Annotated in this window: 91 protein-coding genes, 5 tRNA genes and 1 pseudogene (2 of these 97 only partly in view); 14 read left to right on the top strand and 83 right to left on the bottom strand. The window is 56.2% G+C overall.

What is annotated here, in order from left to right:
- Positions 1-235 carry the 3' portion of a phosphoribosylamine--glycine ligase gene (gene purD / locus NBH13_RS04595; RefSeq protein WP_250779127.1) on the top strand. It extends 1,025 nt beyond the left edge of the window, so only the last 235 of its 1,260 coding nucleotides appear in the window; the start codon falls outside the window, past its left edge; it ends in the stop codon at positions 233-235.
- Positions 236-416: 181 nt separating this feature from the next.
- On the opposite strand, the gene NBH13_RS04590 is transcribed toward purD, so the two are convergent.
- The 5 genes from NBH13_RS04590 to NBH13_RS04570 form a co-directional block, all read right to left on the bottom strand.
- Complete coding sequence (locus NBH13_RS04590) at positions 417-2,477, bottom strand: LTA synthase family protein (RefSeq protein ID WP_440200550.1); 2,061 nt, start codon at positions 2,475-2,477, stop codon at positions 417-419.
- A gap of 338 nt (positions 2,478-2,815) precedes the next feature.
- On the bottom strand, positions 2,816-3,214 hold the full coding sequence (locus NBH13_RS04585) for a Fur family transcriptional regulator (protein ID WP_180753649.1): 399 nt from the start codon (positions 3,212-3,214) through the stop codon (positions 2,816-2,818).
- 80 nt (positions 3,215-3,294) lie between these two features.
- Positions 3,295-4,464, bottom strand: coding sequence for a 5-(carboxyamino)imidazole ribonucleotide synthase (purK, locus tag NBH13_RS04580; protein WP_250779126.1), 1,170 nt, complete (start codon positions 4,462-4,464; stop codon positions 3,295-3,297).
- The gene (purE, locus tag NBH13_RS04575; protein ID WP_144090373.1) at positions 4,448-4,945 is read right to left on the bottom strand and encodes a 5-(carboxyamino)imidazole ribonucleotide mutase; all 498 of its coding nucleotides are present in this window, start codon (positions 4,943-4,945) and stop codon (positions 4,448-4,450) included. Before purE ends, purK begins: the two co-directional genes overlap by 17 nt.
- A gap of 63 nt (positions 4,946-5,008) precedes the next feature.
- Positions 5,009-5,998, bottom strand: a complete 990-nt coding sequence (locus tag NBH13_RS04570; RefSeq protein ID WP_250779125.1) for a zinc-binding dehydrogenase — start codon at positions 5,996-5,998, stop codon at positions 5,009-5,011.
- A gap of 171 nt (positions 5,999-6,169) precedes the next feature.
- Here NBH13_RS04570 and NBH13_RS04565 point away from each other — a divergent pair, with 171 nt between their 5' ends.
- Positions 6,170-8,086, top strand: a complete 1,917-nt coding sequence (locus tag NBH13_RS04565) for a 1-deoxy-D-xylulose-5-phosphate synthase (protein WP_250779124.1) — start codon at positions 6,170-6,172, stop codon at positions 8,084-8,086.
- Positions 8,087-8,174: 88 nt separating this feature from the next.
- Here NBH13_RS04565 and NBH13_RS04560 read toward each other — a convergent pair whose 3' ends face one another.
- The 17 genes and pseudogenes from NBH13_RS04560 to NBH13_RS04480 all read right to left on the bottom strand — a co-directional run bounded on the left by NBH13_RS04560 (position 8,175) and on the right by NBH13_RS04480 (position 29,899).
- A complete protein-coding gene (locus tag NBH13_RS04560; protein WP_080788325.1) occupies positions 8,175-9,647 on the bottom strand; it encodes an ABC transporter permease in 1,473 nt (490 codons plus the stop codon).
- Between the two features lie 2 nt (positions 9,648-9,649).
- Positions 9,650-10,786, bottom strand: a complete 1,137-nt coding sequence (locus tag NBH13_RS04555; protein WP_250779123.1) for a COG1361 S-layer family protein — start codon at positions 10,784-10,786, stop codon at positions 9,650-9,652.
- Positions 10,787-10,809: 23 nt separating this feature from the next.
- Positions 10,810-11,544 carry an ABC transporter ATP-binding protein gene (locus tag NBH13_RS04550; RefSeq protein ID WP_250779122.1) on the bottom strand — a complete coding sequence of 245 codons (735 nt, stop codon included), beginning with the start codon at positions 11,542-11,544 and terminating at the stop codon, positions 10,810-10,812.
- A gap of 316 nt (positions 11,545-11,860) precedes the next feature.
- Complete coding sequence (locus tag NBH13_RS04545; RefSeq protein ID WP_099570828.1) at positions 11,861-12,760, bottom strand: SPFH domain-containing protein; 900 nt, start codon at positions 12,758-12,760, stop codon at positions 11,861-11,863.
- Between the two features lie 255 nt (positions 12,761-13,015).
- Entirely contained in the window at positions 13,016-13,276 is a 261-nt protein-coding gene (locus NBH13_RS04540; RefSeq protein ID WP_099595492.1) for a mycoredoxin, read from the bottom strand.
- Positions 13,277-13,463: 187 nt separating this feature from the next.
- A pseudogene (locus NBH13_RS04535) lies at positions 13,464-14,038 on the bottom strand (PLP-dependent transferase); the annotation flags it as partial.
- Positions 14,039-14,263: 225 nt separating this feature from the next.
- The gene (locus tag NBH13_RS04530; RefSeq protein ID WP_250779121.1) at positions 14,264-15,442 is read right to left on the bottom strand and encodes a pyridoxal phosphate-dependent aminotransferase; all 1,179 of its coding nucleotides are present in this window, start codon (positions 15,440-15,442) and stop codon (positions 14,264-14,266) included.
- A gap of 62 nt (positions 15,443-15,504) precedes the next feature.
- On the bottom strand, positions 15,505-16,164 hold the full coding sequence (locus tag NBH13_RS04525; protein ID WP_144090380.1) for a methionine ABC transporter permease: 660 nt from the start codon (positions 16,162-16,164) through the stop codon (positions 15,505-15,507).
- 5 nt (positions 16,165-16,169) lie between these two features.
- Entirely contained in the window at positions 16,170-17,231 is a 1,062-nt protein-coding gene (locus NBH13_RS04520) for a methionine ABC transporter ATP-binding protein (RefSeq protein ID WP_250779120.1), read from the bottom strand.
- A 135-nt stretch (positions 17,232-17,366) separates the two neighbouring features.
- Entirely contained in the window at positions 17,367-18,242 is an 876-nt protein-coding gene (locus tag NBH13_RS04515) for a MetQ/NlpA family ABC transporter substrate-binding protein (protein ID WP_250779119.1), read from the bottom strand.
- Between the two features lie 39 nt (positions 18,243-18,281).
- Positions 18,282-19,304 carry a ketopantoate reductase family protein gene (locus NBH13_RS04510; RefSeq protein WP_250779118.1) on the bottom strand — a complete coding sequence of 341 codons (1,023 nt, stop codon included), beginning with the start codon at positions 19,302-19,304 and terminating at the stop codon, positions 18,282-18,284.
- Between the two features lie 277 nt (positions 19,305-19,581).
- Positions 19,582-20,907: an MFS transporter gene (locus NBH13_RS04505; RefSeq protein WP_250779117.1), complete on the bottom strand. Its 1,326-nt coding sequence runs from the start codon at positions 20,905-20,907 to the stop codon at positions 19,582-19,584.
- 313 nt (positions 20,908-21,220) lie between these two features.
- Entirely contained in the window at positions 21,221-24,451 is a 3,231-nt protein-coding gene (locus NBH13_RS04500) for a carbohydrate-binding protein (protein WP_250779116.1), read from the bottom strand.
- 251 nt (positions 24,452-24,702) lie between these two features.
- On the bottom strand, positions 24,703-26,685 hold the full coding sequence (locus tag NBH13_RS04495; protein WP_003836384.1) for a glycoside hydrolase family 127 protein: 1,983 nt from the start codon (positions 26,683-26,685) through the stop codon (positions 24,703-24,705).
- Between the two features lie 45 nt (positions 26,686-26,730).
- The gene (locus NBH13_RS04490; protein ID WP_003808530.1) at positions 26,731-27,579 is read right to left on the bottom strand and encodes a carbohydrate ABC transporter permease; all 849 of its coding nucleotides are present in this window, start codon (positions 27,577-27,579) and stop codon (positions 26,731-26,733) included.
- 14 nt (positions 27,580-27,593) lie between these two features.
- The gene (locus tag NBH13_RS04485) at positions 27,594-28,499 is read right to left on the bottom strand and encodes a carbohydrate ABC transporter permease (RefSeq protein ID WP_117664617.1); all 906 of its coding nucleotides are present in this window, start codon (positions 28,497-28,499) and stop codon (positions 27,594-27,596) included.
- A 149-nt stretch (positions 28,500-28,648) separates the two neighbouring features.
- Positions 28,649-29,899 (bottom strand): ABC transporter substrate-binding protein, encoded by a 1,251-nt coding sequence (locus NBH13_RS04480; protein WP_250779115.1) that lies wholly within the window; start codon positions 29,897-29,899, stop codon positions 28,649-28,651.
- A 148-nt stretch (positions 29,900-30,047) separates the two neighbouring features.
- Between NBH13_RS04480 and NBH13_RS04475 the strand changes: the two genes are divergently transcribed.
- Complete coding sequence (locus tag NBH13_RS04475; RefSeq protein ID WP_126016089.1) at positions 30,048-31,049, top strand: LacI family DNA-binding transcriptional regulator; 1,002 nt, start codon at positions 30,048-30,050, stop codon at positions 31,047-31,049.
- A gap of 84 nt (positions 31,050-31,133) precedes the next feature.
- On the opposite strand, the gene NBH13_RS04470 is transcribed toward NBH13_RS04475, so the two are convergent.
- The 5 genes from NBH13_RS04470 to NBH13_RS04450 form a co-directional block, all read right to left on the bottom strand.
- Positions 31,134-33,260, bottom strand: coding sequence for an alpha-galactosidase (locus NBH13_RS04470; protein WP_231858082.1), 2,127 nt, complete (start codon positions 33,258-33,260; stop codon positions 31,134-31,136).
- A 331-nt stretch (positions 33,261-33,591) separates the two neighbouring features.
- Positions 33,592-34,497 (bottom strand): cysteine ABC transporter substrate-binding protein, encoded by a 906-nt coding sequence (locus tag NBH13_RS04465; protein ID WP_126016087.1) that lies wholly within the window; start codon positions 34,495-34,497, stop codon positions 33,592-33,594.
- An 81-nt stretch (positions 34,498-34,578) separates the two neighbouring features.
- Complete coding sequence (locus tag NBH13_RS04460) at positions 34,579-35,415, bottom strand: amino acid ABC transporter ATP-binding protein (RefSeq protein ID WP_003836374.1); 837 nt, start codon at positions 35,413-35,415, stop codon at positions 34,579-34,581.
- Positions 35,408-36,082, bottom strand: a complete 675-nt coding sequence (locus NBH13_RS04455; protein WP_033501376.1) for an amino acid ABC transporter permease — start codon at positions 36,080-36,082, stop codon at positions 35,408-35,410. Before NBH13_RS04455 ends, NBH13_RS04460 begins: the two co-directional genes overlap by 8 nt.
- A complete protein-coding gene (locus NBH13_RS04450; protein WP_117664623.1) occupies positions 36,069-36,725 on the bottom strand; it encodes an amino acid ABC transporter permease in 657 nt (218 codons plus the stop codon). Before NBH13_RS04450 ends, NBH13_RS04455 begins: the two co-directional genes overlap by 14 nt.
- 273 nt (positions 36,726-36,998) lie before the next feature.
- Here NBH13_RS04450 and NBH13_RS04445 point away from each other — a divergent pair, with 273 nt between their 5' ends.
- From NBH13_RS04445 to NBH13_RS04430, 4 genes are all read left to right on the top strand, one after another.
- Positions 36,999-37,607 (top strand): GNAT family N-acetyltransferase, encoded by a 609-nt coding sequence (locus NBH13_RS04445; RefSeq protein WP_233432610.1) that lies wholly within the window; start codon positions 36,999-37,001, stop codon positions 37,605-37,607.
- A gap of 85 nt (positions 37,608-37,692) precedes the next feature.
- Positions 37,693-37,764, top strand: a tRNA-Val gene (locus tag NBH13_RS04440).
- 45 nt (positions 37,765-37,809) lie between these two features.
- A tRNA-Val gene (locus tag NBH13_RS04435) sits at positions 37,810-37,882 on the top strand.
- A 33-nt stretch (positions 37,883-37,915) separates the two neighbouring features.
- Positions 37,916-37,991: transfer RNA gene (locus NBH13_RS04430), tRNA-Gly, on the top strand.
- A gap of 64 nt (positions 37,992-38,055) precedes the next feature.
- On the opposite strand, the gene NBH13_RS04425 is transcribed toward NBH13_RS04430, so the two are convergent.
- From NBH13_RS04425 to alr, 5 genes are all read right to left on the bottom strand, one after another.
- The gene (locus tag NBH13_RS04425; RefSeq protein ID WP_250779114.1) at positions 38,056-40,071 is read right to left on the bottom strand and encodes an elongation factor G; all 2,016 of its coding nucleotides are present in this window, start codon (positions 40,069-40,071) and stop codon (positions 38,056-38,058) included.
- Positions 40,072-40,156: 85 nt separating this feature from the next.
- Positions 40,157-40,233: transfer RNA gene (locus NBH13_RS04420), tRNA-Arg, on the bottom strand.
- Positions 40,234-40,381: 148 nt separating this feature from the next.
- The gene (locus tag NBH13_RS04415; RefSeq protein ID WP_250779113.1) at positions 40,382-41,578 is read right to left on the bottom strand and encodes an anion transporter; all 1,197 of its coding nucleotides are present in this window, start codon (positions 41,576-41,578) and stop codon (positions 40,382-40,384) included.
- Positions 41,579-41,963: 385 nt separating this feature from the next.
- On the bottom strand, positions 41,964-44,045 hold the full coding sequence (gene dnaG, locus NBH13_RS04410; RefSeq protein ID WP_250779112.1) for a DNA primase: 2,082 nt from the start codon (positions 44,043-44,045) through the stop codon (positions 41,964-41,966).
- A gap of 105 nt (positions 44,046-44,150) precedes the next feature.
- Positions 44,151-45,509, bottom strand: a complete 1,359-nt coding sequence (gene alr / locus NBH13_RS04405) for an alanine racemase (RefSeq protein ID WP_126016077.1) — start codon at positions 45,507-45,509, stop codon at positions 44,151-44,153.
- 243 nt (positions 45,510-45,752) lie between these two features.
- Between alr and NBH13_RS04400 the strand changes: the two genes are divergently transcribed.
- Positions 45,753-47,180 (top strand): amino acid permease, encoded by a 1,428-nt coding sequence (locus tag NBH13_RS04400; RefSeq protein WP_099570842.1) that lies wholly within the window; start codon positions 45,753-45,755, stop codon positions 47,178-47,180.
- 197 nt (positions 47,181-47,377) lie between these two features.
- Here NBH13_RS04400 and NBH13_RS04395 read toward each other — a convergent pair whose 3' ends face one another.
- The 11 genes from NBH13_RS04395 to NBH13_RS04345 form a co-directional block, all read right to left on the bottom strand.
- The gene (locus NBH13_RS04395) at positions 47,378-47,914 is read right to left on the bottom strand and encodes a GNAT family N-acetyltransferase (RefSeq protein ID WP_099570843.1); all 537 of its coding nucleotides are present in this window, start codon (positions 47,912-47,914) and stop codon (positions 47,378-47,380) included.
- A gap of 108 nt (positions 47,915-48,022) precedes the next feature.
- The gene (locus NBH13_RS04390) at positions 48,023-48,508 is read right to left on the bottom strand and encodes an S-ribosylhomocysteine lyase (protein ID WP_022245363.1); all 486 of its coding nucleotides are present in this window, start codon (positions 48,506-48,508) and stop codon (positions 48,023-48,025) included.
- A gap of 166 nt (positions 48,509-48,674) precedes the next feature.
- Positions 48,675-50,600, bottom strand: a complete 1,926-nt coding sequence (recQ, locus tag NBH13_RS04385; protein WP_250779111.1) for a DNA helicase RecQ — start codon at positions 50,598-50,600, stop codon at positions 48,675-48,677.
- Positions 50,601-50,626: 26 nt separating this feature from the next.
- Positions 50,627-53,422, bottom strand: coding sequence for an ABC transporter ATP-binding protein/permease (locus NBH13_RS04380; protein WP_250779110.1), 2,796 nt, complete (start codon positions 53,420-53,422; stop codon positions 50,627-50,629).
- 218 nt (positions 53,423-53,640) lie between these two features.
- Positions 53,641-54,822 (bottom strand): cystathionine gamma-synthase, encoded by a 1,182-nt coding sequence (locus NBH13_RS04375; RefSeq protein ID WP_250779109.1) that lies wholly within the window; start codon positions 54,820-54,822, stop codon positions 53,641-53,643.
- Positions 54,823-54,900: 78 nt separating this feature from the next.
- Entirely contained in the window at positions 54,901-55,911 is a 1,011-nt protein-coding gene (locus NBH13_RS04370) for a pyridoxal-phosphate dependent enzyme (protein WP_250779108.1), read from the bottom strand.
- A gap of 437 nt (positions 55,912-56,348) precedes the next feature.
- Positions 56,349-57,101, bottom strand: a complete 753-nt coding sequence (locus tag NBH13_RS04365) for an ABC transporter ATP-binding protein (RefSeq protein WP_144164848.1) — start codon at positions 57,099-57,101, stop codon at positions 56,349-56,351.
- A gap of 38 nt (positions 57,102-57,139) precedes the next feature.
- A complete protein-coding gene (locus tag NBH13_RS04360) occupies positions 57,140-57,925 on the bottom strand; it encodes an ABC transporter ATP-binding protein (RefSeq protein WP_144170864.1) in 786 nt (261 codons plus the stop codon).
- Positions 57,922-58,842 (bottom strand): ABC transporter permease, encoded by a 921-nt coding sequence (locus NBH13_RS04355; RefSeq protein ID WP_126016067.1) that lies wholly within the window; start codon positions 58,840-58,842, stop codon positions 57,922-57,924. Before NBH13_RS04355 ends, NBH13_RS04360 begins: the two co-directional genes overlap by 4 nt.
- A complete protein-coding gene (locus NBH13_RS04350; protein ID WP_126016065.1) occupies positions 58,839-59,819 on the bottom strand; it encodes an ABC transporter permease in 981 nt (326 codons plus the stop codon). Before NBH13_RS04350 ends, NBH13_RS04355 begins: the two co-directional genes overlap by 4 nt.
- 189 nt (positions 59,820-60,008) lie before the next feature.
- Complete coding sequence (locus tag NBH13_RS04345) at positions 60,009-61,664, bottom strand: ABC transporter substrate-binding protein (protein ID WP_099570851.1); 1,656 nt, start codon at positions 61,662-61,664, stop codon at positions 60,009-60,011.
- 201 nt (positions 61,665-61,865) lie between these two features.
- Here NBH13_RS04345 and coaBC point away from each other — a divergent pair, with 201 nt between their 5' ends.
- Positions 61,866-63,149: a bifunctional phosphopantothenoylcysteine decarboxylase/phosphopantothenate--cysteine ligase CoaBC gene (gene coaBC, locus NBH13_RS04340; protein ID WP_126016063.1), complete on the top strand. Its 1,284-nt coding sequence runs from the start codon at positions 61,866-61,868 to the stop codon at positions 63,147-63,149.
- Between the two features lie 58 nt (positions 63,150-63,207).
- The gene (locus NBH13_RS04335; RefSeq protein ID WP_250779107.1) at positions 63,208-63,978 is read left to right on the top strand and encodes a type III pantothenate kinase; all 771 of its coding nucleotides are present in this window, start codon (positions 63,208-63,210) and stop codon (positions 63,976-63,978) included.
- Between the two features lie 115 nt (positions 63,979-64,093).
- On the opposite strand, the gene NBH13_RS04330 is transcribed toward NBH13_RS04335, so the two are convergent.
- From NBH13_RS04330 to map, 20 genes are all read right to left on the bottom strand, one after another.
- A complete protein-coding gene (locus NBH13_RS04330; protein ID WP_250779106.1) occupies positions 64,094-65,521 on the bottom strand; it encodes an ABC transporter substrate-binding protein in 1,428 nt (475 codons plus the stop codon).
- Positions 65,522-65,726: 205 nt separating this feature from the next.
- Entirely contained in the window at positions 65,727-67,796 is a 2,070-nt protein-coding gene (locus NBH13_RS04325) for a beta-galactosidase (RefSeq protein WP_250779105.1), read from the bottom strand.
- A gap of 173 nt (positions 67,797-67,969) precedes the next feature.
- Positions 67,970-69,262, bottom strand: a complete 1,293-nt coding sequence (gene sstT / locus NBH13_RS04320) for a serine/threonine transporter SstT (RefSeq protein ID WP_250779104.1) — start codon at positions 69,260-69,262, stop codon at positions 67,970-67,972.
- Between the two features lie 214 nt (positions 69,263-69,476).
- Positions 69,477-70,229: a pseudouridine synthase gene (locus NBH13_RS04315; protein WP_250779103.1), complete on the bottom strand. Its 753-nt coding sequence runs from the start codon at positions 70,227-70,229 to the stop codon at positions 69,477-69,479.
- 11 nt (positions 70,230-70,240) lie between these two features.
- Positions 70,241-72,133: a glutamine--fructose-6-phosphate transaminase (isomerizing) gene (glmS, locus tag NBH13_RS04310; RefSeq protein ID WP_250779102.1), complete on the bottom strand. Its 1,893-nt coding sequence runs from the start codon at positions 72,131-72,133 to the stop codon at positions 70,241-70,243.
- Positions 72,134-72,325: 192 nt separating this feature from the next.
- Positions 72,326-73,120, bottom strand: a complete 795-nt coding sequence (locus NBH13_RS04305) for an amino acid ABC transporter ATP-binding protein (protein ID WP_004219687.1) — start codon at positions 73,118-73,120, stop codon at positions 72,326-72,328.
- A 12-nt stretch (positions 73,121-73,132) separates the two neighbouring features.
- Positions 73,133-74,116, bottom strand: a complete 984-nt coding sequence (locus NBH13_RS04300; protein WP_099570859.1) for an amino acid ABC transporter permease — start codon at positions 74,114-74,116, stop codon at positions 73,133-73,135.
- A 45-nt stretch (positions 74,117-74,161) separates the two neighbouring features.
- On the bottom strand, positions 74,162-75,091 hold the full coding sequence (locus NBH13_RS04295) for an ABC transporter substrate-binding protein (protein ID WP_099571164.1): 930 nt from the start codon (positions 75,089-75,091) through the stop codon (positions 74,162-74,164).
- Between the two features lie 289 nt (positions 75,092-75,380).
- On the bottom strand, positions 75,381-75,890 hold the full coding sequence (locus NBH13_RS04290) for a transporter substrate-binding domain-containing protein (protein ID WP_250779101.1): 510 nt from the start codon (positions 75,888-75,890) through the stop codon (positions 75,381-75,383).
- Positions 75,891-76,183: 293 nt separating this feature from the next.
- On the bottom strand, positions 76,184-77,131 hold the full coding sequence (locus tag NBH13_RS04285) for an ABC transporter substrate-binding protein (protein WP_099570861.1): 948 nt from the start codon (positions 77,129-77,131) through the stop codon (positions 76,184-76,186).
- A 130-nt stretch (positions 77,132-77,261) separates the two neighbouring features.
- Positions 77,262-77,741 (bottom strand): SsrA-binding protein SmpB, encoded by a 480-nt coding sequence (gene smpB / locus NBH13_RS04280; protein WP_004219704.1) that lies wholly within the window; start codon positions 77,739-77,741, stop codon positions 77,262-77,264.
- 143 nt (positions 77,742-77,884) lie between these two features.
- Positions 77,885-79,279, bottom strand: a complete 1,395-nt coding sequence (locus tag NBH13_RS04275) for a CHAP domain-containing protein (RefSeq protein ID WP_099570862.1) — start codon at positions 79,277-79,279, stop codon at positions 77,885-77,887.
- Between the two features lie 93 nt (positions 79,280-79,372).
- Positions 79,373-80,296: a permease-like cell division protein FtsX gene (gene ftsX, locus NBH13_RS04270; protein WP_144090758.1), complete on the bottom strand. Its 924-nt coding sequence runs from the start codon at positions 80,294-80,296 to the stop codon at positions 79,373-79,375.
- Positions 80,296-81,597, bottom strand: a complete 1,302-nt coding sequence (gene ftsE / locus NBH13_RS04265; protein WP_099570864.1) for a cell division ATP-binding protein FtsE — start codon at positions 81,595-81,597, stop codon at positions 80,296-80,298. The genes ftsX and ftsE overlap by 1 nt, the downstream gene beginning before the upstream one ends.
- A gap of 49 nt (positions 81,598-81,646) precedes the next feature.
- Entirely contained in the window at positions 81,647-82,777 is a 1,131-nt protein-coding gene (prfB, locus tag NBH13_RS04260; RefSeq protein ID WP_099570865.1) for a peptide chain release factor 2, read from the bottom strand.
- 181 nt (positions 82,778-82,958) lie between these two features.
- Positions 82,959-83,090, bottom strand: a complete 132-nt coding sequence (locus NBH13_RS08675) for a hypothetical protein (protein WP_003835721.1) — start codon at positions 83,088-83,090, stop codon at positions 82,959-82,961.
- Positions 83,091-83,201: 111 nt separating this feature from the next.
- A complete protein-coding gene (gene rlmH / locus NBH13_RS04255; RefSeq protein WP_099570866.1) occupies positions 83,202-83,681 on the bottom strand; it encodes a 23S rRNA (pseudouridine(1915)-N(3))-methyltransferase RlmH in 480 nt (159 codons plus the stop codon).
- Between the two features lie 10 nt (positions 83,682-83,691).
- The gene (dapD, locus tag NBH13_RS04250; protein WP_144170868.1) at positions 83,692-84,681 is read right to left on the bottom strand and encodes a 2,3,4,5-tetrahydropyridine-2,6-dicarboxylate N-succinyltransferase; all 990 of its coding nucleotides are present in this window, start codon (positions 84,679-84,681) and stop codon (positions 83,692-83,694) included.
- A gap of 110 nt (positions 84,682-84,791) precedes the next feature.
- Positions 84,792-86,084, bottom strand: coding sequence for a citrate synthase (locus NBH13_RS04245; RefSeq protein ID WP_099570868.1), 1,293 nt, complete (start codon positions 86,082-86,084; stop codon positions 84,792-84,794).
- A 264-nt stretch (positions 86,085-86,348) separates the two neighbouring features.
- Entirely contained in the window at positions 86,349-87,128 is a 780-nt protein-coding gene (gene map / locus NBH13_RS04240; protein ID WP_099570869.1) for a type I methionyl aminopeptidase, read from the bottom strand.
- Positions 87,129-87,269: 141 nt separating this feature from the next.
- Between map and NBH13_RS04235 the strand changes: the two genes are divergently transcribed.
- A complete protein-coding gene (locus NBH13_RS04235; RefSeq protein ID WP_099594752.1) occupies positions 87,270-89,351 on the top strand; it encodes a M13 family metallopeptidase in 2,082 nt (693 codons plus the stop codon).
- Positions 89,352-89,406: 55 nt separating this feature from the next.
- On the opposite strand, the gene NBH13_RS04230 is transcribed toward NBH13_RS04235, so the two are convergent.
- From NBH13_RS04230 to NBH13_RS04145, 18 genes are all read right to left on the bottom strand, one after another.
- A complete protein-coding gene (locus NBH13_RS04230) occupies positions 89,407-89,943 on the bottom strand; it encodes a single-stranded DNA-binding protein (RefSeq protein WP_099570871.1) in 537 nt (178 codons plus the stop codon).
- Positions 89,944-90,339: 396 nt separating this feature from the next.
- A complete protein-coding gene (locus tag NBH13_RS04225; RefSeq protein WP_099570872.1) occupies positions 90,340-92,175 on the bottom strand; it encodes a proline--tRNA ligase in 1,836 nt (611 codons plus the stop codon).
- Positions 92,176-92,320: 145 nt separating this feature from the next.
- Positions 92,321-93,727 carry a PIF1 family DEAD/DEAH box helicase gene (locus NBH13_RS04220; protein WP_250779100.1) on the bottom strand — a complete coding sequence of 469 codons (1,407 nt, stop codon included), beginning with the start codon at positions 93,725-93,727 and terminating at the stop codon, positions 92,321-92,323.
- A 53-nt stretch (positions 93,728-93,780) separates the two neighbouring features.
- Positions 93,781-94,680 carry a Cof-type HAD-IIB family hydrolase gene (locus NBH13_RS04215; RefSeq protein WP_099570874.1) on the bottom strand — a complete coding sequence of 300 codons (900 nt, stop codon included), beginning with the start codon at positions 94,678-94,680 and terminating at the stop codon, positions 93,781-93,783.
- A gap of 48 nt (positions 94,681-94,728) precedes the next feature.
- Complete coding sequence (orn, locus tag NBH13_RS04210) at positions 94,729-95,379, bottom strand: oligoribonuclease (protein ID WP_099570875.1); 651 nt, start codon at positions 95,377-95,379, stop codon at positions 94,729-94,731.
- 335 nt (positions 95,380-95,714) lie between these two features.
- Positions 95,715-97,259: an IMP dehydrogenase gene (guaB, locus tag NBH13_RS04205; RefSeq protein ID WP_003835694.1), complete on the bottom strand. Its 1,545-nt coding sequence runs from the start codon at positions 97,257-97,259 to the stop codon at positions 95,715-95,717.
- Between the two features lie 124 nt (positions 97,260-97,383).
- Positions 97,384-98,526 carry an MraY family glycosyltransferase gene (locus NBH13_RS04200; RefSeq protein WP_099570876.1) on the bottom strand — a complete coding sequence of 381 codons (1,143 nt, stop codon included), beginning with the start codon at positions 98,524-98,526 and terminating at the stop codon, positions 97,384-97,386.
- Positions 98,523-99,185: an L-threonylcarbamoyladenylate synthase gene (locus NBH13_RS04195; protein ID WP_099570877.1), complete on the bottom strand. Its 663-nt coding sequence runs from the start codon at positions 99,183-99,185 to the stop codon at positions 98,523-98,525. The genes NBH13_RS04200 and NBH13_RS04195 overlap by 4 nt, the downstream gene beginning before the upstream one ends.
- A gap of 243 nt (positions 99,186-99,428) precedes the next feature.
- The gene (locus tag NBH13_RS04190) at positions 99,429-100,133 is read right to left on the bottom strand and encodes an ABC transporter ATP-binding protein (RefSeq protein ID WP_099570878.1); all 705 of its coding nucleotides are present in this window, start codon (positions 100,131-100,133) and stop codon (positions 99,429-99,431) included.
- Entirely contained in the window at positions 100,133-100,930 is a 798-nt protein-coding gene (locus NBH13_RS04185; RefSeq protein WP_033500921.1) for an ABC transporter ATP-binding protein, read from the bottom strand. Before NBH13_RS04185 ends, NBH13_RS04190 begins: the two co-directional genes overlap by 1 nt.
- Positions 100,927-102,087: a branched-chain amino acid ABC transporter permease gene (locus NBH13_RS04180; RefSeq protein ID WP_003835686.1), complete on the bottom strand. Its 1,161-nt coding sequence runs from the start codon at positions 102,085-102,087 to the stop codon at positions 100,927-100,929. The genes NBH13_RS04185 and NBH13_RS04180 overlap by 4 nt, the downstream gene beginning before the upstream one ends.
- A gap of 4 nt (positions 102,088-102,091) precedes the next feature.
- On the bottom strand, positions 102,092-103,018 hold the full coding sequence (locus tag NBH13_RS04175; RefSeq protein WP_099570879.1) for a branched-chain amino acid ABC transporter permease: 927 nt from the start codon (positions 103,016-103,018) through the stop codon (positions 102,092-102,094).
- A 156-nt stretch (positions 103,019-103,174) separates the two neighbouring features.
- The gene (locus tag NBH13_RS04170; protein WP_099570880.1) at positions 103,175-104,371 is read right to left on the bottom strand and encodes an ABC transporter substrate-binding protein; all 1,197 of its coding nucleotides are present in this window, start codon (positions 104,369-104,371) and stop codon (positions 103,175-103,177) included.
- Positions 104,372-104,614: 243 nt separating this feature from the next.
- Complete coding sequence (gene prmC / locus NBH13_RS04165; protein ID WP_250779099.1) at positions 104,615-105,589, bottom strand: peptide chain release factor N(5)-glutamine methyltransferase; 975 nt, start codon at positions 105,587-105,589, stop codon at positions 104,615-104,617.
- 8 nt (positions 105,590-105,597) lie between these two features.
- Positions 105,598-106,686 carry a peptide chain release factor 1 gene (prfA, locus tag NBH13_RS04160; protein WP_144165672.1) on the bottom strand — a complete coding sequence of 363 codons (1,089 nt, stop codon included), beginning with the start codon at positions 106,684-106,686 and terminating at the stop codon, positions 105,598-105,600.
- Between the two features lie 244 nt (positions 106,687-106,930).
- Entirely contained in the window at positions 106,931-107,143 is a 213-nt protein-coding gene (gene rpmE, locus NBH13_RS04155; RefSeq protein WP_003808371.1) for a 50S ribosomal protein L31, read from the bottom strand.
- 107 nt (positions 107,144-107,250) lie between these two features.
- Positions 107,251-107,324: transfer RNA gene (locus NBH13_RS04150), tRNA-Ile, on the bottom strand.
- A 51-nt stretch (positions 107,325-107,375) separates the two neighbouring features.
- Positions 107,376-108,602: an ROK family protein gene (locus NBH13_RS04145; RefSeq protein ID WP_099570883.1), complete on the bottom strand. Its 1,227-nt coding sequence runs from the start codon at positions 108,600-108,602 to the stop codon at positions 107,376-107,378.
- A gap of 168 nt (positions 108,603-108,770) precedes the next feature.
- Here NBH13_RS04145 and NBH13_RS04140 point away from each other — a divergent pair, with 168 nt between their 5' ends.
- Positions 108,771-110,291: a xylulokinase gene (locus NBH13_RS04140; RefSeq protein WP_144170876.1), complete on the top strand. Its 1,521-nt coding sequence runs from the start codon at positions 108,771-108,773 to the stop codon at positions 110,289-110,291.
- Between the two features lie 390 nt (positions 110,292-110,681).
- On the opposite strand, the gene xylA is transcribed toward NBH13_RS04140, so the two are convergent.
- Positions 110,682-112,031: a xylose isomerase gene (gene xylA, locus NBH13_RS04135; RefSeq protein ID WP_099570885.1), complete on the bottom strand. Its 1,350-nt coding sequence runs from the start codon at positions 112,029-112,031 to the stop codon at positions 110,682-110,684.
- Positions 112,032-112,264: 233 nt separating this feature from the next.
- On the opposite strand from xylA, the gene NBH13_RS04130 reads away from it, so the two are divergent.
- Positions 112,265-113,545, top strand: coding sequence for an O-acetylhomoserine aminocarboxypropyltransferase/cysteine synthase family protein (locus NBH13_RS04130; protein WP_250779098.1), 1,281 nt, complete (start codon positions 112,265-112,267; stop codon positions 113,543-113,545).
- A gap of 298 nt (positions 113,546-113,843) precedes the next feature.
- On the opposite strand, the gene NBH13_RS04125 is transcribed toward NBH13_RS04130, so the two are convergent.
- Positions 113,844-115,343, bottom strand: coding sequence for an amidohydrolase (locus tag NBH13_RS04125; RefSeq protein WP_144165680.1), 1,500 nt, complete (start codon positions 115,341-115,343; stop codon positions 113,844-113,846).
- On the top strand, positions 115,269-115,343 hold the beginning of the coding sequence (locus NBH13_RS04120; protein ID WP_250779141.1) for a hypothetical protein. The gene runs 330 nt beyond the window's last position; the window shows 75 of its 405 coding nt (coding positions 1-75); the start codon lies at positions 115,269-115,271; its stop codon lies off the right edge, out of view. The genes NBH13_RS04125 and NBH13_RS04120 overlap by 75 nt on opposite strands.

Here is a 115,343-nt window from a genome sequence, read left to right as displayed (position 1 = left end):
GATCAAGGGCGCTGCGATTCCTGAGATTCCAGTCGACGAGGATTCCCACGTGTATTACGCTGGCGTGGCTCGTAGCGAAGAAGGCCTGATCGCCAATTCCGGTCGCGTGCTGCTGGTCGAAACTTCTGCCGCTGATATCAAGACCGCTCAAGACAAGGTGTATGCGATTATCGACAAGCTCGACACCAAGGGCATGTTCTACCGTCACGACATTGGCGCCAAGGCATTGCAGTAGTACAGCAAGCGCAATATAAACGCGCAATCAATTGCCAATCAAAGAAGACCTGTGCCCAATCAGCACAGGTCTTCTTTGTATTATTATTATTGGCAATCCCACAAATCATCAATTATTTATAATTGACAGTTATTTAGATTATGCTCGAATATTTGATAGCATTCACACGTACTGCCAAATATCACGGCAAATCCATGAAATCCGTATCTTTCAGATAATTCTTTCCTGTCGTAATATCGTACTGGATCAGCTTGTAGTCAGCCAGCAGCTGCTTGGTTTCCGTATCGAAATCGCTTTCAGCCATGGGATTACCGTCAGCATCAAGATAAATGTTCTGGCCTTCAGGAATACGGTCCCATCCTTGGATATTGTTGACGACTGGCGGCTCCATGGCGGAGATTTTCTCATGCATTTGCGTGAGGAACGCCAGATACGGGGACACCTTGGCGTTCATATGCTCTGCGGCCTGCGCCACGAAGAAGTTCGGCGACGAATAGTCGGCATTGTCGATCTCGTTGCCTTGCGAGCCGGACGCCTTGTTGGACCAGATGAAATAATCCGTCAAATGCAAGGCAAGCGAATTGTTGTCATCTTCGGAAGCGGATGAATAAATGCCCGGCAGATGATCACCGTAGAACACCACGGTGATCGGCTTGTCGATGGCGTCGAGCTTGTCAAGGAAGTCGGCGGTCGCCTCGTCGGTCAGAGCCGCACCCTTCTGATAGGTTTCGATGGACTCCTTCTCATCGTCCTCCAAAGGAGTGCCCGTAGTGGATTCTGCCTTGAAATCGTTATTCTTATACCAATCATGGTATGGCATGTGGTTCTGCATGGTGATGACCTGCAGGAACTGGTTGCCATCGGTTTTCTTGACTTCTTCGATGGTGCTCTCGTACGTCGCTTCGTCAGACACGTACGGCGAATCGTCGATCTTGTCTTGATGCGAGATGACGTCCGGACCGGTCAACGTGTAGAAATGCGAGAATCCGAACTTCTTATAGTTGGTGGCGCGCGAATACATGGACGATTCGTATGGATGAAGTCCGATGGAATTCTTCGCCGCACCCCACAGCTGGTTGATGGTCGGCGTCCAATGCTCGTTCGGCACGAGTTGCTGATACGGGCTGGTAAGCGACGAATCGAAGTTCGACATGCTCAAACCCGTCAATCCCATGTATTCGAGATTGGCGGTTCCTCCACCGTATCCGGACGAAAGCATCAAACCGGAAGTCGTGTTTTCTTTGATGGAGCGGATGTTAGGCATGGAATCCTTGTTGACCTTCAATCCCGGCACACGAGACGGGTCGGAGAACGATTCAGACAACACGTAGATCACCGTGCTGTCGGTCATATTTTCGGTACGCGACGCGTTGATTTTCGTCGCGGCTTTTTCATATCGTGCCGCGACTTCCTGCATGGCCTTTTCGGAATAGTTGTCCGGTTTCACCATAACTTTCGGATTCAGCTGCCTGGTGAAAGCGACCAGCGAACCATTGCGCTGCGCATCGTAGACGGAATCCCACATGGACGGCTTGTCTCCCATTGCCGACGCAAATGTTTTCGCCCAAGATCCAACGGTGCTCACCTGCATGGAATACAGTGTGAAGAACGTTCCCGGTACGATGATCAGCAGCAGTCGAACAATCGCATTCAACGAACGCGACTGCTTGTCATCCCCACGGAACAGCTTGCCATGACGTCCATCGCGGTGATTTAAAAACACGAACAACGCAACAAAACAGGCAAAAATTCCAACCGCAAGCAAAATCGTCCAATGTGCTCCGGCCGGCATGAAGCTCATGAGATTACCCGTATCGGCTTTCAGGAAGTTCAAGTCGCTGGGCAGAATCGCCTCATATCGTATGGATACTTTGAAATGTTCGATTACCGCAACGATGAATGTCATGGCCAGAAATATCGGCGTGGCAATCCAGAAACGGTTGATGAGCATGAGCAGTATCACATAGAGCACGCCCCACAGGATCAGGTTGAGCACTGCCACGAAGTTGAGGCTGGTGAACATTTTGGTGACGAAGCCCCAGCCGGTCAGCCACATGTTGTTCGATAGATTGACGCGTGTGGTGGCTTGGCTAACGCCGATCTGCAGCGCGGCCACGCCGATGGCATCAAACACTATGAACAGCACGCCGTATAGCCACCCGGGGAATTCCTTCCGCTCCTTTTTGGGAGCATTGGGATCCACTGTCGAAATACGCAATTCCTCAATCGTCTCGTTGCTCACGGATTCGTTCGTCAAAAGTTTCTCCACTCATAACGCATTGGTTCGCTTCTAACCTTCTTGCCGACACCAACGCTCTCTTGCGACTGCACGTCAAAGAGTTTTGGCCGGCCCTTCCCTGCCCAAGACTCTATCACTTACGCCTGTACCGCCCGCATCATCCTCAAGTATCAACTTTTCTCAGATATTGCTTGGATTATGCCACGTTACTATCCTGCCAAAAATCGTACTGTCGAAATTACATTCACAGTTTCTTTTGATTTTTCCTGTCTATTTCAGCCATAAACGTAAAGAAACGACATTCGAATAGACATTGCGCTTGAAACCGTATGTTTTATGATTCATGCCTGCCGCTGACAGTCGGAGCAGAGTCCGAATACTTCCAGCGTATGCCGTTCGATGGTAAAACCATATTTTGTACTGATGCCACGTAGCCATGTTTCGGATGGTGATTCGATTTCCACGGTTTTGCCGCAGTTCGTGCATACGAGATGATGGTGATGTCCATCATCGCCGCACAGACGGAACAGCTGCTGACCTTCCAAACGCACGGTGTCGGCCTCCCCAGCCTCGGCCAGCGCGTTCAACTGACGATATACGGTGGCGAGTCCCACTTTCACGCCTTCGTCTTCCAGCTTGCGATGCAAATCCTGTGCGGAAATGAATTCATCACTCGCCTTCAGAGCATCATGAATCAGTTCTTTTTGCTTGGTATTGCGCTCCACGCGTCCGTCTGCCAATCTACGTCCATCCTTGATGACTTCGCGCGCCGGCCGATCCTTGAAGGAAAGGCCAGCGCGCGAAACCTACCGTCTAGGTTTTATTTCAAATCATCCCAGCAGCCGGTCTGCTCAAGATCGGCCACGGTCTGCTTAGTGTCGTTGGTCAGCACGGTAATATGACCCATCTTGCGGTCATGGCGCACTTCGGCCTTGCAATAGTCGTGCATGCTCCATTCCGGATGCTCGGCGATCAGCGCACGGGTCGGTGCCACATGCTGGCCGAGCACATTGACCATAACGGCCGGCTTGAGCAGTTCAGGCTGTTCGAGCGGCCAACCCGCGATGCCTCGAATATGCGCATCGAACTGGTCGAACGAGCATGCCTCGATGGTGTAATGGCCGGAATTATGCGGGCGAGGCGCAAGCTCGTTGACGATGACCCGCTCATCCTTGGTGACGAACAGTTCGATGGCGAGAATGCCCGCCAATTCGAAGCCCTGCGCCAGTCGCAACGCGAGTTCGTGCGCCTCCTTCGCCACGGCTTCGCTGACTTCGGCAGGAGCGATGGTCATGTGCAGAATATTGTTGCGATGCTCGTTGCGCACAATCGGGAAGGTCACGTAATCCTTGCCGTTGCCTGCAACGAGAATGCTTGCTTCGAATGCAAAGTCGACGAAGCCTTCGAGAATGCTTGGTGGGAATCCGCCACCACGATCGGCACGGGCACGCACCTTTTCAAGATCGGCATCGGATTTCAGTACCGTCTGGCCATGGCCATCATAACCGCCGGAACGGGTTTTGAGCACGGCCGGGTAATGAATCTCATCGAGTGCCGAGTCAAGCTCCTCAACACTGTTGACGGCCTTCCACGGTGCGGTCGGCGTGCCATGGTCGTTGATGAATTGCTTCTCGTTGACGCGATCCTGCGTGACGCGCAGCAGATCGGTGCCTTGCGGTGCCGCTGCAAGCGCGCGCACTTCGTCGATGGCGTCAGCGTTCACGTTTTCGAACTCGTACGTGAGTACATCGGATCTTTCGGCCAGTTCGCGGATTGCGGTGATGTCGTCATATTCGGCAGTGACCTGAAAATCAGCCACCTGCGCGGTCGGGCAGTCCGGTGTCGGGTCGAGAACTCCGATGCGGAAGCCCATATAACGGGCAGACAACGCCATCATACGGCCAAGCTGACCGCCACCGATGATGCCGATGGTGGCACCCGGCATCAGCCTTTCAACACGGCCGTTGGTTTCCTCAGACAAGCTGGGCATTGGATTCAGCCACCTTTTCCTTCAGCGAGTTACGGTATTCCTGCAGGGCATTGGCCAGACGCTCATCGGTGGTGCTCAGAATGCTCACAGCCAAAAGGCCCGCGTTCGTGGCACCGGAATTGCCGACCGCAGTGGTAGCGACCGGAATACCGCCCGGCATCTGCACGATGGACAACAGCGAATCCCAGCCGGACAACGCATGGGAACGCACCGGCACGCCGATGACCGGAAGGGTGGTCTGGGCCGCCACCATGCCCGGCAGGTGTGCCGCGCCGCCAGCGCCGGCGATAATGACCTTCAGGCCGTTGGCACGGGCATTATGCGCGAACTCGCCCATCAATTCCGGGGTGCGGTGCGCGGAAATCACCTGCTTCATGTACGGCACTTCGAACTGATCAAGCATCTCGCAGGCGTGCTTCATGGTTTCCCAATCGCTCGCCGACCCCATAATCACTGCGACTTCAGGCTTGTTGTCTGCCATTAAGGACCTCCGAAAGAATCCAAAAGAACATGTTCTTGAACACCGCTTACTTTACGCAATCGGCTAGATGTGCAACATGATTTTCCCGAAAACGTCGCCATTCACGATCTTGGAAAACGCAAGTCGCGCATCATCGATCGCATATGCGGAGTCGATAACCGGGTGCAGATCGGCATGTTCCACGAATTTCAACAGGCGTGCGAAATCCTCGCGAGAACCCATGGTGTTGCCTTGCACACGAATATCTTGGAAGAAGATTCTCGTAAGTTCGGCGCCAGGTTGATCGCCCGTAGTCGCGCCGCAGATGGCGATGGTGCCTCCCGGACGCACGGATTTGACGGAATGGCTCCAAGTGGACGCTCCGACGGATTCGATGACGGCATCCACCTTGTGAGGCAGTCGTGCACCCGATTCAAACACCGCGTCGGCGCCGATTTCCAATGCACGATTGCGCTTGTCTTCGCTACGTGAGGTAACGAACACTTCCAATCCAGCCGCATGGGCAAGCTGGATCGCAGCGGTTGACACACCTCCGCCAGCACCTTGAACAAGCACCGTATCCCCCGGCTTCACATTCGCCGACGTGAACAGCAAAGAATATGCGGTAAGCCAGCTGGTGCCCAATGCTGCAGTCTCATCGAAGTTGAGATTCTCAGGCTTGGCAAACACGTTGGCGCTGGGCACCTGCGTGTATTCGGCCATGGTTCCCGCGTACCGTTCGGAAAGAATCGAACGACGCTCCCCCGGCATGACTCCGGCCCCATCGGTGCCGATGAACGTGTACAGCACCACTTCGGAGCCGGCCTTAAGCCCCTTACGCACGGAAATGTCTTCTTGCAGCACGCCTGCCGCATCGGTGCCGAGGATCATCGGCGTCTGCTCGTCGGCAAGCCCCACTCCTTGCAGACTCCACACGTCATGATGGTTCACGCTCGCTGATTTCACACGAATGGTGGACCAGAATGGCTTGGTTTCAGGTTCGGGCATATCGCCCACTTCGAGCATAGACAGCGGATCATCATAATTCGTTCCGGTGGCATATACGGCTTTCATGTTCGCGCTCCTTTGCGAATAACGGCTTTTCACGATTGCAAACACCTCTATTGTGCCTCAAGTTGAGAAGACTTTGCGCTCCTTTGCCCGTAAACACCCTCGTCGGGGCATACAGTGGGATAAGATTTCGCATTTGGTTGCACTGATCGTAGGGAAGGGTGATTGCGCACGATGACCGCTGGCATTTTGAGTTCGATTCACACTCCTGCGGACGTACATGCCCTTTCGGCCCAACAATTACGCGATTTATGCTTTGAAATCCGCACCACACTGCTTGATTACGGCAGGAAGCATGGCGGGCATATCGGCTCAAATCTTGGCGTGGTGGAACTCACCGTGGCATTGCATCGCGTGTTCAACTCGCCTCACGACCGTTTTATTTTCGACGTGTCGCACCAAAGCTACGTGCACAAGATGCTTACCGGACGTGCCGAAGCGTATCTCGACGAATCCCGATTCGGCGAGGTGACCGGTTTCACCAATCCGTTGGAAAGCGAGCATGATTCGTTTGTGCTTGGTCATACCGGCACTTCGATTTCACTCGCGTGCGGTCTCGCCAAAACCCGCGATATGCAACGCATTGCAACAGGCGAAAGCGCTATCGGCAATGTCGTTGCCATTATCGGAGACGGTTCTTTGAGTTCAGCAATCGCTTTCGAAGGGCTAAATAACGCGGCTGAACAGGGCGGCAATCTCATCATCATCGTCAATGACAATGAAATGTCAATCGCTGAGGATTTCGGTGGCATGTACGGACAGCTTGCCAAGTTACGTGCGTCAGATGGCACGGCGGAACTGAACCTGTTCAAGGCATTTGGCTTGGATTACCGCTACGTGGAGCAGGGCAATGATGTTGACACGCTGGTGGAGGTGTTGAACGAGGTCAAAGGTATCGACCACCCGATCGTAGTGCATATTCACACCACCAAAGGCTTGGGCTTCGACGATGGCGAGGAGTTCGACAAAGGTTCGGACGGCTGCAATCAGACCAATCCTCAACCTCATGCGGGCAAATGCGAGGCCAATCATTGGCAGGATCCGGAGGCCTCACTCGGCAAACCGCTCGACGCACGCAAATACTATGGCGAAATGGCCATGGCATCGTTGGAACGCCGTTTCAGCAACGAGCCGGGATTGGTGGTCATCTCCCCCGCAACCCCTGGATCGAACGGCATCACACGAGATTTTCGCGAGCGTGCGGGCGCGCATTACGTTGATACCGGCATTACGGAAGAGCATGCTGCTGCGTTCGCCGCGGGCATCGCCAAAGCGGGCGGCCGCCCCGTGCTTGCGACTTCCGCCACGTTCTTCCAGCGCACCTTCGACCAGCTGCAACAAGAGTTGGCGTTGAATCACGTTCCCGCCACACTGCTGATTTTCGGTGCGGGAATTTCCGGCGCCGACAACACGCATTCAGGCACATTCGATATGACGATGTTCGCCAATGTTCCCGACGTGACCTGTTTGGCTCCCGCAAGCGGCGAACAGATGCTTGACATGCTGGCCTGGGCTACCGGCCCATCCGAGCATGGTGTGGTGGCGATTCGTATGCCCGGCGAGCAGATTCTTGCGCTCGAACGTGCCGCCGATATGGCGTTCGATCCGTTGCAACGCGCCGAAGAGCATGATCCGGCCGTCAATATCGCCGGAGAGTGCCCATTCACGCGCTATCAAATCGTTCAGCCCGGCAGGGATGTGGCGATTCTTGGACTCGGCAACACCATGCCGTTGGCTGCGGAAGTCACGTCGGCACTTGCGGAAGATGATGGGACGCATGCTGCGATCACTGCGACGCTGGTTGACGCATTGCAGTATTCTGCGATGGATGCCGAATTGCTGACGATGCTTGTCGACGGGCATCGTTTGGTCGTTACGTTGGAGGATGGTCAGTTGGAAGGAGGATGGGGTGAGAAGGTCACCGCATTCTACGCGAATTCCAGCAACGCCAAGGCTTCTCATGTTCGTGTGCTGAACTTTGGCGCATCCAAGGAGTTCACCGACCGGGTGCCGCTGGACGAGCTTAATGAACGTTACGGCTTGACTGCGGAAACCATCGTCTCTCGAATTCGTGGTGTTCTTGACGAATAAATGATACGCATAAACGAATTGGCGGGACTGGCCGCTGCATCCACGAACCATTCCCGCCAATCAGCAATCAGCATTGCACAGCCGGCAATCACTGATCGTTCTTGATGGCATCCAAAGCCGGAATCTTCACAGCCTTATTGGCAGGACCGAAACCTGCGATCACACCAACGGCAATCGAAAACAGCATGGCCACCACAAAAAGCCACCATGGAATCACCGAAATACGACTCACATCGTCGCCGCCCATAATCGCCTTGCCGAGATTCTCAACACTGAATCCACCCAAAGACGCCATATTGATGCCTATCGAACCGATTGCGGAAATCAGGCAGGCGATCGCACCGCCAACTAGGCCGATCGCGCCAGCCTCGCAGAGAAACATCATGCGAATATCGCGCACATAACAGCCGAGAGCCTTCATAATGCCGATTTCGCGAGTACGTTCCGATACCGACATGATCATGGTGTTGGCAATGCCAATCGCGGCAACGAAGAACGACACCGCGCCGATGCCGCCCAAAGCCAGCTGGATGCCCCGCGACTGCTTTTCGATTTCCTTACGCGTTTGCTCAAACGAGGAAGTCTGATAACCTGCACCCTTGATTTGCGCTTCAACGTCGGCAACGTCTTTGATGTCTTGGGTATGCACCAATACCTGATCGTAAACGACCTTGCTTGACATGTTGGTCTTGGTATCCCCCGATATTTTGGCGTTCAACGTTTTCATATCGTCGATGCTCATCACAATGCCGGAAGTGAACGCATCATAGTTGTTGGCGGAGGAATCAATGACACCCACCACAGTGTATGGCATGGTAATGGTGGGACTCTCGCCACTGCCGGAATCGGATGGCGCCACGGATCCTCTGCCCACCTTGCGGTAGTCGTCGGGACTTTGATAGTTGGCTCCGGTAATCAGTGTGATTTTGGAGTTCAGCATATCGAAGAACGGGTCTTCGCCTTCGGATTGGGCGCAACCATGCTCATCACAGTAATAACCGCCCGCTTCTATACGATGATTGCTCGGATCTGACGCATACTTGTCGTAGAACGAATACACGAAGGATTTGCCCGCCAACACTTCGCCGGCACGCATCGGAAGACGTCCGCTGGCCAATTTATAGCCGGATTCTTCCAATTGCGTGGCATCGACTCCCACCACGTTGACATATTGCGACACGTACCGGGAGCCAGCTCCTTGCGTGGCATCCACACTGTATGACATCGTTTTCTGCGGAAGCACTCCAGCCACACCGGCAATGCTGCGAAAATTCTGCACGGCGTCATCGTCGAGTTTCGCCTGTTCGCTGCCAGCACCGCTCACGCTGGATGACGTTGCCGTGGAATGCGAACTTCCGCCGTCCGCGTATACGGTGATGTCGTTCAGGTTGCCCATGTTTTTGAGCATCTGCTCGTTCTGTTCGTTGATGCCTTGGCCAATGGAAATCATGAGCACGATTGAACAGCAGCCGACGATCACGCCAAGCACCGTAAGAACCGTACGCGATTTGCGACGCAGCAGATTCTGCATGCACGAACGTGCGATATCCGAAAAACGCATGCTCACTCCTTGACGGAGGGCACGGAATCAATCACCTGGGTCGGCGCATCAATAGCGCCTGCCGTATCGGCAGCCGTATTGGCAGTGCCATCAGTATCAGTGCCGGCATGCGAATCAGTGGGATCCCAATCCCAATCATCATCTTCGGCTGCCTTCTTCGCCTTCTTGCGGCGACGCACAACCACTATGACCACCATGGCGATCACAGCAACGACAGCCACGGCAACGACAATCCACACCCAAGCCGGAATGCCCTGGTTTTCCTGCGGGCCAACATCCGTACCGGGATCGACGGGGGCCGGTGCCTCAGACACCGTGATCTTCACCGGCGATTCCTTGCTCTGCTGCTGGCCATTGGCATCCTCGTATGTCACCTTCAGTTTGGCATCATATTCGCCGGCCGCATCAGCGGTGAAAGCGAATCCAATGGAGCCGGAAGCGCCGGATGCCACATTGCCGATGTACTGCGTGGCTTGCGTGGCGGTGATGCCGTCACCTTCGATGGACGCTTCGACGTTGGACACATCCCCCTTGCCTTTGTTCACATATTCCATGGAAATAGTGGATTCTTCACCAGCATTGACGGTGTCGGGAAGCACGGGATCACCCAGTTCGAAGCGGTCAGGCTGCGAAACAGGTACGGAAATCTTAATATCCGAAGTGTTGGAGTTGCGGGTGTCGCCATCGACATACTCGTATTTGAAGTTGATATCGATGCCCTGCGCGCCGTTCTTCGCGCTCGACAGCACCTGCATGGGCACGGTCTGCGTCAGCGAGTAACCCGCCCATAGCGACTCGTAATAGAACGTGTTCGTACCGCCGGAAATGGCGAAATTCTCGCCGCCGTCAACAGTCACGACCATATTGCTGACCGCAACCTTGCCCATATTCTGGAAAGTGAAGCCAAGATCGAAATTCGTGCCCACCGCCACGGAACCGTCGCCATACGTGTAGTTGGTGATGATGATATTCGGCACCGGACCCGCCAGCTGCACGGTGGAACCGCCGTTGCCGGCGTCCGTGCCATCGCCGTCTTCTGCGAGCGCCGTCGGCACGATGCAGGTCAACGCGATGACGGCGGATGCCACCAGTGCGATGACCATGTTGATGAATTTTGCGGAATGGCTGCCATTGCTCATGGTTTCCCCTTCTCTTCTTGCTGTCATGCGTTATTCACCAGACGGTCATCGATGATGCGCCCGTCAAGCAGCGTTACGATACGATCGGCATATTGCGCCATATTGTCATCGTGCGTGACGAGCACGATGGTTTGGTTCAGGTCTCGTGCGAACGTGCAGATCATGTCCATCACGTCGTTTTTGGTTTTGGAATCGAGATTGCCGGTCGGTTCGTCGGCGAATACGACTTGCGGCCGCGATGCGAACGCTCGCGCAATGCCGACGCGCTGCTGCTGACCGCCTGACATTTGCGTCGGATAGTGGTTCATGCGTTTGCCGAGCCCTACTCGTTTCAGCATTTTCTTGGCGATTGTCTCGCGTTTGTTTTTTGGCATGCCTTGGAACATCAACGGCATTGCCACGTTTTCGACGGCGGTCAGATTGGGCAGCAGATTGTATGACTGGAATACGAAACCGAGATGCTTCTGTCTGAATTCCGCCAGCTGCCGTTCGTCAAGACGGGAGATGGGCACTCCCCTGATGCGCACGCCGCCCTTGGTTGGTTTTTCCATACCGGCAAGCTGGTTGAGCAGAGTGGATTTGCCGGAACCAGATTCGCCATAGATACAGCAGATCTGACCTTGCGGAATGGTGAGATTGATACGGTCCAACGCCACGACGGTCTCGTCGAGCACCGGATACTCCTTACGCAGGTTCTTCACTTCGATGATGGGTCTGCGCGTTCCCATCACCGACTCTTGCCCTTCAATATTCGCCATAGTCTTCTTTGCCTCCCCCATACGGCGTCTGACGCGCTTGATTTGTGACCGAGTTTATACTGTTTCCCCGTTCTTTGCATCCCTTAGGGGAACACCCCGAGATAGCCAAGCTCAACCTCGAGATAGCCAAGTTCAAATACAAAGGAAGGTCTTGTCAGCATGTCATGACGTGCGTCGAAGCGTTCTTCTGGTCCTCAAAGACATGCGCATGGAGAATATCATCTCTCAACAACTCACGGCAAGTGGGGACGTCCTTTACGGGACGTCCCCACTTGGTGCCAATGCCATTCAATATGACGTTGCGATTATTGCGCGACTATTGCGCAGCTTCGTCCGCGGACATCATGGCCTGAGTGATCTGGTCGCGCATCTCATTGAAGCCACCAGGCGTCGAAGCAGGCAACACCACCGTCTTCGCGTTCTGCGACGAGGCAAGATTACGCATGGTGTCGAGATACTGGTTGAACAGCACCACATTGTTCACGTCGTTCACATTCATACCGACAGCCTGCAGACTCTTGATCTGGTCGACGATACCGTTGGCGATCTCACGACGATAATTAGCCTGACCCTCACCCTGGAGGCGTGTCTTCTCAGCCTCGGCGGCCGCCTGGGTCTCGATCTGAATACGCTGGGCTTCGGCACGCTGACGCGTGGCTTCCTTTTCGCGCTGTGCCGCGTTGATGGAATCCATGGCGTTCTTGACCTGTGGACTCGGATCGATGGCCGTGATCAGCGTTTTGACCACCGTGAAGCCGAAGCGGGACATTTCATTGCCGACGGTCTTCTGCACGTCAAAAGCGACATCGTCTTTGCGGGAGAATGCATCGTCCAAAGATAATGCAGGAATGGCGGAGCGAAGCGCATCCTCCATGTAGGAACGCAGCTGACCGGCCGGGTCGCGCAGCTCGTAGTATGCGGTCGCCACATTGCTGGGATCGACACGAAACTGGGTAGAGGCCACCACGGTAACGAACACGTTGTCGAGCGTTTTGGTTTCCAACTGCACGTTGAGCTGGTTGACACGCATGTTGGTTTTCATGGCGATGCGATCCACGAACGGGATTCGAATGTGAATGCCGGCGAACTGCACCTTGTTGAACTTGCCGAAACGTTCGATGATGTAGGCCTGCTGCTGCGGCACGATGAACAACGTGGACAAGAACAGGAAAGCGACGATAAGTGCAATGACAAGGAGCGTAATAAGGAACGGCATGACATTACTCCCTTCTTTGGTTTTCTCTCGAAAGCCTGTTGATTGACGGCTTTCCGTAGGTTCTGCAACCATTGCCGAACCCAAGCAAAAACTTACCAAAGAATGCAATCGCATGTAGACAATGTCCGCGAGTTGGGCAAAGTCCATTCGGAAACCGGACATCGACCGTCCGGAAGCCGACCCACATACGTCTACGAGCCGAACAGGAGACAATTCTCCTTGTCCGGCTCGTGAGATGGCATACGAGATGTTGGATCAGATCAGGCCGAGTTCCTTGCATTTGGCTTGCAACTGTGTGGCCGAAGGCTCCACCAGCCATGAGCCATCGGCAGCGAACCGAATCACGGGAATGTGCTGTTGTCCGCTAATCGCAATGGCTTTCTCTGCAGCACCATCCTCATGCTCGATATCATGAAGGTTGTAGGCGACCCCGAAACGGTCCAATGCTGCCTTGGCTCGACGGCAGTCACCGCACCAGTCGGCTCCATAGAAATCAATTGTCGTATCATCAGTCATAAAATCACTCCTTACGAGGCATTAATCACATCAAATTTAGACGATGCCTCAAGCAACATCTTCGTATACGCATCTTTAGGGTGTCGTAACACGGAACCGACAGCTCCATATTCGACAAGATGGCCGTCTTTCATTACCGTCACCTCATCCGCAACTTCCTGAACAATGCCCAAATCTCATACTCATGCCCCGGCAATCCCGGATAATGCACGGATTTGACCAGCGGATGCAGCAACAGATAGCTGGAGATCGCACACGCATTCTCCTGCTGGCGGTCCATGCGCAGAGCGAGCGTCTGAATACCACGACGCACCGAATCGCATTCGTTCGGCGCAAGTACGCCGCCCAAACGATTCTGTGCGAAGTAGACACGTTTGCCCAGCTCGTCGCCCTTGACCACCACAAGACCGGCGTTGACTTCGGAATGGCCGGCCAGATACTTGGTAGCGGAATGGATGACGATGTCGGCACCTTGGTCAAGCGGCTGCTGCAGATACGGGATAACGAATGTGTTGTCGACAATGGAAATCGCACCATAGCGATGAGCGATTTCGGCAATCTTCGTCACATTGTTGACCTGCAGCAACGAATTGGTAAGAACTTCGAAATACACGTCCTTCGCCGGACAACCACGCGCGGGTCCCTTGGCGGAGTGCCCGGAAACAGCGGCATCAAGCGCTTCGTAGTCGGCGGGTTCACAGCTCCGGTGTTATTGTCGTTGACCGGCAGTCCGTGAACAAGCTGAGTGTTGAATCTAGTCATGGTGCGCACCCCCTCGGGTTGTGGCTCATTGCCGCATGCCATTCACGCGGTCACTGGTACCCACTAAACCGCATCCTGCGTTTCAACGCGCGCCGCGCCTTATCAACGTTTGTTATAGAACGCGCGAATCGCCATAACGTTTTCTTGTAAGCGGCTATCAAACGGCGGAGATGCAAGGCATCGCACCGCAATCGCCAGTTCATGCATAAGGCTACGCAGGAAAAACTACGCTAGTACAGCAGCCACCCGGCGCACAGCCTCACGCAACTGGTCCTCAGATTTGAGCAGGCTGAATCGTACGTAATCCTTGCCTACTTTGCCGAAGCATGTGCCCGGCAGCGCGGCGACGGCCGCACGTTCCAACAGCGTGTCGGCAAACTGTTCACCCGTCTGATCTTCAGGAGCGTGTACCCAAGCGTAGATGCCGCCGTCTGAATCAAACACATCCAAACCGGCTTCACGCAATCCACCTGCAACGATTTCGCGACGAGACGCATACCGTTCCGCAAGTTCGGCCACACAGCTCTGATCCGACAGCAACGCCGCAGTGCCAGCGTCTTGAATGCTGGACGTAACCATGGAACCCATCTGATAGTGGTACTGCTTCACATGAGACACGATGTCGTCGTTGCCTGCGATGAAACCGGCACGCCAGCCGGCCATCGCATACATTTTCGACAGCGAACACACTTCCACCGCAACATCGAACGCACCCGGCAGTGACAGTATGCTGATCTGCTGCGCATCGACGCCCAATCCCGCATATGCGAAATCCTGCACGATCGCGAAATGATGCTCATGAGCCAAATCAACGGCATGCTGCAGAAACTCGCGCGGAGCCTGCGCACCCGTCGGATTGTTCGGATAGTTGAGCACCAGCACTTTCACACGATCCCACACCTGTGCAGGAACCGCGTCCAAATCCGGCAGGAACCCGCGCTCCGGCAACGATGGCAGCAGTATCTCCTCGGCACGGCTCATCACCGTCATGCAATGGTACGAAGGGTAATATGGATCCGCATACGCCACAGCGTCGCCTGGGGAAACCAGCACGGCGAACAACGCGGCCAAACCATCGACCGCGCCCTCCACGGCAAAAAGCTGCGTCTTCCAATCAACCTCGACACCATAAGTATTGCGATACCAACTTTCGGCGGCTCGCAGGAAGCTCGGCTTGCCATCAAACGGCGAATAACGGGCATTGCCCGGATCATCAACCGCCTTTTTGGCCACTTCCCGAATGAAATCAGCAGGAAATGCGTCCGGATTGCCTTTGGCCAGATCAATCACATCCGCTCCACCGGCAACCGCGGCAGCAACCTTACGATCCATATCGGCGAACACATTCGGCGGAATCGACTGCGCCACCGTAGTGAACGCAACAGGAGAAACATACGAAGTCATTAATCAACCCTCCCTATCATTGCGCAACTGTATATGCGCATATTCACGCATATATGCAACCATCAGTGCGTCACCTTGCGCGCGAACCAATCACCAATCCACTGAATGATCTGCACAATGACGATCAGAATAATAACAATCACAACGAGCACACCGGTTTCGTAACGGTTATAGCCGTATTGAATGGCCATATCGCCGATGCCGCCGGCTCCGATGGTGCCGACCATTGCAGAATAGCCGATCAGCGAAATGATGGTGAGCACCACACCGCGAATAAACGACGGCAAAGCTTGCGGAAATACCGCATCCACAATGATTTGGCGTGTGGTAGCGCCAGTGGAGATGGCAGCCTCAAGCAAGCCCGAATCAACTTCGGAGAACGCGCTTTCCGCGATTCGCGCGAAGAACGGCACTGCGGCGATCGACAGGGAGATTGCGCCACCGGTCGGCGTGTAAGGGTCACCCAAAATCAATTGCACAACCGGAATAAGCACCACCATGAGAATCAGGAACGGCAGCGAGCGAATCGCGTTTACGATGAACCCTACAATAACGTTCAGCGCATGATTCGGCGTAAACAAGCGGTTTTCAGTCAAATACAGCAGCAATGCCACCAGCGTGCCCAGTACCACGCCGATAATCGCCGACACCACAACCATATATGCCGTGTCGATCAGTGCTTGCCCAAGATTGTCTTGAAGGATTTCCAGAGTTTCTTCCATTGTTCTCACGCCTCCTGATTATCCGCAGCTTCGGTGGCCACAACCAGCTGCCCACGATCAAGTTCCCGATAGCTGAACACATGCGTTCTCAACGTGTTCAACGCCTGCAGCAGCGGCTCCCCCGCGCCGGAAACAAGCACAATCAGAATGCCGATGGCCTGCGAACCGAAATATTCCACATTCGCATGCAGCACGTCGATGCTCACACCGTAATCCTGCGCAACCTGGCTGATGAGCGGCTCGAGTGCCGCATCGCCCTTGTATCGCAGTTCCACGATGGTGCCGGCCGGCAGCGATGGCACCAATTGCGGTGGCACGGCAATGCCAAGGTAGCGTTCCACCAACGCTTTGGTGGTCGGATGTTTCGGAGCACTGAACACGTCGAACGTGTTGCCCTGCTCCACTACCACACCGTTTTCCATAACGGCCACTCGGTCGAAAATCTGCTTCGCCACGTCAAGCTGATGCGTGATGAACACGATGGTAATGCCCAGTTCGCGGTTGATGCGCTGCAAGAGTGCCAGAATACCTTCCGTGGTTTCCAGGTCGAGTGCGCTGGTGGCTTCGTCGCACAGCAGGATTTCCGGCTTGTTGGCGAGCGCACGCGCAATGGACACGCGCTGCTTTTGCCCGCCCGACAGGCTTGATGGGTAGCTGTCGATCTTGTTTTCCAAACCGACCAGTGCCAGCAGTTCGCGGACACGTTCCGGCCACTGCGCTTTCGGATATCCGCCGGCTTTCAGCGCGAATTCAATGTTCTTGCCGACCGTAACGTTGGTGATCAGGTTGAATCCTTGGAAAATAAAGCCGATTTTCTTACGCAGATCACTCAATTGGATGCCTTTGAGTGCGGTGATATCGTTGCCTTCGATCACCACATGGCCGCCTGTTGGTCGTTCCAGCAAATTGATGGTGCGCACCAAAGTGGATTTGCCAGCTCCGGAAAAACCCACGATGCCGAAAATCTCGCCTTTTTCTACACTGATGTTCACATGCTTGACCGCTTCGACGGTTCGCCCGCCTTCATGAAAAGTCACAGACACGTCGTTGAGTTCAATAACGCTCATGGTTCGTTCCTCGCTTCATTCGAGCACTTGTTCAAGTTCGTTCAATACGTTTTGTTCGATGAATCTTGTTTGCACATAAGGCCCGTATGAGTTCTTCGATTCATACGGGCCTTTGTATTACCGCACGCTATAGCGTCACCAAGTGGTCGGCTTGCCGAAATCCTTGAACTCGCTCTTGGCGATGGCGTCCTTGAATTTCTGGCTGACAAGCAGTTTCTTGACGGCCTTGCCGAAGTCGGAATCGACGTCCTGGGTGCGGACCACGAACACTTCGATCACACCATCATCCTGCTTTTCCAAGGCGAGCGCGGAACTCGGATCGAGTTTGGCTGCCCAAGAGTAGTTGCCCGGCACCAAAGCCACATCGACGGTGTCCAAGGAACGGGCCAGCTGCGCCGCATCGATCGTCTTGATTTTGAGGTTCTTCGGATTGGATGCGATGTCGTTGACCGTGGCCTTGGTAGCATCGACCTCGCCCTTGAGCGTCACCAGACCCTGCTGCTGGAGCACGCCAAGAGAACGCGCCAAGTTAGAGCCATCGTTGGCGATTGCGACCGTAGCTCCGTCTTCGATGTCATCGATGGACTTGTATTTGTTGGAATAGATGCCCAATCCCAAAGTCGGCGTCTGTCCAAGGGAGGTCAGGTCGAGATTGTTGTCGGCGGTGAACTTCTTCAGATAATTGCCATGCTGGAAAAGATTCGCCTGAATGGAACCGGATGCAAGTGCCTTATTGGGCTGCACATAATCGTTGAACAGCTTGGTTTTCAGTTTGAAGCCGTCATCTTTCAGCAGTGGCGCGATAACCTTGTCGACCATGTCGCCGTATGGTCCTGCGCACACGCCGACGGTGATTGTGGTGGTTTTGCCCTTCGTGGTGTTCAGACTGTTGGACGCGGATGCGCTGTTGCCGGAACCGCATGCCGCAACGGAAATAAGTGTTGCAGCGGCGAGTACTGCTGCGGCGATTCGTTTGATGCCGTTTGGCTTCTTGAAAATAGCGATGGTCATGGTTGTTTTCCTTCTCTCACTTGTTTTGAAAAATTACGGTTATTCCGTTACCGGCTTACTGGCTTCGACGTCGGCTTTGGCCTGTGCGACGATGCCTGGATTGTGGATGGCGAAGGCTTGTTCGGCGAGATGCACTTCGCGGGTTAGGAATTCGTGCAGCTTGCATTCGTAGCCATGCTCGCGTCCGACTTTGGCGATATAGCCGTTGATGTAGTCGACTTCCGTCGGACGTCCCTTAGTCAGGTCTTGATACATGGACGGATAGTGCAGCGGATGCGCCACTCCCGCGGTGTGCAGAATGGTTTCGACTTCCGTTTCGCGCGTGCCCAACAGTTGGTATCCGGCGGCTTCGGCTGCGCTGTAAGCTTCGTCGACCAGCTGTTCGGTGAGCCAACGCGCGTCGGGATGCGCATGGAATTCGCCGAAGCGGATCTGGTACATGGTACACAGCGTGTTCAGCACCGAGTTGAATACGATTTTCGCCATGCACATGCCGATGAAGTTGTCCACGATGGTCGGGTTGAGTGTGGCCGTTGCGAAATCCTCGTACAGCGCCTGCTCGTGTTTACGCACCTCGTCAATCACATCATCCGCGTAGGCACACAGGTTCATGGCCTTGGCATGTGCCCCGCCGGTGAAGTTGAAATCGCCGGGGCCGTACACGTAGGCACCGATCAGTGCGGTGCCGCCGTAAATGCGATCTTTGGAGAAGTATTCGTTGAGCTTTTCGAAGTGTCCATAGCCGTTCATGGCGGAGAACACAATCTGCTGTTCGTTGAACAGGTGGGCGCAGCGCTTGAGTACGCCGTCAAGCTGCATCTGCTTGAGGAACACGATCCACACATCTGGCTGGCCGGCGTATTCCTCCGGGTAGTACACGTTAATCGGCACGAGATGGCGGTCTTCACCATCTTGAGACACGTAGGCGCCGCCTTGCTCGCGAATCTTCTCGACGTTCGGCTTCCACGTATCGACAAAGTCGACGTCTTTATGCGCGAATTCCTGCAGCAGCACGCCGTACTGGATGCCCATGCCGCCAGCGCCAATCACCGCATACTTCATGTTCCCTGTCTCCTCTCTCCTGTGGTTTTCGTTGTTTTCAAGCGAATACCCACAAGATATCGGGAAACATCCTTGTCAATGCCGGCGTGGCTATATGCGATTCTTATCGGCTGTTGCAACGCCTATAAGGCGCTTCTATAGGGTGTTATCAGGCTGCTGTCGTCGCAAACGCAATACATGTGTGCACAATATATGAAGCGCATGGAATGCAGGCATCCCATGCGCTTCATATGACTATGAATCAGTTGTCGATGACTGATTCGTGGTAAATAAAAACCTACTTCACGTTCTTGATCCACAGGATCAGCAGCACGCCGCCCAATGCGCACAGGGCAGAGACGATGAATGCGCTGTAGTAGGTTCCGGTAACCGCAACCAGCATGGCGGTGGTGGCCGGAGCCAGCACCTGGCCGCAAGTATTGGCGAGATTGCCGAAGCCGATGTACTTGCCGCCGGTACGGTTATGCTGCGCCTCTTCAGGAATCACGTCGACGTTCAGAGCACCATCGACGGCGATGTACACGCCATAGCCGAGCCCGGCGAATGCGGCGTACAGCAGCACGCCGTTGACACTGCGGAACACCACCGGGCACAGCGTGCCGATGATGAACAGCACGCAGGCGATTGCAATCGGCATCTTACGCGCCTTAATCTTGTCGGACAGCGGGCCGGAGACAGCCAAACCGATCAGCGACACGACGAAGGTGACGGCGGACAGCGTGCCCATTGCCTTGGCGGCTTCCTGCACGGTCAGACCGACATAGTTCTCGAAGATGTACAGCGTGTACTGGGAGATCATGGCATAGCTGGCCATCATCAGCAGACGGCCGCCGCAAGCCTTGTAGAAGTCGTGCGCGCCCTTGAGCTTTGGAGGCAGCAGGTTCTCCAGCGCTTCCTTGGCAGCTTCGGCACCGCTCTTGCCGTCGCCATCGTTCTTGGAGCTGCGCTCGCGCGGCAGGATCAGCAGCGGGATGATGCCGGAGGCCGCAATCATCAGCGCGCCGACGACGAAGCCCATGTTCTGATACGGCTGTCCGAGGAACAGCGAGCTGAGGAACTGGCCGACAGGAGTGCCCAGCGCGGTTGCGCCCAGGCCTGCGGACAGCGTGCCGCGCACGGACTTGGGAACACGATCGGCGAGGATGGCGAACATCGGAGTCTGGATGGCGCCCTGGCCGAGGTTGTTCAGCATATAGCTGGCGGTCAGGCTCGGCACATCGCCGAAGGAGCCGAGCAGGTACAAGCCGATGCCTGCCACAATGGAACCTGCGAAGATCCATGGCGTGCGCTTGCCGAAGCGGGAACGAGTGTGATCGGAGAATGCGCCCCAGATGTAGCCGGACAGCAGACCAACGATCGCGGTCAGTGAGGTGATGGTACCGAGTGCGGTGGTGGCTTCCGTTTCGTTGTATCCCAGGTCCTTCAGATGCTGAGGCATGAGCGTATTGCCGTTCAGCACGAATGCGGCGCAATTAAGGATTGCGAAAATAACGAAGGCAACGAGGTAGCGAGCCGTCATTGCCCGCGAGAATGGTTCTCCTGTTTCCGGAGACAACGTATCCGGGTCTACGAGTACTTCACTGTTGCTCTGTGCGGTTTGCATGAGTAAGCTCCTGTGCTTATGTTGGCGCCCCTGCCGTAGAGACGACATAAGCCGCTGTTCAATATGCGTTCTTACAGCGTTTTACTGTAAGCCAGATAACACGCCGGAAATCGAATACTCGTATTTCCGGAAACGTTTCCGTGCATATTTAGCGCACGAACCCGCCTCGGAAAAGCGCCTTGCTCGCAGCAATCTCTCTTGCGCAAGCTACCGATAGCATGCCTGTACACGAGGGATTGCAGGGCATGTTGCCCGATGGTCCATATCATGGCCACCGGGCAGCATGCACCTATGAAACCGTCTTTGCCGGAAATCAGATCGCGTTACGGCGGCGTAGTACTGCGATCACAGCACCTGCCACAGCCAGCAGTGCTGCAACGCCGGCAACCAGAGCAATGCCTGCACCCGTGCTGACCAACCCGAGCTGGCCACCGTTGGCGGAGTCGTTGCCGTTCGCCGCACCGGTGGAGGCGGCACTCGCATCATGAGAACCGCCGCTTCCCGTGTTCCCGGTGTTTCCGATATTCCCGGTATTCCCGGTATTTCCAGCGCTGGAACCGCCGGACGTACTACCACCGGTGGAGCCGCTATCAGCTTTGACCAGCCCGGACTGAGCGTCCTTCAGCATCTTGAGTGCGGAGTCCACGTCGTCCTGAGTGGCGTTCTCATCGGCGAGGACCTTCTTCGCGGATTCCAGCTGCCCGGTGAACACCTTCCAGCTGTCGGCGGTATAGTCCTTCTCATCCAGCTTGCCGGCCTCGTCCACTGCGGACTGCAGCTTGGACTTGTCGGCGGAAACAGGCTCAGGCTCCTTGGCCGTCACAATCACCTTGAAAGTGGCGGAAACACCATTCTCGGCGTTAACGGCAGGAGTCACGGTGAAGGTCGTCTCACCGGCCTTGAGCGCATGAATCGTGCGGCTGTCGACAAGTTTCGCGGACTGCGTTGCAATACCATCGGCGTCTTCCTGCTCTTCGGCCGTCGCGACGGACGAGTCGGAGGACGCCCAGACGAGCGTTGCATCAGTCGCGTTAATCGGTTTGATGTTCACTTCCACATCAACGCTGTCACCTTCCGTCAGCGTCAGCACACCGTCCTTAAGACCATTCGCCTTGGCCGTCAGCGAGGTGATCGACTTGATCTCGCTGCCGTCCGCGGTGGTGTACTTCACGCTGCTCGAATCCACGGTGGGAGCGACCTGGATGTAGTCGAAGTTCGGCGCCCAACCGCTGGCCTTGCCGCTTTCAGAAGCCGTGCCCGTGTTCGCGTTGCCGAAGCGGATGGTATTCTCGCCCTTCTTGAGGTTCACGCGCACCGAAGTAGTCCAGAAGTTGCTCCAGCCACGGGTGTTGGCGAACACCAGGTGCTTCGAGGTCTCGCCGTTCACCGACATATCCGCCCAACGGTTCACGATCTGCCAGGTGTTGTTCGCGGTGTACTCCCACTGGGCGTAGCCGATGGTCAGCGTATAGTTGCCATCCTCCGGCACGGTCACCTTGTTGAACTGGAACCAGTTGTTCGCACCATTGCCGACGTTGCCGACGATGCGGCTGTTCGAGGCGTTGTTATCGGTACTCGCCTTGGCACTGCCGTTGAACGTGTTGGAGGAATCCTCCGCCTCGTAACGGGTCACCGAGGAGTCATCGGCGCTGGCTGTGCTCACCGAATCGATGAGCATGCCCTGGGTACCATAGCCTTCCACGGTGATCTGGTTGAGGCCCAGCGGCATGTAGATGCGAACCTTGGCAGTCTGCCAGGTGTTGGCATCCTTGGTTTCCGGCAGCTGGAGCGTCAGTTCCTGGGCATCGTTTCTTGCGGAGTTTTCGTTCGGATTGATCTTCAGCGTAACGGTGCGCTTCGCGTTCTGGCCGTCTGCCTTCGGAGCACTGTAGCGCAACATAACCTCGTTGTATCCGTTCTTCTTCGAATCGACGAAGAAGTCGCTGGATGCGGTGGCATCGGCGCCCTCGACGTAGCCGGTGCCGGAGTATCCGCTGGCATTACCGTAGGTCACCTTGGCGGTGCCGTTGCGGCGGGCGTATTCGGCTTCGACAGTGCTGTTGGAGACCTTGCCTTGCGACGTGGCCGGCGCGATAACCGCGTAGTAAGCGCTGTCGCCCTTGAGATTGTTCAGCGGCAGGCTGGCCTGGCCGTTGGCGATGCTGAGGTCCTGTTCCGCTACCACGTACGGGCCGTCGGAAGCAGCCGGAACGTTGACTGACACATTGCTAAGATTGGCCGGAGCGGTGGAATCGGTCGCATAGATTGTCACATGGGCACCGTTCGGGTACTTGTCGGGCAACGCGCTCAGGTTCAACGTCGTGGAATACGAGCTTTCGTTCGAGCCGCCAAGCAGGATCTGGGTCTGGTTGCTGTCCTTGTTGTAGGAGGCGAGCACCTGCGGCTTGCCGTTCTCATCAGGCAGGTCGACCTTGAGCAGATCGCCCTTCATGAGCCCGTACCAGTAGTACAGCCAGTAGGAACCGGTCACCTGGTTGTTCTTGGTGACCAGCCAGTCGAGATCGCCGGCCGGGTACCAGTACGGCAGCGCGCCCTGGGCGCCGGTCTTTTCGAAGCGGGCCACGTACTGCAGCAGACGGCCAGGTTTGACCTGCTCGATGGCCTTGCCGTTCTGGTCCTTCCATGCGTATTCGTTGATGCTGACCTTGATGGTCTGCCCCTGCTTGAGACCGGTGTTCTCGGGCGGCGCGTAATCGGAAAGAACATCCTTTTCCAGCGTCTTCCACTTCTGGAAGTTGCTCAGGTAGCTGCCGAAACCGGAACCGAGCTCATGCCAGGTGACGACATCCGGTACAGTACCATGCTCCTTGGCATTCTGGAAGAAGTCACGATAAAACCGGTCGGAGTAGGCGCTGTTGTTCGGGCCGCCGATACGGGCCTGCGGATATACCGAACGGATTGCTTCGACGGCCTTGTTCCAATCCTCGAAGAATTTCGTGCGAACGCTGTCGTACTTGCTGTTGTAGTTCGTCAAGTTGTAGTAGTTCGCGTCGCTGATGTCCGGTTCGTTGAACGGAATCCAGACGATGTCATCCTTAAGGTCCGGGTACTTGGTGTTGAACTTGGTGACCATTTCCTTGAGCTTCGGCACATAGTCGCCGTCCATGCCGCCATCGCCATAGGCCACATATGGGAAGTTCTTGTAGGCTTCCTTCATGTACACCTGGATTTCGCCACCGCCGTTGCGCTTCCACTGGTCGGTGGTGTTCAGCACATCGCCATTGGGGTGTTGCACGCCGTCTGGGGATTTGCCGACCAGCACGCTGTTGGAATCGAGCGACAGGCCGTTGAGCGTGGTGTCACTGGAAACGCCATCATCGGTCAGGCCATACAGGAAGCCTGTCGAACCGTGGGTAATCTGGCAATTGGTGTTGTTGGTGTTCTCGGTGCAGCCGGTCTGGTCGAGATGCACGGTCACTGTGGGATTCTCGATCGCCAGCGCGGTCGCAGCGCCGGAAGTCGCTGCCAATGCGGCCATTGTGGCCGTCGCTAGCAGCGCTGCCAGCGGTTTGCGGATTCTCATGGTTTTTCCTTTTCTTCTATGGCAACGTCGCCCGTCTATTTCGGGATTTGCAACGTTGCAAATTCTGTTAGGCATATGAGCGTCCTGCCCTGCCATATACATCACCCATGTTTGGCGATTTCTCATATCGGTCGGCAAAAATCCGAAGCAACATCACCGCGTTCAAGCCGACAAGAACAAGCTGTAGAGAGTTTAAAAGAAGAGCAATCGTGCCCCTGCTCCATCTTGAGCAGGGACACGATTATGCGATGCTATTTGGTTTCGCGGACCCAGACCTGCATCTGGCCTTCGGCGCGGTTGCACCATGCATAGTACGGAATCATGGTGAGGGTTTCCTCACGCTCCGTAAGCGGTGCATCCACGGCACGGTACTGGTCGTCGGTCGGGGATTCCAAGCGGCTGCCCTTGACCTTGAGCACCTCGACGCCATCCAGCAGATCCGGTTCGTAAGACTCGGACACGTTGGCATCCGCGCTCATGCCATCCAGCCACAGCGGGCCTTCGTTGTCGACCTGTTCCATGCAGAACACGATCGGGCCACGGGCCACGGCCAGCTTGCCGATGTCGGCACGCACACGCAGCGAGGCACGAACGCGACGCACGGACATGTCGAGCACCAAATGGATTTCGGTGTCAGCGGCGGAGGCATCGACGGTCACGAAACCATCGACCACCGGGAGCTCGACGGCTTCGCCGTTGACTTCCAGCGTATAGTCCTTGGACCACTGCGGAATGCGGACGGCCACCTTCTTGTCCAGGCCATTCGGGTTGGACACGTGGAAGGTGATGTCGCCGCTCCACGGGTATTCGTCACCGGCCTGGGTCTGCTCGATGGTGAAGCCATCTTCGAATTCGGTCTTGTTGGCCACGAACTGGTGGGCGTACACCGTCTTGCCGTCATTCGAAACCGTGTACAGGTACTGGTCGAGGGATGTGATTAGACGGCCCAGGTTGGCCGGGCAGCAGGCGCAGTCGAACCAGCCGGCGCGGCGGGTAAGAATATGCGCCTTGGTTGGGTTGCCCTTCGACGCTGCGGGATCGGCTTCCAGCGGGTTGACGTAGAAGTAGCGGGTGCCGTCCAGCTGTACACCGGAAAGCACGCCGTTGAACAGTTCCTTCTCCATCACGTCGGCCACGGAGCCGCGCGGCTTGGTCTCCATCAGGGACTTGCCGTAGAACAGCATGGCGACGGATGCGCAGGTCTCTCCATACACCAAGTCGTTCGGCAGATCATCGTCAAAGCTAAAGGATTCGCCGACCTGGCAGGAGCCAACGGCGCCGGTGATGTACATGCGGTGCTTGACGATGTTGGTCCACAGACGCTCGGCGGTGTCGAGCATCTTCTGGTCGTTCAGCAGACGGCCAACCTTGGAGACGGCGGCGGCCAAGTACAGCAGGCGCACGGCGTGGCCTTCGGCATGCTGCTTGTCGAGGATCGGCTCGTCCTGCACGAAGTACTTGAGCGGCATGTGCAGGTCGGTGTAGAACTGCGGACCGCCGGCGGCGTCCTGCTCGTCGAAGAACTCCGGGTCGGTGCCGCGCACGCGGATGAACCATGCGGCCAGATCGAGCCAGCGGCGTTCGCCGGTCGCCTCGTACAGGCGAGCCAGGGCAAGCTCAATTTCCGGGTGCCCGTCCGGGCCGTGCACCTGGCCTTCGCCATCACCGAAATTATGGCCGATGCAATTCGCCACGCGTTCGGCGATGTCCAGGGCACGCTTGGAGCCGGTGACCTCGTAATGGGCCACGGCGGCTTCGATGAAATGGCCCATGGTGTAGAGCTCATGGCTCCAGCGCAAGCCTTTGAAGCGCTTCTCGGCAGGTAGATCCAGCTCGAACTTGGTGTCGAGGTACCCATCTTCGTCCTGAGCGCCTTCGAACAGTTCGATGGCCTCGTTCACGTGGGCTTCGAGCTCGTCGACGTTCAGACCGGCGTTCTTGCGGCGCAGCGCATAGCTGGCGGCCTCAAGCCACTTCGATACGTCGGTGTCCTGGAACGGCTGGCCGGAGAACACGCCTTCCTCGCGGCCTGCGGCGATACGTAGATTACGAAGCGAGTGGCTGAACTGACTGCCGTTCTCGCCCCATGCCGCGCCTTCCGGCACATCGACGGGCACTTCGTCGTTCAGCGCACGCCACTGGTATGGCAGCGCGTTTTCGACGGTCATATTGAGGTATCGAGTCCAGAAACGTGACGTGATATTCACATTCAGAGCCTGGGCTTGGTTAGTCATTTCGATTCCTTTGTTGTTGGTTGGAAAACTTGGTGCGAAGAAATGTCAGTCCTTCATGCCGCTGGTCTTGATGCCTTCGGTGATGTACTTCGAGCAGCAGATGTACAGCAGCGCGGGAGGAATGATCATCAGCATGGAGAACGCCATCTGCAGGTTCCACATAGTCTTAGAAGCACCTGCCGAGGTCTCGACAAAGGATGTGAGAACACCCAAAGTCAGCGGCTTGAGGTCTTCGGAGTTGATGTATACCAGCGGAGAGAACAGTTCGTTCCACCAGAAGCTGGCAGACATGATGCCGACGGTAATGAAAATCGGTTTACCGAGCGGCACGATGACTTTCCAGAATGCCTGCCAACGGCTGCATCCATCCAGCATTGCGGCTTCATCGATTGAATCAGGTATCGAAACGAAGAACTGCCGGAAAAGGAAGACGTTGTACGGCTGAGCGAAGAAGCTCGGGAGGATCAGCGGCCAGAAGGAGTCCAACATACCGAAGTTGCGGAACAGGAGGTACTGCGGAATGACCAGTGCCGCGGACGGCACCATCATGGTCGCCAAGATGATGGCGAATACAACACCACGCCCCTTGAAGTTCATACGAGCCAGCGGATAGGCAACGATGGAGCTGGTCAGCAGTGTACCGACAGTGTTCAGCACTACAAGAATCAAAGTGTTGCGCAAGTACAGAATAGTATTGGGATTTTCTAGCACCTTGACATAGTTACCCCATTGCGGATCCTTCGGGAAGAACTCCGGAGGCCATGCCGAAATGCCGGTAATGGTTTTCAAAGAGTTAACGAAAATCCAATAAATCGGGAAGAACATGAACAGTGCCATGATGATCATCACGACATACTGTAGGACTTTCACATATTTCGGAGTATGCAGTTCCATTTTCGTGTCTCCTTTTACTGACGATCCATAAGCTTGAACTGCAGAGCGCTGATCACGCCGACGATGATGAACAGAATCACCGCAAGAGCCGAAGCCTGACCCATATTGAAGCTCTTGAATGCCTTGTCGTAGATCAACAGGCCGATGACCTTGGTGGCGTTGCCTGGACCGCCGCCAGTCAACGGGTACAGCAGCGAGAACGCGCTGTTGAACGAATTGACCGTGCAAGAAACGACATTGAACAGCATCATTGGAGCAATGCCCGGGATGGTGACATTGACGAAGCGCTTCCATGCGCCTGCGCCGTCAAGCGCTGCGGCCTCATACAGTTCCTGCGGCACATCTTTGAGCGCTGCGGAAAAGACAAGCATCTGCTGGCCGGTCTGGAAGGTGAATACCGAGGCAACGGCTACAAGCACCCACACAAAAGTCTGGCTACCGGACCAGTTCGGAGGGTTCTGCACACCCATCGATTTCAGTACATAATTGATGATGCCCAGCTGCGGGTTGAACATCAGAACCAAGCATCCCGCCATGACCACGGACGGCATGATGGTCGGTACGTAGTAGAAGAACTGGAACAGTCCCTTGAAACGTACCTTGAAATTAAGCAGAATAGCGAGCAGCAGGGAAAAGAGGATAGACACCGACACGTTGATAACGGTGAAGATCGCTGTTGCCAACAAGGTCTGCCCGAGCTCGCCGTTGCCCGAAAGCATGTCCTTGTAATTCTGCAGGCCCACAAATTGCGGGTCTCCCATCAGATTCCACTTGGTAAGACTCAGATAAAAGCTGAAAGCCAACGGAAATGCGCTGAAAATGAGGAATCCGATGATCCAGGGGCTGAGGAAACCCCATGCTGCTCCCGCATCCGAGCGTATCTTGCCCGAAGACTTCGCGGTTTTCTTGGAGATTGACATTTGAATGCCCCTCTGCGATTGGGAAATGGTTGGTTACGATACGTATACTGCTTGGAGATTGATTGGCGGCTCCCATTACTGGAAGTCATGAGAGCCGCCAATCAAGAAACAGAAAAAGTAGATTGATATTGCTTTATAGGCTTGCCTTCTTATTGCGCGTCGGTAATTTCCTTATTGGCCTTGGCCACTTGTGTCCCAGTCACTTCACTCAACGAAGTCTGGCCAAGAACATATGCATTGAACTGGTCATACAGGTTGAATGTTGGAGTTGAGGCCACCAGCGTGTATCCAAGCTTTGCTTCCTTAGCAGAGGCTTCCAGGCTGTTCCAGTTGCTCGGGCCGTTCTTACCCTGCACCTTGTAGTAGCCGTCAGCCATCATGGACTGGAAGGCAGGAGTATTGCCCAGGCTCTGGGACATCGACTTCTGGCCTTCCTTGCTCATCAGGAACTTGACCAGCTTCTCTGCAGCTGCAGAATGCTTGGTCTTGGCGTTGATGGCCCAGAAAGAGGTGTGCAGTGAGTTGTACTTCTTGGCGCCAGGAGCGGTTGGAATCGTGGCGATATCCCACTTGAAGTCAACATCCTTGTAGGTGCTAACCAGCCAGGTCCCGCCCAAGGTCATTGCTGCTTTACCGGCCGCGAACATATCAGAAACCTTAGAACCGGAAGCCGGCTGCGGCTGCCACTTGTTGTCCACAAGATTCTTCTGGAATTCGAGGGTCTTCTTCAAACCATTACCGAAAGAGAGCTTGCCATTGTCGACCACCTTGTCACCGGCGGCGCCGATCAGGGAGTACCATACGCCGTTGAAGGTTGGGGAGTCGGAACCGTACTGGGATCCATCGGCCTTGGTCAGCTTCTCAGCTGCGGCGGTGTAGTCGTCCCAGGTCCAGTCATCGGTCGGATACGCGACGCCAGCGGCATCGAACATATCTTTGTTGTAGTACATGATTTCGGTGGCGAAGCCTTGCGGGAATCCGTAGTAACCGTCCATTTGGTTGGTGATATCAGTGACGGCCGGCTGGAAATCGCTCTTGTCGATGCCCAGATCCTTCAGCTTGTCATCAAGCTTCATGGTCACACCGTTCTTAGCGAAGCGAACGTAATCCGCTTCCTGGGTCAGCATGACGTCCGGAGCGGTACCGCCAACAATCATCTGATTGAGTTTGGTGTTGTAGTCGTCTCCAGGAACGCGAATCTGCTTGACTTTGATATCCGGATTAGCCTTGATGAAATCCTTGATGGGCTGCATCTCGTCGTCCCAGTAGGAAACAGTTAACGTGTTGTCATCACTCGAAGAGCTGTTCGAAGAACCGCAGGCTGCGGTGCCCATCAGCGTCGCAACAGCCGCAACACCGGCCACAAGACGCATAACAGTACGCTTGGCATTCGTGTTCATTGATATTTCCTTTCTTCCAGTACCACTCTCATCTTTGAAACTCAACTTTGAGGAAGTGGCTTGTTGCTGTTGACTTCAACAATAAAAAACGCACATGCTTCCATGTGCGGTATTTGCACGACACGGAAACGTTTCCTAGAATTGCCCCATGACTAAACGCATCACACTAGACGACATCGCAGCCGCCGCACACGTATCGAAGGCCACTGTTTCCAAGGCTTTGAACGACACAGGTCAGCTCTCCGCACATACACGAAGACTTATTCTCGAAACAGCCGATGAGCTTGGGTATGTCAAAACAGCCAATGTTCAGACACCACGTTGCAAAACCGGACTCATCGGTCTGGTGACCTCTGACCTTGAAGGCAGATTCTCCAATCCAGCGCTTATCGGCGCGGAAAACACCCTGGGCAGCACCAATCACGCCGTGCTGCTTACCAATTCCAGAGGCGATCCAAAACTCGAACGGGCGCATATCGATCAATTGGCGGCAAGACGAGTTGACGGGCTGCTCATGCTTGGTGGGGAAACAGATAGCAGACCGCCGTTGAAGCCAAATACCGCATTGGGAATCCCAATCGTATACGCTTACGCCCCATCCAACAATCCCGAAGACTGCTCGGTGACATGTGACAATGTCGCAGCCGGCGCAATGGCCATTGATCATTTACTGTTACGTGGTCGACGGCATATCGCCATTGTCTCAGGACCGGAGCACTATACAGCCACCAAAGATCGGCTTGCCGGAGCCCGTAAGGCACTAAAACAAAGCGGCCTTCAACTGGCGGCACCAGTCTGCTACGGCAACTGGCATGAGTCATGGGGACGCACAGCCGCACAGTTGTTGCTTAGCAAAGGCGTTCGCATCGACGGCATCTACTGCCTCAACGACATGCTTGCACGCGGAGTCATCGAGACACTGCTCGCCCAAGGTATACGTGTGCCAGAGGATATCGCGGTTATCGGTCATGACAATTGGCAGGTCACCGCCACCGAATGCCGCGTGCCGATCACCTCGTTCGACAACAATCTGCAGGAAATCGGCAGACGCGCCGCCCGGCATCTGCTGGACGCCATCAATGGCAATCCTCACCATGGCACGACATATATCGGCTGCTCGTTGATAGTAAGAAAATCAACAACGGCATAATTTCTCATTCGCAAAAGAGGCGTCTGCAATGCCATGACCGTGCATTGCAGACGCCTCATCGGGGAAGGAAGGGAAAGGAAAGTATCAGTTGAAATTCACCTCGAATGTTCGAGACACATAGCCGCCATCGGACGGAACGGTAACCACAAGCTCTCCGGATGCGGCATCCCAGTGGACTGGCCACTGCGCATACCCATCAACCGGATACACTGCGGAAACCTCACCGGCACGCCCAGTCCAACGATCAAGATGCAGACGCACGTCGCCACCCTCACTGTCACGACTCCACACCGTGGCCAGCGCACGATCGCCGGCATCCAGGCCAAGCGCAAGCACCTTATCGTTCCAGCCAGGCAGTCCCATCGGCCAGAACGGCTTGGATTCACCGATCACCGGCTGTACATGCTTCTTGTAGGCGTTCACGCCTTCCTGTACCCAGGCGAGTTGCCGCTCGTTCATGCGGTTCAGGTACCCAGACAGGAAGAACCGCCCTAAGAATGTGGTGTTGATGTTGAATGCGGTTTCTTCGGCCCCCATATCGGATTGCGGGTACGCCCAGCTGGCGGCTTGTTCAGGCAATACCATCATCGGCGAGGCCGCAGCGATGACCGGGTACAGACGGAAATCCTGCTGATCGGACGTGGATTGCACCTGAAAGCGGGATGTCTGCGCGAAATCCTCACGCATGCCGCCGGACGAGCAGTTCTCCAGAATCACATCTGGGTAGCGCTCCCGCAAACCATCAATCCAATCGCTGTAAGCACGGTTATGACCGAGCAGACCGGCACCGGGGGCGTCGGCGTCATAATCGGTGCCAGCACCTGGAGAGACATTGTAATCAAACTTGAAGTAACCAATGCCGTATTCGCCGACCAAACGGTCGATTACCGAATCGAGATGCCTACGCGCCGCTGGATCGCGCAAGTCAAGCAGATAGCGTTCCTGCTCCACCACGCGTTTTCCATGCCGCTGGAAGAACGCGGAATCCGGCAGCTTCTGCGCCATGGGTGACTTCACGCCGATGACCTCCGGCTCGATCCAGATGCCCGGAATCATGCCGGCGTCCTTGATGGCGTCGATGACTTCGACAATGCCCTTCTCACCAGGGAAGCGGGTCTTGGACGGCATCCACTCGCCGACAGACGGCCACCAATTGCCGGTATCGTCGTACCAACCACAGTCGATGACGAAGATCTCGATGCCCGCCTTACCTGCGGCTTCGATCAGCGGCAGCTCCTTCTCGGTGGTCGGATCGCCATAGATGGTGTTCATGTAGTCGTTGAACACCACGCTCGGTTCGACGTTGTCGACGTGCGGCGAGCGCACTTCGCGGCGATAGTCGGTAACGTTGGCGATTACGCCGTCGAATTCGTGGGCGATGGTGAAGGATGCCGGAACAGTGGTGAACGATTCCCCCAAATGCAGTTCTTTGAACCATGCATGGTTCTCGTTGGTCGGGCCGGACAGTGCCACGCAGCCGTCCGCGGTGTTGTCCTGCACGTCCCAGCGCCAAGCACCGTTGTGCTCTATCTGGAACAGCCATGCCAGCTTCATTGCTTTGGATTCGAGAATGGCCAGGGGCACATTGGTGCCGGTGGACCAGGTGCCGGTGGATACGACCTGATGGCTTTGCCTTGGATCGACATTGGTAAGTTCCTGGCCGATGGCCGGCAGCAGTTCGCGCAGACTCTTACGGCTCCACCGTCCCTCGGCGAGCCAATCGAAACGCCCTTCGAGCAAGTCCCAATGTTCCAAACCGGATTCGGTGCCTTCATCGGCATTTGCCGGAATGCCAAATGTGCTGCTCCAGCTGGTAACAGAATCGAGCAGCACCGGCTCAAGCCCCATATTGGTGACGGTCACATCGGTCTGCACCATCGGCGAGCGCTCGTCAACGCTGTAGCGGACAGCCACTTCGAGATCGCGATCTTCATCTTCCAGCACGATCTTCAACTCGCTGCGATACCCAGTGGTGTTGGTCTGATGGCTGCTATAGCGCAGTTCTCGCCCGATAACGGTATGCGTAAGTTTGTTACAGGAAATCATGTGACCTGTGTCGGTGGTCATGACCTCCGCAATCGGAGTGCTTTCGGGGAATTGCACACTGACACCATTAATTTCAAGAGCGCGCATAACAACAGGCTGGCCATCCGCGTATTCGAACGCCATGGACACCGGGCCCGCATTCCATGTGAGGGTTTGGGACATCATTATCTCCATTACAGTTGCTGATCCGCGGTTTCAGCATATTCCTTGGAAGGAGGAGGATCATATGCTGAAACCGTTTATGCGTACACATATAAGGTATGCGAACACAACAAGACGCAAGCGTTTAAACCAGCTAACCGGAAACATTTCTTTCGAAGCAATCTCAGCATGACCATAAACAAATCGATCCATGCAAAACCCGTTCCGCGCGCACCGCTCTTCCCCTTGCTGCATCAGCCCATCCAATACGAAAAGGCCCGTCCGCAATGGACGGGCCTTGCCATCGGATGGGTCTGCCTACGATTCAGACAGCTTCAGGCAGCTCTGTCGAAAATCAGAGCTCGCCGCCTTCGACCACGATGTCATTGGGATCGACATCGGAACCGTACACCGGCTTCAGGGTCTGCTCGTAATCCTTGTGGAAGAAGTTCTCCTTACCCAACTTCACGATTTCGTCGTTCAGCCAGTTGAGCAGCTCCTTGTTGCCCTTCTGTACAGCCGGAGCGATGGTGTCCTCATCACCAAGTTTGGTGATGCCCACCTTGAAACCCTTGTTGGACTTGGCCCAAGCCAGTACCTCGGTGTTGTCGGTGGAGAAAGCGTCGCCACGACCGTCGAGCAGCGCATTGTAGGCGTCGGCGTACTGGTCGTACTTCTGCAGCTTGACATCGGGCTCGTTCTTCTCGAAGTAGCTTTCGGCGGTGGTGCCCTTGGCGATGATCAGCGTCTTGCCCTTAAGCTGGCTCACGTCAGTGATTTCGGCATTTTCCGGGGAAACCACGCCGAGTGCCACCTTCATGTACGGCTTGGCAAAATCGACCTTCTCCTTACGCTCGTCGGTGACGGTGAAGTTGGCCAGCGTGATGTCCACCTTGTTGGCGGTGAGCACGTCCACGCGGGCAGCCGGGTCAACGGAAGTGTACTTGACCTTCACGCCCAAATCCTTACCGAGGCGCTCGGCAAAGTAAACGTCGTAGCCGGCGTTTTTGCCTTCCTTGTCAATGTAGCCGAACGGAGCCTTGTCGGAGAACACGGCGACCTTGAGTTCGCCGGACTTCTTGATCTCATCCAAAGTGCGGGCGGTGGCGCTACTGCTGGAGCTGGAATCGTTGTTTGCGGAGCCTTCGTCGCTCGGAGTGGCCGCGGACGGGCCGCAAGCAGCCACCGAGACTGCCATGATCAACGCGGCCGATGCGGCCACGATGCTCTTGAATGTTTTGTTGATGATTGATGCGGTCATGGTTTCTCCTCTCTTGCAAAGATGACTGCTATCAAAATCTTGAATTGCACCGATCTTCGCCGATCTTCGCCATTGCCTGGATTATTCGGATTGATCGGCGGACTTGCGGTGCCTGTCGAATTCAAACGTGCGCAGGAACTGCTTGGCTCGTTCAGTGGTCGGATTCGTGAAGAATTGTTCAGCATTGTCAGATTGTTCCACAATGCCGCCGTCTTCAAGCAGGATCACCTGATCGGCGATGGCTCGCGCGAACTGCATTTCATGCGTCACGATGAGCATGGTTTGGCCGGAATCAGCGAGTTCGAGCATCACGTCAAGCACTTCGCGCACCATTTCCGGATCGAGCGCGGCGGTGACTTCGTCGAACAGCAGCACTTCCGGATGCAAAATCAGCGCACGGCAGATGGCCACGCGCTGGCGTTGGCCGCCGGAAAGCTCATGAGGCCAGGAATCCTTGCGGTCGGCAAGACCGACGCGTTCCAGAAGTTTGATCGCCTCCTGCTCGACTTCGGCCTTATCTCGCTTCTGCACCAAGGTCGGCGCCAGTGTGATGTTGCCAAGCACGGTTTTGTTGGGAAACAGGTCGTAGCTTTGGAACACCATGCCAACACGGGTACGCAGTTCGCTGCTGCGCTTGCTGCGGCCGGCGGATTCGGTGCCCGGCTTACCCGTTTCGATCACTTCGCCGTTCAGAGAAATGGTACCGCCCTGAATCGGCTCAAGGCCGGCGATGGTGCGCAACAACGTCGACTTGCCGGAGCCGGAAGGCCCGACGATCACAAACACCTTGCCATGCGGCACGTCGAACGAAATATCGTTCAATACCGGCTTGTCGGCATTGGCGTACTGTTTGACCAGATGCGCAATCTCAAGACTCGCCTGACCCACCTGAGCCTGCTTGCCTGTCGCGTCAGTCATGCGACCACCTCTTTTCCAGTCGGCGGGCCACGATGGACAGCGGCCAGCACACAATGAAGTACATGAAGAAAATCACCCCGTAAATCCACAGGGTTCCGGTCGGATATTGGAAACGGTTCGCGTCGATGATCTGCTGGCCCACTTTGATGACCTCGACCACGCCGAGAAGCACGGCCAACGATGTCGTTTTCACGATTCGTGTCGCCAGATTCACCGAAGCTGGCAGAAGCCTACGCAACGCTTGCGGCAGAATCACTTTGACGAACGTCTGCCAGCCACTCAACCCAAGCACATATGCGGACTCATACTGGGCTTTCGGAATCGACTCAAGCGCGCCACGCACCAAATCGCCCAATTCCGCGCCGCCCCACAGCACGAACACGAACACGCATGCGCCGGTTGCATCCAAATTCCAATTCCACGCACGGGCAAAGCCATAAAATGCGATGAACAGCAACGCCAATTGCGGCATGATACGAATGAAATCCAAATAAATCCTGGTCAACACACGAATGACAGGATTTTTCATCGTCATCAGCCAGCCGACAACCAATCCAACCGGCACGGAAAGACCCACCGACACACCGGCGATCCACACCGTAACCCACAGGCCCTGCAACAGGCGCGGAAACACGCCCGGCTCGAGCAGAATCTCAGCGCCGCTCATAGTCGAACCTCCGTTCCAGCCAAGTGCCGAACAATGAAATCGGCAGCAGAATCACCAGATATGCGACAACCAGCATCAACAACGCTTCATACGTGCTGTAATACATGCCGATCAGATCCTTGGCCATGTACATCACGTCGGCGAGCGCGATGGCCGACACGACGGACGATTCCTTGATCAGGAAGATCACGTTGGCCACAACGCCCGGAATGGACGTGCTGATGGCCTGCGGTATCACCACGCGGCTCAACGTCTGCCATTGGCTTAGGCCCAACACATACGCGGATTCGCGCTGCACGGTCGGAATGGTTTCGAGGCCGCCGCGCATCGCTTCGGCCATATACGAACCGCCAAGGAATCCGAGTCCCACGATCGCGCATTGTTCCGCGGACCAGACGACGCCAAGTTTCGGCAGACCGAAATACAGGAAATACAGTTGCACCAACAACGGCGTGTTACGGCTGAGTTCGATGTAGACGCGCACAATCTGCTTCAGCACTGGAATGCGCGCGATTTCAATGCTTGCGCAGATAAGTCCGACCACGATCGAAAGCACGATGCCGAACACGGAGATGAACAGCGTCATCTCCGCGCCGCTGACGAAGAACGGCGCGTAGTGCGTCACAAATGTCCAATCGAACACACGCGCCTCCCATCTTTCTCTTTAGGTTTTCGAATGCTCCACGGATCCCTCGGAACCTTTTCAGGCTTTTCCAGGCTTTCGCCGTGGATGCGCCCCATCGTACCGCGCAACAATCGCGGAACAGGCCACGTCGTTATCGGTTTTTCATATAAGCGTTTATCAGCTTCCGACAATACGTCCGGTGATCCTTTCACAGTATTGCACGCTGGCGTTTCCACTGTTCGCCCATATTGAAATGTGAAGATTGGGTATACCTTGCGAGAGAGTATGCACATGCTCATTCGACATGCAACGATGGAGGATTTGGACGCGATTGAGGCTGTGGAGGCTGCCTGTTTCCCACCTGCGGAGGCCGCAACGAACGAGAGCCTGACTGCACGCGTCGCCACATATCCGGAACATTTCTGGCTTTTGATCAACACTGATGCCGATGACGATGCCTGCTTCCCCGCTTCTGTGAAAGACGGCACACTGATTGGCTTCGTCAACGGTATGACGACCAATGAGAAGGATTTGGCTGACGTCATGTATGAGGATGTTTCCCTGCACGACGAACATGGCGATTGGCAGATGATCTTCGGCGTGGACGTGGCTCCCGTCTACCAGCATCGCGGTTGCGCCAGTTATCTGCTCCGTCGCGTGATTCTTGATTCGACGATTGCCGGGCGCAAAGGCATTGTGCTGACATGCAAGGAACGTCTTGTCGGCTTTTACGCCCGTCTGGGATTCGTGGACGAAGGCACGTCCGCTTCGACGCACGGCAATGTGGCGTGGCGTCAGATGCGCTTGACGTTGGCGCAATCTCCTTCTGAAGAAACGTTCGTCGAGTCCGATCCAGACGCAAAAACCATGGAAATTCCAGTGGTTTCAATCGCTAATTGATGGCGTGTCGTTTTCTCGCAACACCACTGCGACACGCCGACGATTTGCATTCCGCCGAAAATCCACGTAAGTTAGCACTCGCTTCGGGCGGTTGGCGCAGAGGTAGCGCACTTCCCTGACACGGAAGGGGTCACAAGTTCGAATCTTGTATCGCCCACGCGAAGCGGGTAACGAAGCCGGGAAACCGGCGGAATTATCCCACGGGTGATTGGCGCAGCGGCTAGCGCACTTCCTTCACACGGAAGGGGTCATAGGTTCGATTCCTATATCACCCACTGAATTTCCGCTTCTCACGGCGGAAGTTCTTTGCGGACATAGCTTAGTTGGTAAAGCGCAACCTTGCCAAGGTTGAGACCGCGGGTTCGAGTCCCGTTGTCCGCTCCATCAGAAAGCCCCACCGGATCGGTGGGGCTTTTCGTTTATCCGTTATCCGGTCTTTCCCGAACAGTCACTGCTCCCCCATACCATGCCAGGCGTAGTCGAGATGCATGAATTCGGGAACCTTGTACCATTTGACCGGATAGCCGGCTCCATGTGCGCAGAACACCGAATCCGGCGTGTTCTCCAAGTCGGATTCCGGCTCGTATGCGGACTGCTCAATCACCTCGTCGGCGTTGTGGCATGGCCTGTACCCTGCGAACACGCAACTCAAATGCCCACGCCCGTGCGTGTAGGCGTTCACATCCATCGCATAATCTCGCATTTGGGCAACCGGCGCCTCACCTTCAAGCACCATATATTCACCATCGCCGGAAGGCGTGTCAAACGAGCCGCTCATACGCTGTATGTCGGCCATCGCATGGCCGACCATATCTTGCGGAACCTCCAAGCGGAAGCCATACCACGGCTCCAGCAAACGGCAGTCGCCGCGTTCCTTCGCTTCCATCAAGCCTTGCCGAATCGCACGATACGTGGCCTGGCGGAAATCGCCCCCTTCCGTATGTTTCAAATGCGCACGGCCAACCAGCAATGTGATCTTCATATCGGTAATTGGAGAGCCGGTAAGCACACCCAAATGTTCACGTTCCCGACAATGCTGCAGAATCAGCCTCTGCCAGTTACGGTCAAGCACATCCTCGCTGCATACGCTCGCGAACCTCATGCCGATACCGGCAGGCAATGGCTCGAGAAGCACATGTGTTTCCGCATAATGACGCAACGGTTCAAAATGGCCCACACCCTCAACCGGATGCGCGATCGTCTCCTTATATAAGATGCCGCCCGGTCCGAATGACACGTCCAAACCGAACCGGTCGTGCATCATCTGCTGGATGACCTCCAACTGCACCGCACCCATCAATTGCAGATGAACTTCCTCAAGATGCGGCTGCCACACCACATGCAGCAACGGATCCTCATCTTCAAGCTCGCGCAACGCAACCAAGCAAGCGTGAATATCGCACTCCCCCGGCAGCAACGTGTACGTAAGTACCGGCTGAAGCACCGGATTTACGCCGTCAGGCTCTTTCCCGAGTCCAGCACCGGGAAATGTTCGTGTCAAGCCCGTAACGGCACACACGGTGCCAGCAACAACCGAATCGACCGTAGTGAATTTCGCGCCGGAATACACACGCACCTGATCGGCCTTCTCATGCCACATACCATCGTCGTCGATTTTCGACTCGCCAAGGTCAGCGCCAACCCGCGCAGTGCCGGAAAGCATCGTCTTCGCCTTGAATTCACCACCCGTTACCTTAAGCCATGTCAGGCGATTGCCTTGCGCATCGTGCGATACCTTATATATACGCGCACCGAATTCGCTGTCGTACTCCGGCTCGCGCACATACCGCTCGAATCCTGCGACGAACTCGTCAATACCGTCCATTTTCAGCGCGGATCCGAAGAAACACGGGAACAAGACACGATCAGCAATCATCTCACGAATGGTTTCATCCTGAATCGTTCCGCTTTCCAAATACAATTCCATGGCGGTTTCGCTTTGCATGGCGATATCTTCCATAACATCGGCAAGCGCCGCATTGTCATCATGTGCTCCGGTGAAATCGATGCAGCCATCCGAGAAACGCTTCTTCAGCTGATTGAGCAGTTTCGTTTTGTCAGCTGCGGGAGCATCCATTTTATTGATGAAGATGAAAGTGGGCACGTTGTAACGTTTCAGCAATCGCCATAATGTTTCGGTATGCCCTTGGATGCCATCAGCACCGGAAATGACCAGAATCGCATAATCGAGCACGGCGAGGGTTCGTTCCATTTCCGCCGAAAAATCGACGTGTCCCGGAGTATCAAGCAAGGTGAGAGTGAGGTTCGGCGTGGCGATGATCGCCGGTTCGGTGAAGATGGTGATGCCTCGCTGCCGTTCCATCGTGTTGGTGTCGAGAAACGCGTCGCCATGGTCGACACGGCCGAGTTTGCGTACGTTGCCCGTGGTATACAGCAACGCTTCCGACAGCGTGGTTTTGCCGGCGTCAACATGCGCCAGAATGCCGGTGACGATTCGTTTCATGGGCTCCTCCCATTGCCGAGCTACCGCCGAAGCAGCAGCCTATCGATATACGAAAGCCCTTACGTCTATTGACGTAAGGGCTTGGTGGTGACCCCGGGGAGACTCGAACTCCCGACCTTGAGATTAGAAGTCACATGCTCTATCCAGCTGAGCTACAGGGCCAAACTCGATTCAGTATAGTCAGTTCACGCGTTCTTGCCAACTTGAACGCGCGGAACACGACCATCGTATCGATGATAAAACCATGAAAACCTACAATTCCCCGACCTTGAAACGAACCGGCAGACCACAAGATCAGGGGAGCGAAAAATCACGGTTCGATGATCCAGCTTAAACCGACCAGCACAATGAGGAACAGCACATTCACCGCCGAGTAAACAGCCAGATAACGTCCCTTCTTGTCAGGATACTTGCGCGTCACGTTCTTGTAGCCGATCAGCGACGCCATGGAGGCAATCAGCGTACCCATGCCGCCAAGGTTGGTACCGATGATCAGCGCACGCCATTGATCGCAGAAGCCTGACAGCAGCAGCGTGGTCGGCACGTTGGAGATGAACTGGCTGGACACCACGGACACTTCCAGTGGATGCGCCCCCACCAAGGAGGCGGCCAGCTCGTAGAATTCCGGCACACGTTTCATATTGCCGATGAAAATGAAGAACATGCAGAAGGTCAGCGGCAATCCCCAGTCGATATTGCGGAACACGCGGCGATCGCAGAACAGAAATGCCACCACCACGATCACACACATGGCCCATAGCGGAATGAAATCGCTCACAGCCAGCAAACACACGATGAACAATGCGCAATATACGATCGTGCGCCAACCTCCATAACCGGCGCCATAGCCGGTCACACGAATCTCATCCGGCCGTGGCTGGTCGGAATTCGGAGCGAGCACATTCTGTTCGATGCCACTGCCGTCGATAGAGGAAAATTCGGAAACAGGTTTCTTGCCGAATGCCACGCAGGCGATAAGCACCAGCAATACCGCCGCGGTAACGGAATACGGCGCCATAATGCCGATCATTTCAGCGGACGGCATGCCGGTCAACGCTTTCAGATACAGGTTATGCGCGTTGCCGATCGGCGTCAACATACTGCCCACGTTCGCACCGACGGTCATCAACGTACCGACCAGCACCGCATGCTCCTCCATATGGGCCATGGTAAGCACCGCGATCGCGAACGGAATGAACGTAACCAACGCCACATCATTGGTGATCAGCATGCCGGAAAAATACGTGAGCGAAATCAGCGTGATCACCAATCCACGTGCGCTGCCCACATGATGCAGCAATCGTGAGCCGATAATACGGAACACACCGATGCGCTGGAAACCGCACACCACCAGCATCAGGCAGATCAACTGCGAAATGGTGCTCGCATGAATATATCCGCCGTACTCCTTGTCGGGAGGCACGATAAAGCATGAAATAAGAGCAAGTATGGAAGCAACTACGAGAATGGTCTCGTTTTTCAGGATTTTAACGACCAATCGTCGCATTCATTCCTCCGTGAATCCAGTTTGCAAACCGTTTGCAGACCCGGGCGATTTTCTCAAGAAACGCCATATTCACTTTACCCGAAAAAACGCGTAGCACATATCCTTGGCATACGATTTTTCCGACCATTCCAACGTTTTTCAGCCACTACGCCCTACTGTTCTTTACCTTTGCAAACCGGCAAAACTGTTTTGCAATTGCAAAACACGCCGAAAGATACTGTATGTCAACTAAGAATTCGTTAAGTATTCTCGCCTCGTTCACCGCATGTTCGCCGGCTATTCATGCAACGCTCGTATATGCGGCAGATCCAAGTGCAAGGCAAAGACATTCGGGGGTTATCAGACGTTCTGGCACGCGGCAGAAACTCAAGTACACGACAGATATTCAGGCGACGTTATTGCCAAACACCCTCGCCTGCAGATCCTTACGCAAGGTCTCAAGTTTAGTGATCTGACCGAGCAGCTCGATTTTCTCGGCACCATCCGGCAGTTGCGCCATGCGACGCTTGTCCGCACCGATCCTGCGCATGATGCCCGTGTCAAGCAGCCGAATGATGAGTTCGGACGCATACCTACGCTCATCATCGGTCGGCTTGCGTAATTGCACGTTGATTTCTTGCGATTGTTGCGACGCGCGTTCCGTATCGGCGTCGCTCGGCGGCAACGGTAGTTGCATGACGGCAAGCTCGTTGATTACGGATTCCAGCATCGGTCCGCCTGCTTTGGTGAGATTATGCATCCACAGTCCTTGCGGGGTATCTGTGGACGGCAGACCGCCGGCCGCAGCGATGGCTTGGAACAGCGTACGGAATACAGGGGTCATGAAGCTCGACAGCGTGAGGCTGGCGAACAATGTCGGATCCACGGCGAGCGGCACCTGTATCAGGGTCGCCATGAACTGCTGTTCGCAGATGAACACGGCATCGTCGATACGGTAATAGGATTGTTCCGCGGCGTCACGATGTTCCAACGCCTTGCGCGCGGAAGGATTCGCATATGGATTCACGCCCTGCTCCATGCGAGGTTCCGCCGCTGCGGCATTGGCGGCAAAGCGACGTTTCGGCGCATACGCATCCTCGTCCCGCACATTGAGTTTGCGGCGGGCGTCACGCACTTCGCGCTGCATGATATCGAGATCGACGCCGATTTGGCGTACCGCCTTGCGTGAATACAAGTCAAGCAGCGAACGGTCGCGAATCTGCGCGATCAGCGGTGCCACGGCCTTGACTGCCCCCATTTGCCCCGTGGTATAGGTGGTGTCAAAACGCCCGATAGCTGTTTTGATCACGAAATCATACAATGGCTCGGCATTCGCAATAAGCGCGCGAACCGCCTCATTGCCACGTTTGATGCGCAGATCGCATGGATCGAGATTGTCATCAGCCACGGCGACGAACGCCTGCGTCGAAAACGCGGCATCCAATCCGAATGCGTGAATCGCGGCCTTCTGCCCGGCGGCATCACCATCGAAGGTGAACACGATGCGGGAACTCAATTGCTGCCCATCAACCTTCAATGGACCAATCAGCTGCACCGCGCCCAACGAATCGTCGGCGATAAGACGACGTACGATTTTGGCATGTTCCGCACCGAACGCGGTACCGCATGTGGCAATCGCGGTGTCGACTCCGGCCAGATGCATGGCCATCACGTCGGTATAGCCTTCGACGATCACCACCTGACGTTTCTTGACGATCGCAGCCTTCGCCATATCAATGCCATACAGCACCTGGTTTTTGCGGTACAACGCCGTATCCGGCGTATTGATGTATTTCGCGCCGATCGAATCGTCCTCATACAATTTGCGTGCGCCAAAACCAAGCGCACGACCGGTCGAATCGCGAATCGGCCATGTTACGCGGCCACGAAAATAGTCGTACACCCCATGCTGGCCTTGGCGAGCCAATCCTGCATCCAGCATCTCCTGCTGTGTGAAGCCTTTGCCAGCCAAGTACCGAACCAGATTGTCCCAACCCTGCGGAGCGTATCCACAACCGAAACGCTGGCAATCGGCCTGGCTGAAGTTACGACCGTCAAGCAATTTACGTGCAGCGAGCGCATCTTTGGTCATCAGCTGCGATACGAAAAACTCCTGCGTGGCCTCATTGGCTTCCAGCAGGCGGGCACGTTTTGAACCAGTATGCTCCTTCTTGGCGTTCGACTGGTCATAATGCAATTCGATATGGTATTTGTCGGCCAAAAGCTCGACGGCGTCACGGAAGTCGATGTTCTCCTGATGTTCAACATAGCCGAACACGTCACCGCCGAGACCACAACCGAAACAATGCCATACACCCAACGCCGGGCGCACGGAAAAACTTGGCGTTTTTTCATCGTGGAAAGGGCACAGCCCTACATAAGCGCCAGTTCCGGAAGGCTTGAGCGAAACCGTCGCGGACACAATGTCATACAGATCGGCGGTGGCGCGAACTTTTTCGATATCTTCCTTCAGAATCATTCCTGGCATAGCTCACCACCTTAACAGCAAGCGCGGCACGTTGACCAACCATCGAACGTGCCGCGCCCACCATATTGACTTTCACGGCGTGCCTTGTTTCCCACGCCCGTTGCCTTACAGAATGGTTGCGGGATTGAGTTTGGCGAGATCTTCGGCCGACAGCACGTCGGTGGCGTGCTCGTACAGGCGCGGAATGCGGTTGCACAGACAGGTGAAGATCTCGTAGCTGATGGTACCTGCGGCACGACCCCAATCGTCGGCGGTCGGTTCGGCATAATCCTCGCCACGGCCCGGACCGAACAGCTGCACGGTGTCGCCCTCATGCACGCCAAGCTTTTCCGCGGAACCGTGCAGGTCAAGCATGAACTGGTCCATGCACACGCGGCCAGACACACGGTACAGGCGCGGACCTTCCGTAGTCATCACACGCACCGGACCGCCAGGCTTGGCCACATGCTTCGCGCCTTCCATATCGAAACCGGAAGCGGAACGGTGAATGCCGTCCGCATAGCCTACAGGCACGATCGCGGTGGACGTGTCCGTAGGAGTCAAGTACGTGCGGCCATAGGAAATGCCATGGCCTGCCTCCACATCCTTGACCGTGCCAAGCTGCGCCTGCAATGTCATGGCCGGCGTCAAATCATACGTGCCAGGCGTGCCCATGGCCGGATCAGCCTCATAACCATACAAGCCAATACCCGGGCGGGTGAGCTCAAAATGAATCTCCGGACGCGAAAGCGTGGCCGCCGTATTGGCAAGATGGCGAATCTCCGGTGCAATGTCAGCAACTTCCATACGACGGGTGAAATCCTTGAAATTCTCGACCTGCCTATCAGTGGCCGCCACGAATTCAGGCACGTCGGGAGCGTCGGCCACCGCCAGGTGACTCCACTGGCCGACAATATGCAGCACACCCTCCTTGGCGAGAGGCACCAGCTTGGCAAGCGCCGCATCGAACGTGGCCGGAGTGAATCCATTGCGACCAAAACCAGAATCGACCTTCACATGCACACGCGCGGTTTTTCCAAGACGACGCGCCGCGGCCGCAACACCGTCAATACCCGGCAATGAGCCTACGGAAATATCGATGTCATTGTCGATCAGCTCGTCAAAAGGCACAGCCGTGCCGTTATATACCCATGTCAGAATGTGGCAGCGGTCTGGTCCAATACCGGCCTTGCGCAGCAGCAGCGCCTCATGCGACTGCGCCGTGCCCAGCCATGTCGCGCCTCCTGCGAGCGCCGCAAGCGCAGCCGGAATAAGACCATGCCCGTACGCGTCAGCCTTGACCACACCCATCACGGCAGTGCCGGAATTCGGGCCGCCAACCACGCTCACCAAATGACGCATATTGTCTCGCAATGCGGCCATATCGACGATGGCCTGCGCCGGGTATTGCTTTTGGGCGGCCTCATAATTGGCCTTGCCTTGTTCGGATGAGAATTTCCATTCACGGGCAGCATTGAAAGTCATGGCTCTATTGTTGCGCTCCCATATGACGGCTTCGAAAAGACGCGCACACATGGTGAGACGATTCACGGGGTTTTCACGTTTTTGTCCGCGCCAGGTTTTTACACTCTCTTTACATAAGGCGCGTATACCTCCCATACATGAGGCGTTCAGCCCTTCTTTGATTTCTGGCGTTTGAGGCGTGCCAGAGTCCCGGAAATCCGTCCGGTCCAGCCCATATAAAACCACTTTTAGGGAATTAAGACCATGGATCTTTTTCGCAAAAAGTCAGTGGACCAGCTCGTATCCGAGTCAACTCCACTGAAACGCACATTGAAAACGTTTGACCTTACCATGCTGGGAATCGGCGCCATCATCGGCACCGGCATTTTCGTGCTCACCGGCAAGGGCGCCCTCACCGCAGGTCCGGCATTGTGCGTCTCCTTCCTCCTGGCCGCGATCTGCTGCGGTTTCGCAGGATTGTGCTATGCAGAGTTCGCAGCAATGGCACCAGTGTCCGGTTCCGCATATTCGTACGCGTATTTGGCGTTCGGTGAGCTGATCGCATTTGTGATCGGCTGGGATTTGATTTTGGAATACGCATTGCAGGCGGCCACCGTGTCCGCCGGATGGTCCGGTTATTTCAACAAACTGTTGGAAGGTTTCGGCTTGCATCTGCCAGTTGAGCTGACCGCGGCATACGGCACCACACCAGGCGTAACCACATACTTCAACCTGCCTGGTTTCGTAATCGTGCTCATCATCACTTGGGTGCTGGCCATTGGCATCAACCAGACGAAGAAAACCAACGATATTATGGTGATGATCAAATTGGCCATCATCGTGCTGTTCATCGTGTGCACCGTCTGGTACATCAATCCTGCCAATTGGAAGCCGTTCTCCCCGTACGGCATTTACACGTTCCAGCCGGGCTCGACGCAGCCGTACGGCATTGTTCCGGCGGCGTCGATCGTGTTCTTCAGCTTCATCGGCTTCGACGCCGTCTCCTCCTCCGCCGAGGAGACCATCAATCCGAACAAGACACTGCCACGCGGCATTCTTATTTCGTTGGCCGTGTCGACTGTGCTGTACATCATCATGACGCTGATTATGACCGGTGTGGTGCCATACAAGGAGTTCGCGAAATTCATTGACGCTCCGGTGGCCGGCGTGATTCTCGAAACCGGCCTCAACTGGCTGGCGTTCATCGTCAATCTTGGCGCTCTGATCGGCATGACCACGGTGATGCTGGTGCAGCTGTACGGCCAGTCCCGCATCTGCTACGCCATGAGCCGCGACGGCCTGTTCCCGAAGTTCTTCGGCGAAGTGCACCCGAAGTACCGCACCCCCTACAAGGGCACCTGGTTCTTCGGCATCCTGACGGCCATCGCCGGCGGTTTCATCAACATCAACGTATTGTTCGAATTGGTGAACATCGGTACGCTGTCGGCGTTCATCATCGTGTCCGCAGGCATTCTGTGGATGCGTAAGACCCAGCCGGACGCACACCGCGGCTTCCGCGCTCCGGGCGTGCCGTTCACGCCGATCTGCGCGATCATTTTCTGCTTCATTCTGATTTGCGGTTTGAATTGGGAGACCTGGGTGCGTTTCGCAATCTGGTTCGCCCTTGGTTTGATCGTGTATTTCGCGTACAGCCGCAAGCATTCCGCATTGAACAAGCCAGGACTGTTCTAAAAACCGGTAATACTGTTGCTTTCGACATATCTTTCATAAAATATATCGAAAGCAACACAATCGGATATAAAAATCCCGTTGAACATCTGAAATATGATATTCAACGGGATTTTTGTTTCTCAATATCGCAGATTATCTGTGATTATTTGCAATGAAATTTATATTGATTGATATCAATCCATACAAATCCGCAAATCTCACCATTCATGACGCTGATAGGCGATACGAGTGGTATCGAACGGCCTGTCAAGCAACTGAATCAAGCCGCAGCGCGCAAAACCATTCGATTCGAGCACATGCTGCATGGCCTTGTTGTTGGGATGCGTATCCGCACGCACATTGCCGTAATGTTCGATGCACCAGTTGATGCAGTCCTTCGCCGCACCCTTGGCGAGACCCGACGAGGCAATCCGGTGGATGGTCACATACGGATCATCATCCAGCCAGGCACCATCGATATTCACATACGTCGGGTCGATGCCCGGACACAATGCGAACTGGGCGAGCACACGTTCCTCGCCATCAACCGTATCAACAAGCAGCACAGTGCGTTGCGATTCGATATCGTCACGAACCACTTCCTCACGCGGGAACTTATCACCCCACTGCGTGGGATTGCCATTGGAGGCCATCAACTTGCGGGCATGCTCATAAATCTTCTGCATGGTCGGCCAATCAGCCATAGTGGCGCGGCGGAACCGCCGTTCAGAAGTAATGACGCTCTCCTCACCCATCTCGTTCACCTTTGCATCGCCTTGTCTTCTTCCGAGCGTTAAAAATACCATGCCCACGGCACAGTGTTCGCAATATGCCCGAAAAGCAGACTTGCAACCGCACGCGAATCAGACCAGACGGCGCTCAAACGCGTCAGAGCTGATGCCCTTGGCAAGAATATCCTTGCACCATTCCTTCGCCGTGAACAGGCTATGGTCGCGGTAATTGCCGCAGCTTTCGATGGTGGTGGCAGGAACGTCATCCCATGTGGCCTCATATGCGATGAATTCCAACGCCTCCTTCAACGCGCGCGCCACTTCTTCCGTGGAATGCTCACCCCACGTCAGCAAATGGAAACCGGTACGGCAACCGAACGGGGAGCAATCGATATAACCGTCGATACGTTCCCGCAACAGCACCGCAATCGTATGTTCGATGGTGTGCAGGCCACCGGTCGGAATCGCATTCTCATTCGGCTGCACCAAACGCAAATCATAATTGGAAATCACATCGCCATTCGGACCGGTCTGCGTGTCGATATAGCGCACATACGGAGCCTTCACCTTGGTGTGGTCGAGCTGGAAGCTTTCCACAACCGGCTTGTCTTCTGCCATCATCAATCCTTTCTTCAACAACCGTTCGTCTCTACTGTCGCCGTTTTGCCGGCATACGTCAACCGCACCGCCATACATGTTGCCGATAATGCGTTACACATCATATACAACGTATGGTTTTGCAATAATCGATACGATTATTCTTCAAGCTGATACGTCACATGATTCATGCAACGAAATCGCGGATCACTTCCATGAACCGTTCGCCATACGCTTTCAATTTAAGCGCGCCCACGCCGTTGACTTGCGAAAACTGCTCGCCAGAGACCGGCCTGATACGCACCATGTCGCGCAACGTTTTATCGGAAAAGACGATATACGGGGGTTTACCGAGTTCGCGGGCGATGTCAAGCCGCAACGCACGCAGCTTGGCGAACAATTCCTCGTCTCCGTCGCCCGGCACATATGCCCCCATGGCCTGAGAACCTACGGACGGCGATTCCGCACGTTTCGCAGCGTGCTTCCGTTCGATCTTCTTGATTTCATAATGAAAATTCGGCGCGACCGTTTCCGCCGCACGTTCACCGAAGCGAACAATCGGCATGGAGCCTTCCGAAATGGAAAGAAAACCATCCGTCGCCATCTGGCTGAGCACGTCACGAATCTGCGCCTCCGAAGTCGCGCTCAACATGCCATACGTCGGCAGATCGGCAGGATGGAGATAATTCAAATCCTGCGCTTTCGACCCACGCAGCACTTTGACGATCTTCCCCGAACCGACCTTCTGGTTCACGTCATGCACGCAGCGGCTGATGGCCCGCGCGATCTCAGTAACATCAACGGTTTCAAACGTGTGCTCGCAGTTCGCGCATCCTCCCACGCATGCGCCGTCAACACGGACGGCCGCTCCCCCGGCCTCACCGAAATACCTGGTCATATACTCGTGCAGACAATCCGTGGTACGGCAATAACCGATCATGGCGTTGAGCAGACGCCGTTTCGACGCGCGCACGACCTCCTGCTCTTCGACGGTCAAACGCTCGTTCTCATAATCCGAATCAAGCAGCCTTCGCCTCGTAGCAATATCAGACTCGTTCCACAGCAACGTGCACCGGCTAGGCTCGCCGTCACGCCCCGCACGACCGGCCTCCTGATAGTACGCTTCGATCGATTCCGGCATATTATGATGAATCACATAACGCACGTTCGACTTGTCGATTCCCATGCCGAACGCATTCGTGGCAACCACCACAGGCACACGGTCGGTTACGAAATCACGTTGCGCCCGCTCCCTCGTTTCGGCCGACATACCGCCATGATAGGCGACTGCGACCGTGCCGATTCGCGTCGCATCCTCACCTTTCACCGCACGCAGCTCGCGCACGGCGATATTTAATGATTCGGCAAGCGACTCCACTTCCTTGCGAGTCGCGCAATACACGATACCGGATTCGTCAGGATGATCCGCAATATACGAAGCCACCCACGAAGCCTTATGTTTCCTTTCCATCCTGATCACGTCGAAATACAGGTTGGCCCTGTCGAAGCCGGTGACGGTGACGGACGGATCACGCAATCCAAGAATTCCGATAATATCGCGGCGCACCCGTTCCGTCGCGGTCGCAGTGAACGCGGCAACCGTCGGACGAGTCGGCAACGCCTTCAGAAAATCGCCGATACCAAGATATGACGAACGGAAATCCTGACCCCATTGCGACACACAATGCGCTTCGTCAACGGCGACCAGAGAAATCGGCACACGACTGGCGAACGTACGGAAACGCTCGGTTTCCAAACGTTCCGGAGCCACATACAGCAGTCTGATCCGTCCCGACAATGCCCGCGCGAACACCAGATCCTGTTCGTCGGGACTTTGCGTGGTATTGATGAACGCGGCTGAAATGCCCACGTCGTTGAGCGCGTCGACCTGATCGCGCATCAACGAGATCAACGGGGAAATGACGATGGTCATGCCCGGAAGAAGCGTGGCGGGAATCTGGTAACAGATCGACTTGCCAGCACCGGTGGGCATGACACCGAGCGCATCACGGCCTTGGATAATCGCATTGACTATGCCTTCTTGACCAGGACGGAAGGCGTCATATCCGAAGTAGGTGCGTAGGGCGTCACGCGCCGACGTAAACTCTGTCATACGCAGCAGTCTAGTATCCACCGCCTCTACTCGGTGCGGAGGGCGGTGGCGGGATCCTGCTTGGAGGCGCCACGACTTGGGATGAGGCCGCCGATCAGGGTGAGCACTACGCTGAGAATCACCAGAGCGATGGCATTACCGACCGGCAGCACGGCACTGACCTCGGTGGTACCCATGAAGTGGTGCAGCACGCTGTTGATCGGGAAGTTGAGCAACACGGTGGCACCAACGCCAATCAGACCGGCCAGCAGGCCGATAATGCCGGTTTCCGCGTTGAATACGTTCGACACATTGCGTTTGGATGCGCCCATGGCGCGCAGAATACCGATTTCCTTGGTACGTTCCAGTACGGAAATATAGGTGATAATGCCGATCATGATCGACGAGACCACCAATGACACAGCCACGAAAGCGATCAGCACATAGGTGATGACGTTGATGATGGTGGTTACCGAGTTCATCATCAGACCAACGTAGTCGGTGTAGGTGATCTTGTCTTTTTCCTTGGCGGTCTTATTGTATTCGTCGATGGCGTCGTTGATGGAATTCTTGTCTTCGAAGCTGTCGACGTAAATGTTGATGGAGCTTGGTGCGTCACGGCTGACCACGCCGAAATCAGCGAGATTATCATTGTAGGAGCCGGTGGACACGTACTGGTTGTAGATGGCGACCAGCGTGGCCTCGTCGGCGGTGGCGATATAGGCGTCGAATTGGTCGGCGAGCTGCTGTTCGCCCATCTGAGCCATGGCCGCGGCCTGCTGGGAGTCACCTCCGGATGCGCCTGCGGCCGCCATCATGTTCTGCGCCATCTGCGCCTTGCTGCTTACGCCGAGGGATGCGACGTAATCGCGGGCATCCTGGGCCTTGGTGGCATCGTCGGACGGCGAGAACGTCATGCCGTTGAGTACATTGTGGTCTTTATCGGACTGCTGTTCGGTGACGATTTCACTGGATTCGGCACGGTCGATCAGCTCATTGGTCAGAGCACGCGTATAGCCCACACCGGAGGAAAGCGGGGTTGCGTCAGCATCCTCTACCGGCTTGACCACGCCCACGATCTTCAGATCGATGGCCTTGTCGGAGTCGATCAGCGCGTTAATCTGGTCCACATCGTCGCCCGCGTACGTCCAATGGCCGTTATCGCCTTTGACATACTGGTCGCAGGCCGGCAGCAGCTTCAGCGTGCGGTCGATAACGTCGGAATAGTCAATCTTCTTGGTATCGGTTTTCACATCGTCGCCGGAATTGAGCTGGTTCATCATATCGTGGTATTCACTGGCGGATTTGAGGCCTAGCTCATACACAGTGGTTAACGACAATGAATTGTTCTCGTCAAGTACGAGCACAACCTCGTTCTTGTTCTTTGGCCAGGATCCTTCGACTACCTCATAATTGTCGGAAATGACCTTGCCGACGTTCTTTTTGCCATCAGCGCTTGGCATGATCTCATGGAACGAGCTCGGTGCAGCATTCTGGTCGGTTTTACCCGTGAGCATGCTCACGCGCGTCGACGTAAAGGTAGACGAGTCGGCAGACATCAGCGAACCATCCGCCATCTGGTCGGCCATCGATTTGGTGCCGGTTTTGCCCACCGTCACACCATCGGCGTTGACAAGCGTGCCGTCTGGATCGTGTGAGAATACGGAGAACCTCGTATCATACGAATACTGGATTCCCGCGGAACCGATATACCGATTGATGTCACTGTCCTTATTATCGAGGTATTTCTTGAACGCGCTCAGATTGTTTTCGGTAATGCTGCTGGTCATCGAAGCGGTGCCCTTGATGGCGGCATCATCCGGATAAATCGCGTCGCTCTTATGCTTCTTGCCTTGATTGTCCGCACTCTGCTGACCGGAAGTCATCATGCTGGTCAGGTCGAAGGTCTGTTCGTCGATACTGATCGGGTAAGCAGTCATCGTCTCGCGCTGAATATTGTCGATATAAGTGTTCACGCCTGCCGAAACGGACATAATCAATGCGATGCCGATAATGCCGATGGATCCTGCGAATGCCGTAAGGAACGTGCGGCCCTTCTTGGTGCGTAAATTGTTGAAGCTCAATGCCAACGACGTGCCGAACGACATGGATGCGCGGCCCATGGTCTTGTGCACGGGAGCGGTGGCCGTTTCGTTCTGGGCTGGTTCGAACGGGTCGGAGTCGGAACGGATCACACCGTCCTTGAGCTCCACAATGCGCGTGGCATACTGGTAGGCCAGTTCGGGGTTATGCGTCACCATCACCACGAGGCGGTCTTTGGCAACCTCTTTGAGCAGATCCATGATCTGCACGGAAGTATCGGAATCAAGCGCACCGGTCGGCTCGTCGGCGAGCACGATGTCCGGATCGTTCACTAACGCGCGCGCAATGGCCACGCGCTGCATCTGACCGCCGGAAAGCTGGTTCGGCTTTTTGTTGACATGCTCGCCCAAACCCACTTGTTCAAGCGCCTTGCGCGCACGCTCTCGACGCTCCGAATGCGATACGCCCGAAATGGTTAGGGCAAGTTCCACATTCGACAGAATGGTCTGATGGGGAATGAGATTGTAGCTCTGGAACACGAAACCGATGGTGTGGTTGCGATAGGAGTCCCAATCGCGGCTTTTGTATTGTTTGGTGGAAATGCCGTTGATCACCAGATCGCCGGAATCATAGTGGTCAAGTCCGCCGATGATGTTGAGCAGTGTGGTTTTGCCGGAGCCGGAAGGTCCGAGAATGGCCACGAATTCGCTGTCACGCAGGTTAAGGCTGACGTTATCCAGCGCCCGCTGCACGAAGTCGCCGGTTTTATACTGTTTGGAGATGCCTTGAATTTGCAGCATGCCGCCTCGTCTCGATAATCATGGGCGTTCGATTCCACAGAGAATGCGCTGGTAGATGAACACGAACGCTGTCGAAAGTATTATATGGCAAAACCCTCGCCATAAGCAGATTCGAAATAGCATAATATACGCTTTTGGCGAATCCGATGGCGAGGATTTATGCACATTCTGCCTTTTTGACGGATTACACAAAACCGTAACGAGGCTGCGATCTTATCTCAAACACGACGAAATGCCTGCTCCAAGTCCGCGATCAAATCGTCAGCATCTTCAAGACCGACGGAAAGTCGCACGAGATTGGCGGGCACTTCCAGCGTGGTACCGGCGACGGAAGCGTGGGTCATGGCGCCCGGATGCTCAATCAGGGATTCCACGCCTCCCAACGACTCAGCCAAAGTGAACACTTCCGTAGCACCGGCGAACTTCTTGGCCGCTTCGAATCCGGCTGCGATCTGTACGGAGATCATGCCTCCGAAGCCGCCATGCATCTGTCGTGCCGCGATCTCGTGGCCTGGATGGGATTCCAGTCCCGGGTACCATACGCGTTCCACTTCAGGACGGGTTTCCAGCCATTGCGCCACCTTCATGGCGTTACGGCTGTGCTGCTTGACGCGCAGATCCAACGTTTTGAGGCCACGAATGTCAAGCCAGGAGTCGAACGGAGATGGCACAGCTCCGGCCGCGTTCTGCAGGAACGCCACTTCATCGCGGATTTCCTTGTCGTTGAGCACCACAGCTCCGCCGACCACGTCGGAATGTCCGCCGATGTATTTGGTGGTGGAATATACGGCCACGTCGGCGCCATCCGTCAACGGATGCTGCAATACCGGGGATGCGAAGGTGTTGTCTACCACCACTTTGGTGTCATGCGCGTGAGCGACCGCTGACGTGGCTGCGATATCGGTGATGTTGAGCAGCGGGTTCGACGGGGTTTCCACCCAAATGTACTGGTACTGCTTCTGGCTGAGCGCCGCGGAAACGGCCTCGGTGTCGGTGATGTCCACCACGTCGAGGCCGATGCCCCACGGCACGAACACCTTGGAAAGCAGACGGTAGGTGCCACCATATACGTCATTGCCCAGCAGAATATTGTCTCCCGGCTTGAGGGTGGCACGCAACAGCACGTCGATGGCGGCCAAGCCGGAAGCGAAGCTCAATGCATAATTCGCACCTTCGACCGCTGCAAGCTGTTCGTCGAAAGAGTTGCGGGTCGGGTTGATGGAACGGCTGTAATCGTAGCCGTTGCGCAGTCCGCCGACACCGTCCTGTTTGAAAGTGGACGTCATATAAATAGGAGTGACCACGGCTCCGGTGGTCGGGTCGGGCTCCTGACCTGCGTGAATGGCGCGGGTGGCGAGTGCGGTGGCGCTCAGGGCTTCGGTGTTGGTCGAGATGGTCATGATGGGAACTCCTTGAAAATAGCGAATGGTTTGGATTGAACGAATGATGGACATGATGTTGAGATATGAATTGGCGGTTTACAGATACTGTTCCGCAAGGCTCGGCTTGGACGTGCGTTCCACAACGTCGGCGAATCCGTTGGCACGCATCCAATCGTCGTTGAAGATCTTTTCCATATAGCTACGACCGGAATCCGGCAGCAACACCACGACCAGCTGGTTTTCATCCAAATCATGCTCGCGAGCGTATTTGAGGGCCGCCATAACGGCCATGCCGGACGAGCCTCCGACAAGCAGACCTTCCTCCGCAGCCAAACGGCGGGTCATTTCGAATGCTTCGGCATCGTTGACCTGCACGATTTCGTCGGGAAGTTCACGGTCGAACGCTTTCGGATAGAAATCCTCGCCGACACCTTCGATGCTGTACTGATGCACGTCGTTCGGATTGGAATAGATGGATCCTTCCGGGTCGGCGCCGATCACTTGTACTGCGCCGTCGGAAGCTTCCTTCAGGTAGCGTCCGGTGCCGGAAATGGTGCCGCCAGTGCCGATGCCCGCCACGAAATGCGTGACCTGATGGTCGCTGGCTTCCCAGATTTCCGGACCGGTGGTGCGGTAGTGGCTTTCCGGTCCGTTCGGGTTGTCGTATTGGTTCGGGCGGTATCCGCCGGGGATCGCTTTGGCGAGGCGTTCCGCCACCTGATAGTAGGAGCGCGGATCGTCCGGACCAGCATCGGTAGGGGTTACCACCACTTCCGCACCGTATGCGCGGAGTACCGCACGCTTGGCTTCGGAAACCTTGTCTGGCAGGGTGAAAATGGTACGGTAGCCGCGCTGCTGCGCCACGAGGGCAAGTCCTACGCCGGTGTTGCCGGAGGTCGGCTCCACAATCACACCGCCCGGCTTGAGTTCGCTGCTGCGTTCGGCCGCGTCAATAATACGTTCCGCGATGCGATCCTTGGAGGAGCCGCCAGGATTGAAATATTCGACTTTGACTGCGATGGCGGCTTTGATGCCGTCGGTCACACGGTTGAGTTTGACGAGCGGAGTGTTGCCGATGAGCTCGGAAAGGGAGTTGTGGATGGTCATGTCGTTTCCTTGCGAAGAGTGATTTCCGTTAGCTTCCGATGAATGATTTCGTTGCTTTGATTTCGAGAAGCTCGCGTTTGTCACTTGCAATTTTGAAAACGGGACCTGCGATGGTGTTTTCACCGCAGTTCATCCACATATGCCGCGTAATACCAACCGCGTAAGGCACTGGTTATGGGATGATTCTTGTGCGATGAAATGACATCCCACATAGAATGCGGATGTCGAAAGAATGTCCTGTCTCAAGTTATGCTTCGATGAACCACGCGCCCCTCGGGCGGTTGGTCAGCGACAGCAACAACAAGAGAAATTGAACATGGCTCACACAATAGCACACGTAACGACATCGGCGTGTCTTACCTGTTCATATAGCGGCAAAAAGCCTGCAATCATGCGGATTTCAACATGATCGCAGGCTTTTTGCGCAGTGTCGCAAATCAGAGCGAAGCCGCGTCCAGCAATCGTTTGGTGTAATCGCTGGTCGGATGGTGCAATACGGTTTCCGTAAGTCCGCATTCCTCAACGCAACCGTCGTGCAACACCATAATGCGATCTGCGATATGCTGCACCACTCCCAAATCGTGTGACACCATGATCAGCGTCATATCAGGTTCGCCGCTACGAATCGCAGCGAACGATGCGAGAATCTGCGTTCGTGCGGCCACGTCGACGGCGCTCATCGGCTCGTCGGCAAGCAATACTTTCGGATGATCCGCAATGGCACGTGCGATGGCCACGCGTTGCGCCTGACCGCCAGAGAGGTCCACGGGGAACCGATTTTCATATGCGGCAGGGTCGAGACTCACCATGCGGAAGGCTTCCGACACGCGTTCCGCAATCCGTTCCTGCGACCAATCAGGGTGATGCAACCGCAATGGTTCGGCAACGGATCTGCCGACCCTCCAACGCGGATCCAACGAGCCGAATGGGCTTTGGAACACCAATCCGCAGCTACGCCGCAGTTCGCCGGCGACTTCGCCTTGCACAGGCTTGCCGAAATACGTAATCTCGCCCGTTTCAGCGTGTTCGAGCCCCAGCAATACTCGCGTAAGGGTGGTTTTGCCGGATCCGGATCCGCCGATCACCGCAAGGCACTCCCCCGAACGTACGTCGATATCAACATCGTGCAGCACCTGACGACGCTGTTGTTTCGCACCGTAGTATTTGCTGATGCCGCGACCTTGCAGCATTGTGGTTTTTTCGTTTTCGCCCGTCACAAACGTTCTCCTTATTTGGTTTCGGCATCGATCCGCAACGACAGCGCACGTGCCGAAGTCACCAATTGCGAAGCGACTTTAGTGTGCGGCGACTGCAGGATATCGGCGGTTTGTCCTGATTCGGCAACACGTCCATCAGCAAGTACATAACAGCGTGTGGTTGCATGATTGAGTACCGCGAAATCGTGGGTGATGAAGAGCATGGATGCGCCGGAATCGTCCACCAACGATGCCAGCAGATCGACGATCTGCCGTTGCGTGATCGAATCCAGCGCGGTGGTTGGCTCGTCGGCGATAATCAGGCGCGGCGACGTGACCAATGCGGCCGCGATGCCGACGCGCTGCTGTTGTCCGCCGGAAAGTTCATGCGGATATTTGTTCAGCACATCTTCCGGCAGCCCGACTTTGGCGAACATTGCTTTGACACGGTCCAACCGTTCGTCACGGGTCAGATCGTAATGCAAACGCAGTGGCAGCGCGACCTGCTGCGCCACGGTCATCACCGGATTCAATGCGGCGGAAGGATTCTGGAACACCATGCCCACATAACGGCCACGCAGATCGGCGATCGCTTGATCCGACGCTCCGACGATTTCAGTACCACCCATGTCAATACTGCCGGAAACCTGTGCGGAAAGCGGCAGCAAGCCCATGATGGATTTGGCGATCATGGATTTGCCGGAACCGGACGAACCGATCAAACCCACACGTTCACCGTCGGCGATGTCCATATCGACATCATGCACAATCGGCATTCCATTGATGACGATATTGAGATTACGGATGCTGACGCTCATGTGCGTTCCTCCGGTTCAACATGGGTGGCTTCACTTTGCCGCAATGCCGGATTCGTCAGCGGATCGATGGCGTCACGCAACGCATCGCCAAACAGATTCAGCGCTATCACCATCAAGGTGACCACCAATCCCGGCCACACCACAGCCATCGGATAAATGCTGATGAATTTGACGGACGTGGCAAGCGAATGCCCCCAACTGGGCACTCCCGCACCGACGCCAACACCCAGATACGTCAATCCAGCCTCCGCCAAGAGCGACGTGCCCGCACTCATCGACAGCTGAACGCATAACACCGGAACCGTATTCGGCACAATATGCGTGAAAAACACGCGTAACGAACTCGCACCCGACCACAAAGCCGATTCCACATAGTCAGAACGTGCGGCGAGCATGGCCGCGGGGCGTAGAATACGCGCCAAATTCAGCCCGTATGCAAGTCCGCATGCGGCGATGATCACCGCTGCCGACGCGCCGAACGGCACGGAAAGCATCAAGGCGATCAGCACTGTTGGAATGGAAATCAACGCATCCACCACAACCACCGACGTGGAAGCCAATGCGCCATGGCGAGACACCATGGCCGCCACCAGCAGCAGGCCGATGGCCGCGGCAACCACCACAGTAATCAGCGCGATCGCAAGATTCGTACGGGAACCGGCCATCAGCCAGCTCAACACATCAGCGCCAACACCATCAGTACCCAACATGTGAGCGCCGGACGGCGAAGCCCACGTGTTGAATCCGTCAGTATCAAGCAGCGAATATGGCGTCCACACCAGCGAAATAGCCGACACAACCAGCCATATCGCAAGCATGATCAGCGAATACTTGCCACCAGCGGTACGCCATATGGAGGGAATCACGGTTTTCACAGCGTTTTTCGAAGTAGTTTTCTCAGCAGACTCTTTCATCATGCAAGCACCTCCCCCGACACCAATCCGGCATCTTTCAGACGCGGATCAAGCGCACGATGCACCACATCAACCACTAATCCAAGCAAGAGGAAGAACGTAGCCAACAGGAACAATTCGCTCTGCACTGCAATCAGATCTCGATTGCCAACATCAGTGACCAGCATGGTGCCAAGCCCCGGAAGCGCGAACAGATTCTCAACCACCATTACACCGGTGACCATCTGGGCGAACGTCAAACCGATCACTGACACCAATTGCGGTGTGGCAAGACGCAAAGCGACGCGCAATACCGCCTGTTTGCGGGTCATGCCGCATGCCATGGCCATGTCAACCGCCTGAGACGAGGCCTTGTCCCCCACGGCGGCACGCGTGTAACGCATAATGGACGCGCCTGCGGTAACGCCGGTGGCGAGCGCCGGAAGTATCAAAGAAGCCAATGCCCGCAAGGGCGCACCCCAGCCATTATCGGGAAAACCTTGCGCCGGCAGCAATCCCAACAGTCCTGAACCGCGTGAGAACAGCAGAATCAACAGCAATCCGCCCCATAATGCGGGAATGGCACCGGCAAGAATCGCAATACCGTGACAAAGCCCACGCAAGCGGGCATTACGGGTCAGCACAGCAGCGCAACCAAGCGGCAGGCCAATCGCCAATGCGATCAGCAAACTCACGATGATCAGCGGAAACGTTACCGAAGCGCGAGACGCTACCTGCGCCGACACCGACTTGCCGCCAATGGCGGAAACACCAAGATCGCCGTGCAGCAACCCCAGCATCCAATCGCCGTATTGTGCCACGTACGACTTGTCCAAACCAAGTTCGGCACGTAGCGACGCGATACGTTCGGGGGTCGCGTTCGTACCTGCGATCACCGCAGCCACATCGCCCGGCAGCATGCGCAGTAGCACGAACACCAAAAGCGATAGACCGAACAGGGCCGCGACGAACAGTCCCAGCCGTTTGACTACAAATCTCATAGTTGAACCACCATTGGTCTATCGCTCGATCCGTGCGTTTGCAGCGATACGCACCTATTCACCGTCAATACCCTATCCAACAATATCGTGCCAATGTGTGGCGGTGCCGCAACGATGCCGCTGCAAACACCGCCACACATCAGTTTTCATCACTTGTTTTCCGCCGATTTTCCATCGTTTTTCATCGATTCACCGCGCCTTGGTGATCTGCCACAATGGCAGCACCGTCTGGCTCAGCTTGCTGGGGAATCCCTGCACGTTCTTGTGGTATGCCACCGTCACGCGATATCCGAACAGCCAGTCGGCGGGGGCATCCTCGCTTACTGCTTTCGCAGCCTGCTTCAGGTAGTTTGCACTGGATTCCTCATCGGTGGCGGCGAGCGCCTTGGCATACAGTTCTTGGGCTTGCTTGCCGTCGTAATGGAAGTAGTAGTCGGGCGTGGTCCACTTGTAGAAGTCGTGGCTTTCGGCGTGGTCCACCAACGAGAGTTCATAGTCGCCGTTGGCATGCACGTCTTGCAGCCATGTGGAGAATTCCACGTAGTTGATGCTGAGATCAATGCCGATTTTGGCGAGCTGGCTACGCAGCTGATCGCCGAGTTCCGTGCCGTACGTGTTGGCGTAGGTGAGGGTGAGTTTCAGCGGATTATCGGTGGAATAGCCGGCTTCAGCCATGAGTTCCTTGGCTTTGTTCACATCGTACGGGTACAGGTCGGTCAAGTCCTCATAGCCCGGGTCCACGGATGGGATCGGCCCGCCGAGCGCATAGTCGACGTTACCGCGCGAAGCGATGATTTCCTCATGGTTGATGCCGTAACGGATTGCCTGACGCACGCGCTTGTCGGCAAGCTTGCTGTTCGCGCAGTTGAAGGCGAGCACGTATTTGTCGCTGCCGTCCGCCGCGGACACCTGATACGTGTTGGCGTCAAGCGATTTGGCGAGCGTGGCGTTCACCGGGGAAAGCACGTCGACTTCGCCGCTTTTCAGCGCGTTGACGGCTGCGTTATCGTCGGTGAGGAATTTGATGATCACGTTTTCGGTTGCGGCCTGGTGTGCGCTTCCCCAATACTTCGGGTTGGCTTTGAGCACCATTTTGCTGGCGGAATCGAAGGATTCCACCGTGTACGGGCCCGATCCGACGGCTTCGGTTTTCGCGTTGTATTCGGCGTCCTTATCGAACACCAGGCCGGGGCGTCCGGTCAGGTACCACAGCAGGTTGGAATCGGGGGTGCTGAGCGTGAGCTTCACGGTGTCGCTATCGACCGCTTCGGCTTTTTCGAGGCTTTCGACCTGATTGGCGTTGTAATACTGCTGTTCTTTGAGCTGGTTAATGGACCAGGCCACATCTTCGGCGTCCAACGTGTCTCCGTTGGAGAAGTTCATGTTCTCGTTGAGATGGAACGTATACGTTGTGCCGTCGTTGGAAATATCCCAGCTTTTCGCCAGTCCCGGATGCACTTTGTTGTCGGAATCGCGTGACAGCAGTCCTTCGTACACATTGCCGATCAGCACCTGTTCGATCGCCGATCCGGACTGGTGGCGAATGTCGAGGCTTACGGGGGCGAGTTTCAGTCCAATGGTCACGGTGTTGGAGGTGCCATTTTCCGCGGTATCGCTGGATACGCTGTTGTTGCGGAATACGACGACGCCCACAATGATGGCGACCACTGCGATCACTGCAATGATGGCGATGATCCACTTGTTGGGCCCCTTGGATTTCGGTGATTTGGCACGCGCGTTCAAAGTTGCGTCGGTGCTTGCCGAGCTTGCGGGCTGATTGTTGTGTTGTTCGTTCTTCTGTTCGGTTGCGTCGGCTTCGCCGTACGCACCTGAAGATTGCGACATGATTGCTCCTGTTTGATTATGTGTTTGTTCTGGTTGACCGCCTGTACGGGTCGATCACCAAAGTCTGATTCTACAATCCGCCATGCCCGCACGATTCATCTGACGGCAATGCCGCAATGCCGCATGCTTCAGCCGGTTCGATATATACTTGACGCAGTTTTCGTAAGTCTTGCCAACGTCAATGGAAGGACAATATCGGCTATGGCGCATATTCTTCTCGGCGTGACCGGCAGCATCGCCGCATTCAAGGCCTGCCATCTCGCCTCCGACTGGAGCAAGCAGGGACATGAGGTTCGCGTGACCATGACCGCGGCCGCGCAGGAGTTCGTCACCCCGTTGACGTTCAGCTCGCTCACGCATACGCAGACGCGCACGTCCATGTTCGCAGCACAGCGCAATGACGGCGATGTTGCTCATACGCCATCCGATCCGCTGCATATCAATCACGTGGATGATGCGAAATGGGCGAACATGCTCGTCATCGCTCCCGCGAGCGCCGATATCATTGCGAAAATCGCATGCGGCATTGCCGACGACCAGCTGACAAGTACCGTGCTTGCCTATAGCGAAGGGCCGAAAATCCTATGCCCTGCCATGAACGTGCACATGTATGAGAATGCCGTGACGCAACGCAATCTCAATACCTGCCGTGAACTTGGATGGACCATTGTGGAGCCGGGATCCGGTATGCTTGCCTGCCAGGATGTCGGCAAAGGACGCATGGAGGAGCCTGCTGCGATCGAAGCTGCCGTAGCTGATCTGCTGCGTGCGAACCAGCCCGCAGAAACGTTGCCATTGCACGGATTGCATGTGCTCGTCACCGCCGGTCCCACACAGGAGCCGCTTGATCCCGTGCGCTACCTCACCAATCATTCCACTGGAAAAATGGGCTATGCGATCGCCGAGCAGGCACGCGATATGGGCGCGGATGTGACGCTGGTATCCGGCCCTGTCACATTGAGCGCTCCCCGCGGCATTGATACGGTTCACGTCACCACCGCGCAGCAAATGTTCAACGCGGTGCAAGAGCATTTCACGCAGGCCGATCTGACGATCATGGCGGCCGCAGTCGGCGATTTCCGACCCGTCGAGCAGGCTCAGGAGAAAATCAAGAAGAACGGGCGCATCAATATCGATCTGCAGCTCACATCGAATCCCGATATTCTCGCGTGGGCAGGCGAGCATAAGACCGCCGACCAGACCTTGTGCGGTTTCGCCATGGAAACGCAGGATCTTGAATCGAACGCAGCGAAAAAACTCACATCCAAGCATTGTTCCATGCTGGTGGCCAACAATCTCAACACTCCCGGCGCCGGATTCGCGGTGGATACGAATGTGGTGACCGTGCTGAAACCCGGCGAAACCACCGACGAACCGATCATCGAGCATTGGAACAAGATGAGCAAGCAGGAATTGGCGGAACGCATCCTCACCGAATTGGCAGCGTTACGCAATACCGAATCCGCTGAATCGCAAGCATCGTAACTATCAACCAACGTCACAGGAAATAGCGTCAATACAGCAATCGTAAGGAGAATTCGACATGCTTCTGGTCGCAGTCGACATCGGCAACACCAATGTGGTGATCGGCTTTCTCGATGACGGGCATATCGCCGGCACATACCGCATCACCACGAAAGCGAACCACACGTCAGACGAATATGGCCTGATGATCACGCAATTCCTGCGGTTGAGCGGCTACACGCCGGGCGACGTGGACGACGTGATCATCACGTCGGTGGTGCCGAAGGTCATGCATTCGTTCCGTGCCAGCATTGTGAAATTCCTCAATATCGATCCGATGATTGTTGGACCGGGAGTCAAAACCGGCATCAATATTCGCATGGACAATCCGCAGAATATGGGCGCGGACTGCATTGCCGACTGTGCGGGAGCCTACTACGAGTATGGCGGTCCGATTCTGGTGGCGGATTTCGGCACGGCCACCACATTCAATTACGTAACAGCCGACGCTTCAGTGATTTGCGGACTGATCACCACCGGCATTCGCACGGGCGCGACCGCCTTGTGGGAGGCCACGGCCCAGTTGCCGGAAGTGGAAATCACCCGCCCCGCATCGATTCTAGCGAAAAGCACCAAACCAGCTATGCAGGCCGGCTTGTACTACAACTTCCTCGGAGGCATCGAACGTACGATCACACAATTCCATCGCGAAATCGACGAAGAATTCCGCGTGGTTGCGACGGGTGGTTTAAGCCGAGTATTCGCCGATGATACCGATATGATCGATATTTACGATCCGGATCTGATTTTCAAAGGCATGCTGCATATTTACGAACGTAACGTACGATAGAAAATCTTATATTTAAATATATGTAATCTCATTACATAATAATGATGGCTGTCTTGCTTTCAATCGAAACGCAAGATGGCCATCATTATTTTTGTCTTTTGCAAATAATTAATATTTATTGAATAGTGAAGCCCTGATTGGTTCCATATTCCTTCAGATCCTTCTGCCAAAGCGCGATGCCGCTTTTCAATTTAAGTCGATCTGCGGAATCGGTTTCCTTCAACGCGTCACCGATGGCGGATTTGTCGGACACTTTGCCACCGGCCGCGATGATGTTCAACCGGTCCTGCTCCTTACGCAAGAGACTCGACCATTTGTAGGCTTTGCCCACGGTAGAGCGGAAGTCACTTCGCGCATACACTTCGAATGGCAGATACTGGTAGCCGGTCGAAACGTTTTCCGCAGCTTCGGAAAGCACACGATTGTATTCCTGACCGCCGAAATACGGTATTTCAATGCCACGCTCGTCGGTCACGGTGGTTTTGTGCAGGAATTCCCAATCAGACAACGTGTTGTTGTCGGCGGGGAATGCGCCGCCATTCACGCGGGCTTTGATGCCTTCCGCATTATGGCATGCGTATTCAATGAAACGATATGACGCTTCAGGCTTGCGAGAGCGTTGCAGCACGGCCAGTGCGGATCCGCCGTTTTCCGACGTGGTATATTCGCCATCCTGCGTGGGCATCTGCGCCACACGCCACAAACCCGCGGTTCCAGGAAGGTTCGACATGAGCAGCGACGGCAGCCATGCGCCGGAGAACACGGAGGCTACCTTCCCCTCCCCCACGGCTTCCTTCCATTCATCGGACCATGTGGTCAGATTGGTGGCGACCAAACCTTCGTCGATCATTTTCTGCCAGAATTCGGTGAAGGTTCTCGTACCCTCATCGCCGGTGAGGTTGATGGTCACGTTTTTGCCGTCGTTGGAGGTGGAGAAGGGGCGTCCTCCGGCAAGCCAGATCATCGTGTCGTAGAAGCTGGCGTCGCCGGAATCGGCGGTGATGTACACGCCGATCTCCTTGAGCTTTTTGGCGGCCTCGTAATAGTCGTCCCATGTACGAATTTTGGACGCGTCAACGCCGACCTGGTCGAACACGCTTTTGTCGTAGAAGAACGCCATTGGACCGGAATCCATAGGCAGACCGTACACGCGGCCGTTCAGCTGCACCGAAGCCCATGTGCCGGGCGTGTAGAAATCGCCGTAGCCTTTCGTGCGCCCGGTGATCGCCATCAGCTGGCTGCTTACCGCGTACTGGCGCAATGCATAGTATTCCAATTGCACCACGTCGGGAATGCCGTAGCCGTCTTGAATGGCGTTGTTGAGATTGTCATAGCCGCTTGTGTTCTTCCAAATAACGTGGATGTCGGGATTTTCCTTTTCGAAGCCGGCAATGACTTGCTTCATGCTCGGCTCCCACGACCACACGGTGATTTCGGTGCGGGAATCGACGTTGGCTCCGCAAGCGGCCGCGCTGACTGCCATAATGGCCGCACAGCAGATGGCGATGATTCGTTTCACCAGTTTCAAGCCGATTCCTCCCATTTGATGTTCCCACACGAGAACGTGCGTACAGGCATACGCATTTGAGTGTACGTCAGTCACCCGAAAGCCAGCGTACAATCCTCCAATCTCTTCGATTCAGCTACGCAATCCACTTACCTTTCAACAAACATGGGTGTCGGCGGATTGACGATTATTCAATCCACCGACACCCATGTTGCGTTACGGTTATTTGTCTGCCGACCGTTTACTGCTTGGTAACGATCACGCCATTGGGTTTGATCGAGACGTTCTCGCCGCTCACTTCAGCGAACGAAGAAACCACGATCTTGCCTTCGAATGGGATTTGAACCGCTTCGTGAGTGCGGTTGAACGAGAACACGAACCTCGAACCGTCCGATCCCTCACGTTCGACCCGCAGCACGCGACTGTCGTTTTCGCCGGTTTCGGCTATGCCGAGCGATTCAAGAATCTCCGGCAGGCTCTTGGCGATGCCATCACGGCCGAGGCGCGCGCCCACATACACGCTACGGCCTTCGCCGAACGTGTTCGCGACGATCGCCGGAGCGCCGTCCATGCCGGTCCACGGATCGTCCCTGAACGTTTCCAGCACGGTGGCCGACCCATCGACCGAACCGATCACGTCGGCGATATCGCGCGCGACCGCGCCGTTCGACAGACCGAGACGACCCGGCACGCCCGGGAAATCGTCGCCCATGGGCATGAACTCCTCCACGCGCACGCCGACCACGTCACGGATCGATCCCGGATAGCCGCCGAGCCACACGTGGTCCTTCTCGTCGGACAGTCCCGTGTAGTACGTGACGATCAGCCTGCCGCCGTTCGCCACGTAATCGCGCACGCGGCGGGTGGTCTCCTCCGACAGGATGTACACGCTCGGCAGCACGGCCACCTCGTACTCGTCCCAGTTCGAACTGACCGGAACGACATCGGCGGTCACGCCATGGTCGGCCAACGCGCGGAACCATTGCAGCGGCTCGTCCACGTGGTGGACCTTCTGGGTCGGCGTGGCGGTGTGCTCGCTGGCCCACTCGGACTCGTAGTCGAACACCACGGCGACCCTGGACTTCGCCAGCTTCGTGCCAAGCAGTCCGTTGTCGGCAAGCGCGTTCAGATCCGCGCCCAACTCGCACACGTCACGGAACACGGCCGAGTCCTCGCCGGCGTGGGGCACCATCGCGGAATGGAACTTCTCCGCGCCGGCCTTGGACTGGCGCCACTGGAAGTAGCACACCGCGTCCGCGCCCATGGCCACATGCGCCAGGGAGTCGCGCACCAGCTGGCCCGGCTCCTTGCGGTAGTTGACCGGACGCCAGTTCACCGCCGACGTGGAATGCTCCATCAGGAACCACGGATCCTTGCGCGCGATGCCGTCGACCAGGCTCGCGGAGAACGCGAGCTCGTCCAGATGGGCCTCGCCCGGAATGAAGTAATGGTCGTTCGACACGAAATCGACCTCACGGCCCCAATCGTCGTAGTCCAACACCGAACCGGCGGCGGACACCATGAAGTTCGTGGTCAACGGCAGGTCCGGAGTGATCTCGGCAAGCGCGTCGCGCTCGGCGACGTAGAACGCCTTCAGCGCGTCGGAGCTGAAACGCTTGAAGTCAAGCAGCTTGCCCGGGTTCATGAAGTTGCCGTCGCCGATGAATCGCGGAGGCACGATTTCCGTGAAGTCGTTCATGCGCTGCGCCCAGAACGCCGTGCCCCACGCGTCGTTCACCGCGTCGATGGTGCCGTAGCGTTCCTCGCACCACTCCCGGAACGCGCGTTCGGCGTCCTCGGAATAGTCGAAGCGGTTGTGGCAGCCGTACTCGTTGCTCACATGCCATGCGACCACGTACGGGTTGCCCTTGTAATGCTCGGCCATCGCGCGGCACAGCTTCAGCGCGTACTCGCGGAACACCGGACTGGTCGGCCTCCAATGCTGGCGGGCGCCCGGCTGGCACACGTCGCCGCGGTAGTCCTTCCACAGCACCTCGGGATGCGCCTGGGTGAGCCACATCGGCGGCGACGCGGTCGCGGACGCGAGATCCACTGCGATACCGGCCCCGCCCAGCTTGTCGATGATGCGGTCGAGCCAGTCGAAATCGTACACGCCCTCGCTCGTCTCGATCTTCGCCCACGAGAAGATGCCCACGGACACGAGGTTCACGCCAGCCTTCTTCATCAAACGAACGTCATCGTCCCACACCTCTTCCGGCCACTGGTCGGGATTGTAGTCCCCGCCGTACCAGATACGGGCTTGCTGCCCAGCCAACGGCTGCGGCCAACGATAGGCTCTGCGTTGAGTCATATATACTCCTTTGTTTTCGTCAGCTTCCCTTACAAATTTATCCCGCAATAGCAATTCCTGCAAGCCCAGAACCAAAAATAAACACAAAAAGCGTCTTCCCGACGTGTTGCACAACACAATCGAGAAGACGCCTTTTCGTATTCAGAAACCGAAAAAACCGAAATCGGGTGAAATCAGGCTTCGATGCCGAGCTGCTGGCGTTCCTTCTTGGAATACATGAACGCAGGAAGCTGACGGCCCTGCTTGAGCCAAGCATGATATTCGGCGGTCGCCGCAAACTCCACGTCGGAAGCGGAATTCAGGCAGGTCTCCACGGAATCCTGAATAACGCCGATGATGAAGCCGACACCCACCACCTGCATGGCGATGTCGTTGCTGATGCCGAACAGCGAGCAAGCCATCGGAATAAGCAGCAGCGAACCGCCGGCCACGCCGGAAGCGCCACATGCACCTAGCGCCGACACCACAGACAGCAGAATGGCGGCCGGCAGCGAAATCTGAATGCCCATCGTATTGGCAGCAGCCATGGCCATGATGGTGATGGTGACGGCGGCACCGTTCATGTTGATGGTTGCGCCCAGCGGAATGGACACGGAATACATGTCTTTATCAAGACCAAGCTTCTCGCACAGCTGCATGTTGACCGGAATATTCGCCGCGGAGGAACGGGTGAAGAATGCGGTCAGGCCGGATTCCTTGAAGCAGCGGTACACCAGCGGATACGGGTTGCGGTGCAGGTACAGGAAAATGACCAGCGGGCCGAACACGAGCACCATCAGCAGCATGGTGCCGACAAGCAGGAGCAGGAGGCTACCGTACTCGGTGAAGGCCGCCAAGCCGTTTTCGGAAACGCTGGTGAACACCAAGCCCATAATGCCAAACGGGGCGAGATTGATGACCCAACGAATCACCTGAGACACGCCATCGGCCACATTGGCAAGGAACGCCTTGGAGCTTTCATTGGCAATACCCTTCATGGCAAGACCGAACAGACAAGCCCACATCAGAATGCAGATGTAGTTGCCGTCGATCATTGCCTGAATCGGATTAGCCACAATATTGGTCAGCAACGTCTGCACAACCTCGCTCAAACCCTGCGGCACCACATCGGCGTCAGCGGCGTTACCCAACGATATGGTCTGCGGGAACATGCGAGACGTCAGCACCGCCACGACGGCGGACAGGAACGTGGTGAACAGATACAGGAAAAGCACCGTACCAAAACGGCCGTCAAGCTTGGAATTGCCTTGAGCCAAAGCACTTGCCACCAGCACAAACACCAGAATCGGAGCGACAGCCTTCAATGCGCTTACGAACAGGGTGCCGAATTCGCCAATCCACGTCATATGCGGAACGACCAATGCCAGTGCGGTGCCCGCGATAAGACCGACGATAATGCGGATAATCAGTGATACGCCGTTATATTTGTCGGCAACGCCACGAAGCGCTTTCGAAATATGGTTCATATTCTCTCTCGTTCTTTCCAGCCGGCTTGCCTTTGCCAGCCAGCACAACAAGAGCACATCCTAATCACGCTCGATAACACGAAATGTAAAGTGTCCAATTATAGGGACGCGCAACTTCAACACGCCCTAGCGACGCGATCAAATATCAGTACAGCGATGAACAGTTTTTACATATCTTTATTCATCGAGCCATGTCTGCTGATCAGACTGTTAATCAGCCAAGCGGCACTTTCGAAACAAACGTACGAGGCTCTCCCGTCACCGGATCGTCGAAATGCAATTCACGAGCCACTAATTCCAACGGTTGCGAGAAATCATCGTAAGAACGCTGCACAATATTCGGATAGAAATCATCGCCTAAAATCGGCAATCCCAACGAATTCATATGCACACGCAACTGATGCGTTTTGCCGGTTTTCGGGTGCAGCACATAATTCACATATGCTTTGCCGTCGATGCAACGTACCATATTCCTCCGCTCAATCAACGTTTGCGCATTGGCGATTTCCGGAATTTCGTACGCCTGAAGTCGCCCGCGATCCTTGCAAATATGCGATGCTCGGATTGCCGGAAATGGTTGATGCCTGTCGATTCTTACGATTGTTCCGTATTGCGGATGCTGTTCGGGGGCAAGTGGCGCCAAACATTCATAGGTTTTGATGGTTTTGCGATTCTGGAACAGCATTTGGTAAGCGCCACGCAATTCCGGTTTGCGCACAAATACGACGATACCTGCGGTAAGTCGGTCCAAACGGTGCGCGGGAACAATATCAGGTTCGCCATACTGTTCCCGAAGTCGGATCAACGCGGTTTCGCGATACCACATGCCGCGCGGTGTGGTGGCGAGAAAATGCGGTTTGTCAACCACGATAATCGCATCGTTCTCGTAAAGAACCTCACATTCGAACGGAATGTGAGGTTCTTCAAGAACGTAACGATGCCTCTTCTGCTGACTCTGTTGACGCATCGTATGAACGATTACTCCACGGTGACGGACTTGGCGAGATTACGAGGCTTGTCAACGTCGTAATTCTTCAGCTTGGCCATGTCCATGGCGAATAGCTGCAGCGGCACCACGTCCACCAGCGGACTCATCAGCGTTGGGCAAGCCGGACGCCAGAACACCACGTCCGCGTAGCGTTCAACATCGGGATCGTTCTCTTCGGCCACGGCGATAATGTACGCGCCACGGGCCTTGACCTCTTCGATACCGGAAATAACCTTGGCGTGCAGCACATTGCGGCCACGTGCCGGCGGCACGATGAACACTACCGGTTCGCCTTCATCCACCAATGCGATCGGACCGTGCTTGAGTTCGCCGGCCGCGAAACCTTCGGTGAAGGTGTAGGCGATTTCCTTCAATTTCAACGCGCCTTCCATCGCGACCGGGTAGCCGACATGACGACCCAGGAACAGGAAGGACTTCGCGTCGACCATCTGCGCGGCCGCATCATGCACGGTCTTGGTCTGCGTGTCGAGAATCCACTGGATCTTGCGAGGCATGTCTTTGAGGGAATCCAACGTCTGCGCGATTTCGTCGCGGAACATTGCACCCTTGACCTGCGCCAAATACAAGCCAAGCACGTAAGCGGCAGTAATCTGCGCCACGAACGCCTTGGTGGAGGCGACCGCCACTTCCGGACCAGCGTGCGTGTACAGCACCGCGTCGGATTCACGCGGAATGGACGCGCCCTGCGTGTTGCAGATGGCCAGCACCTTCGAACCCTGCTCGCGCGCATGACGCAATGCCATCAGCGTATCCATGGTTTCACCGGACTGCGAAATGGCCACCACCAACGTGCGCGGGGTGAGAATCGGATCACGATAGCGGAATTCGTGGGCGAGCTCCACTTCCACCGGAATACGCACCCAATGCTCGATGGCGTACTTGGCCACCATGCCCGCATAGGCGGCGGTACCGCAGGCGATAACGATAATCTTGTCGATCGCCTTGAAATCATGCTCGTCGATGCGAACCTCGTCAAGATTGAGATTGCCGTCCTTGCCGAGACGTCCCAACAACGTGCGCTGCACCGCCGCCGGCCCTTCGTGGATCTCCTTGTTCATGAAGGAGTCCCAACCGCCCTTTTCGGCCGCGGAAGCATCCCAATCCACGGTGTAGGTCTTCGGATCGGTCACGATGTTGCCCATGAAATCAGACACCACGACCTTATCGGCGGACACCATCACAGCCTGATCCTGGTCGATTTCCATGGCACGCTTCGTGTAGGCCACGAACGCGGCCACATCGGAACCGAGAAAATTCTCACCTTCGCCAAGACCAACCACCAGCGGCGAATCATGGCGGGCACCGACCACGACACCCGGCTGACGGCAGTCGGTGGCGAGAATCGTGAACGCGCCTTCTAGCATGCGCGCCAAGCGTCGCACGGCCTTGAACAAGTCGGGCTTGCCGGTTTCCTCAACGATTTTCTCGCTGATTTTACCCAGTAGTTTCGCCGCAACCTCCGTATCGGTTTCCGATGAGAAACGGTAACCTTCCGTCTGCAGATCAAGACGAAGCTGAGAGGCGTTTTCGATGATGCCATTATGAATGATGGCGACCTTGCCGTCTTGCGAGGTATGAGGATGCGCGTTGATGTCGTTCGGCACGCCGTTGGTGGCCCAACGGGTGTGGCCGATGCCCACGGTGGCCATCGGCATTGGATTGCGTTCCACGTCTTCGATCAGATTGGCGAGACGCCCCGCCTTCTTACGCACTTCCACATGGTCCATGCCGGGCGCGGTCAGCGCCACACCGGCCGAATCATACCCGCGGTATTCCAAACGTTGTAGGCCTTGGAGGCACACTTCCAACGGCTTGCCGCACGCGGTTTCCACATTTCCTGCATATCCTACGATTCCACACATAACACCTCAGCTTATCGGGTAATGGTGTCATTTTCGAAACGAAACCGCTCCATCGCGCCGAACCTTTGATATATGGACACAAAAATCCCCATGCCGACAGTTTTCAACATGGGGATTTTCTTCAGCCATTCTCTTGATCGCAATTCTTGAAATGAAGAGATGTCTGACTCTTACGATTACGCTTACGGCGATTTACAGCACGTGCTGCAGGAAGTCCTTGAATCGTGGTTCCTGCGGATTGTCAATGATTTCAGGACCGCCCTGTTCCACAACAACACCGCCGTCCATGAATACGATCTGATCGGCAACTTCGCGCGCGAAGCCTATTTCGTGGGTGACAACCACCATGGTCATGCCTTCTTTCGCCAAAGACAGCATGACGTTCAGCACTTCGCCCACCAATTCCGGATCGAGTGCGGAGGTCGGCTCGTCGAACAGCATGATTTCCGGCTTCATGGCAAGCGCACGGGCGATGGCCACGCGCTGCTGCTGGCCACCGGAAAGCTGTGCCGGATAGTGATCGAGGCGATCGCCCATGCCCACGCGATTCAGTTCTTCGATGGCAAGCTTGCGGGCTTCCTTTTTATCCATGTGCTTGACGTGGACCGGCGCTTCCATCACATTTTCGAGCGCCGTCATGTGCGGGAACAGGTTGAACCTCTGGAATACCATGCCCAGTTTGGAACGCTGCTCGGCCACTTCCTTGTCGTTCAGGGTCTGCAGCACCTGCTTGCCGTCCTTATCGACGTACTTGTAGCCGATCATTTCGCCGTCGACGTCGATTTCGCCGCCGGTCAGCGTTTCCAACTGATTGATCAGGCGCAGGAACGTGGATTTTCCGGAACCGGAAGGTCCCAGAATCACCGTCACCGAGCCGGGCATAACCGTCATATCGACGCCCTTGAGCACGTGCAGGCTACCGAAAGCCTTATGCACCTGCGTGGCCTTCACTGCGGGAACAACACCGTTGGTGGTTGGTTCAGTCATTGCTCACTCCCCTCACGCGGTCATGCCCGCGAACGTTGCCTCGTTCTGCTTGGCGATATCGTCTTTCGGTTCGCCTTCGGTTTTACCCGGCAGCGGCGGCTGCTTGCCGCGCGCGCCGGCCGGTCGTGCATCGAAGCCCTTGCCGAAATGCTTCTCCAGACGAGACTGCAGCACCATCAGGATGGAGGTGATCACCAAATACCAGATGCAGGCCACGATCAGCAGCGGAATCGGCTTGTACAGTCGGGTTGCGATTGCGGTGGTGGCGAACTGCAGTTCCAGCGTGAACGGCACGGCGTTGACCAGCGAGGTGGTCTTCAACATGCCGATGAACTCATTGCCGGTCGGCGGAATGATGATGCGCATGGCCTGAGGAAGCACCACGCGACGCATGATCATGGAACGCTTCATACCCAGCGCCTTGGCCGCTTCGGTCTGACCTGGATCGACGGCTTCAAGACCCGCACGCACGATTTCGGCCAGATATGCCGCTTCGTTCAGCGCGAGACCCAGCCATGCCGCGTTGAACGCGGTAATGACGGACTGCGAGTCAATGCTCCAGAATTCAATGGACGTGAAAGGAATGCCCACACCGATGCGGGGCACCAATACGGCGAACAGACCCCAGAACACCAGCTGCGTATACACAGGGGTGCCACGGAAGAACCAAATGTAGAACCAGCTCACGCCACGCAGCACCGGATTGATGGACTTGCGCATCACGGCCAGAATCACTGCCAGAACAATCGCGATGACCATGGAGATGACCGTCAGCAGCAGCGTGTATTTGATGCCTTCAAGCACATTCTCGTTGAACAGGTACTTCCCAACCACATTCCATTCGAAACGCGGATTGGTGATCAGGCCCTGCAGCAGCATGGCGGCGAGCAGAGCAACGATGACCGCCGCCACAATCGGGCCCGTACGCTTAACCGGCAGCGCTTTGATGCGATTCGGAATATCGAGGCCGTCGCCGTCGATCTGTTTTTTCGCCATGATGCTTCAGTTCCTTCGTTGTTGATGAAAATAGTGGAGATGAGATCAGTTGAGATCGGTCGGGTTGATCTCAGCCTTGTCGAGAGCACCGGATTCCACACCCCAATGCTTGAGGATCTTCATATACGTGCCATCGTCCATCAGCTTCTGTACGGCCTTCTGCACGGCTTCAGCAAGCTGGGTGTTGCCCTTCTTGACAGCGATGCCCTGCTTGGCCACGCCTTCGACGTCACCCAAGGCCTCAAGCTGTCCGTCGGTCTGGGAGATGGCATAACCGGCGACCGGCGAATCGGCATAGAACGCATCGGCCTTGCCCGTAGCCACTGCAGTGGCCGCTTCGGCCTGACGCTTGTACGACATCACTTCGGCCTTGTTGTCGGCCTCGCAGCCTTTGGCGATGGTGTTGGCCTCCTCTTCCTGCACGGTGCCGGTCTGCACCGCGATCTTCGCGCCACACATGTCGGAAGTGTCGAGCTTCTTCGGATTGCCCTTCTGCACGGCCCACGTGGAACCCGCACGGTAGTAGCTCACGAAATCCACGGACTGCATACGCTCTTCGGTGATGGTCATGGCGGTGATGCCCAGATCATACTTGGAGCCAATGGAAGGAATGATGGTGTCGAACATGGAAGACACGATGTTCGGCTTCAAACCAAGCGTCTTGGCGATGGCCTTGGTCATGTCGATATCATAGCCGACCGGAGTCTTACCGTCTTCGGCATAGAATTCAGCCGGAGCGTACGAAAGCTCCATACCGGCGGAAAGCTCGCCGTCCTTCACCAGATCGCTGGACGAAACCAGCTTGGCCAGCTCGTCATCTTTTTCAATGGTGCTGACATCGTAACCGGTGGTAGTGTTCGACGAATCCGACGAATCGCCGGACTTGGAAGCATCGGAGGTGCCGCAAGCGGCAGCGGAAAACAACATCGCCGCGCTCAGCGCAAGCGCCACAACGGACTTGATCTTCAAAGACATGATACGCATATCCTTCTTCTTATCTCTTCATTGCCATACCGAGATCTCAACGCCATTCGATTGCAGAGAACCTCAGTATCTCAAATAGGCACGATAAGAGCGCAATGCTACATGTACGTTACGTTGCGCAAAACCTACGCACCAGCCAAGAATCACGCAATGAAGATCCATCGAATCACGGAAAATCCATATACGAAAAACGGAAGACACGCGGATTCGGTCCGCATGCCTTCCGTCATATCGGCATCACAGTATCACCGCGTACGATACCTGCCTTACGTTTGATCGTTCAGCCGAGGTCGGTCGGATTGATTTCGGCTTTGTCGACCGCTCCGGTCTCCACGCCCCAATGCTTGAGGATCTTCATATACGTGCCGTCATCCATGAGCTTCTGCAGTGCGGCCTGCACCGCCTTGGCTGTATCGGAATCGCCCTTCTTGATGGCCACTGCCTCCTTGGTCACGCCGATATCCTCGCCAAGGGCTTCCAACGTGCCTTCGGTTTGCGGCACGGCCTCAAGACCTAACATATTGGCGAGCGCCTTGGCGATATCGACATCGAAGCCGACCGGGGTCTTGCCGTCCTCCGCAAGGAATTCCGCGGGAGCGTACGACGTGTCCATGCCGATGGTGGGCTTGCCGTCCTTGGTGACTGATTCCGGCAGCATTGCGGCTATATCAGCATCCTTCGTCACACCGGAAACGTCATAACCGGTGACGTTCGACGACGACTTGGAATCACCGGAAGCCGTGGAATCGGACTTTTCCGATGTGCCGCACGCACCCAACGAAACGATCATGGCGGCGCTTAGCGCAAAACAGTGAGTTTCCTCAGATTATTGAAAGCCATCGCGAATCATCTCTTCATTCCCGACCGTATGAAAACGGCCGAACCGAAGTTCTGCACGCACCATAAAAACGATTGCTACGGCCGCGTTAATAGTACGCAAACTCTATTTGACATGCCGTTTTTCCCTACGAAAAAGCGGGTTTTGTCATATCACAATATGATCAAAACCCGCTTTGTTTCCGGCATATCGCAAGCTATGCGATTCTTGAAACCGTCTGATCCGCAGACGGTTCAATCATGGAATCATTCGGCGCCCGGCGTATTGATTTCCGGCGTTTTGATGGCACCGTCCTCGACGCCCCAATACTTGAGGATCTTCAGATACGTACCGTCGTCAATGAGCTTCTGCACGGCCTTCTGCACGGCCTCATCCATCTGGCTGTCGCCTTTCTTGATGACGATGCCTTCCGGAGCGACGCCCTCGACCTTGCCAAGCGTTTCCAGCTGTCCATCGGTTTGCGCGATGGCATAGCCCGCGACCGGCGAATCGGCATAGAACACGTCAGCCTTGCCGGTGACAACGTTCGTGGTCACATCGGTCTGCAGCTTGCTGGAGATCACTTCAAGCTTATCCTTGCCGTCGGCCTCGCATTGCTTGGCCATCTTGTTGGCTTCGGTCTCCTGCATGGTGGCGGTCTGCACGGCCACCTTCTTGCCGCACAGATCGGACGTGTCGATCTTGTTCGGATTGCCCTTCTTCACGGCCCATGCCGATCCGGCATCGAAATGGCTTACGAAATCAACCGCATCCAAACGTTCCTTGGTCACGGTGAACGACGAAATGCCGATATCGTACTTGGATCCGACCGACGGAATGATCGAATCGAAATTCGCGGTTTCAGGATCCGCTTCAAGACCGAACACCTGTGCCAAAGCCTTGGCGATATCGACATCGAAGCCGACCGGGGTCTTGCCGTCCTCCGCAAGGAATTCCGCAGGAGCGTACGACGTGTCCATGCCGATGGTGAGCTTGCCGTCCTTCGTCACATAGTCGGGCAACAGTTTGGCGATGTCATCGTCTTTCTGCACCGACGAAACATCGTACCCCGTCAGTTCGTTCGATTTCGAACCGCTATTGGACGAAGCCGCATCGTCGCTTCCATCACTGGTGCCGCATGCCGCTCCAGCAAACAACATCGCAACGCTCAGCACGCACGCGGCAGCCGCCTTCAGACTTTTCTTCGCTTCCATATCCTTCTCCTATGTCTCGCTCGGTCTATTCGACCGAATCCGAACCATACACTAGAGAAGTCAAGCTACAAAAATATTACGACCGCCGCTTTATGTCAGTATGTGAAACCGGAAATTTTCCGGTTTCGACTTATCGCACTTGCTTGTTGGCATAGCGCATGGCACGCAACGCCTCACGCTTGTCTTGTTCCTCGCGCAACGCCTGACGCTTGTCGAATTCCTTCTTGCCTCGGGCCAACGCGATTTCCGCCTTGACGCGGCCATCCTTGAAATACAGGCTCAGCGGAATGATGGTGAAACCTTTAGCTTGGCTTTGACGTGCCAGCTTGTCGATCTGCGCCGCATGAAGTAGCAGCTTACGCTTGCGCTTAGGGGCATGATTGTTCCACGTACCATTGAGATATTCAGGAATGTTGGCTCCCTCAAGCCACATTTCACCGCGACGGTCGATGGTGATGAACGATTCGGCCAGCGATGCGCGTCCCTCACGAAGCGACTTCACTTCAGTGCCGGTCAACACCAGACCGGCTTCATACTTGTCTTCGATGGCGTAATCATGGCGTGCCTTCTTGTTCTGCGCAATCGGCTTCACACCTTGCTCCTTGGCCATGTCGGACCTCCTTTCCGGTTCTTCGAAGAAGTGTTTTGCAACGCAACAATCGACAATATCACGGGAGCGCGCCGCCCAACGATTCAGGCGGCGCGCTCCCGTGACACAACGTTCAAGGAAAAACTCAAACGCTCCTTGATGAATCAGTGCACATACCAGAACTGAGATGCGTTGTATAGCGTGCGGTACGACACGTTGAAGGGACCACCGGACGCGTTCATCTCGGAAATGGTGATAGTGCTTCCGTTCACCGCTTCCACAACGGCCACATGACCGTAGAAACCATCTGCTCCAGCCTGTCCGGGAAGGAAGGAGAGAGCCGCACCCACCTGCGGATTATGATCCACTCGCAGACCATATGAGGGAGCTGTAATATACCACTGACCACCGTTACCCAAATATGAAGGGGTTCCGATGCCCATCTGTCTACGACGGTCGTACGCCCACCACGTGCACTGGCCGGCCACGTAGGCATTGCCGTAATCGCCATTGGAGGTTCCCTGACCGGAATTGTTATTGGTGCTCGGCGCGGGAGCAGGAGTGGGAGTAGGCGCAGGAGTTGGCGCGGGAGCAGGCGTCACATTGTTGCTGCCATTATTGGTATTGCTGTTGCCTGGCTGGGTCTGCCCTTGATTGCCGCCATTATTTTGATTGGCTGCGGCGGCCTGCTCGGCTGCATACTGGCGATTGAAGGAATCGACCTGCGACTGCAACATAACCGTTTGCGCCGCCTGCTTGGCCACGTCACTATTCAGCTGCGACTGCTTGCTTTCCAATTCGGCACGGCGGGTTTCGCCTTCTGCGCGCAACTGGTCAAGCGAGTCGCGCTGGGTCTGTGCGGAGGCGGCAGCCTGCTGTGCGGATGCAGCCTTTTCATCAGCTGTGGTTTTCAGATTGGCGATCTGCTTTTCGATTGCGGCAAGACGTTCGCTACGGTTCATCGACGTGTTCAACGTATTCGCCGCATCGCTGGCCGCATTGGCCTCGGTACGGCTCAACGCATCACGCGACTGCATGGAGTTGATGAACTCCTGCGTACTTGTGGCACCGGTCACCACGCTCATCACGGTGGATGTGTCGGAACCATGCATATCTTCACGAGCCATCTGCGCCACGGCCGCATGCGCGTCGTCGTAGTCCTTGCCCGTCTGCTCAATCTGCGCTTCGAGGTTTTCCTTGTCTTTCTGCGCCGCTTCCAAACGGGAAGCGGCAGCCTCCGCCTCGCTTTGCGCCGAAGCGGCAGCGGCATTGGCCTCATCGACCTCAGCTTGGGCCGCCGGAATCTTCGTATTCGTCAATTCGTCCAGCTCGACGATCTTGTCTGCCAGATCGGACTTCACGCCAGAAAGCTGCGAACGCAACCGCGCTTCCCGCTGTGCGCTATTGGACTTCTGATTCTGCGCGTTCACCAGATTGCTATACGTATTTGCATGCGCCTGCGGAACAACAGGCGCGAACGGGGCGATCGCCATCGTGGCGCACATAGCCCCCGTTGCAAACACCGCAGCGGCCGGCTTGAGAGCTTTTTTGCTTATCATTCGGTCACTTGCCTCCCATCATTGTTCCACACCATAGCATCTCATGCTTAAAATCCGCGACACGTACCGCCACCTGCCATTAAGCAATACCTATCAGGCCTTCAGATATCTATGCAGCGATACCGTGGATGCAACCACAGACAGCAATACCGCTCCAAGAACCAGAATCGGCGAAATCCAAAGTACTGTCATCTGATTCACATACGGAATCCATTTCACGGAAGTCGCAAGCCAATCAGTGACGAACACCTTCACCAATACCGAAAGCGTGGCGCAAGACAGCAGCGAACCCACCAACGACGCGACCACACCTTCCAGAACGAACGGCAATCTAATCGTCCAGTTCGAAGCACCCACCAAACGCATGATTTCCGTTTCGGTTTTGCGAGACGCCGCAGACATGCGAATCGTGGTGCCGGTCAGCATAATGGCAACAACCACCATCACCGCGGCCAATGCGGCGGTCGCAATGGTAGCGCGGTTCAGCACGGCAAAAACCGGCTCGAAAATCTGCCGTTGGTCACTGACGGTATCGACGCCTTCCTTGCCGGAAAGCACTTCGGAAACCACCTGGTATTTTTCAGGATTCTTGAGTTTGAGCCACAATGAATCCTGCATGTCATCGGCAGTAAGCGTACGCCCCTGATATTCGCCGTTCGGATATTGCTTGAGGAAGGTGTCGTTATAGAAATCTTCCTTGCTGACGAAGGTGATCTGCGAAACATCATCGGCAAGCTCATTGCGGATGGTTTGCTGCAAGTCGTTGATCTGTGCCTGCGTCGCGGCGGTTCCCGCAGTGCAGTTCACGGATTGGCTGGTGCCGTCGGGGCACATCCACACCACCACTTCGACCTTGGAATACCAATCGCCTTTGGCTTTGGTGATCTGCGCCTGGGTAAGCACCGACGCTCCGATGAAAAGGAATGAGATGAAGGTAACGAGCATCACCGAAAGCAGCATGGGCACGTTACGCTTGAGGCTGCTCCAGGTTTCGGAAAGAATGAAACGCAAACGCATCAGTCGTTCTCCTTGTTTTCGGACGTTTCATGCTGTTCGGCGGATTGTTCTGCGCAGTTCGCTTCGTCATCGTCAGTTGCCGCGGGAACGGCAGGAGGGGCCGGAGGCGCTGGCGGCACGGGAGGCATAGGCGGTGCCGGAGGCGCAGGAACCGTTGGCTCCGCCGGCTGCTCGTTTTCATCCGCGTTTCCTGCTTCGACACTTGTTTCAGACGAAACGATAGTGGCATCGGCATTGGATTCGCTCTGGGAAAGTGCAGACGAATCAGCTTGTTCCTGTTCGGCAAGTTCCTCGATCTTCAGCCCCTTGCCCCAGGTCAGCGTGGTCTCCACCGGGGCGAACGCCTCTCCGTAACGGCCGGTGCGACCGGAATGCACGGAATTGGCAAGTCGCGCAATGCCCGCATCTCCATTGCCACTGTGGATGGCAGCGGCTACTGCATCGACCGCATTCGCCGCGGTTTCGGCTCGCGTCGCACCTTCCACATCCACCGTCCCATCGGAAGCATCGGACACGACCAAACCGCTTGGCGCACGGTATTTCGCGTCGGCATCGCCACCATTCAGCGCCTGATGCGATTTGGATTCCACTTCGGCATCCGGGAAGTACAGTGCGGAATCGTAGGATCCCTGCTGCTCGTCACGCACGATTTTGCCGGTATGCAGTTCGACCACGCGCTTGCGCATGGAGTTGACGATTTCCTCATTATGTGTGGCCATGACGACGGTAGTGCCGGTGCGGTTGATGGCGTCAAGCACTTCCATAATGCCTAACGATGTGGTCGGATCAAGGTTTCCGGTAGGCTCATCGGCCAGCAGAATCTGCGGATGGTTCACATACGCTCGCGCGATGGCCACACGCTGCGCCTCACCGCCGGAAAGCTCATGCGGGTAGCTGTCCTCCTTGCCGGTGAGTCCAACCGTCTGCAGCACTTTTGGCACCAACGATTTGATGGTAGAACGGCTTGTGCCGATCACTTCAAGTGCAAATGCCACATTCTCCCACACCGTTTTGTTGTTCAACAGCTTGTAATCTTGGAAGATGAAGCCGATGGAACGACGATAATGAGGCACCTGCCGTGCGGACAGGCGTCGCAAATCGTTGCCTGCGATGCGGATTTCGCCGTCCGTGGCCTCCTCTTCACGCAGCAACAGGCTCAGCAATGTGGTTTTGCCAGAACCCGATGCGCCTACGAGGAACACGAAATCCCCTCGATTGATGTCGAGATTGATATCATCCAACGCAGGCCTGGTGCCTTTTGGATACACCTTGCTCACATGCTCAAGTGAAATCAGCGCCATCGTCGTACCCCTCCACTATGTGCTGTTCTGATTACGGTAATCGCGGCTTTTAGGCTTCCGCTTCTTCCGCAGCCTCGCGACGCTGTTCATGACGCCAGCGGATACCAGCTTCGATGAACGCGTCGATGTCACCGTCGAACACGGCCTGGGTCTGCGAGGTCTCATAGCCAGTGCGCAGATCCTTGACCATCTGATACGGATGCAGCACGTAGGAGCGCATCTGATCACCCCAGCTGGCCTTGATGTCGCCGGCGAGTTCCTTCTTCTTCTTGGCTTCCTCTTCGTGGCGCAGCACCAACAGTCGGGACTGCAGCACGGCCATGGCCGCGGCACGATTCTGAATCTGCGAGCGCTCATCCTGCATGGTCACCACGATGCCGGTCGGAATGTGGGTGATGCGCACCGCGGAATACGTGGTGTTCACGCCCTGACCGCCAGGACCGGAAGAACAGTAGGTATCAACACGGATTTCGGAATCAGGAACGTCGATATGATCGGTCGCTTCGACAAGCGGCACCACTTCCACAGCTGCGAAGCTGGTCTGACGGCGGCCCTGGTTGTCGAATGGGGAGATGCGCACCAGACGGTGGGTGCCGCCTTCCACGCTCATGCGACCATACGCATAGGGGGCATCCACCTGGAAGGTGGCGGACTTGATGCCCGCCTCTTCCGCATAGGATGTATCCATGACCTTGGCCTTGTAGCCGTTGCGTTCCGCCCAACGCAGGTACATGCGCAACAGCATCTGTGCGAAGTCGGCCGCATCCACGCCGCCGGCACCGGAGCGAATGGTCACCACTGCGGAACGTTCGTCGTATTCGCCGTCAAGCAGGGTCTGGATTTCCATGTCAGCCAGATCGTTCTGAATGCTTTCGACTTCGGACCGCGCTTCCGCCAACGTGTCGGCGTCGTCTTCTTCCTGTCCCAATTCCACGAGCGTCTCGACGTCGTCGATACGCTGGATTGCGGAGGCGAGACGCTTCAGCTGGGACTGCACCGCGGAAAGCTTGCTGGTCACCTTCTGCGCGTTTTCAGGGTCATCCCACAGTCCCGGTTCGGCCGCCTGCACTTCAAGATCCTTGGCCTGTGCGGTCAGTCGGTCGACGTCAAGCGCCTTGGAAATCGATTCGTATTTGGCGCGTGCTTCGCCGATTGCTTGGGAAAAATCAAATTCTGCCATCGTTTACACCATACATTTCTTTATGCGTTCTTTATATTCTGTCATGGAGCCTCATACGGCTTTCGCACAATCCTCAATTTTCCGCATGCCCACATGCTCGCTCCCACCCTGCCGAACCGCGAACCAGTCTCGTTACGTATGGGAATGCAGACCCGGGGAGGATCGTACCAGACCAAGGGCGTCAAAGACCTGCGTAGATAGCAGGAATCACCAGACTCAGCAGCATCGCCGCGGCAATGACGATGCACACCGCTCGCACCAAAGTGCGGCGGCGGCGCTCTCGCTGCTCGCGTTCGCTTCTGTAGTCACTCATGGGGCACCAGTATAGGCAACACCTTCTACTTATCGACTTACGGCATTTTTGACGCAGTCTCGTATTTCATGCGCGGAAATCATGCACTAATCATTCGAAAACGTGAACGAATCATTTATGGTAGGGCTCTCCGGCATTGATTTTGTACGCACGATAGATCTGTTCCAACAAAATAACGCGCATTAACTGATGCGGGAACGTCATTTTGGAGAAGCTCAGCAGGTAGTCCGCCCGTTTCAAAATCGTTGGATCGAGTCCGAGCGAGCCGCCGATGATGAGTTGGATATGACTTGTGCCGTGCAGCCCGAGACCATCGATTTTCCGCGCAAGTTCCTCGCTGGTCAGCTGATGGCCTTCGATGGCGAGCGCGATGACGAACGCATCGTCACGTATATGCTTGGCGATGCGTTCGCCTTCCTTAGCTTTGATTTGCCGTTCAACTCCCTCACTGGCATGCTCAGGCGTTTTCTCGTCGGCCACTTCGACGATGTCAAGCTTGCAGTATCGGCTGAGTCGTTTCGAATATTCGGCGATGGCGTCGCGCAGATATTTTTCCTTGACTTTACCGACGGTGATAAGGGAGATTTTCATGGCTTGTTTTTTAGTTCTTGTGCAGTTTTTCGTTCAGTTCGATACCGGTCTTGCGATAGCGCGCTTCGATACGGCCGGACACCGAGTTGCGGATGAACAGAATGTTGTCTTTGCCGGAAAGGTCGGCACCCTTGACGGTCTCGAGCGGTTCTCCCGCTACGACCTTGGCCTTGTCGTAGATGGTTACCTTGGTACCGGCGGTCACATACAGGCCGGCTTCAACCACGCAGTTGTCGCCGAGGGAGATGCCGATGCCCGCGTTCGCGCCGAGCAGCGAATGCTCGCCGATGGAGTTCTTGAGCTTGCCGCCACCGGACAGGGTGCCCATGATGGATGCGCCGCCGCCGATGTCGGAACCGTTGCCGACCACAACGCCTTGGGAGACTCGGCCTTCCACCATGGAAACGCCGAGCGTGCCAGCGTTAAAGTTCACGAAGCCGGCATGCATGACGGTGGTACCTTCGGAAAGGTGGGCGCCCAAACGCACGCGGTCGGCATCGCCGATACGCACGCCGGTCGGCACCACATAGTCGACCATGCGCGGGAACTTGTCGATCGACAGCACGTTCACGTCGGCCTTCGGCAAGCCCGGAGCGCTCTGGTTGGCAGCGGCCATCACATCGAGCTTGCGCAGAGCGAAATCCTCGACCGCGAACGGTCCATAGTTGGTCCACACCACATTGTTGAGGGCCGCGAAAATACCGTCCAGGTTCAGTGTGTTCGGCTTGGCCAGACGCATGCTCAGCAAGTGCAGACGCAGGTAGGCGTCGGCGGCATCTTCGATTGGCTCGTCAAGCTTCGATACGGTGAACACCGGAATGCGGCGTACGCCGCGCGCGTCCGCTCCCTCATGGGCGAGGTTGTCGAAATTGTGGTTCGGGCGGGCCACTTCCTCCGGCGCCTCACCAAGCTTCAATTCCGGATACCAAACATCCAGAGTATTGCCGGCCGCGTCCACGCTGGCCAGACCCCAACCCCACGCAGTGCGCTGATCGGTCATTCTTCGCTCCTTCACAATAGTGATTGCATTACTTGCACGTTTCCGTGCAATACTTTAGCCGCAGGGCTTGGCGAAAGGCATCACGATTCCATGAAACAGCGAAAAAGCAACTATCGACGGTCGATCGGAACATAATCGCGTTCGGTGTAACCGGTGTACACCTGACGGGGGCGACCGATCTTGGTGTTCGGATCGGCAAGCATCTCACGATATTGCGCAATCCAACCGGGAATGCGTCCCAATGCGAACAATGTGGTGAACATCGACGGATCGAACCCGATCGCACGGTAGATCAATCCCGTGTAGAAGTCGACATTCGGATACAGGTGACGAGACACGAAATACTCGTCATTCAGCGCGATCTTCTCCAATTCCGTGGCGACATCGAACAATGCACGCTCATCGGCAGGCAGTTTCAACGTATCCGCACGTTCCATGATCTTCTGCAGATACGTCTTGGCGATCGCCGCACGAGGATCATACGATTTGTACACTCGGTGACCAAGGCCGGAAATGCGCTGACCACTGGTTTTGGCGTCTTCCACGAATTCCTTGACGGTTTTACCCGAATCGCGAATGGCTTTGAGCTGACGCAGCACTGCCTCATTCGCACCGCCATGCAATGGGCCCGAAAGCGCGTTGATGCCTGCGGCGACCGCGGAATACAGGTTGGCGTGGGCGGAACCGGCGATACGCACCACGGACGTGGAGCAGTTCTGCTCATGATCGGCATGGATGATCAGCAGTCGGCCGAGCGCGTGCACGTACAGCGGATCGGAGTCGAACGGCTCGTACGGCACCGCGAAGCACATGCGCAGAAAATCGTCCACGTAACCGCGCGAATAATCCGGGTAAAGCATCGGCTCATCACGACGACGGCGGAAAATGTAGCTGACGATGGTTCGCGCCTTCGCCATGATAATGGTCGCAGCTTCATCAAGCTGGTCGGAATCGTTGATATCCGTAGTATCCGGGTAGAAGGTGGCGAGCGCGTTGACCGCGGACGCCATCACGCTCATCGGATGCGCAGTACGCGGGAAGGAGCCCATGAAGGTGCGGAAATCCTCCCCCACCATCGTACGATGGTTGATGTCGGAAATGAAACGGTCGTACTGCTCCCGATTCGGCAGTTCGCCGTGGCGCAACAGCCATGCGACCTCAAGGAAGTCGGATTGCTCGCACAGTTGCTCGATCGGGTATCCACGGTAGCGCAGAATCGAGTTCTTGCCGTCGATGTAGGTGATTTTCGATTCGCATTGCGCGGTCGTCAGAAATCCGGGGTCAAGCGTGACCCAGCCATCATTACGCAGCGTTGATACCACGATGCCGTCCGCGCCTGCCGTGGCTTCGACCACCGGCAGGGTGAAGTCTTTGGATTCCACACTCAGATTGGCTGTGGCCATGCTTGCACGCTCCTTAACCGTCACAATCGTTCGGAAGTATCGAACACTATATGGCATCCGCGTTTCCAAGCATGGTTTCGTCTCAAAATCAATCGATTGACATTCGATCCCTCATTCCCGTATAACGAATAATCAGTTTTCCCGTGCGAAATTACGCATATAAAAAGCCGATGTCTAGAATTGCAAAAGAATTCCAGACATCGGCTTCGCCTGATGAATTTCGTTAGTCCACTACGAAATCACAACGTTTTCGCCAACCACTGATCACTTGTCGCGAACGGTGAGAATCACCGGACCATTATCGGTAATGGCAATGGTGTGCTCGCTGTGCGCGCCACGGGAACCATCGGAGCTCTTCAGCGTCCAACCATCCTTCGGATCCTGGTAAATCTCGTCGGTGGTCTTGAGGAACCACGGTTCGATAGCGATGACCAGGCCCGAACGCAGCTTGTAGCCGTGGTGGGCGCGGCCATCGTTCGGCACGTGCGGATCGCCGTGCATGATACGGCCGACGCCGTGACCGCCGAATTCAAGGTTAATCGGATAACCGTATTCGCGGGCCACATCGCCGACGGCCGCGGAAACATCACCCAGACGGTTGCCCGGCTGTGCGGCGGCGATACCGGCTTCCAAAGCCTCTTCGGTGCACTTGATCAGACGTAGATCCTCAGGATCCTTATGCTCGCCTACCACAAAACTGATGGCGGAATCGGCAACCCAACCGTCGACGTTAATCGCCAGATCGAGGCTGACCAGATCGCCGTCTTTCAGGTTGTAGTCGAACGGAACGCCATGCAGCACCGCATCGTTCACGGAAATGCAAATGTAGTGTGCGAACGGGCCGGTGCCAAAATCCGGAGCGTAGTCGACGTAGCAGGATTCGGCTCCCTTGCGATCGACGATGCGCTTGTGCACGAATTCGTCGATTTCCAGCAGATTGGTACCAACTTTGGTGAATTCCTTGAGATCACGCAGAATACCGCCGACGAAACGGCCGGCCGGCTTCATCTCTTCGATCTCTTTCGGTGTTTTCAGTTCAATCATGCTTATAACCCTACTTCGTACGCCCTACAGTGCATGCGTTTCTTGCGATCAGGCAATCGCGTCTTGCATATGGAATTGCATAATGACGATTATTCGTTTCGGATACACTGTTTTGTCATCAAAGATGGATAGTGTGAAGTCATGAGTACCACTTTGAATTCGGGTATTGATCCGGCATCGTTCTCCGCCGTGACCGGCCCTGCGCAAGATCTGTTCCGCTATGTCAACGGCCCGTGGATCGACATGTATCGCCTTCCTGACGACCGTTCCCGTTATGGTTCGTTCGACAAGCTCGCCGAAGACGCCGAAAACCAGATTCGTGAGATTCTCGAGGACGATGACTGCCCTGCCGAGAAGTCCCACGCCCTGTATGCAAGCTTCCTTGATGTCGATACCATCAACGCTTCCGGGCTCGCCGCCATCGAACGCCAGCTTGAGGCCATTGATGCCGCTGCCAGCAAAACCGAACTCACCCGCGCTTTGGGCGCGATGAATCCGGCTGGCGGCCCTGACTTGATTGGCATTGCCGTATATGGCGATCCCGGCGCTCCCGAAACCAACATCATCCATGTTGAGCAGGCCGGTTTGGGTCTGCCCGATGAAGCGTATTACCGTGAAGACCACTATGCGCCGATTCGCGAAGCGTACGTCGATATGGTGGCCAAGCAGCTCAAGAACGCGAAGCTTGCCGCCGATAGCGAGCAAGCCGAAGCCGATGCCAAGCGTTTCCTCGATGTTGAGACGCGTATCGCCGCGAACCATTGGGACAATGTAGCCACCCGTGATTCGGTGAAGACCTATAATCCCACTGATTATGCGGAATTGAGCGGCATGCTTGCCGATTATGATTTCGACGCATGGATCGAATCTTGGCAGTCCGCATATGATCAGACTTCCGCAGCGCAGGTGCAACCGCTTGATTTCCGCGGTGTTTTCAACCGTGTAGTGGTGCATGAGCCGAGCTTCCTCACCGGTCTTAACGCGTTCTGGAAGACCGCGGACCTTGATGATCTCAAGCTGTGGGCTCGCGTGCATGTGATCATCGGATCCACATTGGAGCTGCCGCACGAATTCGATGAGACGAATTTCGAATTCTATGGCAAGACGTTGTCTGGCCAGAAGCAGCAGCGTGTGCGCTGGAAGCGTGGCGTTTCGTTGGTCAACGGCATTTGCGGCGAGGATGTGGGCCGCGAATATGTGAAGAGGCACTTCCCCGAGTCGTCGAAGCAACGCATGGAACAGCTGGTCGGCAATCTGATCGACGCCTACCGCATGTCCATCTCCAGTTCTGCCTGGCTTGGCGAGGAAACCAAGCAGAAGGCGTTGGAGAAGCTCTCCAAGTTCGTGCCGAAGATCGGTTACACGAACCATTGGCGTGACTATTCCGCGCTTGACGTACATGAGGATGCCGGTTTCGCCGAGAACATGCGTGCCGCCAACCTGTATGAGACCGGCTACCAGTTAGCCAAGGTCGGCAAGAGCGTTGACAAGGACGAATGGCTGATGAATCCACAGACGGTGAACGCCTACTATGAGCCGACCATGAACGTGATCGTGTTCCCGGCCGCCATTCTGCAGCCGCCGTTCTTCGATCCGAACGCCGAAGACGCCGCAAATTACGGTGGTATCGGCGCGGTGATCGGTCATGAGATCGGCCACGGTTTCGACGATCAGGGCGCCCAGTATGACGGCGACGGCAAGCTCAACGATTGGTGGACCGAAGAAGACAAAGCCAATTTCAAACAGCTCACGCAGAAGCTCATCGACCAGTACAACGCATTCGTACCGACTCAGCTCGCCGAAAAGTACGCCGATGATCCCACCCAGGCTCCGCATGTGAACGGCGCGCTGACCATCGGCGAGAACATCGGCGACTTAAGTGGCGTGAACATCGCACTCAAGGCGTACTCGTTCGCCCTTGACGAGGCAGCCGGCCGTGAGAAGAACGGATCCATGGACGCAATTGAGGATTCGCTGGCTGAAGCGCCGCAAATCGACGGTTTCACCGGATTGCAGCGTTTCTTCCTCAGCTATGCATCCATCTGGCGCACCAAGAATCGTGACGAGCTGGCGGAGCAGTATCTGCAGATCGACCCGCATTCCCCCGCTGAATGCCGCACGAACGGCATCGCACGCAACGTTGACCTGTTCTACAAGGCGTTCGATGTGAAGCCTGAGGACGGCATGTGGCTTGATCCCGATCAGCGCGTGCGCATCTGGTAGCGAGCCGCATCATCAGTAGGCAATCGTCGCCAATCGTACAAGGCATTGATGCCTCCTAATGTATGTCGCCGCCGAATTCTTCGGGATCTCCCGAGAATTCGGCGGCTTCGTCATCTTCGGGAACCACTATCTCAACCGGAGCCACGCTGCCATGTCTTGCGAACGGGTCGACTCCTACTTGAGGTTCCATGCCCTTCGTTTCCGGTTGGGCTTGGTCGTTTGGCTTGACGAACTTGCGCAACGTAGTGACGCCACGGTTGAGGTCATGTCCTGCCGCGCTGGCTTCCAGCACAATGCGCGACTGCGGTTTACCATTCATATCGGTCCATGTTTCCGTGGCAAGCGAACCCATTACAATAACCGGTTCGCCTTTCTTCAACGATTGGCAGATGTTTTCGGATAGATTCCGGTACGCTTTCACCGTGATCCACGTGGTGGGAAGATCTTTCCATTGCTGTGTGCGATTGTCGAAATACCGTCTGGTGCTTGCCATTCTGAACGAGCTGGCATGAGGCATGCCATCCTTGTTGAATTGCGTGGGATTGGCGCCCACATATCCGGTGATGGTGATGAGAGCTTGCTGTTGTGCCATGATCGGCCCTTTCTGTCGCTTTGGTAAATAAAGGGGCCGCGGAAAGCACCGATGAAGGTGCGAAAGCAACGTGCAGTCGGAGAAATGGGTTGCGAGAGAGGGGCTCTGCACGCCTTTCCGCTTCCTTGCGTTTCCGCGGTAGAACCACTATCACCGATTCGACCATACTGACACAAGCGCAACCGACAAATGTGGATAAAGGACGCCGTTTCGGGCGAGTCGTGGATAGTCGGTGGATAAATTTCACTTATCCACAGCAATGTACTGTCGATATGTGCATGTTTTCCGCAAAATCATGCTTCCGTCTATCTGTTTTCTAGATAAAAAAAAACGGAAGACTATGGAACATCCATAATCTCCCGTTTATATATGCTGAAATAATCGGAAAAAAGATTATTACCTCAGCAGTGCGGCGACACGGTCGGCGATCACCTGAGCGGCGTCGGCAACAGGCACGGCTTCGGCGTTCTCGCCATTGCGGTCACGCACTTCGATGGTGCCATTGTTGACAGTGTCACGGCCTGCGACGGCGACCAGCGGCACACCGATAAGCTCGGCATCCTTGAATTTGACGCCCGGGGAAACCTTCTTGCGGTCATCGAAGATCACTTCGATGCCCTTGGCTTCCAGCTCGGCGATCAGTTGCTCGGCGGCTTCGAATGCGGCCGCATCCTTGCCGGTGGCCACCACATGCACCTGGGCGGGAGCGATGATGGCCGGCCATGCCAAGCCCTTCTCGTCATGGTGGGTTTCGGCGATGCAAGCCATCACACGAGACACGCCAATGCCGTAGGAGCCCATCCACACCGGCACGGTCTTGCCGTTCTGGTCAAGCACCTTCAGGCCGAGCGCGTTGGAATACTTCAGACCGAGCTGGAACACCTGACCGATTTCCACACCGCGTTCGAAGCTCAGCGGGCCGGAACCGTCCGGGCTCATGTCGCCGTGGCGAACCTGCACGGCCTCCACCACGCCGTCGGCCTCAAAGTCACGGCCATACACGAGATCGTAGTAGTCAACACCGGCTTCATCAGCGCCGGTGAACCATGCGGAGCCGCGGGCGATATGCGCGTCGATAAGGTAACGCAACGCTTCGCCGGTTTCGTTGGCGTTTTCGGCCTTTTCACCGCCGCGAGCCTGCGGGCCAAACGCCATCGGGCCGATATAGCCCTTGACGAGTTCCGGATGCTTCTTCAGATCCTCGTCGGTGGCCTCTTCGATTTCAGCCGGAGTGAACTGCGCTTCAAGACGCTTCATGTCGACGGTACGATCGCCAGGCACGCCGACAACCACCAGTTCGCGCCACGGCTCGTCATGATCGTCATCCTGCGGATGCATCACGGCGATTACCACATTCTTCAGAATATCGGAAGCCTCCCACGCGCGGCCGTCGGAACGCGGATGGTTGGCGTTGGCGAATTCAACCATCTGATCGATGGTTTCAGCATTCGGCGTCGGACGCTTTTCAGCGGTCGGAGTGTTGCTGAAGTCGATGGCTTCCGGTTCCGGAGTGGTCAGCGCCTCAACATTCCAAGCCTTGCCGCTCGGAGACTGGGCGAAGGTGTCTTCGCCGATTTCCATCGGAGCAAGGAACTCTTCGGATTCGAAACCGCCCATCGGGCCGGCCATGGCGTGCACCGGCACATACTTCAAATCGAGACGGTTGAAAATACGCTCATAGGCGCCACGCTCGTCCATATACGCCTTGACAAGACCTTCCTTGTCGAGCGTGAAGGAGTAGGCGTCCTTCATGATGAATTCACGGCCACGGATCAGGCCTGCACGCGGACGGAATTCGTCACGATACTTGGTCTGAATCTGGTAGAGGGTAACCGGCAGATCCTTGTAGGAGGAGTACAGGTCCTTGACCAGCAAGGTGAACATTTCCTCATGGGTCGGTGCCAGCAGGTAGTCGGCCTCATGACGATCCTTCAAACGGAAGATGTTGTCGCCATACTCTTCCCAACGATGGGTGGCCTCATACGGCTCACGCGGCAGCAGACCGGAGAAGTGAACTTCCTGGGCGTCGATCGAAGCCATTTCCTCACGGATGATGTTTTCGATCTTGTTCAGAACATTCAGGCCCAGCGGCAGCCAGGTCCAAATACCCGGAGCGGCCTTGCGCAGGTAGCAGGCGCGCTGCAGAAGCTTATCCGATACGACATCTGCATCGGCGGGATCCTCACGCAGAGTGCGCAGGAACATGGTGGACATACGAAGTGCTTTAGTCATATGCCCAAAACTACTCAGGCAAGGGGACGTAAGCCTAATCCAGACACCCGTTCACCGATGTATGGCGATGCACGGACGGAACACAACAGTCATATCCGTCGAATCCCAAAAATCATCGTAAATGCCGAACAAGGCAATCGCCGCACTAGAACAGCGCATCCTGCGCGAACTCGTCATCGTCGGAGACTGCAGTCATCTGCTGGAACGCGGCGATGCCATCGTGAGCCAATGTATCGGACGCCTGTGCCGAGGAGAGACGCAACTCGCCGTCCAGGCGCACCGCATCGGGCGAAACCAAAAACATGCGTTCGTTCACACCGTTCAAATACAGGCCCTGCAGGCCTTCCACACGAGACAGCGCCACATACCCCATGCCGGGCGCGAAGGTGCGCCGCAAATCCATCACCGCACGGTCGAGCGTCATACCTTGCGATTTGTGGATGGTGATCGCCCACGCGCAGCGCAACGGCACTTGGTTGACGCTGGCGAGCACTGTGTCGCCGTCCATCATTTCCCAGCAATTCGGCTTCATGGTAACGATATTGCCGTTTTCAAATTCAACGATCGGCCATCCGCCCTTGTTTTCGGCGGCAAATCCGCGCACGGTGCCCAATGATCCGTTCACGAACTGGTGGTCGGTGTCGTTGCGTACGGCCATCACCGCGGCTCCGGTTTTGAGCTGCAAGCGTTCGGGGGCAAGCATGTTTTTCTTCAAACGTTCCACCAGATTGACCGGTCCTGCGGCTTCGGCGAAATATTCGTGCGGTTCCTCGTTGATTTCGAACAGGCGCATGTCGTTGAGCGTGTCCGCCTGCTTGTTGACGGGAAACAGATTGACGGCCTGCTGACCAGGTTCGGGGATTGCGCCCAGTCTGGTGAGGAGCACATTGCGATCGTCATCGTTCACGCAACCGTTGCGAATATCGGTCAATACGGTGAGCAGACTGCCGTCATCCTGACGATGCTGTTCGGTCAGGTAACAGATTGCGGGATTCAATTCCCGCCATACCAATGATTCGGTGACGAAACCATCTGGATTGAGTCCCGCTTTCGCATATCGTTCGCGGGAAGCCACGAATTCCGGGCTTGGCGTGACCAGATCGTGGTTGCGTCCACCCACACTCACTGGAGGAAGCTGGAAGAAATCGCCGGACAGCACCACTTGAAGCCCGCCGAACGGGCGTTGGTCACGTCGAATGATGCGGCACACCTGATCTACCATGTCGAACAGCCACGCATGCAGCATGGAAACCTCATCGATGATGAGAATGTCAGCGCCCTGCAGCTTACGTTTGCGTCGGGTACGTATGGTTTTGATCAGATTGTCGGTGAGCGCGTTGGCAAGTCCGACACCGCTCCATGAATGAATGGTCTGCCCGTTGATATGCGTGGCCGCGATACCGGTAGACGCCGTCACCGACACCGCAGCACCTTCGGCACGGGCCTGACGCACGAACTCATTGAGCACGTAAGTCTTGCCAGCACCCGGCGCACCCGTCAGAAAGACGCTCGCACCACTTTGCAGAATCGCCAATGCCTCAGCCTGCCGCATGCCGCACCGCCTTTCCTGTTCAATCGACCATCAATTCCGAAAAAACGGCTTCCTTACGCAATCAGCTTGTCGACAACCTGAAGCACCCCGTGATCGGCATTGGATGGAGCCACAAAATGCGCTGCTTGCTTCAACGCGGGGTGCGCATTGCCCATGGCGAACGACCACTCCCCTGCCGAAAGCATCTGCAGATCGTTGAGATAATCGCCGAATACCGCCGTTTGGGCCGCAGTGATGCCAAGCACGCGCTGCAACGCTTCGACGCCCTGCTTCTTATTGGTTGTGGCATTCATGATGTCGACCCACAGTTTGCCGGAAACCACCACCTGATAATCGTTTTTCAGTGGCGTCAGCTTTTCCGCGGCCATTGTTTCGGCATCGTCGAAATCGAGAATCGCCAGTTTGAGTATGGTGTCGCTTTCGCCGTTTGATGCGATTACATCTTCAAGCACGCTATGCAGATCGTCCACAATCTCCAGTGCCGCATAATATTTGCCGACTTCGTCAAGGAACGGCTTGTCCGTGCGCTGCACGTATGCCGTGCGCAGGCCACAAAGCACCAATCCCATATCGTATTCGCCAGCCGCGGCAGAAGCGTTCACCGTATCGATGGTCCAGCGGGTCACATCGGTATCGACGCCGTGCACTTCGGCGATATTACCGTCAATGGCCACGACATTGCCGTTTTCCGCGATATACGAAAGTTCGCCGCCGTCAAGCACCCGCGCCGCCTTATCGGCGAACATGGCACGCAAGGTAGCGTACTGGCGTCCGGACGCCGGCACGAATTCAACGCCTCGCGAGCGCAGCCGGGCAAGCATCGGCCAGAAACCTTGCGGAATCTCGCTATGCTCATCAAGCAGGGTGCCGTCCATATCGGCAACCACCAAGCGAATGTCTTGCGGGATTTCGATGCTGGTCCAATCGGCTGCGCTCACTGGAGTCCTTTCCATGTTTTCGTTGGAATATCAGGTTTTCCAACGATTGTGCGATATGCGGAATCAGTTGTTGTTCAAAATGCTGGTTGCCACGATCTGATCGGCGATCGCCTTGGCTTCGGCTGCGTCAGGACCGGGCGCCGCTGCCATGAACGCCTTACGGTAGTAACGCAGTTCATCCAAGGATTCGATGATGTCGGCGAGCGCGCGATGTCCACCGTTCTTCGGCGGACGGTTGCTGTATACGGCCGGATACCAGCGACGGGCAAGCTCTTTGAGCGTGCTCACGTCGATTACGCGGTAGTGCAGGTGTTCCATGAGGTTCGGCATGTAACGGTCGAGGAATTTTTTGTCTGATCCGATGGAGTTGCCTGCGAGCAGCGGCTTGACGCCGTCCGGGGTGAAGCGGGCCACGTATTCGGTGACTTTCCGTTCGGCCTCCTCGACGCTCAGGCCATTCTCCCATTCGTTGATGAGTCCGGAACGGGTGTGCATGGCACGCACGAAATCGTTCATATTGGCCACGGCCGCATCGGAAGGCTTGATCACGAAATCGATGCCTTCGTCGAGCACGTTGAGGTCGAAGTCCGTCGGCACTACGGAAATCTCGCACAGTTCGTCGTGGAAGATGTCAAGACCAGTCATTTCGCAGTCGATCCAGATCAGGCGTGAATCCTTCGCCGTGTATGTTTCACCGTCATGTGCGTCAACCATCTTGCCTCGTTTCCTTTGCGTGTGCGCGTGCCGCTCAGCACGCTTCAGCTGAACATTCGAAGATACCGCGAGGTAGGGAGATTGGAAAACCACGCACTGGGAAGTCATGCTTGTTTTTCGCGATTTGCTTCGTATATCAATGCCGCTACTTGGCGATAAGGCGACGTTCGGTGGTACCACGCAGCACAAGTGAGGTGAACATGATGGAATACGGTTCGTCAAGCGGTTTTCTTATATAAATATTCGCGTTGCAGATATGAATAAAGCCTCTTACTTTCGGTCTTTTCCGAGAAGTAAGAGGCTTTTACCGATTATTGATTACCGGAATTCAGCAATCACTGGCGACCGGAGTAGTTCGGAGCTTCGGCGGTCATGACGATGTCGTGCGGATGGGATTCGCGCAAGCCAGCGTCGGTGATACGGATGAAACGGCCACGTTCCGGCATTTCGGCGATATTGTGGGCGCCAATGTAGAACATGGACTGATGCAGGCCGCCGATCATCTGGTACAGCACTGCGTTCAGCGGTCCGCGGTACGGAACTTCGCCTTCGACACCTTCCGGAACGACCTTGTCGTTGGAGGTGACATCGGCCTGGAAATAGCGATCCTTGGAGTAGGACTTCTTGCCGCGCGGAGCCATGGCGCCGAGGGAGCCCATGCCACGGTACAGCTTGTATTGCTTGCCATGCAGCAGCACCTTCTCGCCCGGAGCTTCCTCGCAGCCTGCGAGGGTGCCACCGAGCATGACGGTGGATGCGCCGGCCACCAGAGCCTTGGCGATGTCGCCGGAATAGTGAATGCCACCGTCGGCGATGCAAGGCACGCCAGCAGCACGGCAGGCCTGGGCGGCCTCGTACACGGCGGTGAGCTGCGGAACGCCGACACCGGCCACCACGCGGGTGGTGCAGATGGAGCCTGGGCCCACGCCAACCTTGACTGCGTCGACGCCGGCGTCAATCATGGCCTGAGCGCCCTGACGGGTGGCCACATTACCACCGATGATGTCAACGCCCTTGAACGCGGAATCGGACTTCAGGCGGCGGATCATGTCGAGAGCCAGCTTGGCCTCACCGTTGGCGGTGTCGACCACGAGCACGTCCACGCCGGCTTCCATCAGAGCGGAAGCACGGTTGTAGGCGTCGCCCAGGAAGCCGATGCCCGCGGCGACGCGCAGACGACCCTGCTCATCCTTGGTGGCGTCCGGGTACTGCTCGGTCTTCACGAAGTCCTTCACGGTGATCAAGCCGGTGAGGTGGCCTTCATCGTCGACCAGCGGCAGCTTTTCGACCTTGTACTTGGCCAGCAGGTCGTGGGCGTCTTCCTTGGAGATGTTGGACGGACCGGTGATGAGGTTTTCGCGGGTCATGACCTCGGAAACCTTGAGGCGGTCGTAATCCTCGGATGCGATGAAACGCATGTCGCGGTTGGTGATGATGCCAACGAGCTTGTTGTCGTTGTCAACGACCGGCAGGCCGGAGATATGGAAACGGCCGCACAGCTTGTCGAGATCAGCCAGCGTCACATCCGGGCTGACAGTCAACGGATCGTTAATCATACCGGATTCGGAGCGCTTGACGATGTCGACCTGAGCGGCCTGGTCGTCGATAGAAAGATTGCGGTGCAGCACGCCGATGCCGCCATTACGAGCCATGGCGATGGCCATATCGGACTCGGTGACGGTGTCCATTGCGGCGGAAATCGCCGGGACCTTCATCGTGATGTTGCGGGTCAGATGGGTGGTCGTGTCCACTTCGGACGGAATGACATCCGTCTCGTTCGGCAGCAGCAGCACATCATCATAGGCGAGGCCAAGCTGTGCGAAAATCGGAGGAAGTGGAGCGTACGTGGAATCTGCATTCATATCAGGAATTGTAGCCATAGACCCACTATATGAACGTGGGCTGACTTACTGCGACACGGCAAAACCAACGTCAAACAAGGGTGTCGCAAAAGTCAACCAATACCGTCAGGCAAAGCGTTTAATCAGTTTTTTTACCGCGCTTCTACGACCGTACTGACGCATGCCTGCTGCCGTCCGCAGCATCCTCTTCCAGCATTTCAGGAATCCTATGCTTTAAATACGGATACATGGTGGCGACGGTCAATACCACAGCCGCAATCAGAAATCCGATAAGCACATACTGTGCTTTGAAAAACAACGTCATAATCGAACCGAAAGCGATCAGCGCTGCCCAACCCCACAGAATCAACACGGCCCCCTGCACAGAATGCCCGATACGCAACATGCGATGATGCAGGTGCATACGGTCCGGATGCATTGGCGACTGCCCCTTACGCAAGCGGCGCACAATCGCAAGACACATGTCGAGGATCGGCAGGAACAATACCAGAATCGGCAGCAGAATCGGCATGAACACCGGCAGATAGATGCTGGCATGAATGCTGGCGGGATCAAGACGACCGGTCATCACAATCGAAGCGCAGGTGATCAGATAGCCAAGCAGCATGGAACCGGAGTCCCCCATGAACAGCTTCGCCGGATGCCAGTTATGCAGCAGAAAGCCCACGCACATGCCAACCATGGCAATGTCGATCAGCGTCGCCATCGAAGCGTATGAGGGCGAATTGCGGGCGATGATGTACGAATAAATGGCGAACGCAATGCCGCCGATCGCCACAATGCCCGACGACAAGCCATCCAAACCATCCACGAAATTGACCGCATTGATGGACGCGACGATCAAAAACGCGGTGATGGCCATCGACAGGCTCGGCGATGCCGTCACCAACGAACCAAGCGGAAGCGAAATGATCTGCAAGCCGCCCCATGCCACAAACACGGAAATCAGCAACTGGCCGGCAAGTTTGAGCATCCAATCAAGATCCCACAAATCATCGGCCATGCCCAGCAGACTGATCATAACTGCGCCGGCGAGAATCACCCACGCCTGCTGCGATTGCGCAAACAATCCCTGAATGAACGGAATGCGGGATGCGAACAGCATCGACACGGTGAAGCCGATCAACATGCCCAAACCGCCCAGTCGCGGGGTTGGAATGGTGTGCACGTCTCTCGCGCGCACTTCGCCGACCGCGCCGATTTCAATGGCGATATGGCGAATCAGCGGCGTAATCAGATAGGTGACGCCACCAGCAATCGCAGCAATGAACAGGTAAATTCTCATACGCCCAAAGCACCGCCATTCAACGTCAAGGCCTTTCGGATAACCGGCTCGCGAATCACTCCCTCCCGAAGAATCGCAATGCCGTCACGCCCATGAGGATCAGCCGCCACAACTGTGGAAGCCACATGACCGGGGGTCGCTCCCCCATCCAAGTACAGATCCACAGCATCACCGAGCGCTGCGACGGCTTCCTGAACCGTCTGCGCGCTTTCCTCGCCAGAACGATTGGCGCTGGTGGCAGCCAGCGGACCTGTGGCACGAAGGATCCGCAAAGCGACCGCGGAATTAGGAATACGGACGCCTTGCGTGGCCCTGCCCGTTGACGGATCATGCCGCAAAGTGGCAAGTGAGCAATTGCTTTCCGCTTCCGCTATCGGCGAAAACGCACCCGGCATGAACATGGCCGCCAAACGATTAAGCGGCACCGGCAGCGTCAAATGCAGTTTCTCCAAGCTTTCGATGGACGGCAGCAACACCTGCAGCGATTTGTATTTCGGACGATTCTTGGCAGCGAACACCTTGCGAATCACTTCGATATTGCGCGGATCACAGGCTACTCCATACACAGTGTCCGTAGGAATGACCACCAATCCGCCATCATGGATGATTTCAACGGCCCGGGCAAGGGATTCGTCGTTTACTGTGCAAATCTCGCTCATGACACCTCCCTTTCCAATCAACTCACCTATTGTAAAGCATGGAACGCGGATGCGGTCGAATAAGGCGAATCGACGCGTGTGTTCGGCACGAAACGTCGCAAAATGGACCAATCACGACGCAATGAAAAAAAAAACGACGATTCACCGGCCCATTGCAACGCAAATAAGACCGGAAACGGCATAAAAAATCCGCCGGCCGGAATTATTTCTGATTCCAGCCGACGGAACAAGACGGACACTGTCTCAGGCGCCCAGATACGCCTTGCGCACCTGCTCGTTGTTCAGCAGCTCTTTGGCGTCGCCTTCCATCGTGATACGGCCGGTTTCCAGCACGTATGCACGGTCTGCAATCGACAGCGCCATCTTGGCATTCTGCTCAACCAGCAGAATCGTGATGCCCTGCTCGTGCAGTTTGCGGATGATGGAGAAGATCTCCTTGACGAGCTTCGGGGACAGACCCATGGACGGTTCGTCCATGAGGATCGTCTTCGGATGGCTCATCAGCGCGCGGCCCATCGCGAGCATTTGCTGCTCGCCGCCGGACAGTGTGCCGGCCTTTTGGTTGCGACGTTCCTTCAGACGCGGGAACAGACCGTAGACCATGTCAAGATCCCTCTTAAGGCTCGACTGGTCCTTCAGGCTGAACGCGCCCATTTCGAGGTTCTCCTCAACGCTCATGCGCGTAAAGACGTGACGGCCTTCGGGAATGTGAGCCATGCCGAGGGTCACGATTTTGTTGCTGTGGGTTTTCAGCAAGTCCACGCCGTTGTACATCACGGAACCGGATTTAGCCGGCACCAGACCGGTGATGGTGTGCAGCGTGGTGGTTTTGCCCGCGCCGTTCGCACCGATCAAGGACACGATCTCGCCATCCTTCACGGTGAAACTGATGCCCTTGACGGCTTCGATGGCACCGTACGAAACGGAAAGGTTCTTGACTTCCAGCATCAGGCTTCCTCCTCGCTTTCGTCATCTTCGTCATCGGAACCAAGGTATGCGGAAATGACCTGCGGATTGTTGGCAATCTCATCCGGCGTGCCGGCTGCGATGGTGCGTCCGTAGTCGAGCACCTGGATGCGCTGGCAGACGTTCATCACCAAGCTCATGTCATGTTCGATTAGCAGGATGGCGATGCCGAAACGGTCGCGGATGGTGTTGATGCAGTTAAGCAGATCCTCAGTTTCTGTCGGATTCATGCCTGCGGCCGGTTCGTCGAGCAGAAGCAGCTTCATGCCGGTGGCAAGGGCGCGTGCGATTTCCAGCTTGCGCTGGGCGCCGTACGGCAGATTCGCGGCTTCGGTTTCCGCCAGACCTTCCAATCCGAAGATCTTGAGCAGGTCGATGGCTTTGGCGTGCATTTCGCGTTCCTGCTTCCAGAATTTCGGCGTGCGGAAAATCGCGCCGCCCATGCGGTAGCTGAACGATTCGTTGAACGCGACCAGCACGTTCTCTTCCACCGTCATCTGACCGAACAGACGAATATTCTGGAAGGTTCTGGCGATTCCGGCACGCACTACCTGGTACGTCTTCTTGCCGTTCATGCGTTCGCCGTCCAGGAAGAACTCGCCTTCCGTAGGCTGGTACACGCCGGTCAGTAGGTTGAACACAGTGGTCTTGCCTGCGCCGTTCGGTCCAATCAGACCGATGAGCTCACCGGAGTTGATGGTCATGTTGAAGTCGGATACGGCCTTCAAGCCTCCAAAGGTGATGCCGAGATGCTCGGCCTTGAGGATGGGCTCACTCATGCCTTCGCCTCCTTGGTAGTGGTGACCGTCTCAGCAACCTTTTCAGCGGTTTCGACTTTTTCAGTCGTCTTCTTAGCGTTCTTGCCGGATTCCTTGGACGCCTTGACCTTTTCAACGGTTTCAGCCTGCTTCGGCTTGCCGTGTGCCTTGAACTTCATCGGGTAGAACAGCTTGTTGATGGTCTTGGTCAGGGAGAATTCCCAGTTGCCGAAGATGCCTTGCGGTCGGAAGATCATGATGAGCACCAGTGCCACCGAGTACACGAGCATGCGGTAGGTGGAGAAGGCGCGCAGCAATTCCGGAAGAATCGTCAGGCCGATGGCGGAGACGATGGAACCGGTCAGCGATCCCATACCGCCGAACACCACCATGATCACGTAATTGATCGACTGCAACCATCCGGCCATGGACGGATTCAACGAACCGATGTACTGCGCGAAGATGCCACCGGCGATGCCTGCGAAGAACGCGGAAATCGCAAATACGAGCACCTTCATGTAAGTGATGTTGATGCCGGATGCGCTGGCCGCGATCTCGTCGTCGCGGATAGCCTTGACGGCACGTCCGTAACGGGAGCGGGCAAACATGAACAGCAGTACAACGGTGACGACGGTAATCCAGAACACGACATACAGGTTGGCGAGACGGTCGATGCCGATCAACGCCTGTCCTGCGGCACCCTTGTCGAGACCCATGCCGCCGGCAACCTTCAGGTTCTGGATGATCACGCGGATGATCTCACCGAAGCCAAGCGTGATGATGGCGAGGTAATCACCATGCAGACGCAATGCAGGGATGCCAACCAGAATACCGAAAATGCAGGCGATTACACCACCGACGAGGGTGGTAAGCAGGAATCGCAAAGTCGGATCCATCGCAACGCCATTGGCGACGAGCAGCTTACTCAGCAAAGCAGCGGAATACGCGCCGATTGCCTCGAAACCGCAGCAGCCTAACGTAAGCTGGCCGAGCACGCCGATAGTGAGGTTCAGCGAAGTGGTCATGATGATGGCGATGCAGATGGTCATCATGATGCCTTTGATATAGGCGCTGGCCATGCCGGATTCGCATACGCCCATCAGTATGCCGAACAGCACGACCACGCCAATCGCGCACATCAGATAGGACTGTTTGGTGGAAAGCATTGATTTCTTCATGGGATCACACCTTCTCTGTTTCCGGTTCGCCCATCAGGCCGGATGGCTTGACCAGGAGCACGATGATGAGGATACCGAACACGATGGCGTCGGAGAACGCGGACGTGATCACACCTCCGGTGATGGTGCCGATATACGCCTTGGTCAGGCTTTCGACCACGCCGATCACCAGACCGCCGACCATAGCGCCCGGAATGGAGCCGATACCACCGAGCACGGCCGCGACGAATGCCTTCAGGCCCAGCATCGCGCCCATCATCGGAGACACCTGCGGATAGGAAATGCAGTACATAAGCGCCGCCACCGCAGCCAGGCCGGAACCGATGGCGAAGGTCAGCGTGATGGTGGAGTTCACGTTGATGCCCATCAGAATCGACGCTTCTTTATCTTCGGAAACCGCACGCATGGCCTTGCCCTGCTTGGTGTGGGAGACGAACAGCTGCAGCGCGACCATGATGATGACGCCGAGCGCGATGGTGATGATGGTCGCGCCGTCGATCTTCAGCTTGCCGAGCGACAGCGTCGGAATCTGGATGATCGTTGGCACAGTCTGGTAATCGGCGCCGAAGATGGCCTGGGAGCCATTCTCCAGCAACAGGCTCATGGCGATTGCGGTGATGAGGGCCGTCATGCTGTTGCCCTTCTCACGCACCGGCTTGTATGCGGCCCTCTCCACGATGACGCCTACCGCCACGCACATGAGGATCGCAGGAATGACGGCCACCCATGCGGGCAGGCCGAACGCGACGATTGCCGGAATGGTAAGCATCAGCACATATGCGCCGACCATGATGAAATCGCCGTGCGCGAAGTTGATCAAACGAATGATGCCGTACACCATGGTGTAGCCAAGTGCCACAAGCGAGTACACGCTACCAATCTTCAAACCATTGAAGATCTGGCTGATGAACATGATGATCTGATCGCCCATCATTCCTCCTTTCAAAAATTTGTCTGCCGTCAGGCTCTCGAACCCGACGAATATGGATAAAACGCCTTGATACGCGAAAGGGAGAGAACCGGTTTCCCGGTCCCCTCCTCTTATATGCTCAGGCTTTCAAAATCCTTGCCTTCAAGCAGATGGAAATCACTTGGATGGCTGGATGGTGGTCTTGTACTGAGGCTTGCCGTCCTTAAGCTCAAGGACGATGACGGACTTCTTCGGGGAGCCCTTCTTGTCGAGCGTGAAGTTGCCGGTCACGCCTTCGAAGCTCATACCGGAGATAGCGTTGCGCACAGACTCGCGGGTGGCGTTCTTACCGGCCTTCTCGATCGCCTGAGCCATCATGTACACGGAGTCATAGGCCAGTGCGGTGAAGGTGTTTGGATCGGCGTTCTTGTTGGCCTTCTTGTAAGACTTGATGAAGTCCTGCACCTTGGCGTTGGAGGCGTCGTCTGGAGAATAATGGGTGGTGTAGAGCACATTGTTGTACAGCGACTTATCGTCGGTCATCTTCAGGCCATCGTAGCCGTCAGGACCCATCACATAACCATCGTAGCCGACGGAACGGGCCTGCGGGATGATGTACGGGCCAGCAACGGAGTAATAGTACGGAGCGTACAGGAACTCGGCGCCAGCGGCCTGAATCTTCTGCAGCTGGGAGGAGTACTCAGTGTCGTCGGCGCTGGAGGAATTCTCCTCTGCCACGACCTCAAGACCGGCCTTCTTGGCGGCATCGGCGAAAGCCTTGCCCACGCCGGAGGAGTACGGGTCGCCGGTGCCGTATAGCACGGCGACCTTCTTGACCTTCAGGGTCTCGGCTGCGAACTTGGCTGCGATCTCACCCTGATAGGAATCCTTGAAGCAGGTGCGGAACATGTAGCCACCAGTCTCGATGGAGTCGGAGGTGGCGGCCGGAGCAATGGCCGGCAGCTTGGCCTGATCGGCCAGCGGAGCCACTGCTGCGGTGGTGGAGGAGATGGTCGGACCGAGCACGCCGAGCACGCTGGCGTCACCGGCGAGCTTGTTGAAGGCGTTGGAGGCTTCGGTGGCGTCGCCCTTATCGTCCATGGACTCGAGCTTGACCTTCTTGCCGTTGATGCCGCCCTTGGCGTTGATCTCGTCCACAGCCAGCTTGAAGCCGGCGACTTCGGCCTCGCCGTATGCGGCGGCGGTACCGGAGTTGGTGGTGATGGATCCCAGCGTGATGGTATCGCTGTTGGCCGCACTACCATTGGAACTGCTAGAACCGTCCATGCTGCCGCCAGAGCAGGCAGCGAGGGACATTGACATTGCGCCTGCCGCGATCACGGCAACGCACTTGGCGGAGAACTTGACGTTCATTCCGTTCTTCCTCTTTTCTTGAAAATGCCGCACATTCCTCTCAACGCGCACCATGAAAGCCATTCATGTTCATCTCAATCCCGTGCGCGGAACCGCAATGGCCGCTTATGGCTGCCATCCGTTCTTCATGTGCATTCCGATTGTTCTTTATAGCCCGACGGACAGCGCCATGCATAAAATGTTCTTATAGTGAGACTCAACTTCCGGCTATATCTTCACCGGCATGCCGCGGAACGTCTTGTTTTATCCGATTACTTGCTTTTCCGCCGTCAGATAACGCGGACGACCGGTGTAATCGTTGTGAACAACGGCATCGACGAAACCGCAAGTACGTGCGAAAGCGGCAAGCCGCTCCCCCTGCGTGACGTCGTGTTCCATTACCAGAAGCCCGCCTGGCTTGAGTAGCTTTGAAGCGCGTGAGATGATGCGCTCCGGGATGAGCGTGCCATCCGAGGAACCGCCGTACAGCGCCAGATCGGGATCGTAATCGCGTACTTCCGGCTGCTGCGGAATGCTCGCAAGAGGCACATACGGGGGGTTCGTGAGCACGATATCGACGGTGCCGTCAAGCTGGTTCAGCGTCGGCATTTGCGTGGCGTCGGCGATTTCCAGATGATAGTTGCTGGCGATATTGGGATGCGTCTTTGCGGTTTCGTCGAGATTGATACGGGTCCATTCCGCGGTTTGCTCGCTTTTTTCGACCGCCCACACTTCGCTTCCAGGCACTTCCGACACGAATGATAGGCCAATTGCGCCGCTTCCCGCGCATAAATCAACCACCTTCGCCGAATACATACCTTGCTTGGTGATCCAGTCAATACCCTCCTGCACCACAAGTTCGGTTTCCTGTCGCGGAATGAACACGCCCGGTCCGACTTTCAGATCGAGATAGCGGAACGGCGCATGGCCGGTGATGTGTTGCAATGGCTCACGTTTGGCTCGACGATCCACCATGGAATGAAACCGTTCCATGGCCGCCGCGACGGTATTCCCGGTGGTTTTCGCATTCGCCCAAGCGCCCGATTCTGGCGAATCGGACGCCAAGGCACTGTTCAGATGTCCAACGTCGTCTCCCATAAGCATGGCCTTATCCACGTCCCGCAAGTCAATGTGGAAGGCTTCGGCGAGCAGCAGTTTGACGTCATGTTCCGGAGTGTCGACGCCCGCCGCGCTCAATACGGCCGCGGAGGAACGCACCGTTTCGAATACCGTAGCCACACCACGCCTTACTTCTGGTTGGCGAGACGATCGGCCTCATCGGCCTGAATGTCGCTATCGATCACAGCCTGCAGATCGCCGTCGAGCACGGCGTCAAGATTGTAGGCCTTGTAGTTCGTACGATGGTCGACGATACGGTTTTCAGGGAAATTGTAAGTGCGAATGCGCTCGGAACGATCCAACGAACGTACCTGGGAGTGACGCATGTCCGCGGCCTGTGCGGCTTCTTCCTCGTGCTTCATGGCGAGCAGGCGGCTCTTCAACACGCGCAGTGCGGCCGCACGATTCTGGATCTGGCTCTTCTCATCCTGCATGCTCACCACGATGCCGGTCGGAATGTGGGTCATACGAACGGCGGAATATGTGGTGTTCACGGACTGGCCACCCGGGCCGGAGCTCATGAAGATGTCGATTTTCAGATCCTTCTGATCGATTTCAATCTCATCATCGTCTTCGTCAGCTTCCGGGAACACAATGACACCAGCCGCGGAGGTTTGGATGCGACCCTGCGATTCGGTGACGGGAATACGCTGCACGCGATGCACGCCACCCTCATACTTGAGGGACGCCCATACGCCATCTTCCGGCGCAGGAGTACCCTTAGCGCGAATGGCAAGCTGCACGTCTTTGACGCCACCCAGCTCGGTGGTGTTTTCGCTTTGCACGGCGACCGACCAGCCACGCTTTTCCGCATATCGCATGTACATGCGCAGCAAATCGCCCGCGAACAGCGCCGCTTCCTCGCCGCCGGTACCAGCCTTGATTTCCATGATCGTGTCACGCGCATCATCGGGATCGCGCGGAATCAACGCGGTACGCAGCTTCTCTTCCGCCGCCGGAAGCTCGCTCTCCAAACGTTTTGCCTCTTCCGCGAAATCCGGATCTTCGGAGGCCATTTCCTTGGCTGCCTCCAAATCGTCTTTCACCTGCCTGTATGCGGTATATGCGGAAACGATGACGCCCAACTCGGCGTGACGACGTCCCAGCTTACGCATCTTATCCGGATCCGACGCAACTTCCGGCTTGGCCATCTGCTGTTCGATATTGTGATATTCCTCAAGTGCGGTAACCGCCGCGGGGAACTGCTCGTCTGCCAATGTATGCCTTTTCTATCTGCTTATCAATATGCGCTTCAGCGTGAATGCTTCGCTGAACTCCACTCAACCTGTCCATCATATAAGGTGCCTTGGAAACGCTGCCGAAGCGCGGTATTTCGCAGGCATTCCACGCATCTTACGAATATCCCAATCGCATGCACGTCAGCGTATGCGCATCCGTTGCATAATGAAAAACGCCAGCCCACAATCGGACTGGCGTTTTTCATTGCCTAAGCAATAAGACTCACTTGGCCTTCTTGCCGTAACGCTTCTCGAAGCGTGCCACGCGGCCACCGGTGTCGAGGATCTTCTGCTTGCCGGTGTAGAACGGGTGGCAGTTGGAGCACACGTCAACGGTCATGTGATCGCCGTTGTAGGTGGAACGGGTGACGAAGGTGTTGCCGCAAGAGCAGGTAACCTGCACTGCGTGATAATCAGGATGGATACCCTGCTTCATAGTTTGTCTCCTAGAGATTCGGGGGACCCGGGTCGCTGAGCCCCTATGGCAGAGCGTGAACCGGATAACCTTGCAGATTATATCAGAAGTCTTGACTTTGGAAAGAGTGGGGCGTCACGGGCTTGAACCGTGGACCGGCGGATTATGAGTCCGATGCTCTAACCGACTGAGCTAACGCCCCACGTTGCAACATGCGAACATGCCAACTCGGCAAGTTTAGCAAATGGGTGGACTAGTTTTGCCCCATGAAACGCAACGGGTTGTCGATGAAGCGCCGCAAGCCGATTTCGGCCGCGCCCATCAAGGCTGGACGGTCGACGACGTCAGCCACGAGCACGCTCGCTTCGACTTCCGGATATGCCAGCACTTGCGGACGTACCATGCGTTCGATCCTGCGGATCAGTTCAGGTTCGAAACGTGCCCACAGACCACCGAGCATCACCACGTCGACGTCGCAGACATTGATGGTTGATGCGATTACGGAGGATATGGCCTCCAACGCTTTTTCCACAACGGCCACGGTCTGCGCGTCACGCTGTTGCCAACGGTTGATCAGTTCGTCGATGGCACTGCGTGTCGCGGCGGCGTCACTGCTGGCGATTCCGGCCGCGCTCACCATGGAACGCCTGCCCGCATACACTTCGAGGCAGCCACGGCGACCGCAACGGCAGACCGGACCACGCATGTCGACGGAAACATGACCCAATTCGCCGCCGAAACCATGATCGCCGCTCACCACACGTCCCTCACGGATCACTGCACCGCCGATACCCACGTCGGTCGACATGTAAATAAACGAATCCGTCGGCTTGATCCGCCCAGAATCCTTACGCTGCGTGGCATAGCCGGGAACCTGTGCCAACGCGGCGGCATTGGCCTCGTTGCAGGCAACAGGATCAAGTCGCCTGACCACATCGAACTGCTTGAGATCCAAACGTTCCCAACCGAGATTGCGCGCGCCAAGCAATCGCAGATCATCGGTGACGAGACCCGGCAATGCCAAACCGGTACCGGCAAGCACATAACCTTTCTTGGCAAGCGCTTCTTCCTGCTGCAAAGCCAGTTCGTCGAGACGGGCGAAAATCGCCTGCTCGTCGGCGTTGGCCATGTCGGCGTCGACCCACTGTTCCCCCACAACGGAACCGTCAAGATCGAGCACCACCACGCCATAACCATCGGTGTTGGCCTGCAATCCCATGCCGCATAGGCGTCCACCTTTGATTTCAAGCGGAATGCTGGGGCGCCCATACAGCGATTGGCCGGAAGGCTCGCCTTCCACCAGAATCTCATTGTCGAGCATCAACGACACCAGTACCGACATGGCCGCTTTGGTCAATCCGGTTTTCTTGGCAAGATCGGCGCGACTCATTGGTTCGGTGGCACGCAACAGCGAGTCGAGCACCACGGAAAGATTATGGTTTCGCAAATCGTCTTGATTGATACTCCGCAGTGAAGCCATGGTTCCCTCCTCTTTGACGCGTTTTGCCGAAAAAGCGCACCGTCTCAATAGTTAAATCACTTTATGATGGTACACCAGACATTATAGTTCATTCATCTAACTAAATGAGGTGGCGAACGGTGCATTTTCCTTGCATCGTGTTGCGCCAGCTCACTGCAAGGAGGCACAATGACTCGAACTCTCGTGGCCGGCGTCGACACCTCGACCCAGTCTTGCAAAGTGCGCGTGGCCGACGCCGAAACCGGCGAAATGGTGCGCTTCGGCCAGGCCAAGCACCCCAATGGCACGTCTGTCGACCCGAAATACTGGTGGGACGCGTTCCTTGAGGCATCCCAACAGGCTGGTGGACTTGACGACGTTGAGGCACTTGCCGTCGGCGGTCAGCAGCACGGCATGGTGATTCTCGATCAGCAGGGCAGTGTGATTCGCGACGCCATGCTGTGGAACGACGTAAGCTCGGCGCCGCAGGCCGCGGCCCTCATCGAGAAGATGGGCGAGGCTCCCGCCGAAGAGGGCGAACCGGAAGATGTGATCGCGCGTGGCAAGCAACGCTGGGTCAAGGCCGTCGGATCCTCCCCCGTTGCTTCCTTCACGCTGACCAAAGTGGCGTGGGTGGCTGAAAACGAGCCGGAAAACGCCAAGAAGATCGCCGCGATCTGCCTGCCGCACGATTGGCTGAGCTGGCGTATCGCAGGCTACGGCCCGGTCGTGGAAGGTGAGGACGCACACTTGGAAGCGCTGTTCACCGACCGTTCCGACGCTTCCGGCACCATCTATTACGATGCCGCTTCCAACGAATACCGCCGCGATCTGATCGCCATGGTGCTTGAACCAGCGGAAGGTGCCGAAGCGGCACGCAAGCATGCCGACGCGATCATGCTGCCGACCGTGCTTGGACCGCGTGACGTCGCCGCAGTCAAGGTAAGCCCGAAAATCGCCGGCAAGAACGTTGAGGGCGGTTGCATCATCGCACCGGGCGGAGGCGACAACGCCATGGCATCCCTCGGACTAGGCATGAGCGTGGGCGACATTTCCGTTTCGTTGGGCACTTCCGGCGTGGCCGCGGCCATTTCCGAAAATCCGACCTACGATCTGACCGGTGCAGTGTCCGGTTTCGCCGATTGCACCGGCCACTACCTGCCGCTCGCCTGCACCATCAACGGTTCTCGTATTCTCGACGCCGGTCGCGCGGCCCTCGGCGTGGACTATGAAGAACTCGCCCAGCTGGCGTTCGCTTCCGAACCGGGTGCCGGCGGCATTACGCTGGTGCCATATTTCGACGGCGAGCGCACTCCGAACCGCCCGGATGCCACCGCAACCCTTTCCGGCATGACGCTGGCCAACACCACACGCGAGAACATGGCCCGCGCGTTCGTCGAGGGCCTGCTGTGCTCCCAGCGCGACTGTCTGGAGCTTATTCGCTCGCTCGGCGCTGAAATCTCACGCATTCTGCTTATCGGCGGCGGCGCAAAGTCCGAGGCAATCCGCACACTCGCGCCGAGCGTGTTCGGCATGGACGTGACCCGCCCGACCACCGACGAGTATGTTGCCATCGGCGCCGCCCGTCAGGCCGCCTGGGTGCTGTCCGGCGAAACGGAACCGCCCGCATGGCAGCTCACCATCGACGGCGTGGAAACCGGCGAACCGACTGAAGCCGTGTACAAGGCCTATGTAAAAGCACGCGGCTAACCAATCGGCCATCGTGAATCGCGAATGATCCAACATAAAAATGGGTGCCATCACAGCCAAACCGTGACGGGCACCCATTTTGCGTCAAAATCAGAATCGCACGATTTCTTTATTTTGTCGCACGTTCCTCTTTATTTGACCTCACGATTCCCCTTTTCTTATTAATTTACGAATCGTGAGATGAAGATACCGGTTAGAGGACATCAATCCTATATCCCATATTTAAGCATGCGGAAGCCGTCCGCAGACAACACAGTCAACGAACGGCTCACGCAAGGAATCGGAAGGAAAGATAAGGAGGGAGAGATGATGAAAGGCGAGCCGGGACGGAGTGCGCCCCGGCTCGTACTATGACCCGATTTGCAGCTGGGTCAGGCTGTTATCGCGAGATCAGGCCTCGGCCAGAGCTTCGACGATGTAGTTGTTGATCGTAGCCTTGACGGACTCGAGGTGATCGGACTTGGTGGCCTCGATGAGCTTGGACTGCGGGATATCCAGAGCGTACTCTTCGAGGGAAGCCAGCGAGGCGGTACCGTTCTCGACGGTCGCGCCGATACCGGAATCGAAGGAGCTGTAGCGCTCGGCCTGCAGGTTCTCGATGACCTTGTCCTCGTGCATCTTGGCCGCGACCAGGAGGCCGGCCGCGAAGGAATCCATGCCGGCGATGTGGGAGCGGAACAGGTCCTCGGCGGTGAAGGAGGTACGACGCGGCTTGGCGTCGAAGTTCAGGCCGCCGTGAGGGCCGATCTGGCCTTCGGCGAGGACTTCCCACATGACGGTGGAGGTCTCGTACAGGTCGGTCGGGAACTCATCCATATCCCAGCCGATGAGCTTGTCGCCCTGGTTGGCGTCCAAGGAGCCGAGCACGCCGGCCTCGCGGGCGGTGCGGATCTCGTGCTGGTAGGTGTGGCCGGCCAGGTTGGCGTGGTTGCCTTCCAGGTTCAGCTTGAAGACGTCCATCAAATCATAGGTGCGCAGGAAGTTGATGGCGGTGGCGGCGTCGAAGTCGTACTGGAACATCGTCGGCTCCTTGGCCTTCGGCTCAATCAGGAACTGGGCGTCCAGACCGATTTCCTTCGCGTAGTCATGGCACATGTGGAAGAACTTGGCCATGTGCTCCTGCTCACGCTTCATCTGCGTGTTCCACAGGTTCTCGTAGCCTTCACGACCGCCCCAGAACACGTAGTTTTCGGCACCCAAACGCTTTGCGATCTCCAGGGAGTGCTTCAGCTGACCGCCGGCGTAAGCGTAGATGTCGGCGAACGGGGAGGTGGAAGCGCCGGACACGAAGCGCGGGTTGGTGAATAGCGAGGAGGTGTTCCACAGCAGCTTGATGCCGGTGGATTTCATGTTCTCTTCGATCTTGTCGACGACCTTGTCCAAATTCTTGTCGGTCTCGCGCAGGGTATCGCCTTCCGGAGCGATGTCGCGATCGTGGAAGCAGAAGTACTCGACGCCGAGCTTCTGGAAGAACTCGAAGGCGTAGTCGACCTTGGCCAGGGCCTCATCCTCAGCATTGGAGTACTTGCCGTGCCACGGACGCTGGGCGGTACCAGTACCGAACGGATCGACCAGCTCCTGATCGAAGGTGTGCCACCAAGCGACGCCGAAACGCAGCCAGTCCTTCATCTTCTTGCCGGCAACAACCTTGTCGGCATCGTAATAATGGAAAGCCAGACCCTCCTGCGGTCCCTTTTCGCGACCGACATACGGAATCTTTTCGATATCCCACAGACCCATGGGTTGCTCCTTTGCTATTGGTTTTTACTTTCGTAAGACCTTGCTTTTCCCGTCAAGCGGATTCCCGCCTGTTTTGATGTACATAATAAAATCAACTTCCTAAGTTTGTCAATTCAGTGAACTATTCGGCGTTTCCATTGAAAAATAGTCAATTGTCAACTCAGTGATAAGGTGAACATGTTTGTTGCATCGCAGCGCTACGCAACGAAGCGCGCAATCGAAAGAAGGAATCCATGAGCGAAAACGTCGACACCATCTGCGTGCAGGGAGGCTACCAGCCCGGCAACGGCGAATCCCGCACTCCCCCGATCATTCAGGCGACAACCTTCAAATACAAGTCAAGCGAACAGATGAGCCGACTGTTCGACCTATCCGAATCCGGATACTTCTACACTCGACTGCAGAATCCAACCAACGACACCATCGCCGCGAAAATCTGTGAAATGGAAGGCGGCGCGGCCGCAATGCTGACCTCATCCGGCCAAGCGGCGAACTTCTTCGCACTGTTCAACATCTGCAACAACGGCGACCACATCGTCGCATCCTCCGCAATCTACGGCGGTACGTTCAACCTCATCAACGTGACCATGCGCAAAATGGGCATCGAATGCACGTTCGTAAGCCCGGAATGCACCGAAGAAGAGCTCGAAGCGGCATTCCAGCCGAACACCAAGGCGGTCTTCGGCGAATCCATCTCCAATCCGGCACTCATCGTGCTTGATTTCGAAAAGTTCGCGAACGCGGCGCATCGTCACGGCGTGCCGCTGATCGTCGACAATACGTTCCCGACGCCCGTCAATTGCCGACCGTTCCAGTATGGCGTGGATATCGTCACGCACGCCACCACCAAATATATGGACGGTCACGGCTCCTGCGTGGGCGGTGCGATCGTGGATTCCGGCAACTTCGACTGGATGGCGCATGCGGAGAAATTCCCCGGACTCACCACGCCGGACGACTCCTACCATGGCGTGACCTATGCCAAGGACTTCGGCAAGGCCGCTTACATCACCAAGGCCACCGCACAGCTCATGCGCGATTTCGGCTCAACACCGGCACCAATCAACTCGTGGATCATGGGCATGCATTTGGAGTCCCTGGGAGTACGCATGGAGCGCCACTGCGCGAACGCGCTCAAGGTGGCACAGTGGCTGAGCGCCGACCCGCGCGTCAGCTGGGTGAGCTTTCCGGGCCTTGAGGGAGACAAATACCATGCGTTGGCCGAAAAGTACATGCCGAACGGCACTTGCGGCGTCATCTCCTTCGGCGTGCCTGGCGGACGCGAAAAGGTGTCCGCGTTCCTCGACCATTTGAAGATGGTGTCCATCGCCACGCACGTGGCCGACGCCCGCAGCTGCACCCTGTACCCGGCAGGCACCACGCACCGTCAGCTCACCGAGGAACAGCTCATTGAAGCAGGCGTTGGCATTGACCTGGTGCGCCTGAGCTGCGGCATCGAAAACGCCGCTGACATTATCGCCGACCTCGATCAGGCACTCGCCGCTGTGCAGTGATTCTCACTCAAAATCACATCAGGAAGGCCGTATCCCCCACTCAGAGGTGCGGTCTTCCTCCTATCCGAGTGGACTCGCACGCCATACTCATCTTGCACGGGCACAACAATCATCTGAAATCCCTTATATGTGGCAGATTAAGGCATCTTCAAAATCCGATTTGCGCTATATGCGGCAGATTCACACTACATTCGGGGTTATAAATCTATAGAAAAATCCCGTTAAGAAATCTCAGGTCTGCCACATATAGCGATTTTGACTTTTCCAGCACCGTGGAATCTGCCACACATAACGGTTTTCATTCAGCCTGTTGGTACGTCCAGCGACCGGCAAGCATAGTGCCAAGCACATGCTCGGGCATGGCACGCATGGCCTCCGGAGAATCGATTATGCTCGGATCACAGTCCAGAAGCACCAAATCGGCCGCGTCTGCGTCCCGCAAAGCCACGCGTCCGACCGCGGTGGACGAAGCGAGCGCCGTTTCAAAATCAAGGCACTGCTCAGGTTGGAAAGGCTCGCGGTCGGAACTTTCCGTACCGAATACCGCCGCGGAGATGGCCAGCCATGGATCCAGCGGCGCGACCGGCGCATCCGACCCCATGAGCAGTTTGGTCCCCGCCTTATGCAGACTATTGAATGCGTAGGGGATTCCGGCGGGGGTGCCCCAGAATCGCGCGATGACGTCACGATCGTCCATGGCGTGCTGAGGCTGGACGCTCGCAGCCAAACCCAAGCGTGCCAGCCTTGGAATATCGCGCTCCTTAAGCATTTGCGCATGTTCTATGGAACCATGCGCATGCGTGCGTTCCGCACAGTCGAGCACGATGGCGTTCGCCTCGTCGCCAATGGCATGACAGGCGATATCGAAACCATGCTCCGTAGCCAAACGCATATACGATTCAATCTGTTCCGGCGAATAGCTGAGCGTACCGAACGTTTCCGGCGACACCCCCGAATATGGTGTGGAGCAATAGGCGGAACGAGTGTTGAGCGAACCGTCCGAAATCATTTTCATCGCACCGACATGCCCAAGCCCGTGACTGCCCGGAAGTTCACTGCCGGTATGCCAGCCGTCATCGATGGCCTGTTGGAGTCGTTCGGGATATATGCCAGCCTCGACACGCAGACCATCAAGCCCTTGCGAGAATCGGCTAATCCACGTGTCGATGTTCTCCGCCATCTCATAGTCGCGCACGCCGACCACGCCTTTGCTCGCAGCGTCGTGTTCGGCGTTGCGCAACAGATGCATCAGCTCATTGGCCGCACCAGGTCCTTTGTCCAGCTTGCAGTAGGCGTCGAACCACTCAAGCTCGCCGACGAGTCCGGATTCGTCCACATCTACGCCAAGCTTGCGCGCGGCGGCAGAGTTCACCCAACCGCAATGCATATCGGCACTTGACAGCGCCACCGGCTGTTCTCCCGCCGCCGCATCGATCGCGGCCAGGGTCGGCTGGGCGTCATCGGACCACAGGGAATGCCGGAAGCGCATGCCGACCACATATTGGTTCGGGTCGAGTGTGCCGCTTTCACGACGCTCCTCCAAGTGTCGACGCAACATGTCGAGCGCTTCGCCGGCACTGCGTGCATCAATCAGATCGAGCCGTCCCAACGTGTACGACCACTGCGTGAAATGCGTGTGGCAGTCCCACAATCCGGGAATCACCCATATCTTCGAAGCAGCATCCGTTGGCCTTCCCGAAGGTCGCACCGAAGCTATTCGCCCGTGACCGACAGCAATGTCGACCGGCTTATCCGAACCTACGAAACACACGTTTTCAATCACACACGGCTCGCCCAT

Origin of the sequence: Bifidobacterium intestinale, from assembly GCF_023656765.1 — a bacterium.
GTDB classification, from domain to species: Bacteria; Actinomycetota; Actinomycetes; order Actinomycetales; family Bifidobacteriaceae; genus Bifidobacterium; species Bifidobacterium hominis.
The sequence above is the reverse complement of the archived record's forward strand: the minus strand, read 5'-3'. Positions and strand labels throughout refer to the sequence as shown.

Bases quoted from the DNA above. Each gene is read 5' to 3' on its own strand.
- purK (WP_250779126.1), bottom strand. From the start codon at position 4,464: ATGCCCAGCTTGTCTGAGGAAACCAACGGCCGTGTTGAAAGGCTGATG.
- purE (WP_144090373.1), bottom strand. From the start codon at position 4,945: ATGGCAGACAACAAGCCTGAAGTCGCAGTGATTATGGGGTCGGCGAGC.
- NBH13_RS04570 (WP_250779125.1), bottom strand. From the start codon at position 5,998: ATGAAAGCCGTATATGCCACCGGAACGAATTATGATGATCCGCTGTCT.
- NBH13_RS04565 (WP_250779124.1), top strand. From the start codon at position 6,170: ATGACCGCTGGCATTTTGAGTTCGATTCACACTCCTGCGGACGTACAT.
- NBH13_RS04560 (WP_080788325.1), bottom strand. From the start codon at position 9,647: ATGCGTTTTTCGGATATCGCACGTTCGTGCATGCAGAATCTGCTGCGT.
- NBH13_RS04555 (WP_250779123.1), bottom strand. From the start codon at position 10,786: ATGAGCAATGGCAGCCATTCCGCAAAATTCATCAACATGGTCATCGCA.
- NBH13_RS04550 (WP_250779122.1), bottom strand. From the start codon at position 11,544: ATGGCGAATATTGAAGGGCAAGAGTCGGTGATGGGAACGCGCAGACCC.
- NBH13_RS04545 (WP_099570828.1), bottom strand. From the start codon at position 12,760: ATGCCGTTCCTTATTACGCTCCTTGTCATTGCACTTATCGTCGCTTTC.
- NBH13_RS04540 (WP_099595492.1), bottom strand. From the start codon at position 13,276: ATGACTGATGATACGACAATTGATTTCTATGGAGCCGACTGGTGCGGT.
- NBH13_RS04530 (WP_250779121.1), bottom strand. From the start codon at position 15,442: ATGACTTCGTATGTTTCTCCTGTTGCGTTCACTACGGTGGCGCAGTCG.
- NBH13_RS04525 (WP_144090380.1), bottom strand. From the start codon at position 16,164: ATGGAAGAAACTCTGGAAATCCTTCAAGACAATCTTGGGCAAGCACTG.
- NBH13_RS04520 (WP_250779120.1), bottom strand. From the start codon at position 17,231: ATGAGCGTTATTGAACTCAACGACGTGTCTGTGACTTTTCATGAAGGC.
- NBH13_RS04515 (WP_250779119.1), bottom strand. From the start codon at position 18,242: ATGACCATCGCTATTTTCAAGAAGCCAAACGGCATCAAACGAATCGCC.
- NBH13_RS04510 (WP_250779118.1), bottom strand. From the start codon at position 19,304: ATGAAGTATGCGGTGATTGGCGCTGGCGGCATGGGCATCCAGTACGGC.
- NBH13_RS04505 (WP_250779117.1), bottom strand. From the start codon at position 20,907: ATGCAAACCGCACAGAGCAACAGTGAAGTACTCGTAGACCCGGATACG.
- NBH13_RS04500 (WP_250779116.1), bottom strand. From the start codon at position 24,451: ATGAGAATCCGCAAACCGCTGGCAGCGCTGCTAGCGACGGCCACAATG.
- NBH13_RS04495 (WP_003836384.1), bottom strand. From the start codon at position 26,685: ATGACTAACCAAGCCCAGGCTCTGAATGTGAATATCACGTCACGTTTC.
- NBH13_RS04490 (WP_003808530.1), bottom strand. From the start codon at position 27,579: ATGGAACTGCATACTCCGAAATATGTGAAAGTCCTACAGTATGTCGTG.
- NBH13_RS04485 (WP_117664617.1), bottom strand. From the start codon at position 28,499: ATGTCAATCTCCAAGAAAACCGCGAAGTCTTCGGGCAAGATACGCTCG.
- NBH13_RS04480 (WP_250779115.1), bottom strand. From the start codon at position 29,899: ATGAACACGAATGCCAAGCGTACTGTTATGCGTCTTGTGGCCGGTGTT.
- NBH13_RS04475 (WP_126016089.1), top strand. From the start codon at position 30,048: ATGACTAAACGCATCACACTAGACGACATCGCAGCCGCCGCACACGTA.
- NBH13_RS04470 (WP_231858082.1), bottom strand. From the start codon at position 33,260: ATGATGTCCCAAACCCTCACATGGAATGCGGGCCCGGTGTCCATGGCG.
- NBH13_RS04465 (WP_126016087.1), bottom strand. From the start codon at position 34,497: ATGACCGCATCAATCATCAACAAAACATTCAAGAGCATCGTGGCCGCA.
- NBH13_RS04460 (WP_003836374.1), bottom strand. From the start codon at position 35,415: ATGACTGACGCGACAGGCAAGCAGGCTCAGGTGGGTCAGGCGAGTCTT.
- NBH13_RS04455 (WP_033501376.1), bottom strand. From the start codon at position 36,082: ATGAGCGGCGCTGAGATTCTGCTCGAGCCGGGCGTGTTTCCGCGCCTG.
- NBH13_RS04445 (WP_233432610.1), top strand. From the start codon at position 36,999: ATGCTCATTCGACATGCAACGATGGAGGATTTGGACGCGATTGAGGCT.
- NBH13_RS04425 (WP_250779114.1), bottom strand. From the start codon at position 40,071: ATGAAACGAATCGTCACCGGCATTCTGGCGCATGTTGACGCCGGCAAA.
- NBH13_RS04415 (WP_250779113.1), bottom strand. From the start codon at position 41,578: ATGCGACGATTGGTCGTTAAAATCCTGAAAAACGAGACCATTCTCGTA.
- dnaG (WP_250779112.1), bottom strand. From the start codon at position 44,045: ATGCCAGGAATGATTCTGAAGGAAGATATCGAAAAAGTTCGCGCCACC.
- alr (WP_126016077.1), bottom strand. From the start codon at position 45,509: ATGACTTTCAATGCTGCCCGTGAATGGAAATTCTCATCCGAACAAGGC.
- NBH13_RS04400 (WP_099570842.1), top strand. From the start codon at position 45,753: ATGGATCTTTTTCGCAAAAAGTCAGTGGACCAGCTCGTATCCGAGTCA.
- NBH13_RS04395 (WP_099570843.1), bottom strand. From the start codon at position 47,914: ATGGGTGAGGAGAGCGTCATTACTTCTGAACGGCGGTTCCGCCGCGCC.
- NBH13_RS04390 (WP_022245363.1), bottom strand. From the start codon at position 48,508: ATGGCAGAAGACAAGCCGGTTGTGGAAAGCTTCCAGCTCGACCACACC.
- recQ (WP_250779111.1), bottom strand. From the start codon at position 50,600: ATGACAGAGTTTACGTCGGCGCGTGACGCCCTACGCACCTACTTCGGA.
- NBH13_RS04380 (WP_250779110.1), bottom strand. From the start codon at position 53,422: ATGCTGCAAATTCAAGGCATCTCCAAACAGTATAAAACCGGCGACTTC.
- NBH13_RS04375 (WP_250779109.1), bottom strand. From the start codon at position 54,822: ATGACCATCTCGACCAACACCGAAGCCCTGAGCGCCACCGCACTCGCC.
- NBH13_RS04370 (WP_250779108.1), bottom strand. From the start codon at position 55,911: ATGACCATCCACAACTCCCTTTCCGAGCTCATCGGCAACACTCCGCTC.
- NBH13_RS04365 (WP_144164848.1), bottom strand. From the start codon at position 57,101: ATGCTGCAAGGTCGCGGCATCAGCAAATACTACGGTGCGAAACAACAG.
- NBH13_RS04360 (WP_144170864.1), bottom strand. From the start codon at position 57,925: ATGAGCGTCAGCATCCGTAATCTCAATATCGTCATCAATGGAATGCCG.
- NBH13_RS04355 (WP_126016067.1), bottom strand. From the start codon at position 58,842: ATGATGAAAGAGTCTGCTGAGAAAACTACTTCGAAAAACGCTGTGAAA.
- NBH13_RS04350 (WP_126016065.1), bottom strand. From the start codon at position 59,819: ATGAGATTTGTAGTCAAACGGCTGGGACTGTTCGTCGCGGCCCTGTTC.
- NBH13_RS04345 (WP_099570851.1), bottom strand. From the start codon at position 61,664: ATGTCGCAATCTTCAGGTGCGTACGGCGAAGCCGACGCAACCGAACAG.
- coaBC (WP_126016063.1), top strand. From the start codon at position 61,866: ATGGCGCATATTCTTCTCGGCGTGACCGGCAGCATCGCCGCATTCAAG.
- NBH13_RS04335 (WP_250779107.1), top strand. From the start codon at position 63,208: ATGCTTCTGGTCGCAGTCGACATCGGCAACACCAATGTGGTGATCGGC.
- NBH13_RS04330 (WP_250779106.1), bottom strand. From the start codon at position 65,521: ATGGGAGGAATCGGCTTGAAACTGGTGAAACGAATCATCGCCATCTGC.
- NBH13_RS04325 (WP_250779105.1), bottom strand. From the start codon at position 67,796: ATGACTCAACGCAGAGCCTATCGTTGGCCGCAGCCGTTGGCTGGGCAG.
- sstT (WP_250779104.1), bottom strand. From the start codon at position 69,262: ATGAACCATATTTCGAAAGCGCTTCGTGGCGTTGCCGACAAATATAAC.
- NBH13_RS04315 (WP_250779103.1), bottom strand. From the start codon at position 70,229: ATGCGTCAACAGAGTCAGCAGAAGAGGCATCGTTACGTTCTTGAAGAA.
- glmS (WP_250779102.1), bottom strand. From the start codon at position 72,133: ATGTGTGGAATCGTAGGATATGCAGGAAATGTGGAAACCGCGTGCGGC.
- NBH13_RS04305 (WP_004219687.1), bottom strand. From the start codon at position 73,120: ATGACTGAACCAACCACCAACGGTGTTGTTCCCGCAGTGAAGGCCACG.
- NBH13_RS04300 (WP_099570859.1), bottom strand. From the start codon at position 74,116: ATGGCGAAAAAACAGATCGACGGCGACGGCCTCGATATTCCGAATCGC.
- NBH13_RS04295 (WP_099571164.1), bottom strand. From the start codon at position 75,091: ATGTCTTTGAAGATCAAGTCCGTTGTGGCGCTTGCGCTGAGCGCGGCG.
- NBH13_RS04290 (WP_250779101.1), bottom strand. From the start codon at position 75,890: ATGATCGTTTCGTTGGGTGCGTGCGGCACATCGGAAAAGTCCGATTCC.
- NBH13_RS04285 (WP_099570861.1), bottom strand. From the start codon at position 77,131: ATGGAAGCGAAGAAAAGTCTGAAGGCGGCTGCCGCGTGCGTGCTGAGC.
- smpB (WP_004219704.1), bottom strand. From the start codon at position 77,741: ATGGCCAAGGAGCAAGGTGTGAAGCCGATTGCGCAGAACAAGAAGGCA.
- NBH13_RS04275 (WP_099570862.1), bottom strand. From the start codon at position 79,279: ATGATAAGCAAAAAAGCTCTCAAGCCGGCCGCTGCGGTGTTTGCAACG.
- ftsX (WP_144090758.1), bottom strand. From the start codon at position 80,296: ATGCGTTTGCGTTTCATTCTTTCCGAAACCTGGAGCAGCCTCAAGCGT.
- ftsE (WP_099570864.1), bottom strand. From the start codon at position 81,597: ATGGCGCTGATTTCACTTGAGCATGTGAGCAAGGTGTATCCAAAAGGC.
- prfB (WP_099570865.1), bottom strand. From the start codon at position 82,777: ATGGCAGAATTTGATTTTTCCCAAGCAATCGGCGAAGCACGCGCCAAA.
- NBH13_RS08675 (WP_003835721.1), bottom strand. From the start codon at position 83,090: ATGAGTGACTACAGAAGCGAACGCGAGCAGCGAGAGCGCCGCCGCCGC.
- rlmH (WP_099570866.1), bottom strand. From the start codon at position 83,681: ATGAAAATCTCCCTTATCACCGTCGGTAAAGTCAAGGAAAAATATCTG.
- dapD (WP_144170868.1), bottom strand. From the start codon at position 84,681: ATGACCGATCAGCGCACTGCGTGGGGTTGGGGTCTGGCCAGCGTGGAC.
- NBH13_RS04245 (WP_099570868.1), bottom strand. From the start codon at position 86,084: ATGGCCACAGCCAATCTGAGTGTGGAATCCAAAGACTTCACCCTGCCG.
- map (WP_099570869.1), bottom strand. From the start codon at position 87,128: ATGATTGAACTGAAAACACCGAAAGAGATCGAAGAGATGAAGCCGGCC.
- NBH13_RS04235 (WP_099594752.1), top strand. From the start codon at position 87,270: ATGAGTACCACTTTGAATTCGGGTATTGATCCGGCATCGTTCTCCGCC.
- NBH13_RS04230 (WP_099570871.1), bottom strand. From the start codon at position 89,943: ATGGCACAACAGCAAGCTCTCATCACCATCACCGGATATGTGGGCGCC.
- NBH13_RS04225 (WP_099570872.1), bottom strand. From the start codon at position 92,175: ATGACTAAAGCACTTCGTATGTCCACCATGTTCCTGCGCACTCTGCGT.
- NBH13_RS04220 (WP_250779100.1), bottom strand. From the start codon at position 93,727: ATGCGGCAGGCTGAGGCATTGGCGATTCTGCAAAGTGGTGCGAGCGTC.
- NBH13_RS04215 (WP_099570874.1), bottom strand. From the start codon at position 94,680: ATGGAAAGGACTCCAGTGAGCGCAGCCGATTGGACCAGCATCGAAATC.
- orn (WP_099570875.1), bottom strand. From the start codon at position 95,379: ATGGTTGACGCACATGACGGTGAAACATACACGGCGAAGGATTCACGC.
- guaB (WP_003835694.1), bottom strand. From the start codon at position 97,259: ATGGCTACAATTCCTGATATGAATGCAGATTCCACGTACGCTCCACTT.
- NBH13_RS04200 (WP_099570876.1), bottom strand. From the start codon at position 98,526: ATGAGAATTTACCTGTTCATTGCTGCGATTGCTGGTGGCGTCACCTAT.
- NBH13_RS04195 (WP_099570877.1), bottom strand. From the start codon at position 99,185: ATGAGCGAGATTTGCACAGTAAACGACGAATCCCTTGCCCGGGCCGTT.
- NBH13_RS04190 (WP_099570878.1), bottom strand. From the start codon at position 100,133: ATGCTGGAAGTCAAGAACCTTTCCGTTTCGTACGGTGCCATCGAAGCC.
- NBH13_RS04185 (WP_033500921.1), bottom strand. From the start codon at position 100,930: ATGAGTGAGCCCATCCTCAAGGCCGAGCATCTCGGCATCACCTTTGGA.
- NBH13_RS04180 (WP_003835686.1), bottom strand. From the start codon at position 102,087: ATGAAGAAATCAATGCTTTCCACCAAACAGTCCTATCTGATGTGCGCG.
- NBH13_RS04175 (WP_099570879.1), bottom strand. From the start codon at position 103,018: ATGGGCGATCAGATCATCATGTTCATCAGCCAGATCTTCAATGGTTTG.
- NBH13_RS04170 (WP_099570880.1), bottom strand. From the start codon at position 104,371: ATGAACGTCAAGTTCTCCGCCAAGTGCGTTGCCGTGATCGCGGCAGGC.
- rpmE (WP_003808371.1), bottom strand. From the start codon at position 107,143: ATGAAGCAGGGTATCCATCCTGATTATCACGCAGTGCAGGTTACCTGC.
- NBH13_RS04145 (WP_099570883.1), bottom strand. From the start codon at position 108,602: ATGGCTTCACTGCGGAGTATCAATCAAGACGATTTGCGAAACCATAAT.
- NBH13_RS04140 (WP_144170876.1), top strand. From the start codon at position 108,771: ATGACTCGAACTCTCGTGGCCGGCGTCGACACCTCGACCCAGTCTTGC.
- xylA (WP_099570885.1), bottom strand. From the start codon at position 112,031: ATGGGTCTGTGGGATATCGAAAAGATTCCGTATGTCGGTCGCGAAAAG.
- NBH13_RS04130 (WP_250779098.1), top strand. From the start codon at position 112,265: ATGAGCGAAAACGTCGACACCATCTGCGTGCAGGGAGGCTACCAGCCC.
- NBH13_RS04125 (WP_144165680.1), bottom strand. From the start codon at position 115,343: ATGGGCGAGCCGTGTGTGATTGAAAACGTGTGTTTCGTAGGTTCGGAT.